Here is a 114310-nt window from a genome sequence, read left to right on the forward strand (position 1 = left end):
GTGGGGGGGGGTGTGGTGGGGGGGGGGGGGGGGGCCCCCCGCCGGGGGCGCCCCCGCCCCCCGGGGCGGCGGGGGGGGGGGGGGGGGGCCCCCCCCCCCCCACCCCTCCCGTCGCCGTTCCGCCTACCCGTCGGTAGCATCCTGGCCATGGCAGACACGGAGCAGGTTGACCCGAAGGCCGACGCCAAGGCCGAGCGCGCGGTGGCGAAGCTCGTCCGGCGGATCGGCGCGTTCTCCAAGGCCCACGGTGGCGCCGAGGGCCAAGTGGCCCACCTCGGCCAGCGCGGCGCCCGCATCGTCCTCGTCGGCGAGGACGGCGCCTGGGGGGACCTGGTGGCCCCCTCCCAGACCCTCGGGGAGCAGGCGGTGCGCGCGGCCGGCATCACGCTCCACGAGACCTTCGACGGCGAGTTCGCGGCGAAGGTGCGGACGGGCCCCTACGAGTGGAAGCGGATGGCCGGCATCCAGGTGGGCGGCCCCGCCAACGACTGAGCGGCCGCCCCGAGCGGCGCACCGGTCCGCCCGCGCGCCCCGGCGCGCGGCGCCGGACCCGGCCGCGACCTCGGACCCCGGTCACCCGTTAGGACGGGCAAGGCAGCACAGCGCGTCCGCACCGGGGAGCCGGAATGATCGAAACGCCGTCCCTCGTGGACCAGTACTGCCACGGCGTACTGCGGACCGAGCTGGGCCTCGGCACCTTCGAGGCCCAGCTGTCCCGCACCGAGGGACCCCCGGCGCCGGGCACCACCTTCTTCGACACCCAGACCGGCTTCGCCGTACGCCGCTGGTGCCCGCCCCTGCTCGGCCTCGAACCGCACTGCGCGCCCGCCCGCTACCTGGCCCGCCGCCGCGAACTGGGCGCCCTGGAGGCGGGCCGCCGCCTGCTGCGGGGCAGCGGCATCACCACCTACCTGGTCGACACCGGCCTGCCCGGGGACCTCACCGGCCCCGGCGAGATGGCCCGCGCGGGGAACGCCGAGGCCCGCGAGATCGTCCGGCTGGAGCCGCTCGCCGAGCAGGTCGCCGACACCTCCGGGACCGTCGAGTCCTTCCTCGCCAACCTCGCCGAGTCCGTGCACGGAGCCGCGGCGACCGCCGTCGCCTTCACCTCCGTCGCCGGGCTGCGCCACGGACCGGCCCTCGCGCCGGAACCGCCGGGACCGGGCGAGGTGCGCGGCGCGGCGGGCCGCTGGCTGGCCGGCCGGCGGGTCGGCGGCGCCCTCACGGACCCCGTGCTGCTGCGCCACCTGCTGTGGACCGCGGTCGCCTCGGGCCTGCCCCTCCAGCTGCACGCCGGCCTCGGCGCACCCGGCTCCCGCGCCGACCGCGCCGACCCCGCGCTGCTCACCGAGTTCGTCCGGGCCACGGCCGGCCTCGGCACCGACCTGGTCCTGCTGCACGGCTACCCGTACCACCGCCACACCGCCCACCTGGCCGGCGTCTTCCCGCACGTCTACGCCGACTCCGGCGCCGCGCTGGTGCGCACCGGCGCCCGCGCGGCCACCGTTCTCGCCGAGACGCTGGAGCTGGCCCCCTTCGGCAAGATCCTCTTCTCCACCGGCGCCCACGGGTTGCCCGAGCTGCACGTGGTCGGCGCCCACCTGTTCCGCGAGGCACTCTCCCGGGTGCTGGGCACCTGGGTCGCCGAGGGCGCGTGGGTGCGGTCGGACGCCCGGCGGGTGGCCCGGCTCATCGCGGCGGACAACGCGCGTCGGGTGTACGGGCTGGGATGACCCTTTACGGCCGCCCGCCCGGGCGCGGAGACTGGGCCGATGCGGACCGACGCCCTGCTCGACCGTTTCCTGCGCGACCTCGCGCCTCTGCGCCCCCTCGCCCTGTGGGCCCACGGCTCCCTGGCCGGCGGGGACTACCAGGAGGGGCGCAGCGACCTCGACCTCATCGCCGTACTCCCCGGGCCGCTCGGCATCGGACCGACCCGGCGGGTGGCACGGGTGCACCGCGGACTGCGCGGCACGCCGCTCGCCCGCAAGCTCCACTGCGGCTACCTGACCCCGGCCACCCTCGACGACCCCGGACGGCGGCACCTCGCCTGGGCGCACGACGGGCTGCTGCGCCGCCCGGTCACCCCCGTCACCCGACGCGAGCTGCACACCTTCGGCCGGGTGCTCCACGGGCGCGCGCCGGACGCGCTGCTGCCCGCGGTGCCGGACCCGCAGCTCACCGACTTCGTCGTGCGCGACCAGCGCGACTTCTGGCGGCCGGCGGTGGACCGGCCCCGGCGGTGGCGGCAGGACGTGTGGGTCGACCTGGGGCTGCTGACGCACGCCCGGGCCGCCGTCACCCTGCGCGAGGGGCGGCTGATCTCGAAGAAGGAGGCGCTCGCCGAGCTGCCCGGGCTGGGCGCGCCCGCCGAGGTCGTCGAGGACATCGCCCGGCGGCGCTACGGCACACCGGGCCCGCATGACCACTCCTGGCAGGTTCGCCGCGCCCGGCTGGCCCGGGACTACCTGGGCCCGGCGATCGACGCTCTCGTGGCCGCGTACGGGTGAGGGACCCGGTCGCCGCGCGCGGGGGTCAGGGCCTTTCGTTCGGATCAGGCCGGCCATGAGGTGCGGCGCCTGTCAGCCCCCGCGAGCCCGGCATGATCCGAACGAGAGGCCCTAGGCGCGGGAGCCGACCGCCACCTCGGCGGCGGGACCGGGCAGGTCCGCGACGAGCGCCGGCCGCTCCCGCAGCGACAGCAGCACGCGCAGGACCCAGATCCACATCACGGCGGAGCCCGCCATGTGCGCGGCGACCAGGGCCTCGGGGAGATGGGTGAAGTACTGGACGTACCCGATGGCGCCCTGGCCCAGCAGGATGAGGAACAGCTCCCGCGTCCGCGCGGCCGGCTCCTTCGGGGCGTCCACCGCCTTCAGCACGAACCACAGCGCGAAGGTGAGCGTGACCACGATCCAGGCGAGCACCGCGTGCAGCTTGGCGACCGTCTCCCAGTCGATCGGGATGCGCTCGACCTCGCTGGAGTCACCCGCGTGCGGGCCGGCCCCGGTCACCACCGTGCCCACCGCGATGAGCAGCGCCGACGCGGCCACCAGGACCCACACCAGCTGCCGCACCGCCGCGCCGACCAGCGGACGCGGGGCGCCGTCGCCCTCGCGGGCGCGCTGCCACGTCAGCGTGGCGACGGCGATCAGCGCCGAGGAGAGCAGGAAGTGCGCGGCGACTGTGTACGGGTTGAGCCCGACCAGCACCACGACGCCCCCGAGCACCGCGTTGCCCATGACCACCCAGAACTGCGCCCAGCCCAGCCGGGTCAGCGCGCGCCGCCACGGCTTCTGCGCGCGGGCCGCGACGATGGCCCAGCCGACGGCGGCGCACAGCACGTACGTCAGCATCCGGTTGCCGAACTCGACGACGCCGTGGAAGCCCATGGCCCGGGTCGTGGTCAGCGAGTCGTCGGTGCAGGTGGGCCAGGTCGGGCAGCCCAGGCCGGAGCCGGTCAGGCGGACGGCGCCGCCGGTCACGACGATCACCACCGACATCACGAGCGCGGCGAGGGCGGCCCGCCGGACGGTCCGGGGATCCGGGGTCCAGCGGTCGGCGATGAGGGCGAGCGGGTTGCGCAGGGCGGCCCGGGCGTCGGCGCGGTTCAGCTTTGGCACGCCCACCATGGTAGGCCGCCGCTTGTGCACGCGTTCACGAGGGTCACTCCCAGCGGAAGAACTTCCCGGCCGCGGCGAGCCCCGCGACCGCCCACACGGCGAGGATCCCGAGGTCGCCCCAGGGCATGCCGGCGCCGTGCTGGAGCACGTCCCGCAGCCCGTCGGACAGGGCGGAGATCGGCAGCAGGCCGAGCGCCTGCTGTCCCGCCGAGCCGAACTTCGCCAGCGGCACGATCACCCCGCCGCCCACGAGCAGCAGCAGGAAGACCAGGTTGGCGGCGGCCAGCGTGGCCTCCGCCTTCAGCGTGCCGGCCATCAGCAGGCCGAGGCCCGAGAACGCGGCCGTGCCGAGGAGCAGCAGCAGGAACACCGCGAACGGGTTGCCGTGCGGGGACCAGCCGAGGGCGAGGGCGATCGCCGTCAGCAGGATCACCTGGAGGACCTCGGTGACCAGGACCGACAGCGTCTTCGCGGTCATCAGGCCCCAGCGCGGCAGCGGCGAGGAGGCGAGCCGTTTCAGGACGCCGTAGCGGCGCTCGAAGCCCGTCGCGATGGCCTGCCCGGTGAACGCCGTCGACATCACGGCGAGCGCCAGGATGCCGGGCGCGAGGAAGTCGACGGCCTTGCCGGCGCCGGTGTCCACGACGTCGACCGAGCTGAACAGCACCAGCAGCAGGGCCGGGATGACGACCGTCAGCAGCAGCTGCTCGCCGTTGCGCAGCAGCATCTTCGTCTCCAGCGCCGCCTGCGCCGCGATCATGCGGGGGAGCGGGGCGGCTCCGGGGGCGGGGGTGTAGGTGCCCGTGGTGGTCACGCGCGCAGCTCCTTGCCGGTCAGCTCCAGGAAGACGTCCTCCAGCGTGTGCCGCTCCACCGAGATCCGGTCCGGCATCACCCCGTGCTGGGCGCACCAGGAGGTCACCGTGGCCAGCAGCTGCGGGTCGATCTTGCCGCCGACGCGGTAGCTGCCCGGGGTCGGCTCGGCGGCCGTGCAGTCGGCCGGCAGGGCCTTCAGCAGGGAGCCGACGTCGAGGCCGGGGCGGCCGGTGAAGCGCAGCGTGTTCTCGGCGCCGCCCCGGCACAGCTGCTCGGGGGAGCCCTGGGCGATGACCCGGCCGCCGTCGATGATCGCCACGTCGTCGGCGAGCTGCTCGGCCTCGTCCATGTGGTGCGTGGTGAGGATCACCGACACGCCGTCGGCGCGCAGGTCCCGCACCAGGTCCCAGGTGGCGCGGCGGGCCTGCGGGTCGAGTCCGGCGGTCGGCTCGTCCAGGAAGACGAGTTCCGGGCGGCCCACGACGGCCATGGCGAGCGCGAGGCGCTGCTGCTGGCCGCCGGACAGCCGGCGGTAGCCGGTCCGGCCGCAGGAGCCGAGGCCGAGGCGTTCGATCAGGGCGTCGACGTCCAGGGGGTGCGCGTGCAGGCGCGCGATGTGCCGCAGCATCTCGTCGGCGCGGGCGCCGGAGTAGACCCCGCCGGACTGGAGCATCACACCGATGCGCGGCCGCAGCCGCGCGGAGTCCCGCACCGGGTCGAGCCCGAGGACGCGCACCGTGCCGCCGTCCGGCTTCCGGTACCCCTCGCAGGTCTCGACGGTCGTCGTCTTCCCCGCCCCGTTGGGGCCGAGCACGGCGGTCACGCCCGGCCGGGCCACCAGGTCGAGGCCGTTCACCGCGGTCTTCGTGCCGTACCGCTTCACCAGGGCCTGGACCTGGACCACGGGCTCGCTTCGCATGAGTCCAGAGTCTAGGGAGAGCGCCGGCCCGTCAGACGGCCGGGTGCGGGAAATCCTCCTCCCGGGGGCGGTGCAGCACCAGCCACCGCTCGGCGTAGGCCACCGCGTCGGCCAGGGGGAACAGCCGTACGTCCGCCGCGCCCACCGTGCCGCGCACCACCGGCCGGTCCCGTTCGAAGTCGTGTCCCAGCTCGTCGAACCGGGCGGAGTCGATCGACACCTCGGTCACGGTCTCCCAGCCGCCGCCGCCGGGGGCGGGCCGGCCGACCCGCACACGCGGTGCCGGTGTCCGGTACTCGGCGAGGTGGAAGGCGGTGCAGGAGTCGTAGCCCGCGCCGAGCAGCAGCACCCGGGCGCCCAGTTCCTCCAGCCGGGCCAGGGGGCTCTGCTCGCCCAGCCGGCAGTCGGGGGCATGACCGTCGGTGATCGCCCGCGCCTGCCGGCCGAGTGCCGCGAAGGAGGTCTGCGGGTGGGCGCTGCGCCAGGCGTCCGGCCAGTTCCGCACCGTCTCGGGGATCACGCCGACCCCGCGCGTGGGCGTGGTCCGGGGGTCGTACGGGGGCATGGTCGCCCGGATCCGGTCCCACCACTCCTCGGGCACCGGGGGCCTGCTCCACGACGCCGGGTCGGACAGCTGGGCGGACTGGGCGGGGACGACGAGCGTGCCGGACGGGCCGAGCGCGTCGAGGAGGCCCTGGACGACCGCGACGGCCCCTCCGTTGACCCAGCCGAGGGAGCTGAGGGAGGAATGCGCGAGGAGGATCTCGCCGGTCTCGACACCGAGCAGCCGCAGGCCCGCGGCGATGCCGTCCCGGGTGACGAGAGGGCCGGTGGGAGGGGGTGTGGGCATGCTCCGGAAGTCTTCCCCACGGGGCGGGGCGCCGCCACCGGTTTACTCGGCGGGCACACCCCCGGCGAGCGGTCGGAGATCGTTTCCGCAGGTGGGATTAGGTTCACCTAAGTGACGCAGTGCACCGGCCGGTGATCCGGACGCCGCTTGTCAGTCCCCGCGGAATTACGCAACAATGGCGTTGTGAAAAACGTCGGCGAGGCTCGGGAGACCCCGGTGGGGACCCCGCAGGAGGAGCTAGCGACCGGTGAGCGCTCGACGCGCAACCGGGTCGCGCGGTCCATCCTGGACCACGGGCCGTCGACCGTCGCCGAACTCGCCGGCCGGCTGGGACTGACCCAGGCGGCCGTACGGCGTCACCTGGACGCGCTGGTGGCCGACGACGTCGTGGAGGCACGCGAACAGCGGGTCTACGGCGCGCGCACGCGCGGCCGCCCCGCCAAGGTCTTCGCGCTCACGGACTGCGGCCGGGACGCCTTCGACCAGTCCTACGACAAGCTCGCCGCGGACGCCCTCCGCTGGATCGCCGAGCAGGGGGGCGGCGCCGAGGCGGTCGCCGCCTTCGCCCGCGCCCGGATCGTCGCGCAGGCCAGCGCCTACCGCGAGGCGATCGAGGCCGTGGCCCCCGACAAGCGGGCCGAGGCGCTGGCCAGGGCCCTGAGCGCGGACGGGTACGCTGCAACGGCGCGCAGCGCACCGGTCGGCGAGCAGCTCTGCCAGCACCACTGCCCGGTCGCCCACGTCGCGGAGCAGTTCCCGCAGCTGTGCGAGGCGGAGACCGAGGTCTTCGCCGAGCTGCTGGGTACCCACGTCCAGCGACTGGCGACCATCGCCCACGGCGACGGCGTCTGTACGACGTTCATCCCCGAGAATTCCACTGACGCACCTGCAAGCACGGCCGGGAGGAACCCCGCATGACTCTCCCCACGGAGACTGCTCACCCCGAACTCGAGGGCCTGGGCAAGTACGAATACGGCTGGGCCGACTCCGACGTGGCCGGTGCCTCCGCCAGGCGCGGCCTGAACGAGGACGTCGTCCGTGACATCTCGGGCAAGAAGTCCGAGCCGGAGTGGATGACGAAGCTGCGCCTGAAGGGCCTGAAGCTCTTCGAGAAGAAGCCCATGCCCAACTGGGGCTCGGACCTCTCGGGCATCGACTTCGACAACATCAAGTACTTCGTGCGCTCCACGGAGAAGCAGGCGGAGTCCTGGGAGGACCTGCCCGAGGACATCAAGAACACCTACGACAAGCTGGGCATCCCGGAGGCCGAGAAGCAGCGCCTCGTCGCCGGTGTCGCCGCCCAGTACGAGTCGGAGGTCGTCTACCACCAGATCCGCGAGGACCTGGAGGAGCAGGGCGTCATCTTCCTCGACACCGACACCGCCCTGAAGGAGCACCCCGAGCTCTTCAAGGAGTACTTCGGCACCGTCATCCCGGTCGGCGACAACAAGTTCGCGTCGCTGAACAGCGCGGTGTGGTCCGGCGGCTCCTTCATCTACGTGCCGAAGGGCGTGCACGTCGAGATCCCGCTCCAGGCCTACTTCCGCATCAACACGGAGAACATGGGCCAGTTCGAGCGGACCCTGATCATCGTCGACGAGGGTGCCTACGTGCACTACGTCGAGGGCTGCACCGCCCCGATCTACAAGTCGGACTCGCTGCACAGCGCCGTCGTCGAGATCATCGTCAAGAAGAACGCCCGCTGCCGTTACACGACCATCCAGAACTGGTCGAACAACGTCTACAACCTGGTCACCAAGCGTGCCGTGGCCTACGAGGGCGCGACCATGGAGTGGGTCGACGGCAACATCGGCTCCAAGGTGACGATGAAGTACCCGGCCGTCTACCTCATGGGCGAGCACGCCAAGGGCGAGACCCTCTCCATCGCCTTCGCGGGCGAGGGCCAGCACCAGGACGCCGGCGCCAAGATGGTCCACATGGCGCCGAACACGTCGTCCAACATCGTCTCCAAGTCGGTGGCGCGCGGCGGCGGCCGCACCTCCTACCGCGGTCTGATCGAGATCGGCGAGGGCGCCGCGGGCTCCAAGTCCAACGTGCTGTGCGACGCGCTGCTGGTGGACACCGTCTCCCGGTCCGACACGTACCCGTACGTCGACGTCCGCGAGGACGACGTGTCCATGGGCCACGAGGCCACCGTCTCCAAGGTCTCCGACGACCAGCTCTTCTACCTGATGAGCCGCGGCCTCTCCGAGGACGAGGCCATGGCGATGATCGTGCGCGGCTTCGTCGAGCCGATCGCCAAGGAGCTGCCCATGGAGTACGCCCTGGAGCTGAACCGGCTGATCGAGCTTCAGATGGAAGGCGCGGTCGGCTGACCCGCCCCATCCACCGGCAGACGTCTCACTCAGAAAGAGAGCACCACGACAGCCATGGCTGAGGCCCAGAACTCCCCCACTCTCGGCGCCGCTCGAGCGGGGGGACCCCCGCCGGCGGGTTCCACCACCGCCGGCTCGATCGCGGTCGCCGCGGAGTCGACCGTCGTCTCGCGCATGAGCGCGCCCCCGTCCTTCGACGTGGCGGACTTCCCGGTCCCGCACGGCCGCGAGGAGGAGTGGCGGTTCACCCCGCTGGAGCGGCTGCGCGGTCTGCACGACGGCACCGCCACCGCGGACGGCGACGGCGTGAAGGTCGACGTCCGGGCCCCCGAGGGCGTCACCGTCGAGACCGTCGGCCGTGACGACGCGCGGATCGGCCGGGCGGGCACCCCCGTCGACCGGGTCGCCGCGCAGGCGTACTCGGCGTTCGGGAAGGCCTCGGTCGTGACCGTGGCGAAGGAGACCGTCCTCACCGAGCCGGTCCGCATCGCGGTGCACGGCCAGGGCGGCACCGCCTTCGCCCACCAGGTGATCGAGCTGGGCGCCTTCGCCGAGGCCGTCGTGGTCATCGACCACACCGGTGACGCCGTGCTCGCCGCCAACGTCGACTACGTCCTGGGTGACGGCGCCAAGCTGACCGTGGTCTGCGTCCAGGACTGGGACGACAAGGCCGTCCACGTCGCCCAGCACAACGCGCTGATCGGCCGCGACGCCTCCTTCAAGTCCGTGGTCCTCACCTTCGGCGGCGACGTCGTCCGCCTCCACCCGCGCGTGGCGTACGCCGGCCCCGGCGGCGAGGCCGAGCTGTTCGGCCTGTACTTCACCGACGCCGGACAGCACCAGGAGCACCGCCTGCTGGTCACCCACAACGCCCCGCACTGCACCTCGAACGTGGTGTACAAGGGAGCGCTCCAGGGCGAGAGCGCGCACGCGGTGTGGATCGGTGACGTCCTCATCGAGGCCAGCGCCGAGGGCACGGACACCTACGAGATGAACCGCAACCTGGTCCTCACGGACGGCGCGCGCGTCGACTCCGTGCCGAACCTGGAGATCGAGACCGGCGAGATCGTCGGCGCCGGCCACGCCTCCGCCACCGGCCGCTTCGACGACGAGCAGCTCTTCTACCTGATGGCCCGCGGCATCCCGGAGCGCGAGGCGCGCCGCCTGGTGGTCCGCGGCTTCTTCGCCGAGCTGGTCCAGCAGATCGGCGTCACCGACATCGAGGAACGCCTGCTCGCCAGGATCGAGGACGAGCTGGAGGCTTCGGTCGCATGACCTTCGTACGCGTCTGCGGGCTGGGCGAACTGGCCGAGGACACCCCCAAGCGCGTGGAGATCGCCGGCACGCCGGTCTCGGTCGTCAGCACCGGGGGCGAGGTGTTCGCCATCAACGACATCTGCTCCCACGCCAACGTCTCCCTCTCCGAGGGTGAGGTGGAGGACTGCCAGATCGAGTGCTGGCTGCACGGCTCCGCCTTCGACCTGCGCACCGGCAAGCCGTCCGGCCTCCCCGCGACGCGCCCCGTCCCCGTATACCCCGTAAAGATCGAAGGGGACGACGTTCTCGTCTCCCTCTCCCAGGAGTCCTGAGGCACCCATGGCAACGCTTGAAATCCGAGACCTGCACGTCACCGTCGAGGCCGACAACGCCACGAAGGAGATCCTCAAGGGCGTCGACCTCACCGTGAAGCAGGGCGAGACGCACGCCATCATGGGCCCCAACGGCTCCGGCAAGTCGACGCTCGCCTACTCCCTCGCGGGTCACCCGAAGTACACGATCACCAGCGGCAGCGTCACCCTCGACGGCGAGGACGTCCTGGAGATGTCCGTCGACGAGCGGGCCCGCGCCGGCCTGTTCCTGGCGATGCAGTACCCCGTCGAGATCCCCGGCGTGTCGGTCTCCAACTTCCTGCGCACCTCCGCCACCGCCGTCCGCGGCGAGGCCCCCAAGCTGCGCACCTGGGTGAAGGAGGTCAAGGAGACCATGGAGCGTCTCCACATGGACCCGTCCTTCGCCGAGCGCAACGTCAACGAGGGCTTCTCCGGCGGTGAGAAGAAGCGCCACGAGATCCTCCAGCTGGAGCTGCTCCGGCCGAAGTTCGCGATCCTCGACGAGACCGACTCCGGCCTGGACGTCGACGCGCTCCGCATCGTCTCCGAGGGCGTCAACCGCGTCCACGGCACCGGCGAGGTCGGCACCCTGCTGATCACGCACTACACGCGCATCCTGCGCTACATCAAGCCCGACCACGTCCACGTGTTCTCGGCCGGCCGCATCGTCGAGTCGGGCGGCCCCGAGCTGGCGGACAAGCTGGAGAACGAGGGCTACGAGGCATACGTGAAGGGTGGCGCATCCGCGTGACACAGCTGCCGGGCCTCCTCGACACCGAGGCGATCCGCAAGGACTTCCCCGTCCTGGACCGTGTGGTCCACGACGACCGGAAGCTCGTCTACCTGGACAACGCGGCGACCAGCCAGAAGCCGCGCCAGGTACTGGACGCCCTGAGCGAGTACTACGAGCGCCACAACGCCAACGTCCACCGCGGTGTGCATGTGCTCGCCGAGGAGGCCACGGCGCTGTACGAGGGCGCGCGCGACAAGGTCGCGGACTTCATCAACGCGCCCAGCCGCGACGAGGTGATCTTCACCAAGAACGCCTCCGAGTCGCTGAACCTCGTGGCGAACATGCTGGGCTGGGCCGACGAGCCCTACCGCGTGGACCACGAGACCGAGATCGTCATCACGGAGATGGAGCACCACTCCAACATCGTGCCGTGGCAGCTGCTGTCGCAGCGCACGGGCGCGAAGCTGAAGTGGTTCGGCCTCACCGACGACGGCCGCCTGGACCTGTCGAACATCGACGAGATCATCACCGAGAAGACGAAGATCGTCTCCTTCGTGCTGGTGTCGAACATCCTGGGCACGGTCAACCCGGTCGAGGCGATAATCCGCCGCGCCCAGGAGGTCGGCGCCCTGGTCTGCATCGACGCCTCCCAGGCCGCCCCCCACATGCCGATGGACGTACAGGCCCTCCAGGCCGACTTCGTGGCCTTCACCGGCCACAAGATGTGCGGCCCGACCGGCATCGGCGTCCTGTGGGGCCGCCAGGAGCTGCTGGAGGACCTCCCCCCGTTCCTGGGCGGCGGCGAGATGATCGAGACCGTCTCGATGCACTCGTCCACCTACGCCCCGGCGCCCCACAAGTTCGAGGCGGGCACGCCCCCGATCGCGCAGGCGGTCGGGCTCGGCGCGGCGATCGACTACCTGAACGCGATCGGCATGGACCGGATCCTCGCCCATGAGCACGCGCTGACGGAGTACGCGGTGCGGCGCCTGGCGGAGGTCCCGGACCTGCGGATCATCGGCCCGACGACGGCCGAGGACCGCGGCGCGGCGATCTCCTTCGCGCTCGGTGACATCCACCCGCACGACGTGGGCCAGGTCCTCGACGAGCAGGGCATCGCGGTCCGGGTCGGCCACCACTGCGCCCGCCCCGTCTGCCTGCGCTACGGAATTCCTGCGACCACGCGAGCGTCGTTCTACCTGTACTCCACGCCGGCCGAGATCGACGCACTGGTCGACGGTCTGGAGCACGTACGGAACTTCTTCGGCTGAGGGGCGTGCTGAAAAGGTGAAGCTGGACTCGATGTACCAGGAAGTCATCCTGGACCACTACAAGAACCCGCACGGGCGTGGTCTGAGGGACGGCGACGCCGAGGTGCACCACGTGAACCCGACGTGCGGCGACGAGATCACCCTCCGTGTGCGGTACGAGGGCTCCAAGGTCGCGGACGTCTCGTACGAGGGCCAGGGCTGCTCCATCAGCCAGGCCAGCGCGTCGGTGCTGAACGAACTGCTGGTCGGCAGGGAACTCGGCGAGGCGCAGAAGATCCAGGAGACCTTCCTGGAGCTGATGCAGTCCAAGGGTCGGATCGAGCCCGACGACGCGATGGAGGAGGTGCTGGAGGACGCGGTCGCGTTCGCCGGTGTCTCCAAGTACCCCGCGCGGGTCAAGTGCGCCCTCCTCAGCTGGATGGCGTGGAAGGACGCGACGGCCCAGGCACTGAGCGGCGCCGACGCCGAAAGGAAGACCGCATGAGCGACACCGTCGAGATGAAGCCGGCCTCGGAGGAGGAACTCCGCGAGGCCCTGATGGACGTGGTCGACCCCGAGCTGGGCATCGACGTCGTCAACCTGGGCCTGATCTACGGCATCCACGTCGACGACGCGAACATCGCGACCATCGACATGACCCTGACCTCGGCGGCCTGCCCGCTGACGGACGTCATCGAGGACCAGGCCAAGTCCGCGACGGACGGCCTGGTCAACGAGTTGCGCATCAACTGGGTGTGGATGCCGCCGTGGGGTCCGGACAAGATCACGGACGACGGCCGCGACCAGCTGAGGGCGCTCGGCTTCAACGTCTGAGCCACCCGCCTGCGCGGCGGAACGTGCGGGAAGGGGCCACGGCGGCGCGCCGCGGCCCCTTCCCGCACGTCCGGGGCAACCGGCACGTGAGACGCGGTTCGCCCTCGGCGGCCCGCCCGCGTTAGGTTTTCCCCCATGACCGACTCTGCTTCCCGCACCACCGGCGCCGTCGCCGCCGGCCTCGCCACGATCGCCTCCGACGGCACCGTGCTCGACACCTGGTTCCCGGCCCCCGAACTGGTCGAGGAGCCCGGCCCCGCCGGCACCGAGCGGCTGTCCGCCGAGCGGGCGGCGCAGCTGCTGGGCGGCGGCGCCACCGCGGCGACCGGCCCCGACGCCCGCCGGGGCGTCGAGGTCATCGCGGTCCGCACGGTCATCGCCTCGCTGGACGACAAGCCGGTCGACGCGCACGACGTCTACCTGCGCCTGCACCTGCTCTCCCACCGCCTGGTCCGGCCGCACGGCCAGAACCTGGACGGCATCTTCGGCCACCTCGCCAACGTCGCCTGGACCTCGCTGGGCCCGGTCGCCGTGGACGACATCGAGAAGGTCCGCCTGAACGCCCGCGCCGAGGGCCTGCACCTCCAGGTGACCTCGATCGACAAGTTCCCCCGCATGACGGACTACGTCGTGCCCAAGGGCGTCCGCATCGCCGACGCCGACCGCGTCCGCCTCGGCGCGCACCTCTCCGCGGGCACCACCGTCATGCACGAGGGCTTCGTCAACTTCAACGCCGGCACCCTCGGCACGTCGATGGTCGAGGGCCGCATCTCCGCGGGCGTCGTGATCGGCGACGGCTCGGACATCGGCGGCGGCGCCTCCACCATGGGCACCCTGTCCGGTGGCGGCAACGTCGTCATCTCCGTCGGCGAGCGCTGCCTGATCGGCGCCGAGGCGGGCGTCGGCATCGCCCTCGGCGACGAGTGCGTGGTCGAGGCCGGCCTCTACATCACCGCGGGCACCCGCGTCACCATGCCCGACGGCCAGATCGTCAAGGCCCGCGAGCTCAACGGCGCCTCCCACATCCTCTTCCGCCGCAACTCGGTCACCGGCACGGTCGAGGCCCGCCCGAACAACGCGGTCTGGGGCGGCCTGAACGACATCCTCCACCACCACAACTGACCCACCCCGGCACGGCACGGGGGTGCGCCGAGCGGTGATCACCGCCCCAGAAGCGCCTCGTACCGTGCCACCAGCCCGTCGGCCGCCTCCCGGCCGGCGGGCAGCAGTGGCGCGCGTACCGGACCGGCGGGGAGGCCGAGGCGACCCAGCAGGGCCTTGGCGGTGACCGTGCCGGGCAGTCCCGCGCCGGTCATCGCCTCGGTCAGCGGCACGGCGGCCAGCTGGAGCCGGGTCGCGCGCGCGGCGTCGCCCGCGTCGAACGCGTCGAGGATCGCGGCCATGTGCGCCGGTACGGCGTTGGCGACCGTGCTGACACAGCCCGCCGCGCCGACCGCGTACAGCGCCAGCACGTGCTCGTCGCAGCCCGCGTAGTAGGCCAGCCCGGTACGCGCCAGCACCTTCTGGGTGCCGAGGAAGTCGTAGGAGCAGTCCTTGACGGCCACGATCCGCGGGTGCGCCGCGAGGCGGATCATGGTGTCGGGCTCGATACGGGTACCGGTGCGGCCCGGGATGTCGTAGAGCATCACGGGCAGTCCGCAGCCGTCCGCGACCTGGCGGAAGTGGGCGGCCACGGCTTCCTGCGGGGGCCGGCTGTAGTACGGCGTCACCACCAGCACGCCGTCGGCGCCCGCCGTCCCGGCCGCGCGCGCCAGTTCCACCGTGTGCCGGGTGTCGGCGGTACCCACGCCCGCGACCAGCGCGGCCCGCCCGCCGACCGCCTCCCGCACCGCGGCGACCAGTCGGGCCTTCTCGTCGTCCGTGGTCGTGGGCGACTCGCCGGTGGTGCCGTTCAGGACCAGCCCGTCGCAGCCCTCCGCGACCAGGCGCACCGCCAGCCGCTGGGCACCCTCAAGGTCGAGCGCGCCGTCCTCGGTGAACGGGGTGATCATCGCGCACAGGGAGCGGCCGAAGGGCGGAGCGGGGTCGGGTGCGGTCGTGGCGGGCGTGGTGGTCGGCAGGGTCATGGGAGCAGTGTCGGCGCCGCGGCGATGAAGCTCCACTTAATTTTTCTTCGGGATATCGATAAGTGTTGCTGAGAGGTCGAGTCCCGCGTCGTCCCGTGCGTCGGCACGTGGCTGAGGATCTTCGGGTCGGGTACCCGGTGCGCACGGACCATGGCTCGATCAGGGAAAGGGCATGCCGATGACGGACCGCGACCCGCACGGATCGGGCGCCAAGGGCCCCGACGAGCTGCGACAGCAGATCGAGGAGAGCAGGAGCCGGCCGGCGGACGGGGCCGATGTGAAGGGCCGGGCCCGGGCGCGGGCCGCCGACCTGAGGGACAGGGCCGGCGCCATGACCGTGCAGCTGCGCGAGAGCGCCGCGCACGCCGGGCACGACGTGCAGGACCGGGCGGCCCGGGCCGGCCACGGGGCCCAGGAGCGGATGACCCGGGCCGGGCACCTGGTGCAGGAGCGGGCCGCCGAGCGGGGGCACTCCCTCCAGGACCGGGCGGCGCGGGCGGGCCGCACCGTGGCGGACGACCAGCGGGTGCCGCGCCCGGTGCGGTCCGCCGTGGACGCCGCGCTGCGGCACCCGGGGCCCGCGCTGATCGCCGGCGCGGCGGGCGCGGCCGTCGTCGCCGGGGCCGTGGTCGGGTTCCGGGCGGTCCGGCACGGGTGAGCGGGGTACGGCGGGGCCGGCCGGACGGGACGTCCGGGCGGCCCCGCCGCCGTGTCACGGTCGGAAGCGCAGCACCTGCGGGTCGTGGTCGCTGATCTGGTCGTGGAACTCCGAGTTGATGTGCACGCTGTCGTACTCGAAGTCGCCGCCGTGCCGGATCTTCGGGCTGATCAGGATCTGGTCCAGGACCTGTTCGTTGCCCTGGTAGTCGTAGGTGTACCGCTCACTGCGCGGCAGCGACTTGATCGCCGACCACAGCTCGCCGCCGCCCTCGAGGATCTTCGTGGTGCCGGAGAACTCGAAGTCGTTCATGTCGCCGAGGGCGATGACGTCGGCGTTCTTCTGCGCGGACAGGATGTCCTTCACGAACGCGTTGACCGCCGTCGCCTGGGCGTGCCGCTGTACCTCCGAGCTGCGCACCGGCGGCTGGTACTGCGCGGCCAGCCCCTGGTCGCCGCCTTTGGAGTTGAGGTGGTTGGCGATCACGAAGACGGTCCGGCCGCGGAAGACGAACTCGCCGGCGAGCGGCTTGCGGCTGCTCTTCCAGGCCGCGTTCTGCGGGTCGATCCGTCCGGGCGAGATCGTCAGCCGCGCCTTGCCGCGCACCTTGGTGACGCCGGCCGCGGTGGTGGCGTCGCCGCCCGCGCGGTCCGTGAACGACACCCGCGCGGGGTTGAACAGGAACACCTGGCGGATGTTGCCGCCGGGCTCGCCGCCGTCCTGGTCGTTGACCGGGTCGATCGTGCGCCAGTCGTACTTCGGGCCGCCCGCCGCGACGATGGCGTCGATCAGCTTGCGCACCGTCTCGCCGGAGTCGACGGTGCCGTCGTCCGTGGCGCCGTTGTCGTCCTGGATCTCCTCCAGGGACACGATGTCGGGCGAGCGCAGGTTGTTCACGATCGCGGAGGCGTGCGAGGCGAAGGTGGTGTCCGACGGGTCGAGGTTCTCGACGTTGTACGTCGCCACCGCCAGCTCGCGGCCCGACTGGCGCCGCGTCGTCTCGCGCTGGAGGCCGCCGCTCTCCAGCGTGCCCAGCGTGCTCGCCACAAGGGTGTAGCCGCCGAACTGGTTGTAGTCCAGCGGGCCGGTGGTGGTGCCGGCCAGGGTGTCGCCGACGTTCGCCTTCGGGAAGTCGGCGGTGGCGCCCAGTGACTGTATCTGGAGCCGGCCGGTGTTCTGGGAGTCGTAGGAGCCGTACACCGTGCCGCCGCGGCGGTTGCGGTGCTCGTGCGGCTTCACCGTGACCCACAGCTCGCTGTACGGGTCGGTCGCCGTGACGACCCGGGCGTCGCGCACCTGGACGGCCATGCCCTCCAGGGACTCGTAGTAGTCCAGGGCGTACGCCGACGGGTCGAGCGGGAGAGCGTTGACGGAGCCGTTCGCCGCGGTGTCGCCGTCCGGGGCGTACGCGTCGGGCACCGCGTCCTCGTCGACGACGACCGGAGCCGGGACGGCGTTGCCGGCGGAGACGGTGGTGACGACCGGCTTGGTGATCTCCGTCACCGACTGATTGCCGGACGAGGTGCCGCCCGGGACGTACTCGGAGACCGTGCCGGTCACGGTGACCGAGTCGCCGACCGACACCTTCGGCGCGGAGCTGGTGAAGACGAACACGCCCTCGCTGGTGGCGGGGTTGTCGTCGGGGGTGGCGTCCTGCATCCAGAAGCCCCGCGACGAGCCGTAGCCGCGGGTGGCCGTGACGATGCCGGGCACGTCCGTCACCTTCTGGCCGGCGAACGGGGACACCCGGGTGGTGCCCTGGATGTCGTGGATGCGCACCGCGTCGGCGTGCGCGGGCGAGGTGAGGACGACGGCCGACGCGGCGGAACAGACGGCGGCGACGGTGAGCGCGGCGAGGCGCGCGGAAGACCTGCTCGGCAAGGGATCCCTCCGGGGACGTGCGTGAGCGCCGGGACGAGAGTGGAACGGGAGCGTGCCGGGCCGGTGGCCCTCCGTGACACGCGCAGAGCCGAGTGAACAGTTGTCCCCCCAACTTCTACGCGCGTCAATCTCCTGCCTGGCGGCGGAAGTTGTCAAGGTTTCGGCCATGTACGCAGGCGGGCGCGGAGATGAACCGGGTGGCATGGGTGGAAATCCGTCTAGGCTGAGGGGTTGAGTCCGTTCACGGTCCGAGGAGAACCAGCCGATGTCAGACAGCTCCCCCCTGCCGCCCGCGCGGCTGCACCCCGAAGCGGAGCTGGCGCGTGCCGCGCTGTCCACCCCGTTGCTGTCCCGGGCGGCCCGCCTGGCCCGTTGGGCGGGACCGGGCACCCGGGTGGACGCCGGTGGTTCCCTGGCCGAGGAGCAGCTGCCGGCCGCCGTGGAACTGCTCGGCCTCGACGGTGACGACGCCGCCGCGTACGCCGCGGAGGCCTGGCGGGCCGCCGTGGACACCGGGCTGGTCGAGATCGCGGACGAGGCGGCCGGCACCGTCCGGGCGGGCGAGGCGCTGAAGCTGCTTACCGCCGGGTCCCCGCACGATGTGCTCACCGTGTGGCGCGCCGCGCTGGAGACCGCGCTCGCCGACGCGAGCGTGCCCGATCTGGACGGCCTGGTCGACGCGTTGGACCAGGGCGGCGAGGTCGATTTCTCGTCACTCGGCTGGGACCCGGAGGCCGAGGCGGAGTTCCTCGACGGCGTCCTCGGCAACCTGTACCTCCTGACCGTCGGTGAGGGTGACACCGGTGGGGGCCCCGTGCCGCTGCCCGCCCTCGCCGCATCCGTGATCGTGCCCACCGGGATGAACGATCCCACCAACGACGTCCTTGAACAGGTGTCCGACGCGATGATGCGGCTGGACGACCAGTTCCGGGCGCTGGAACCGGCCGGGCTGGTGGAGTACCAGCCGGTGGACGAGGCGCTGATGGCGGACGCCGACGAGGAGCCCGCCGCGCCGGTGGACGACACCGACGTCTCCCGCTACGGCATGGTCCGCCTCACCCCGCTCGGCGTGTACGGGCTGCGGTGCCGGCTGCTGGAGGCCGGCTTCGCGGCGCCCGCCGTCGGCGACCTGGCCGACGCGGGCGCCGAGGACCTGCTGGACGGCACCGCCCGCTACGGGCGGCACGCCGCCCGGGCCGAGACGGAGCAGTGGCTCGCGCGCCGCGAACCTTTGGTCGCGGCGCGGGAGTTGCTGGAGGCCGCCCGGGGCGCGGACGCCGGGGCGCCGCTGCGCAGGCTGCGCTGCCAGCAGGCGCTGTCGCTGGTGGGCGCCGAGGCCGAGCCGGCGCTGCGGGAGGTGCTGGACGACCCCGAGCTCGGCGGGCTCGCCCGGGTGTGGCTGAGCGAGCGGGGCGCCGCGGAGGTGCCGGCGCCGCCGCAGGAGATGGTCTTCTGGCTCACCGTCGACACGGTGGCCGCGCAGCTGGCGGCGGAGGGCAACTCCGAGGAGCTCCAAGCCCTGGTGGAGGGCCTCGCCTCCCGGCACAGCGGGTTCTTCGCCGCGGCCTGGCGGGTGGAGCACCCCGCCACCGCGGACGTGCTGGAGGCGATGGGACGGCTGCACCCGGACAAGAAGGTGGCGAAGGAGGCCCGCAAGGCCGCGTTCAAGGCCCGTTCCCACCAAGGCGGTTGACCGGCGCCGGTGGCGGCGGCCGGGCCGGTGCTTTGACCGGCCATGGGGCGGTGCGTACGGGTTCTTGAACAAGGGGCGCCGAAGTGGCCCGGTGTTCAGCCCGTGTTCACCGCCGGGCGGGAGCGTGTGCGCCGAACGAGGCCGCCACCCTCCACGGCACCGCCACCGTCTGCACAGGAGACACCATGTCGCTCACCCGCAGGGACTTCGCCAGGAAATCAGCGATCACCGGTGCCGGGGTCGCCCTGGCGGGCAGTGTCGGCGCGCTCGCCACCGCGCCGAACGCCCTGGCCGCCACGGACACCGACACCGACGGCGCGCAGGAGCTGTCCGGACACGGCGGCCACCACCACGGCGTCGGCTACGGTCCGCTGATCCCCGACCCGGACGGCATCCTCGCCCTGCCCGCGGGCTTCACCTACGAGATCGTCACCTACAGCGGCCGGACCACGCTGGAGTCCGGCGAGTTCACCCCGTCCAACCACGACGGCACCGCCACCTTCGACGGGCCCCGCGGCGCCACCCTCCTGGTCAACAACCACGAGCTGAAGGGCCCGCGCGCCAACTGGACGTACCCGGTGCCGCTCACCGAGGGCCTGGTCTACGACCCCGCCGCCGCCGGTGGCTGCACCGTCGTCGAGGTCCGCCGCGGCCATGTCGCCGAGTGGGTCGGCATCGCCGGCACCTCCACCAACTGCGCGGGCGGCAGCACCCCGTGGGGCACCTGGCTGACCTGCGAGGAGACCGAGGACAAGGCCGGCCAGAACGGCATGACCAAGGACCACGGCTACGTCTTCGAGGTCGACCCGGAGGACCGCCGGGCCAACCGTGACCCGAAGCCCGTCAAGGCCCTCGGCCGCTACGCCCACGAGGCCGTCGTCGTCGACCCCCGCCGCGGCCACCTGTACCTCACCGAGGACGCCGCCGGCCCCAACGGCCTGTTCTACCGCTGGACCCCGCCGGAGGGCTTCCGCCACGGCCGCGGCCGGCTGCGCACCCTCGCCGACGACGCGGGCGTGCTCCAGGCCTTCAAGTGCTTCGACTCCGGCGGCAAGTTCGTCGACGACCTCTCGCGCGCCACGAAGATCGGCACCGTCTACGGCGTCGACTGGGTGGACGTCCCGGACCGCGACGCCCGGAGCGTCCCCACCCGCAAGCAGTTCCCCGACGGAGGGATCACCCGCGCGCGCAAGCTGGAGGGCATGTGGTGGGGTGACGGCGGCGTCTACGTCGTCTCCTCCTTCGCCCGCGCGGAGAGCCCGGTCCAGCACGACGGCCAGGTCTGGTTCTACGACCCCAAGCGCCGCACCCTGACCCTGAAGGTGCTGTTCGGGGTGAACCCGGACCCGTCCGCCGACGGCGCCTTCGACGGCCCCGACAACATCACCGTCTCGCCGTACGGCGGCCTGGTCGTCGCCGAGGACGGCGAGGGCGTGCAGCACCTGTTCGGCGCCACCGAGAGCGGCCGGACCTATCCGATCGCCCGCAACGAGATGAACATCGGCACCGCCGAGGCGCCGGAGTACAGCGAGTTCACCGGCGTCACCTTCTCGCCCGACGGCCGGACCCTGTTCGCCAACATCCAGACGCCCGGCATCATGCTCGCCGTCACCGGCCCCTGGAAGCGGCAGAAGCGCGGCTGACCGCGCGTCCGTCTCCCGCCACCGGGGCGGGCCGCCGGGCGACGGCGGCCCGCCCCGGCCCCGTGACGGGGCCCGGCGCCCTACAGCGCCTTCGCGCCCGGTTCCACCATCTTCCGTACCGTGCGGCCCTTGACGAACTCGCCCAGCGCCGTCATGTCCCACTCGCCGGAGAACTGCCGGACGAGCTTCGCCATCAGCACGCCGGTCTGCGCCTCGGCGCCGGTGAGGTCGAAGCGGACCAGTTCCTCGTCGGTGGCGGCGTCGACGAGGCGGCAGTAGGCCTTGGCGACGTCCGTGAACTTCTGGCCGGAGAAGGAGTTCACCGTGAAGACCAGGCCGGAGACCTCCTGGGGGAGGCGGCCGAGGTCGACGACGATGACCTCGTCGTCGCCGCCGCCCTCGCCGGTGAGGTTGTCGCCGGAGTGCCGCACCGAGCCGTCGAGGATCGTCAGCTTGCCGAAGTAGCAGCTGTCGATGTGGTCGCGCCGCGGCCCGTAGGCGATGACCGAGGCGTCCAGGTCGATGTCCCCGCCGCGGAACGCCGGCTCCCAGCCGAGGCCCATGCGGACCTGGGAGAGCAGCGGCCGGCCGCCCTTGACCAAGGACACGGTCTGCTGCTTCGCCAGGCTGACCCGGCCCTTGTCCAGGTTGACCTTGCCGGCGCCCGGTGCGGGAGCGGCCGGCGGCGCGGCGGCGGGCACGGACACGGGGGCGGCGGCCGGGACGGGGGGCGCGGCCGGCGGCGCCACGGCCGGGGCGGGTGCCGGTGCCGGGGCCGGCGCCGGGGCGGGCTCCTCCACCGTGACGCCGAAGTCGGTCGCGATGCCGGACAGTCCGTCGGCGTACCCCTGGCCGACGGCGCGCGCCTTCCACGCGCCGCCCCGGCGGTAGACCTCCACGACCACCAGGGCCGTCTCCCCGCCGAGCTGCGGCGGGGTGAACGTGGCCAGCACCGCGCCGCCGTCCGCGTCCCTGATGGTCGCCGTCGGCTCCACGCCCTGGAAGGTCTGTCCGGCCGCGTCCGGGCTGGCCGTGACGACGATCCTCTCGATGTCCGGCGGCACGGCGGCGGTGTCGACCGTGACCGCGTCCGGGGCCGAGCCGCCGCCGGAGCGGTAGGTCACGCCCGGGCCCGCCGGCTGGTTGTAGAAGATGAAGTCGTCGTCGGAACGCACCTTGCCGTCGGCGGTGAGCAGCAGGCCCGACACGTCGAGCCGCACCGGAGCGGCCACGTCCACCGTCACGCGGGCGGCCGAGAGGGGAATGTTCGAGCCTGGGGTCATAGCTGTCATGCCGGGTGAACGAACCGCACCGCTTTACCGTTCCCTTACCGGCCGAACGGGCTACGGCGCCGCCGCCGGACGGTGTCCCGGGGCCGTCGGCAGCGCCGCGGACCTCAGTACGGCCAGATCGGCGGGTCGTTCACGAAGTGCCCGCCGAGAAGGGTGTGGGCCGGGTTCGCGGGGTCCGGCTCGCCGTGCTCGGCGATCAGCTTCGCGGCGTACGGCTCGGAGTCGTCCCGCGGCTCGTAGCCGAGCGCCCGCGCGCTGCCCAGGTCCCACCACAGGCGCGTGTTGGCGGAGGAGCCGTAGACCACCGTGTGGCCGACGTCCTCGGCGGTCAGGGCCGCGTGGAACAGGCGGGCGCCGTCGGCCGGGCTCATCCACACCGAGAGCATGCGGACGCTGGTCGGCTCGGGGAAGCAGGAGCCGATGCGCACCGAGACCGTCTCCAGGCCGTGCTTGTCCCAGTAGAGCTGGGCCAGGTCCTCGCCGAAGCACTTGGACAGGCCGTAGAAGGTGTCCGGGCGGCGCGGGGTGGCGACGGGGATCGGCGGCTCGCCCGGGCGCGGGGCCGGCGTGAAGCCCACGGCGTGGTTGGAGGAGGCGAAGACGATCCGCGGCACGCCCTCCTGACGGGCGGCCTCGTACAGGTGGTAGGTGCCCTCGATGTTCGACCGCAGGATCTTCTCGAACGGCGCCTCCAGGGAGATGCCCGCCAGGTGGAGGACGGCGTCGACGCCCCGTACCGCCTCGCGCAGCGCCCCGGTGTCGGTGAGGTCCGCGGTGATCGCGTCCGGCGCGCCCTCGACGGGGCGCACGTCGAACAGGCGCAGGGTGTAGCCGTACTCCGGCAGCAGGGAGCGCATCAGGGTGCCGAGCCCGCCGGCGGCACCGGTGAGCAGGAGGGTACGGGGAGCGGGCATCCTTCGATCTCCTCGGGGTCATCGGTGCCGGTGGAACCAACGGCCGGATGGCTGGACGTGATTCACATGCTTGGACACGCTAGGGAGCGGCGGCGCGCCGCGTCAAGGAGCTGCGGCGGGACGGGATCGGCTGTCCTGTCGCCGGGCGCGTGCTTGACCCGGTCCGACGGCGGCCCGTAGCGTGCCGTTGTTCAGAGATATGGACGTCGATCAGAAGCATGCACCGACAGGGAGCGCCTGTGACGCCAGCCCCCCTCGCCGCCCGCCTCCGTGACCCGCGCGGGCCGCTCTTCTTCCCCGTCACGGCCTTCGGCCCCGGCGGCTGCCTCGACCTCGACGTCTACCGCGCCCATGTGCGCCGGGGCGTCGCGGCCGGCGCCGCCGCCGTGTTCGCCTGCTGCGGCACCGGGGAGTTCCACGCGCTGCTGCCGGAGGAGTTCGAGGCCTGCGTGCGGGTGGCCGTCGAGGCGGCCGAGGGGCGCGTCCCGGTCGTCGCGGGCACCGGCTACGGGACCGCGCTCGCCACGCGCTACGCGCGCCTCGCCGCCGGCGCGGGCGCCGACGGCCTCCTCGCCATGCCGCCGTACCTCGTCCACGCCGGGCAGGACGGCCTGCTGCGCCACTACCGGGAGATCGCCGCGGCCACCACCCTGCCCGTGATCGTCTACCAGCGCGACAACGCCGTCCTCACCCCATCGACCGTGGTGGAACTGGTCCGCACCGACGGCGTCATCGGCCTGAAGGACGGCCTCGGCGACCTCGACCTCGTGCAGCGCACCGTCAGTGCCGTCCGCACCGGGGCACCCGGCGACTTCCTGTACTTCAACGGCCTGCCCACCGCCGAGCAGACCCAGCTCGCCTACCGTGCCCTCGGCATCACCCTGTACTCGTCGGCCGTGTTCTGCTTCGCGCCGGAACTCGCCCTCGCCTTCCACCGCGCCCTGGAGACGGACGACCTCGCCACCGCGCACCGCCTCCTGGACGGCTTCTACCGTCCGTTCGTCGAACTGCGCGCCGAGGGCCCGGGGTACGCCGTCTCCCTCGTCAAGGCCGGCGTACGACTCGGCGGCCTGGACGTCGGTGAGGTCCGGCCCCCGCTGCACGAGCCGGCCGAGGAGCACGTCAAGCGGCTCGCCCGGCTGATCGAGACCGGGAACGCCCTGCTGGAGGACGTGTGAAGACATCGGCGTTCGTCTACCCCTGGGACGTCGCCGGCGACCCCGCGGCCCCCGCGCGCATCGCGGAACTCGGCGCCGGCCAGGTGACCCTCGCCGCCGCCTACCACTCCACCCGCGCCCTCACCCCCCGCCACCCCCGCCACCGCGTCGTCACCGCCGAGTACGCGGCCGTCCTCTACCCGCCGGGCGCCCGCTGGGCGGGCCGCGGCCTGCGGCCCTACCCCGCCGGCCGCTGGGCCCCCGGCGACGCCTACGGCGAGGCCGCCACCGCCCTCGCCGCAGCCGGCCTCGAGGTGCACACCTGGGTCGTCCTCGCCCACAACTCGCGCCTCGGCTCCGAGCACCCCGACACCTCGGTCGTCAACGCCTACGGCGACCGTTACCCCTGGGCGCCGTGCATCGCCCAGCCCGCCACGCGCGCGTACCTCGTCGACCTGGCCGCCGAGGCCGCCGTACGCCCCGGCGCGCACGGCACCGAACTGGAGTCCCTCGGCTGGTACGGGCTGGCGCACCTGCACGCCCACGACAAGACCGCCGGCGTCGGCCTCGGTGAGGCCGGGCAGTACCTGATGTCGCTGTGCTTCTGCCCGTCCTGCCGAGCCGGCTACGGCGGCCGGGGCCTGGACCCCGACCGGCTGGCGGCGGCCGTACGGGCCGCGCTGGAACCGCTGTGGCGGGGCGCCGCGGACGACGGGGGCTGGCCGGCGGTGGAGCGGCTCCTCGGGGCAGACACGGCCGCCGCCACGCGCGCGTGGCGCGACACCACCGCCCGCACCCTCCAGGAGGAGGCGGTCACCGCCGTCCGCGCCGCCGCGCCCCACGGCTTCCAGGTGCTCCTGCACGCCGACCCGGTGTCCTACCACTGCGGCGCCAACGCCGGCGTCGACCCGGCCGGCATCCTGTCCGTCGCCGACGGCGTGGTGGTGCCCTGCACGGGCGGCACGGCCGCGCTGGCCCCGTTCGCCGCGCACGCCGGGGAGCGGACGGTGCTGGCCGCCAACCTCACCGTCGTCGCCGGGATGGGCGGCAGCCCCGGCACCCTCGCGGCGGACGCGGCACGCGCGCGCGAGGCGGGCGCGACGGAACTGCGGCTGTATCACGTCGGGCTGGCGTCCGACGGGGACCTGGCGGCGGTACGGGACGCACTGGCCGCCCACCGGGCCGGCCCGACCGCCGTCAGCAGCAGCCCGACGCCGTAGACCGGCAGCAGCAGCCCGGGGCCGGCCGGTTCCACCAGGCCGGCCCCGAGGGCGAGCCCCAGCACGTTCGGGGCGAGTACCAGCGTGGCCGCGGTGGCCGTCACCCGGCCGACCAGCGGGCCGGGCGTGCGGCGCTGCACGGCGGTGAGCACCGCCACCAGCACGCAGGGCAGCCCCAGACCGGCCGCGGCGCCGGACACGAGGACGACCGGGTCCGACGGCACGGCCCGGGCGATCGCCGCCAACCCGGTCAGCGCGATCCCGGCCGCCGCGCACCGGTGCTCGCCGAACCGCCGCAGCGCGGGCCCGGTGAGCAGCCCGCCCGCCACCGAGCCGGCTCCCTGCGCGGCGGACAGCACACCCGTGTAGGCGGGGGAGTGGCCCAGGCGCTCCACGACGGCGTACACGGTCGCGCTGCCGAGCGAGGTCAGCAGCATCGTGGTACCGCCGGCCCGGACCAGCGTGCGCAGCTCCGGCCGCCCCCACACGTGCCGGACGCCCTCCGCGGTCCGCTGCCGCCAGCCGCCGCCGGACCGGACGGGCGGCTCCTCCCGCACCCGCAGCAGCGCGCACAGCCCGGCCGCGACGACGAACGTGGCCGCGTCCAGACAGGCCACGGCCGGGCCGCCGCAGGCCGCGTACAGGGCCGCGCCGGCCGGCGGGGCGACCAGCTTCACGCCCTCCGTGACGGTCATCCGCAGCCCGTTGAGGTCGGCCAGCAGATCCGGGCCGACGGCGGCCGTGACCAGCGCCGACTCGGCCGCGTCATGGACGGCGTCGGCGGCGCCGTACACGAACAGCACCGCGAACAGCAGCCACACCCGGCCGGGCGAGCCGACGGCGAACAGCGCGAGGACCAGACCCGCGAGGCCGAGGTTCAGCCCGATGAGCAGGGGTCTGCGGCGGGTGCGGTCGGCGAGCGTGCCGAGGGCGGGCCCCGCCAGGGTGGGCGCCCACAGGGCGAGCGGGCACAGGGCGGCCAGGCCGTCGGACCCGGTGAGGTCCTTCGCCCACACCCCCGAGGCCAACCACAGCGAGGAGGTACCGAACGCGGACACCAGCGCACCGGCGAGATACAGCCCCGCCGTGCGGTCCCGCACCACACGCACCACGGTCCAGGAAGTCTTCACACCGGCTCATCGTGCGGATGAGGCGGCCTTGGCCGGATCGGCAGGATGCCGTATTCCGGGGCGCCCGGCCGATGAGTTCCGGGGTGCCGGCCGGTCAGCATTCCGTACGGGGAACCCGAATCCGAGGGAGTGATGTGACATGACCGGGGTGGATCTCGGCCCGCAGACCAGGATCGTGGCCCGGCTCGCCGGAGCCGTGACCGACGAGCAGCTGGCGGGCGCCACACCGTGCCCCGGCCTCGCGGTGCGGAACCTGCTGGGCCACCTGCTGGGGCTGTCCACGGCCTTCCGCGACGCCGCCCGCAAACAGCTCGGCCCGACGACGGACACCGCCCCGGGCACCACCGTCCCGGACATCGGCCCCGGCTGGCGCGAGGAACTGTCCGTGGCCCTCGACGAGCTGGCCGGCGCCTGGCACGAGCCGGCCGCCTGGACCGGCGACACCCGCGCCGGCGGGGTGGACCTGCCGGGCGCGGTGGCCGGCGCCGTCGCCGCCGAGGAACTGGTCGTCCACGGTTGGGACCTGGCCCGCGCCACCGGCCAGGACTACGCCCCGGACCCGGCCGCCCTCGACGCCGCCCACGGTTTCCTGCGCGCCGCGGCCGACGGGCCGGACCGCGCGAACGCGCCGTTCGGCCCGCCCGTCCCCGTCCCGCCGGACGCGCCCCTGCTGGACCGGACGATCGGCCTCAGCGGGCGCGATCCCGACTGGCGCCCGTAACCCGCCCCACCCGACCGCGCCCCCACGCCCCCGGGCCCGGCAGACGGCCCGGCTGCCGGTCCCGGCGGGTCAGGTGCGGGCGTGGGACCTGTGGCCCGCTGTCCCTCTCGGTGAGTCGTCGGCCCGCCGTAGGCCGTGCACCTGGTGCGGGCACGGCGACCAGCGTCCTCCGGTGGCGGAAGGAGACCGGGTCTTGCGCGGGCAGCGCGGGCGAGCCCGGGGTGGGCGCGGTGACCGGGGCCGGTGCGTGGGCGCGGTGGGCGGGCCGCGCCGGGCAGCCCGCCACGCCCGCGCATCGCTTCGGTTCCGGCGTGGACAGGGGCGCGCGTCCTGCGCGGGCACGGTGGGTGGGCCAGGGGTGGGCGAGCCCAGGGGGGCACGGTGACCGGGTCCGGCGCCGGCGCGGTCGGTGGCCGTCGCGCCTGGCGGGCCCGCTCCGCCGGGCGCCGGTCCGCCGTGCGCCGTCCACCTGATGCGGTTCCGTGCGGGCAGGGTGGGCGGATCGGGTACTGCGTGACACGGACTAGCGGGTGACCCGGGTCGGCGCGGGCGCGGTTGGTGGCCGTCGCGCCCACCGCGAGCCGTCGGCCCGCCACAGGCCGTGCGCCCGCCGCGGAGCGCGGGCGCGGTGGCCGGGGCGAGGGGGCGTGCCGTGCCGCGGGTGCGGCGCCGTCGTACGCTCCCTCGCATGCCCCTCACCCTCACCGTCCTCGGCACCGCCTCACCGCACCCCGGCCCGGGCCGGCCCTGTTCCGGATACCTGCTGTCCGGCGGGGGAGCCGAGGTGTGGGTGGACGCGGGGCCCGGCACGTTCGCCGCGTTGCGGCAGCACACGGATCCCGCGCGGCTGACGGCGATCTGGGTCTCGCACCTGCACGCCGACCACAGCGCCGACCTGCTGGCCGCCGCCTACGCGTTCGCCTACGGCGGGATGCGCCCGCCCGCGCCCGTCCCGGTGTACGCCCCGCCGGACTGCGCCCGGCGCCTGGCCGCGTTCCTCGGGCACGCGGACGTCGGCTTCCTGAAGGACGTCCTGGACTTCCGGAGCCTGTACGACGGCCACGACGTCCGGCACTGGAACCTGCGGCTCACCGCGCGCGCCGTCGCCCACGGCACCGAGGCCTACGGGCTGCGCGCCGAGTGCCAGGGGAGTGTGCTCGCCTACTCCGGGGACAGCGGCCCCTGCCCGGCGCTCACCGAACTCGCCGCCCGCGCCGACCTGTTCCTGTGCGAGGCGGACATCGACGAACATCGCGAAGGCGAACACCCCGGCCAGGTGCACCTGACGCCGGAGGACGCCGGGCGGATCGCCCGTGACGCCCGTGTGCGCGAACTGCTCGTCACCCATGTCGGGCCCACCCTCACCCGGGAGTCGGCCACCGCCCGCGCCGCCGCCGTCTCCGGCCGGCCCACCGGTACGGCCCGGGAGGGCGAGCGGTACACCGCCTGACGCCGCGTCCACGGATCCCCGCGGCTTCCTCTGTCAGAAGCATTGACGAACCACGCGCCCCCTCCCTACCTTCGACGCGTCGTACTTCGTACGTCATATATGAGACGCGATATGTGAGATCCGAGAGGGCCGCATGACCTCTGTGCCCACCCCGATCCCGTCCCGCACGCAGGTCGTGCTCGACGCGATCAAACACCGCATCCTCACCGGTGTCCTGACGCCCGGTCAGGCGCTGGTCGAGACCGAACTGGCCGCGCAGTTCGGGGTGTCCAAGACCCCCGTCCGGGAGGCCCTGAAGACCCTGGCCGGGACCGGTCTGGTCGTGATGAGCCAGTACAAGGGTGTCACGGTGCGCATGGTGGACGCGGACATGGCGCGCGAGGTCTACGACGTGCGCCTGCTGCTGGAGCCGGAGGCCCTGCGGCGGGCGGTCGGACGCGGCGCCCGCCTGGACGCCGCCCGTGACGCGCTCACCCGTGCCGACCACGCCACCGACACCGCCGAACGCTCCCTGGCCAACCGCGAGTTCCACCGCGCCCTGTACCTGCCGTGCGGCAACCCGCTGCTCGGCCGGATGCTGGACGAGGTCCGCGACCAGGCCGCCCTCGTCTCCGCCGTGGCCTGGGCGGCCGACCCCTCCTGGGAGCGGGAGGCCGCCGAGCACCGGGAGATCCTGCGGCTCGCGCTGGCGGGTGACGCGGACGGCGCGGCGGGCGCCCTCCACGCCCACATCGGGTCCTTCGTGCGCCGCGCGTTCCCCGAGCTCTTCCCCGCGGAAGGCCCGCAATGACCAGCGAGACGTTCCAGTCGCGGCGGGCAGCCCTCGCCGACGTGGTGGCCATCCCGGTCACCCCGTTCGCCGAGGACGGTTCGGTGGACCGGGACGCCCACCGGGCCCTGCTGCGCCGCCTGCTCGACGGCGGGATCACGACCCTCACCCCGAACGGCAACACGGGCGAGTTCTACGCGCTCACCCCGGAGGAGCGCCGGCTGGTCACGGAGTGGACCGTCGAGGAGGCCGGCGACCGCGCCGCCGTCCTCGTCGGCGTCGGGCACGACCTGCCCACCGCGATCGAGTCCGCCCGGCACGCCCGTGACCTCGGCGCCGGCATGGTCATGGTCCACCAGCCGGTCCACCCGTACGTGTCGGCGGCCGGCTGGGTCGACTACCATCGCGCCATCGCCGAGTCCGTCCCGGAGCTGGGCGTGGTGCCCTACCTGCGCAACGCCCAGCTGCCCGGCGCCCGCCTCGCCGAACTCGCCGACCACTGCCCGAACGTCATCGGGGTCAAGTACGCCGTCCCGGACGCCGCCCGCTTCGCCGCCTTCGCCCGGGACGCGGGCCTGGACCGCTTCGTGTGGGTGGCGGGCCTCGCCGAGCCGTACGCCCCCTCCTACTTCTCCGCCGGCGCGACCGGCTTCACCTCCGGACTGGTCAACGTCGCCCCGGCCGTCTCCCGCAACATGCTCCACGCGCTGCGCGCCGGCGACCACCCGGCCGCCATGAAGGTCTGGGAGCGGATCCGCCGCTTCGAGGAGCTGCGGGCCGCGCACGGCAACGCCAACAACGTCACCGTCGTCAAGGAGGCCCTCGCCGCGCTCGGCCTGTGCCGCCGCGACGTCCGCCCGCCCAGCCGGCCGCTGCCCGAGGACGAGCGCGCCGAGGTGGCCGCCATCGCCGCCGGGTGGCCGATATGACCGAGACGCCCAGGGACCCCCGGGACCTGCGCAGCCACCAGTGGTACGGCACCGACGGCCTGCGCTCCTTCAGTCACCGCGCCCGCACCCGCCAGCTCGGCTACCTGCCCGAGGAACACCTCGGCAAGCCGGTCGTCGCGATCCTCAACACCTGGTCCGACATCAACCCCTGCCACGTCCACCTGCGCGACCGCGCCCAGGCCGTCAAGCGCGGGGTGTGGCAGGCGGGCGGCTTCCCGCTGGAGTTCCCGGTCTCCACCCTCAGCGAGACCTTCCAGAAGCCGACCCCGATGCTCTACCGCAACATGCTCGCCATGGAGACCGAGGAGCTGCTGCGCTCCTACCCGGTCGACGGGGCCGTGCTGCTGGGCGGCTGCGACAAGTCCACGCCCGCCCTGCTGATGGGCGCCGCCTCGGTGGATCTGCCCACCGTGTTCGTGCCGGCCGGGCCCATGCTCCCGGGCCACTGGCGCGGCGAGGTCCTGGGCTCGGGGACCGACATGTGGAAGTACTGGGACGACAAGCGGGCCGGCCTCATCGGCGACTGCGAGATGACCGAGCTGGAGAACGGCCTGGCCCGCTCGCCCGGCCACTGCATGACCATGGGGACGGCCTCCACGCTGACGGCCGCCGCCGAGGCGCTCGGCGTGACCGTGCCGGGCGCGTCCAGCATCCCGGCGGTGGACTCCGGGCACGACCGGATGGCCGCCCGGGCCGGCCTGGCCGTCGTCGGACTCGTCCACCGGGACCGGCGGCTGTCCCACATCCTCACCCGGGAGGCGTTCGAGGACGCGGTCACCACCGTGCTGGGCCTCGGCGGATCCACCAACGCCGTGATCCACCTGATCGCCATGGCGGGCCGGGCGGGCGTTCGGCTCACCCTGGACGACTTCGACCGCATCGCCCGCACGGTCCCGGTCCTCGCCAACGTCCGCCCCGGCGGGCAGCGGTACCTGATGGAGGACTTCCACTTCGCGGGGGGCCTGCCCGGCTTCCTCTCCCGGATCACCGACCTGCTCCACCTGGACCGGCCGACCGTGGCGCACGACACCCTGCGCGAGCAGCTCACCGGCGCCCGGGTCCACGACGACGACGTCATCCGGCCCCGGGACAACCCCGTCGCGACCGAGGGCGGTGTCGCCGTGCTGCGCGGCAACCTCTGCCCGGACGGCGCCGTCATCAAGCACATCGCCGCCGAGCCCCGCCTGCTGGCGCACACCGGGCCGGCCGTCGTCTTCGACGACTACCGGACCATGCAGCGCACCATCGACGACCCCGGGCTCGGCATCACCGCCGACAGCGTGCTGGTGCTGCGCAACGCCGGCCCCAAGGGCGGCCCGGGCATGCCCGAGTACGGCATGCTGCCCATCCCGGACCACCTGCTGCGCCAGGGCGTACGGGACATGGTCCGGATCTCCGACGCCCGGATGAGCGGCACGAGTTACGGCGCCTGCGTCCTGCACGTCGCCCCCGAGTCGTACGTCGGCGGACCGCTGGCCCTGGTGCGCGACGGCGACCTCGTCAGCCTGGACGTCGCGGCCCGCAGCCTGCACCTGCACGTGGACGACGAGGAGCTGGAGCGCCGGCGGGCCGCGTGGACCCCGCCGCCCGCCCGGTTCGGACGCGGCTACGGCGCCCTCTACGAGGAACAGGTCACGCAGGCCGACACCGGCTGCGACTTCGAGTTCCTCGCCCGGCCGGGGACGGTCCCGGACCCGTACGCCGGCTGACGTCCCGCCCCGGGCGGAGGCCCACACCCATGTGTATGTAGCAAGCGCTTCCTACGCGCCGTTCCCTCGGCCCCGGTCCACCCGCCGTACCCGCCCCCCTGTGAACGGAGAACAGTCATGGCCCAAGCCGCAGCCGTGGCGAAACCGCCCGCGCCACCCCGGCGGCGCCGTGCCTCCACGACCCCGCGCAGGCTGCCGTACCTGCTCGTCGCCCCGGCGGCCCTGCTCATGCTGGGCTTCATCGTCTACCCGGTGCTCAACGTCTTCTACTACAGCCTCCAGGACTACAACCCCACCAAACCGTGGCGGAACGGTTTCGCGGGCCTCGCCAACTTCACCCGGGCCTTCGCCCACGACCCGCAGTTCTGGGACACGCTGACCTTCAGCGCCAAGTGGGTCGTGGTGGAGGTGGGTGCGCAGCTGCTGTTCGGCCTCGCGCTGGCCCTCATCGTCAACCAGACCTTCGTGGGGCGGGCGGTGGCCCGCGCCCTCGTCTTCTCGCCCTGGGCCGTCTCCGGCGTCCTCACCTCGGCGATCTGGGTGCTGCTCTACAACAGCCAGACCGGCGTGACCCGTTACCTCGCCGACGCGGGCCTCGGCTCCTACGGCACCAGTTGGCTGTCGGACACCTCCACGGTCTTCCCCGCCGCGGTGGCCGCCGACCTCTGGCGCGGGGTCCCCTTCTTCGCGATCCTCATCCTCGCCGACCTCCAGTCCGTCCCCGGGGACCTGTACGAGGCCGCCGAGGTCGACGGGGCGAGCCGGCTCCAGCGGTTCCGGCACATCACGCTGCCCCACCTGAAGGACGCGATCGTCCTCGCCACGCTGCTGCGCGCGGTGTGGGAGTTCAACAACGTCGACCTGCTCTACACCCTGACCGGCGGCGGCCCGGCCGGCGAGACGACCACGCTGCCGCTGTACATCGCCCGGACCAGCGTCGACGCGCACGACTTCGGTTACGCCTCCGCCCTGACCACGGTGGCCTTCGTCATCCTGCTCTTCTGCTCGATCCTCTACCTGCGGCTGAGCAAGTTCGGAGGGAGCTCCAAGTGATCACCGAGATCGCTCCCGCACCCGAGCGCGTGACCCCCGGGCCCGCACCCGCCCGCCGCGCGCGGCGCACCCGGGACGAGGTGCCGCGCCGGCACATCTACGTCCCGCTGGGCATCTACCTGCTGTTCACGCTGATCCCCTTCTACTGGATCGTGCTGTTCGCGCTCCGCCCGGCCGGCTCCACCTCGCTCGTGCCCTGGCCCATGACCACCGAGCACTTCCAGAAGGTGTGGACCGAGCGCGGCTTCGGCACCTACTTCGCCAACAGCGTCTACGTCGGCGTCGCCACCCTGGTGCTGACCACCGTGGTCGCCCTGGCCGGCGGCTACGCCCTCGCCCGCTTCGACTTCCGCCTCAAGCGCGGGTTCGTGCTGGCCCTGCTGTGCTCCCAGTTCGTGCCCGGCGCGCTGCTGCTGGTGCCGCTGTTCCAGATCTTCGCCAGGCTGTCCATGATCAACTCGCTGGGCAGTGTCGTCGTCGCCGAGACGGTCTTCCAGCTGCCGCTGTCGATGATCCTCATCAGCGGCTTCATCCGGAACGTGCCCTACTCGTTGGAGGAGGCCGCCTGGGTGGACGGGTGCGACCGGTTCACCGCCTTCCGGATCGTCGTCCTGCCGCTGCTGCGGCCCGGCCTGATCGCCGTCGGCTCCTTCGCCTTCGTGCACGCCTGGAACCACTTCCTGTTCGCCCTGATGTTCCTCTCCGACCAGAGCAAGCAGACCGTCCCGGTCGGCCTCGACACCCTGATGAGCGCGGACAGCGTCGACCTCGGCGCGCTCGCGGCGGGCGGCATCATCGCCGCCGTACCCGTGGTGATCGTGTTCGCGTTCATCCAGAAGTGGCTGATCACCGGGTTCAGCGCGGGGGCGGTGAAGGGATGACCCGCCATCCGGTCACCTCCCGGCGGGCCGCCCGGCCCGCGGACGCGGGGAGGAGGGCATGACCGTACCCGTCGTCCTCGCGGGCGCCCGCGGCCACGGCCGCCGGCACCTGGACAACATCCGCCGCCTCCAGGCCCTCGGCACCGTCCGGCTGGCCGGGATCTGCGAACTGACCCCGCTCACCGCCGACGAGATCCCCGACGGCCTCGGCGCCCCCGCGCAGTCCGCCGACCTCGGGGCGCTCCTGGGCGCCACCGGCGCCCGGATCGCCGTCGTCTGCACGCCGATCCCCACCCACACCGCCCTGGCCCTCACCGCCGCCGGACGCGGGGCCCACCTCCTGCTGGAGAAACCACCCGCCCCCTCCTACGCCGAGTTCCGCCGCATGGCCGACGGTGTCGCCGGGGCCCGGGTGGCCTGCCAGATCGGCTTCCAGTCCCTCGGCTCGCACGCCGTGCCCGCGATCCGCCGCATGGTCGCCGACGGGATGATCGGCGAGGTCACCGGGGTCGGCGGCGCCGGTGCCTGGGCCCGCGACGAGGCCTACTACCGGCGCGCGCCCTGGGCGGGCCGGCGGCGCCTGCACGGCGCCGACGTCGTCGACGGCGTGCTCACCAACCCCCTCGCGCACGCCGTCGCCACCGGCCTCGCCCTCCTCGGCACCACCCGCGCCGAGGACGTCACCGGCATCGAGACCGAGCTGCTGCGCGCCAACCCCGTCGAGTCCGACGACACCTCCTGCGTCCGCGTCCGCACCCCGCGCGGCCCGGTGACGGTCGCGGCGACCCTGTGCGCCGAACGGCCCGGGGAGCCGTACGTGGTGGTGCACGGCAGCACCGGCCGGATCACCTTCTGGTACAAGCAGGACCGGGTGCTGCTCCAGCGGGCCGGCCACGGCCCCGAGGAGCTGGTGTTCGGCCGCACGGACCTGCTGGAGAACCTCGTCGGACACCTGGCCGGCGGTGACGCGCTGCTGGTCCCGCCGGACGCGACGGGCGCCTTCATGCGGGTCGTCGAGGCCGTCCGCACGGCCCCCGACCCGGCGCCGCTGCCCGGACACGCCTGGCGGTGGCTGCCCGCCGAGCGGCGCCGGGTCGTGCCCGGCGTCGAGGAGCTGGTCGCGGCGGCGGCCGACCGCCTCGCCCTCTACTCCGAACTGGGCGCCCCCTGGGCGCCGCCGAAGGAGGTGAGCACCCGATGACGTCCGCGGACACGCTGATCCTGCGGGTCGCGGGCCGCCCGGTCGGCCGGTACGTCACCCGGCCCGAGCTGCCCGCCCGGCTCTCCCCGCGCCCCTACCTGCACCCCGTCACCACCCTGGCCGGCACGGTGGTCACCGAGCTGTCCCCGGCCGACCACGCCCACCACCTCGGCGTCGGTGTCGCCGTTCCCGACGTCGAGGGGCACAACTTCTGGGGCGGGCGGACCTTCGTCCGGGGCCGGGGGCCGGCCGAACTCGACGACCACGGCGCCCAGCGGCACACCGGTTTCCAGCTCCGCGACCCCGACGGGTTCATGGCGGAGCTGCGTTGGACCGCCGCCGGGCGGGAGCTGCTGCGCGAGCGCCGTACCGTCGCCGTCACCGGGCTCACCGCCACCGCCTGGGCGCTGGACCTCACCTTCTCCCTCACCAACGTCACCCCCGGCCCCCTCTCGATCGGCAGCCCCGCCACCAACGGGCGGCCCGGCGCGGCCTACGGCGGGTTCTTCTGGCGGGCACCCCGGGAGCGGGAGGCACCACGGGTGTTCACCGCCGGCCGGGAGGGCGAGACCCGGGTGCACGGCACCCGCGCCGACTGGCTGGCGCTGGCCGGCACGGACTGGACCCTGGTCTTCGCCGGGGCCACCGGGGAGACCCGCCGGGACCCGTGGTTCGTACGGGCCGCCGAGTACCCCGGGGTCGGTTCCTCGCTGGCGCACGCCGAACGGCTGGCCGTCGCGCCCGGCGGGACCGTCGTACGCCGGATCGTCACCGTCGTCGCCGACGGTCGGCTGGGACCGGACGAGGCGGCGGCCCTGGTCCGCGCGGCGGTCGGCACGTGAACACCCCCGGCACCCGCGCCGCCCCGGTCCCGGACGCCGACCGGCCCGCCCCGGACGCCGTCCGCGCCCGCGACGACTTCCATCTGACCGTCTCCGGCTTCCCGGCCCGCCCCTGCCCCGCTCACGGGACCTCGTCCACCGGCCCCTCGTCGGTTCCCTTCGGGGTTCGCGACGGCCCCGGCACGGGCGGGTTCCGGCCGCCGTCCCCGCGCCACCACGCGGGCGGGTCCGACGGCGGACGCGACGCCTCACCTTTTCGCCGAACCGCCGGAGTACCGGAGGAACGGAACACCGCAAGAGCACCGCAAGCGCACCGGAAGACCACCGGAAGAGAAGAAGAGAGCCGACCGATGAAGAGCAGCATCCGTATCCGCGCCGGCAGACGGGCCGCCCCGGCCGCCGTCCTGGCCGGCGTCCTCGTGCTGACCGCCACCGCCTGCGGCGACGACGGCAGCGGCAGCGCGGGGGACAAGGGGAGCGAGGGCTCCGGCAAGGGCACGATCACCTTCTGGGACAACAACGGCGGTGTCCGCACCGACGTGTGGAAGCAGATCATCGCCGACTTCGAGAAGAAGTACCCCGACATCGAGGTCAAGTACGTCGGCGTGCCCGCCGCGAGCGTCCAGTCCAAGTACGACACCGCCATCCAGGGCGGCGGCCTGCCCGACGTCGGCGGGCTGAACACCGCCATGCTCGCCGAGGTCGCCGTGCAGGGCGTGCTGGAGCCGCTCGACGACCGGATCTCCGGCAGCTCCCTCGACGGCAGGCTCAACACGAAGTTCCTGGAGAGCGTGAAGGCCGCCGGCGGCACCGGCCGGACGTACACCGTGCCGACCTCCGCCAACAACGGCACGCTGTGGTACCGCACCGACCTGTTCGCGGCGGCCAGACTCGACCCGCCGACCACCTGGACGAAGTTCTACGCGGCGGCCGGCAAGCTGACCGACCGCGAGCGCAACCGGTTCGGGTACACCATCCGCGGCGGCGAGGGGTCCATCGCGCAGGCCCTGGACGCGATGTACGGGCAGAGCGGGATCACGTCGTTCTGGAAGGGCGACCGGACCACGGTCGACGACCCGCGGAACGTGGCCGCGCTGGAGAAGTACGCCGGCCTGTACAAGAAGGACACCCCGTCCGCCGACGTCAACAACGACTTCACCAAGATGGTCGCGCAGTGGGACTCCGGCACCATCGGGATGCTGAGCCACAACCTGGGGTCCTTCGCCGACCACGACAAGGCGCTGAAGGGCAGGTTCCGGGGCCTGCCCAACCCGACCCTGGACGACGGCACGCGGGTGCAGGTGTCCAACCCGGTCGACGGGCTCGCGCTGTTCAGGTCCGGTCGGCACAAGGCTGCCGCCTGGAAGTTCATCGAGTTCGCCGCCTCGCACGCCGCCAACAGCAGGTGGAACCGGGTCGCCGGGCAGGTCCCGGCGAACACCGAGGCGGCGCGGGACGCGTGGGTGCGGGCGTCGGAGCCGACGAAGCTCGCCGCCGAGGCGCTGAACGGCACCCGTACCAAGGTCGTGCAGCTGCCGTACTACCTGCCGGACTGGAACACCATCTCCAAGGCCGACAACGAACCAGCCTTCCAGAAGGTCCTGCTCGGCAAGCTCGGCGCGAAGGAGTTCCTGGACACGCTGGCCGACCAGCTCGACACCGCCCGGGCCGACTGGAAGAAGAACCACTGAGCGCCGGCCGGCCCCGGCTCGCGGCACCCCCGCGGGCCGGACCGGACCCGGACACCGCCCCGCACCCCTGGATGGCCCCCACGCCCGAAAGGTACTGTCCGTGTCCCTCACGCGCAGACGGCTCGGCCTCGCCGCCGCCGCCACCGCTCCCCTCGTCCTCGGCGCGACCGGTACGGCACGGGCCGCCGGACACCGTGCCCCTGCCCGCACCCTGTACCTCGCCGGTGACTCCACGGCCGCCCCGAAGGACGCCGGCGAGGCACCGGAGACCGGCTGGGGGATGGCGCTGCCCTTCTTCCTCCGGCCGGGCCTCACCGTGGCCGACCACGCGGTCAACGGCCGCAGTTCGAAGAGCTTCCTGGACGAGGGGCGGCTCGACGCGGTCCTCGCCCTGATCCGCCCCGGCGACCTGCTGCTCGTCCAGTTCGGGCACAACGACGAGAAGGCCGCCGACCCCGCCCGTCACACCGAGCCCTGGACGACGTACCAGGAGTGCCTGCGCCGCTACGTCACGGGCGCCCGGTCCCGCGGGGCCCGGCCCGTCCTCGCCACGCCCGTCGAGCGCCGCAGGTTCGACGCCGCGGGCGACGCCCTGCCGACCCACGGCGACTACCCGGCGGCCATGCGCGCGCTGGCCGCGCGGGAGGGGGTGGCGCTGCTGGACATCGAGGCGCTCTCGCTCGCGCTGTGGCAGCGGCTCGGCCCGGAGGGGACCAAGACGTACTTCAACTGGACCGCCACCGAGCAGGACAACACCCACTTCAACCCGCCGGGCGCCATCGCCGTGGCCCGGCTCGTGGCGCGGGAGTTGCTGCGTACCCGGGTACTGGCCCGGCACGACGTCGTCCGGCTGCACGAGGACGTTCCGGCGTCCTGGATCACCTGGCCGCCCGCCCCGCGGTCCTGACCCGTCACCGAGGAGAGCCGCACCATGCGCACACCGAACTGTCATGAACGTGTCATTGCGACGCTGGCGGGATGCACGGCCCTCGTGCTGGCCCTCACCGGCACCGCCGCCGCCTCCGGCCCGACCACCGGCCACCGCGCCGGCCACCGCGCCGGTCCGGAGCGGCAGGTCCTGCCCGCCCGGGACGGCTGGGCGTCCTACGGCACCGGCACCACCGGCGGAGCCGCCGCCGACCCCGCGCACGTCTACACCGTCACCACCTGGGAGCAGTTCAAGGCCGCCCTCACCGACGGCGGCACCGCGCCGAGGATCATCCGCGTACGGGGGACGATCGACGCCGACGGACCGGGCTGCGACGCGTTCGCCGTCCCCGGCTACGACCTCGCCACCTATCTGAAGACCTACGACCCGGCGGTCTGGGGGCGCACGCGCACCCTCGACGGCGAACCCGACGACAGCCCCGAGGGCCTGCGCCGCGCCTCCGCCGCCCGCCAGGACGCCTCCATCAAGGCCGCCGTCCCCGCCGACACCACCATCGTCGGCATCGGCCGCGGCGCCGGCTTGCGGGGTGCCAGTCTCCAGATCAAGGACGCCGACAACGTCATCGTCCGCAACCTGGCCTTCGAGAGCCCCCTCGACTGCTTCCCGCAGTGGGACCCGACCGACACCGCCGACGGCAACTGGAACTCCGAGTACGACAGCGCCGTCATCAGCGGCTCGACCCACGTGTGGATCGACCACGACACCTTCACCGACGGCGCCCACCCCGACAGCACCCTGCCGTCCTACTACGGCCGGATCTACGAACAGCACGACGGCGAGCTGGACATCGTCAAGGGCGCCGACCACGTCACCGCCTCCTGGAACGTCTTCGAGGACCACGACAAGACCGTCCTCGTCGGCAACAGCGACAGCGCCGCGACAGCCGCCGTCGACCGGGGGCACCTCAAGGTGACGTTCCACCACAACCTGTTCCGGAACCTGGTCGAGCGGGCGCCACGCGTCCGTTTCGGGCAGGTGGACTCCTACGACAACCACTTCGTCGCCGGCGCCGGCTACTCCTACACCTACGGCATCGGCCTGGAGTCCCAGCTCGTCGCCGAGCACAACGCGTTCACCCTGCCGGACGGCGTCCGGGCCGGGTCGGTGCTGAAGAAGTGGAAGGACGCGCCGGTCACCGCCGCCGACAACTGGGTCAACGGGGAGCCGGTGGACCTCGTCGCCGCCCACAACGCGCAGCTGCCCGGCGAGGCCCTGCGCTCCGGGGCCGGCTGGACGCCGGTCCTGCGCACCCGGGTGGACCGGCCGCGCGCCGTGCCCGCCCTCGTCGACCACCGCGCCGGCGCCGGACACCTGCGCTGACAGCCCCGGGGGGCCGGTCCGCCCCGGCCCCCCGGCCGAGCCGCACCCGAAGGAGCACACCCATGCCCCTGTCCCGACGGCATCTCCTCACCGCGGGCGCCCTGGCGGCCGCGACCGCCGCCGCGCCCGTCCTCGCGTCCGCACCCGCCCGGGCCGCCGCCGCACCGCGCCCGTTCGGCCGCCACGGCTCCCCGGCCCGCCGCCTCACCCCCGGCACCCTGTACGTCGACCCGCACGGCCGGGGCGACGCCACCACCGTCCAGGCCGCGGTGACCGCCGCCACCGGCAGCGGACGGACCCTGGTCATCGCGCCCGGCACCTACCGGGAGACGGTCACGGTGGACGCCGGCAGCACGGAGATGACGTGGATCGGCGCCTCGGAGGACCCCCGTGACGTCGTCATCGTCCACGACAACGCGGCCGGCACCCCCCGGCCCGGCGGCGGCACCTACGGCACCTCCGGCTCCGCGACGACGACCGTCCGGGCCGACGGCTTCACCGCCCACCGGATCACCTTCGCCAACGACTGGCTGCGCGCGGACCACCCGGACGTCACCGCCACCCAGGCCGTCGCCGCCAAGGTGCAGGGTGACCGCTGCGCCTTCCTGCACTGCCGCTTCCTCGGCCACCAGGACACCCTGTACGCCGACTCCGCCGCACTCGGCGTCCCGGCCCGCCAGTACTACGCGCACTGCCACATCGAGGGCGACGTCGACTTCGTCTTCGGCCGCGCCACCGCCGTGTACGAGGACTGCCGCTTCCACACCCTGGACCGCACCGACCTCGCGGCGGCCCCCTACGGCTTCGTCCTCGCGCCCTCCACGGCCGCCGCCGGCCCGCGCGGCTTCCTGGTCCTGCGCGGGCGGATCACCAGCGCGGCCCCGGACGGTTACTACAAGCTGGCCCGCCCCTGGGTGCCCAGCTCGGACCCGACCGCCCGCCCGATGCTCACCGTCCGCGAGACCTGGCTCGGCCCGGGCATCGACCCGGCCGCCCCCTACGCCGACATGTCGGCCGCCCACCCCTGGCAGCGGCAGCGGTTCGCCGAGTACCGCGACCGGGGGCCGGGCGCGGTGATCACGGTTCCGGAGAACCGCCCCCAGCTCACCCGGGAGGAGGCCCGGGCGGCGACCCGGACGGCCTGGCTGGGGGACTGGACGCCCTGGCGGCAGCACCGGGGGTGAGCCCCCGGGGACGGCCCGCCCGGGACGACCCGCCGGGCGGGTGGAAACACGCCAGGAATTCCACCTTTCCCACAGCCGCCGATGCGTGATTCCACGTGATTCCTGGGCGCTCCGGGGTGGAATTCGAAAGATATCAACTGGCGGGAAACGAGCTTCCGATTCCCTCCGTTTGTGAAGGCGCGGGAAAGGTCGGTGACGCCGGCCGGGTGCCATGAAATATTCGGGGCGATCACGGGGGATCCCCTGATCGGAAATTGTCACGCACCCGCACCGCAGAGGGGAAACGCGCAGTGCCTTCCACACCCGTGCGCCCAGCCGTCATCGCGGCCTCCACCCTGTCCCTGCTGCTCCTGGCGACGGCCGGTGTGCATGCCGAAGAGCCTGCTCAGGCAGGTGACGCGCCCGACATCTCGGTCTCCCGGGTGATGCGGCACCTCGACGCGCTCCAGCAGATCTCCGACACCCACCACGGCAACCGGGCCCACGGCACGGCCGGATACCAGGCGTCCGTCGAATATGTCCGCGGAAAACTGGACGCCGCCGGATACAGAACCTCCCTCCAGCAATTCGAGTTCGGCGGCAAGAAAAGCTGGAACCTGATCGCCGACTGGCCGCACGGCGGGCGTTCCGGAAAGGTGCTCGTGGTCGGTGCGCACCTCGACTCGGTGGACACGGGCCCCGGGATCAACGACAACGGCTCCAGCGTCGGCGCCATCCTGGAGACCGCGCTGACGGTCTCCGCGCGAAAGGCGGCCCCCGCCCAGCACCTCCGGTTCGCCTTCTGGGGGACCGAGGAGGAGACCTACATCGGTTCGACCCACTACGTGAACAGCCTGCCGCCGGCCGAACTGTCCCGGATCAGCGCCTACCTGAACTTCGACATGATCGGCTCACCCAACCCCGGGTACTTCGTCTACGACCAGAGCCCCGAGGTCGCCCGGCACTTCAAGGCCTTCTTCGACACCAAGGGCATCCCCACCGAACCCGCCACCGCGCTCAACGGCCGCAGCGACCACGAGCCGTTCCTCGCCAAGGGCGTCCCGGTGGGCGGCATCTTCACCGGCTCCGCCGAGATCAAGACCCCGGAGCAGGCCGCGAAGTGGGGCGGTACCGCCGGCCGGGCCATGGACGTCTGCTACCACCTGGCCTGCGACACCCCCGCCAACATCGACCGGCACGCCCTCGACGTCAACAGCGACGCCGTCGCGGCGATGGTCTGGCAGCTCGGCGTGCGCGGCTGACCACCGGGCAGGTCCCGTACGGGGGTGCCCGGTGATCCGGCCGGACCACCGGGCACCCCCGTACGGCAGCGGTCAGCGCGGGCGGCGCCCGCGGGGGCGCGCCGCCAGCCGGGCCAGCCGGTCCCGGTCCACCTTGCCGGTGGGGCCGACCGGCAGCGCCGGCAGGACGAGCACGTGCTCCGGGAGCATGTAGCTCGGCAGGGCGCCGGCGAGCCGGCGGCGCACGAGGCCGGCGGACAACTCCCGCTCCGCCGCCCCGGTGGCCACGGCCGCCACGATCTGCGGGCCGTCCTCGCCGAGCAGCGTGGTGACCGCGCAGTCCGCCACCCCCGGCACCCGCCGCAGCGCGGCCAGCACCTCACCCAGCTCGATCCGGTATCCGCGCACCTTGACCTGGTCGTCGCGGCGGCCCCGGAACTCCAGGTTGCCGTCGGCGCGCCACAGGGCCCGGTCGCCGGTGGCGTACATCCGCTCGCCCGGCACCCCACCGACGGTGTCGGCCGTGAACTTCGCGGCCGTCAGCTCCGGTTCGCCCACATAGCCGTCGGCCACGGCGACACCGGCGATGTACAGGTCGCCCTCCACGCCGACCGGCAGCGGTTTGCGGTCCTCGTCCAGCACGTAGTAGCGGGCGTTCTGGATCGGCCGGCCGTACGGCACGCTGGTCCACTCCGGGTCGATCGCGCCGACGTCGAAGTGGTTCGACCAGATCGTCGCCTCCGTCGCCCCGCCGAGCGCCACCACGCGGGCCCCGGGGAAACGGTCCCGGACCCGGTCGGGGAGGGTGAGCGGCACCCAGTCGCCGCTGAGGAGCACCAGCCGCAGCCGGGGTTCCGGCGCGTCCGGCCCGGGCTCCTCGGCGAAGGACATCACCATGCCGAGCGCGGCCGGCGCCGAGTCCCAGAAGGTGACCGGCTCGCGCAGCATGATCTCCATCAGCCGTTCGCCGTCGGAGAGTTCGTCCGCCGGCACGACGCGCAGGGACGCGCCCGCCGCCAGGACGCCCAGCAGGTCGTACACCGACAGGTCGAAGGTGAGGGCGGTCACCCACAGCAGGCAGTCGTCCGGCCCGACCGCGTACGTCTCGTTGACCCACTGGATGACGTTCACGGCACTGCGGTGGCGCACCGAGACACCCTTGGGCACACCGGTGGAGCCCGAGGTGAAGATGACGTACGCGGTGTCCCCGGCGCCGGGCCCGGCCGGCAGCGGCAGGTCGCGCGCGGCCTCCACGTCGCTCCACGTGCCGACCACCGGCTCGTACGGCGCCGCGGGCTCCGCCGGCACCGGGCGCAGGACCACGTCGTAGCGGTCCCGCAGGACGGCCGGCCAGTCCTCGCCCGCGCGGCGGTGGACCTCCGCCCGCACCGGCAGGCCGAGCCGGGCGCCCAGCTCCCCGAACCAGCCCGCGGGCACCCGCAGGTGGCCCGGGTCCCCCTCCTCGCCCGGTTCCTCCAGGTCGGCGAGGACCACCGCCCCGCCGGGCGCCAGCGCGCCCAGCGCGTCCCGCAGCACCGACCGCAGGTACTCGAACCCCGGGAAGAACTGGGCGACGCTGGCCAGCACCACCACGTCGGCGCCCCCCGGCGGCACCACGTCACCGAGTCCGTCGGCGGCGGCCCGGACGAACCGGGCGCCGTCGCCGTACTCCCGGGCCGCCCGTTCCAGCGCCACCGGCGACACGTCGACGCCCGTGTAGGAGGCCACCCGGTCCCGCAGGGCACAGGCGACCAGCCCGGCACCGCAGCCCACCTCGACGACCCGGGGCCGGTCCGCGACCGACAGCACCAGGTCGCGCACCCGGGCGACGTACGTCCCGACCTGCGCATCGCAGACGCCGTCGGCAGGGTTCCGGTTGAACCCCGAGGCGCGCGCCTGGTCCTCGTCCTCGGCGACGGCGTCCCACAGCAGGCCCACCGCCTCCGTGTCCAGCGGGTCGGGGGCCGGGGCCCGCAGGTCGGTGCAGACCAGCCGGACCTCGGTGCCCGCCAGGTGCCCGGCCTCCTCCGCGCGCCGCGCCAGCGCGTGACCGGTGACGATCCAGCCGATGCCCAGCCGGCGCACCGGGGTGGCGATCCGCGCGGCCGGCCAGCGCGCGTCCAGCGGCACGTAGGCCGCGCCGCTGCGCAGCACCCCGACGACCGCCCGCACACTGTCGTACGAGTTCTCGTGCAGGATGCCGACGAAGGCGCCCGGGCCCGCGCCCCGGGCACCCAGGAAGCGGGCGAGCAGACCGGAGTCCTCCCACAGCTGCCCGTACGTCCTGACCTGCCCACCGTCCAGGCGGACGGCCGGGGCGTCCGGGTCCTCCCGCACCCGCCGCTCGATCAGGTCGACCATGCTCACCTGGTCCTCGAACGGCCGTGCCGTGTCGTTCCACGCGGCCGGCGGCAGCTCCCAGTCCTCTGCCATCTGCTCTGCCCTCCTCCGTTCTGGCCCACCCGGGCGGCGGACCGTCAGATGACGCGGCCGTACTTGGGGTTGTCGCGGTGGATGACCCGCTCCCGGATGCGCAGCTCACCGTCGACGCGCACCATGCGGTCCTCGACGCTGGAGGAGGAGAAGAAGCGCACCAGGTCCTCGGTGCCGGTCTGCGTCACCAGCGAGTAGTAGGTGACGCGCAGGCCGTCGTCGCCGTCCGGCTCGATCAGGAAGTGGTCGAACCAGTGCCGGGTGACCAGCCCCTCGTACATCGGGAGCATGCTCTTCATCTTGGCGCGCATCGCCTCCCGGCCCTCCACCTTCTCCCCGCGGTGCGGGTGGGCGACCGAGCCGTCCTCGGTGAAGGTGGCCGTGAACCGCTCGATGTCCAGGTCGTCCAGGACGCGCATCTGGCGGGCGTAGAAGTTCTTGACCTCGATGTACAGGTCGGCGTTGACGGACATGGGTGCTCCTTGCTGTGACTCGGTGAGGGGAACGGGCGGACCGTCAGGGCGACGGCGCTTCCTCCAGGACGAGGAAGGCGTTGGTGCCGCCCACGCCGGCCGACATCAGGCCGGCCGTGCGGGGGCGGCCGTACTCGGGCCAGGGGCGGCCCTCGGGGAGGATGCCGAAGCGCGCGCCGCGCCCGGTGAACTCCTCGATGGGATCCTCGGTGTTGGGCGTCGCGGGCAGGAACCCGCGGTCCATCGCGAGGCAGGTCTTGATCAGCGCCGCCATGCCGGCGGCGGTGTCGCAGTGGCCGACGGAGGCCTTCACCGAGCCCACCGCCACCGGCTCGCCCTCGGTGCCGAGTGCCTCGATCAGGGCGGTCGCCTCGATCTGGTCGTTCAGCGGGATGCCGACCCCGTGCGTCTCGACGTAGTCGACGTCGGCGCCGGTCAGTCCCGCCGCATCCAGGGCCCGGCGCACCGCGCGGACCTTGCCGTCGACGCCGGGGATGACGAAACCGGGCTTGGCACGGCCGTCGTTGGTGACGGCGCTGCCCCGGATCACGGCGTAGACCGGGTCGCCGTCGCGCAGCGCGTCGTCGAGCCGGCGCAGCAGCACGGCACCGGAGCCGTCACCGGGGACCACGCCGTTGTGCCGGCGGTCGAAGGGGCGCACGATCCCCTCGGTGGAGTAGATGCTGCGCGGGGTGCGCAGATAGGTGCCGTCGGCGTCCTCCTGGACGGCGACCGCCCCGGCCAGGGCGTAGTCGCAGCTGTGCGAGCGCAGGCTCTGGCAGGCCAGGTGGACGGCGACGCCCGAGGTGGCGCACGCCGAGTCCAGCATCACCGACTCGCCCCACAGGTCCTGGAGGTAGGAGAAGTAGGGCCCGGCGAACGTCGGGTCGACGTGCACCACGTCGTCGAAGGCGGCCCGCGGCACGTGCTTGGTGCGGGCGCAGCCGGCGTACACGGCGGTCCGGCCGGCGATGTCCGACAGCCGCACCCCGGCGTCCTCCGCCGCCTGCCACAGCGACTCCTGGAGCATGCCGTGCTGCGGGTCCAGGCCCTCGACGCCGACCAGCGCGCCGTCGTAGCGGTCCCGGTGCGGCGCCAGCCCCCAGGAGTGCACGCGCAGCCGGTCCCCGCCCAGGTCCTCCACGACCGGCACCGGCTCCCGCCGGAAGCAGTCGCGGCCCGCGACGAGGTTGTCCCAGAACGCCTCGGTGTCGGGCGCCCCGGCGAAGCGGCCGCCGACACCGATGACGGCCACCGGGTCGGAGCGCTTGGAGAGTTCTGACATGCGACCCTGCCTCAGTCGAAGGTGAGCGCGACCTTGACGACCCCGTCCCCGCGGTGGTGCGCCAGGTCGAAGGCGTCGGCGACGTTCTTGATGTCGAAGGTGTGGGTGATGTGGTCGTCGACCCGGACCGCGCCGCTGCCGATCAGGTCCAGGGCGGTGCGGAAGGAGGCGAGCCCCGGCTCCAGCTGCGCGCCGCCCACCGCGTGGATCAACTGGGCGTTGCGCACGAAGAGATGGGCGTACGGGATGCGCATGTCGTAGTCCTCGGGCATCCCGAAGAAGCCCAGCCGCCCCTGCTGGCCGACCATCCGCATCGCGTGCTCGCGCGCCCCGTCGGTGCCGGCCGCCTCGATCACCAGGTCGGCGCCCGCGCCGCCGGTCAGCTCCATGACGACCTCCTCGGCGCTCTCCCCGGGCACGTGCGCGGTGGCGTCCGCGCCGAGGGCACGCGCCACCGCCAGCCGCCCCGGTTCCAGGTCGACCGCCACCACCCGTTCGAAGCCGCGGTGCCTGAGCATCTGGAGGAAGAGCAGACCCGCCGAGCCGACACCGACGACGGCGGCGGTCCGGCCCGGCGGCACCGGCTCGGGCCAGAACCGCTTCAGCGCGAACACGACCGTCCCCAGCTGCTGCGCCATCAGGTGGACCGTCGGCGCCCCGGTGTCCGCCAGCGGCAGCAGGAACCGGTCGGCGATGGTCTGGTAGCGCGCGAACGACGCCATGTAGGCGTGGTTGGGCACGGTCAGCACGAGGTCGCCCGGCGTGAACCGCGCCGACCGGCTCTCCATCACCCGGCCGACGGCCTCGTGCCCCGGGTATCCCGCCGGGCACGGGTAGGGGTGGTCCCGCATGTCGCGGAAGAACGGGGACTCGGCGCGCACCCGGTGCACATCACTGCCGCAGATGGCGGCCACGGTGTTGTGGACCAGGACCTCGTCCTCGCCCAGCTCCCGGAACGCGACGTCCTCCACCTCCAGGCGCCCGGGTTCGACGAGAACGGCGGCTTCGCCACGTACGTGCGGCATGCGGACCTTCCTTCGGAGGTGTTCACGAGTGGTCGGTGCGGGCGGCGGGCGCCCAGGACAGGGGGTGGCCGGGCAGCCGGAGCCGGCGGGCCGGGCCGTCCGGGGTCAGCCGCGCCCCGACGCCCTGGCACCACAGCGCGGCGAGGGCCGCGAGCAGGGCCCCGTCGTCCGGGTCCGCCGCGGACAGCTCCAGGACGGCCACCTCGCCGAGCTGGTCGCGGGCGACCTGGAGCAGCTTGGCGGGGTCGGCCTCGGTGGTCAGGTGGGCGGGGAGCGGTGCGGGCCCGTCGGGGGCGACCGGGCCGAGCGCGGTGCTCCACAGCACGCCGGGGCGGCCGGGCAGGGGCGCGGTGCCGGACCGGCCGGCCGCGTACCGGAGGCCGTCCTCGGCCCCGAGCGCCGCGCCCACCACGGCCGCCGCGATCCGGCCCGTCCCGGTACCGAGCACCGCCGCCGGGGCGACCCCCCACCGGGCCAGCCGGCCGGCGAGGTCCACCTGCCGGGCGACGGCGTCGGCGGTGCCCGCGCCCTCGCCCGCGTCCGCGAACGCGAACACCACGGCGGGGGCCGCTCCCGGGACCGGCGGCGCCGCCGGGTGGCCGGTGCCGTCCCGCAGGGCCCGCACCGCCTCCCCGTGGTCGGCCACCACCACGGCGAACCGGTGCGCGAACCGCTCCCGCCCCCGGTCCAGGGTGTGCGCGACGTCTCCCAGCGCCACCCGCGCATTCGCCTCCAGGTACGCGGCCAGCCGCTCCCGGGCCACGCCGAGGGCCTGCGCGGTGACGGCGGACACGGCGAGGACGTGGTGCCGGGCCCCGCCCGCGGCGGCCGGGGCCGGCGCGGGCCGCCGCCGTACGGCCCGGCCGGCGGCCGGAGTCGCGGAGGCGGCCGGGGCGGCCGGGGCGGTCGCGGGGATGGCCGCGGGCCGGTGGGCGGCGGCGATCAGACGGGCCTGGTCCCGGACGGTGACGTGCCGCAGCAGATCGATGACCGGGACGTCCGCGCCGGTCGCCAGTCTCAGCTGCTCGCGCAGCTTCACCAGCAGCAGCGAATGGCCGCCCGCGTCGAAGAAGTTGCGGTCCGAGCCGAAACCGTCGTGCCCCAGCACCGCCCGCCAGGCGGCCCGTACGCCGTCCAGCGCGGAGGCCGAGCCCGGAGCAGCGGCCACGGCCGCGGGCGGGGCCGGCGCGGCGGGGGCCGGTTCCGGGACGCGCGCCCCCCGGTCCACGTCCGGCAGCCGGCGCCGGTCGATCTTGCCGGTCGGGGTCAGCGGCAGCTCGTCCACCAGCATCAGGTGGCTCGGTACGGCGAAGGCGGGCAGCCGCAGCCTGGCGTGCCGGCCGACGTCGTCGGCGTCCGTACCGGGCGCGGCCACCGCGTAGGCGACGATCTCCTTCTCGCCGCGCCCGTTGACCCGGGTGGTGACGAAGACCGACGTGACGTCCGGATGGGCGCCCAGCACCGCCTCCACCTCGCCGAGTTCGACGCGCTGGCTGCGGATCTTGACCTGGTTGTCGTCGCGGCCGATGAACTCCAGCAGTCCGTCCGGTGTCCACCGCACCCGGTCGCCGGTGCGGTACAGCCGGGTGGTGCCGTCGGTGACGAAGCGGCCGGCGGCCGACTCCGGCGCGTTCAGGTAGCCGTCGGCCAGCCCCGCGCCGCCGAGCAGGAGTTCGCCGGGCACCCCGCGCGGGACCGGCCGGGTGCCGCCCTCCTGCACCACCCGCACCTCGGTACCGGGCACCGGACGGCCGATGGGGACGGTACGGGCGTCCGCCGCGACCTCGGTGACCGGGAACCAGGTGGAGGTGAAGGAGTTCTCGGTGGGACCGTAGCTGTGCAGCAGCACCCCGGGCCGGCTCCAGCGCAGGGCGCGGCGCATGTGCGGTACGGAGATCAGCTCGCCGCCGAAGTAGACCCGGCGCAGCGACTGGAGCGTGTCCGGGGCGTCCTCGATGATCCGGTTCAGCAGCGGTGTCGTCACCAGCAGCGTCGTGATCCCCCTCGCCCGGACGACCGCCCGCGTCTCCCGGGGGCTGAGGACCAGGTGCTTGTCGAGGACGACCAGTTCGGCGCCGTGCGCCAGCGCGCCCCAGATCTCGTAGCTGGCGCCGTCGAAGTTGAGCGGGCACAGCTGGGCGACCACGTCCGTCTCGTCCAGCGGGATGAAGTCGGGCCGGTGCAGCAGCCGGGCCAGGCCCCGGTGCGGCAGCACGACGCCCTTGGGCCGGCCGGTCGTGCCGGAGGTGTAGAGCACGCACAGGGTCGCCGCCTCGTCGTACGGGACCTCGGGCGCGGCCGGCCCGTCCGGCCCCGCCTCCATCTCGTCCAGCCGTACGGCCGTGCCGTCCGGCACGTCGAGGCGGTGCCCGCAGTCGGGGTCGACGACGAGGACGGCCGGGCGGGCGTCGTCCACGATCAACTGGAGCTGGGCCTCGGGATAGGCCGGGTCCAGCGGCAGGTAGGCGGCCCCGGCCAGGGCGCTGGCCAGCCAGAACACCGGGGTGTCGAGGCCCGGGGGGAGCAGCAGGGCCACCGTGGAGCCGGGCCCGGCGCCCCGTTCCCGCAGCCGGCCGGCCAGTCCCCGGGCGCGGGCGCCGAGTTCGCCGTAGGTGAGGACGCGGTCCCCGTGGCGCACGGCGACCGCGTCCGGGCGGCCGGCGGCGTGCCGCAGGACCAGCGCGGGGATGGCGGGCGCCGGCGCGGTGGCGGGCGCGCCGTGCGCCGCGACCCGGGACAGACCCGGGTCGCACACGGCGAGCAGGTCGCCGCAGGCGGTGTCCGGGGCGGCCACCGCGCGGGCCAACAGCTCGCGCAGTTCCTCGGCGAACAGCTCGGCGGTGTCCCGGCGGTAGCGGGCGGTGTCGTAGTAGACGCACAGCCGGGTGCCGGCCGAACCCTCCAGCACGTTGACCGAGAACTCGTACTTCGTCGTCTCGTCCGGGTGGTCGAAGCGGCGGACGGTGACCTCGCCGGCCCGCCACTCGTCCTCGTAGGCGGGCGTGTACATGAACGCCGTGCGCTCCACGCCCGGATCGTCCGGCCGCGCGCCGCGGATCTCGCGCAGCCGCCGCACCGGCAGGTGGGCGTGGTCCATCGCGTCGAGCATCTGCCCGCGCAACCGGGCCGTCACGTCGAGGAAGCTCTCCTCGCGGTCGAGCCGGTCGCGTACCGGCAGCACCCGGCTGAACAGGTCGACGCGCTCGGCGTCGGCGTCCCGGCGGCCGGCGAAGACCATGCCGAGGACACCCTCGGACTTCCCCGCCCACGCGTGCAGCAGCACCGACCAGGCCGCCAGGACGACCACGGCGGGGGAGCCCCGGTGGGCCGCGGCCAGCGCCCGGACCCCCTCGGTCACCTCGTCGGGCAGCCGTACCTCCACCCGGCCGGAGGGCCCGGGGAAGCCGTCCTCGGGCACCAGGTCGTGCGGCGGCGCGAGGGAGGCGGGGGCGTCGCGCAGCACCGTGGTCCAGTAGGCCTCGGCCTCGGCGTTCTCGGCTTCGGCGTTCTCGGCCTCGGTGTTCTCGGCCTCGCTGTTCTCGGCCTCGGCGTCCGTCGCGGCCGGCTCCCCGGTGCCGGAGGCGCGCGGCGCGGGGTCCGGTCCGCCCGCCGCCCGGGCCCGGTACGCCGCCACCAGGTCCTCGGCGAGGATCCGGCTGGACCAGCCGTCGGAGACGATGTGGTGCATCGTGACGGCGAGCAGGGCGCCCCCGTCACCGGTCAGCAGGGCCGCCCGCAGCAGGGGGGCCGTGGCGAGGTCGAAGGGGGCGCGGCCGGCGACGACCGCGCGGCCGAGCGCCTCGGCCCGGTCGTAGCGGCCGGGCAGCCGCTCGGTGACGAAGGCCAGGGGCGGTTCGGCCGAGGTGTCGCGCCACAGCTCGCCGCCCTCGGTGGCGAAGGCGCCGCGCAAACCCGGGTGCGCCCGCAGCACGTCGCCGAGGGCGGCCCGCAGCGCCGGTACGTCGACGCCCGGGAGGAACTCCAGGTCGACGGTGACGTTGTAGCGGTCGGAGTCGGGTTCGCGCTGGCAGGCGAGCCAGACGTCCAACTGCTCGGAGGAGGCCGGTGCCCTCACTTGGCGACCGCCACGTGCTCGCCGGCGGCGTCCGCCCGCAGGGCGCGCACCAGGCCGGCGACCGTCGCGACGGAACGGAAGTGCACCGGGGTGAAGTCGGCGTCCGTGATCGTCACCCCGAACCGCTGCTCGCACTGGGCACGCAGCTCCACGAAGCCGAGGGAGTCCAGCCCGAGGACGTCCTGGAGGCCGTCGTCGTCCCCGATGCGCTCCGCGGGCACGTCCAGGAAGAGGTCCTCCACGAGGATCTCCTTCAGCGCCGCTTCCAGGGTCTCGGCCTGCTTCTCGCCCGAACCGACGGTCATGACGTTTCTCCCTTGGTGTAGGTGGATCGGTGCGGCGCGGGGGTCCCGGCGCGCCCCTCCCGCTCCGCGGCCCGGCGGGTCAGCTCGGTGACGGCCGGCAGGACCAGGTCGTGGTCCCGGGCGCGGCGCAGTACCGGCTCGGTGAGCGCGGCGAGTTCGGTCGGCCGGACACCGGCGGCCATGTCCCGGCGCAGGGAGGTGTCGGTCCGGCCGGGCAGGGTGTCGAGGGTGCGCAGCAGCTCCGCCTCGTCCACGGCGACGCCCTCGGCCGCCGCGACGGCGCAGGCCTCGCGCGCCGCGTCGCGCAGCAGCGCCGCCGCTCCGGGCCGCCGGCGGACGACGCCGAGCGGGCCGTCCGCCGCGGTGGTGGCCAGGGCCAGCGGCAGCAGCAGGACCAGCTTGCGCCACAGCACGGCGGCGGGGTGCGGTTCGGTGACGCAGGCGATGCCCGCGTCCGCGAGGGACGCGGTGACACCGGCGAGTGCGGTGGCGCGCGACGCGTCGGCACCGGGCTCGTCGTCGCCGGGCGTGTCGGTACCGGCATTGTCGGTACCGGGCGTGTCGGTACCGGGCGTGTCGTCGCCGGGTGCCGCGGGTGTGTCCCGCTCCGCCAGGCTGACCTCGGCGAACAGGGAGTTCCACGTCACCCGGCCCGGCCCGGTGCGCTCGGCCTCGACGCGGACCGCGCCGACGATCTGGCGCGGGCCGAACATGTCCCGCAGCACGGCGGGGTGGTCGAGCCCGTTGAGCAACGGCACCACCGCGCCCGGCGGCGCGCCCGGGGCGGTCCGGGACAGGGCGGCCCCGAGTGCCGGTGCCTTCACCGTCACCCACAGGACGTCGACCGGCTCGTCGAGCCGGCCCACCGCGCGGACCGGCACGCGGTGGTCGCCGCGCAGTGCGCTGTGGACGTCGATCACACCGGCGTAGCGGGCCCGGGTGGGTTCCCGCATCACCAGCGTGACGTCGTGGCCGCCGCGGGCCAGGGCCGCCCCGAGGGCGAGCCCCACTCCGCCGGCGCCGAGAATCGCATGCCTCAACACGTTTCCTGGAGCGTCTCGTGAGAAGACCGGGGCCCCGCGCGGCCCCCGCGGGTACGGCGGGCAGCCGGCGGGCACGCCGGTCGAAGGAAGGTGGGACGTGGAACGAAGTGGCCGGCTACGGCCCTGAAGGGTCCGACGGCCGCGGGTCGGGCGGCCGAACACCCTTGATTTCTACCGGAGTTCGGAAACGACTCCGCCGATGTGTGCATGCGGCCGATCGGCCGGTGCGTACTCCCCCGTAACGGCGTACACGATTCCCCCTGTCACGCCGGATCCAGATCACCGCCGAACGCGGTGCTGAAATACTGCGTTCACATACGGCTCAGACTGTAGGGGCGTCAACTTTCGGCCGTCAACCTGCTTTTCGGCCAACGCTGGCCGGTGCGCGCACCCTCCGGCGGCCGGCCGACAAGAAATGTCGATCATTTGGCCGGACCCCGTACGGCGATGTGTGGCCGACAAACGACCCTTGACTGGCCCGATGACTGCTGCCTACGCTCCGACAACGGCAATCTGGCCACCACGGCGAGCATTCGGCTCGGGGACCGAACCGGTTTGATCCACCGGTTGTGCGTCTGTTTCCACGGGGGATCGAAAAAGAGAAAGCGCATACAGTCGCACCCCTGCGCGCTGCCGCTCCACGGCACCGTCGTATCCGGGGTGTTGAACCGTGAGCCGCGATGACACGGGGGAATTCCATTGACCGATGACGGTGTGAGAACACGTCCGGAAACGCATTCCGCGACCCTTTCCCAGACGTCCGCAGCCAGGCCTGAACCGACGATGAACGACCAGGTCAGAGCTGCGTGGATCGACGTACTCGGGCATGACGACTTCGACGACGACACCCCTTTCCTGGAAGCGGGTGGCCATTCCTTGAAAGCCGCGCAGGTGCTGATCCGGCTCCGCCGGAAACTCGGTCTGCGCCTGCCCAACCGGTTGTTCTTCGACCACCCCACCGTGCGTGAACTGGCGGCTGCCGTGGAGCGAATCGCCACCACGTCCCCCCGCGCGTGATCGGCCGGCACCGAGACCTAAATGCCGTCGGCCCCGACTGATTCAGGAAGGCTCTTCTTGTGACCGCTCCCGTTTCCCGCGACGGCATCCAAGAGGCAAGCGACAGCGTCCTCATCCCCGCGGACTGGCGGGGAGACGCGAAGACCCCGCTCGACGCCGACACCGCGTTCAACGGATTCATCTCGACCAATGTCGTCTTCGCACTGGAACAACTGGGCATGTTCGCCTGGTTCGACGACAACGGCCGCCTGGACATCGCGGATTACTGCCGGGAACGGCGGCTGGACGAGACCGTGGTCCGCCGGCTGCTGTCCGCCGCGGAGACGTTCGGCTATCTCGTCACGACCGGCGACACGGTCGTCCCCACCCACGCCTGGGACGAACTCCGCCGCAAAATAGGTTTCTTCACCTGGGGGGTCGGGGGATACCACGACGTGTTCGCGAACGCCGCGTCGATCGCGCGCCGCGAGCGCGTCTTCGGCGAGGACGTCCGGCGCGACGAGGGCATGGTGGCGCTCGGCTCGGCCCAGGCCGACCTGGCACTGATGCGGCACATCCTCGACGAGCAGATCGCCGAACTCGACTTCTCCGTCCTCGCCGACCTCGGCAGCGGCATCAGCGAGCGCGTCTCGCGCCTGGTCAAGACCCGTCCCGGCGCCCGCGGACTGGGCCTGGACATCAGCGAGTCGGCCACCCGCCTGGCCGCCGGCACCGTCGCGCGCCACGGCCTGACCGACCGCGTCCGGCCGATCTGCGCCGACGTCCTCGACGTCCTCTTCCGGGGCCGCCGCGTCGACGGCGCCGAAGAGGTCGACGTCGCGATGAGCTTCATGTTCCTGCATGACCTGCTGGTCGACCCGCGCACCCGCGGGGACGTCGTCCCGGCGCTGCGCAAGGCGTTCCCCCGCGCGCACACCTTCCTGCTCGGCGACACCACCGTCCGCCCGCGCGGCGAGGCCGGGACGTTGCCGGTGTTCTCCAGCGGCTTCGAGCTGGCGCACGCCCTGATGGGCGTCCCGATCTACACCCGCGAGGAGTACGAGGACCTCTTCCGCGAGGGCGGCCTGCACCTGCGCCGGACCATCCCCTTCGGCGCCCCCCACACCTACCTCTTCGTCCTGGAGGCGCAGTGATGACCGACCGACGCCCGGGCGGGGCCGAGATCGTCGAGGACCTGCCCATCCCGCTCACCGTGGCCGGCCACCACCAGCCCGCGCCCTTCTACCTCACCGCCGACATGTTCGGCGGCCTGCCGGTGCAGCTCGCCGGCGGCGAACTGACCGGGCTGATCGGCAAGCCCGTCGCCGCCCCGCACACCCACCCGGTGGACGAGCTGTACCTGCTGGTGTCCCCGAACAAGGGCGGCGCCCGCATCGAGGTCCAGCTCGACGGCGTACGCCACGAGCTGCTCTCACCCGCCGTGATGCGCATCCCGGCCGGCAGCGAGCACTGCTTCCTCACCCTGGAGGCCGAGGTCGGCAGCTACTGCTTCGGCGTCCTGCTGGGTGACCACCAGTGACCCGGCCCCCCGCCGCACGCGGGGACGCGGCACCCGCCGGCTCCGCGCAGGCGTTCAACACGCGTGTCGCCGGGGCCGACGACCTGATCCGCCTGCACCTCAGCGAGAGCCCGTACGGGGCCGGCAAGGCGGCCCTGCGGGCGGCCGAGCGCGAACTGGCCCGGGTCAACGTCTACCCCGACCCCGAGCGCCACGACCTGGTCCACGCCCTCGCCGAGCACTGGGGCGTCACCCCGGACCACATCGCCGTCGCCAACGGCAGCGACGAACTCGTCCTGGCCACCGCGCTCGCCCTCGGCGACCGCACCCGGCCCGGACTCGTCACCGACGGCACGTTCCCCGGCTACCGCACCTGCCTTGAACTGACCGGACGCGGCTGCACCGCCGTACCGCCGGCCGGCACGGACGTCGACGTGGAGGCGTTCGCCGCGCGCCTGCCCGGGCACGGGATCGGCTACCTCTGCAACCCGCACAACCCCAGCGGCGCGGCCCACACCCGCGAGGAGCTGGCCGCGCTGGCCGACGCCGCCGCGTGCTGCGGGGTCCCGCTGGTGTTCGACGAGGCGTACATGGAGTTCGCCGGCCCGGACGCCCCGCAGACCCGCGACCTGCTGGCCGGGGACGCGCCGCTGCTCGCGCTGCGCACCTTCTCCAAGGCGTACGGGCTGGCCGCGCTGCGCGTCGGCTACGCCGTCGGCCGGCCCGAGCTCGTCGCCGTCCTGCGGCAGACGCTGCGCGCCCTGCCGTTCAGCGTCAACCGGCTCGCCCAGGCGGCGGCCCTCGGCGCCCTCGGTGAGCGGGACTTCCTGGACGGTGTGCGCCGGTCCACCGCCGAGCGGCGCCGCTGGTTCACCGCCGAGCTGGACCGCCGGGGACGCGGCCACCTGCCCTCCGTCACCAACTTCGTCGCGGTCGCCGCCCGGGACTGCGCGCTCGCACAGGACCGGCTCGCCGCCGACCACGGCATTCTCGTTCGCAATGCGGGACTGTTCGGATTCCCCGGCTATCTGCGCACGTCGCTCGGCACGCAGGAAGACCTCGTCCGATTCCTCGACGCCCTCGACGAGATCGAGAAGACCCCCTGACAAAGCTTCCGGATTCCTCGCGGACGCCCGGCGACAAAGCTGAAACAGAACGACAAGGAGCGATTGCGTGTTCCGTCACGACCCGTTGAACACGATCCTGGCGCTGGGCTCCGGTTTCACGCCCACCGCCGTGCGCGTGACCGCGACCCTGCGCCTGCCCGACCTGGTCGAGCAGGGGCACCGGACGGTGTCCGCCCTGGCCGCCGAGACCGGCACGGACGAGCAGTCCCTGGGCCGGGTCCTGCACTACGTCAGCCTGCTGGGGCTGTTCACCCGGACCGGGGAGCCCGAGGACGCGGACCCGGCCTACGAGCTGACCGACGTGGGCCGGGTGCTGCTCGGCGACCATCCGAGCAACCTGCGCCGCTGGCTGGACTACGAGGACCCCAGCCGGCCGATGGAGGCCCGCTTCGAACCGGCCGTCGGGCTGCTCATGGAGGCCGTACGCACCGGCGCGCCGGTGTACGAGAAGGCCCACGGCCGGCCCTTCTGGGCGGACCTGGAGGCCCACCCGGACATCGAGAAGTCGTTCAACACGGGCATCGCCCGCATCGCCAACCGGCTCGTCCCCGAACTGGCCCGCATCTACGACTGGTCCGCCGTCCGGCACGTGGTCGACGTCGGCGGCGGCAACGGCTCCCTGCTGCTCAGACTGCTCACCGAACACCCCGCGCTGCGGGGCACGCTGCTCGAACTGGAGAGCGTGGTCGAGGAGGCCAGGGGGACGGTGTCCCCGGTCGCCGGCCGCTGCGAACTGGTGGCGGGCAGCTTCTTCGACCCGATGCCGGCCGGCGGCGACGTCTACCTGATCGCCAACACGCTGCACAACTGGAGCGACCGCGACGCCGGCCGCATCCTCGGCCGCTGCGCCGAGGCCCTGGAACCCGGCGGCCGGGTCGTCGTCGTCGAACGGCTGCTGGACAGCGGCAAGGACCCGGTGATGGCGAGCTACGCCGACCTGCTGATGCTGGTGCTGCTCGGCGGCCGCGAGCGCAGCCGGGAGGACCTGCGCGCCCTCGGCGACGCGGTGGGCCTCACCCTCACCGACACCAGGAAGTTCGAGCTGCCCGGCCACTGGCTGATCGAGTTCACCAAGGGGGAGACACGGTGAAGCGCTCGCTGAACCCCGACGAGCCCAACGCGCTGCTGTCGTACGACTTCGACCGGGGCAGCAACTACGAGAGCGTCCTGAACCTCACCGAGGCCCTCGGCGCGCTCGTCCCGGAGAGCGAGACCGACCACCCCGACCAGCGGTTCTTCCAGGTGGCGCACCTCATCACCGAGTACGCCTGGGTGCAGATCCACTACGAGCTGCGCCGCGCCCTGACCCACCTGGAGCACGACCGCCACCCGCAGGCGGTCCGGCTGTTCGACCGGGCCACCTCGCTGAGCGAGATCACCGTGCAGGCGGTGCGCCTGATCACCGACCACCTGCCGCAGCACGGCCTGCTGATGATGCGCAACGCCCTGCCCGAGGACGCCACCGGGCTGGACTCGCCCGGCTACCGCAACCTGCGGCGCGTGGCCCGGCCGGTGTGGAAGGCGTACGAGCAGGCGGTGGAGCGCGCCGGGCTCTCCCTCCAGGACGTGATCGCCCAGCAGGACGACGGGTACACCGGCCCCGGATCGCCGCGCGCGCAGTCCCTGGCCCTGGTCCGTGAGGCGATGCTGCGGCTGGACGGCAGCGTCCTCGGCTGGAAGCAGCAGCACCTGATCATGGTGTGGTCGCAGCTGGGCGGCCAGCCGGGCCTGCGCAAGGAGAGCGCCGAGACGGACGCGGCCGGGCTGCCGCAGAGCCTGGGCGGCCGGTCGCTGGCCACACTGGAGGCCCGCTCCCAGTCGACCCTGTTCCCGGAGCTGTGGCGGGCGGCGGAGGAGGCCTACTGGCTGCTCGGCACCCGGCACGACACGGACGCCCCGGTGCGCGGCGGCGGGAACGGCTGCCCGGTGCAGCACTGACCCGACGGCGCTCACGAGCGGGCCGCCACCCCTTCCCCGGGGTGGCGGCCCGCTCGTCGTCGGGGCGGCCGGACCGCCGTCGCGCAGCCGCCGGTCAGCGGTCCGCCGGCCCGTGGGCGAGGCCCAGGAGGCGGGCCGTGACCTCCTCGAACCGCTCGTGCGGGAAGAAGTGGCCGCCCTCGAAGCCCTCGACGCGGTGCGCGCCGCGCGTGTAGTGCCGCCAGCCGGCCATCACCTCGGGCGGGGTGTCCGGGTCACCGGCGCCGTACCAGCTGACCAGGTCGCTCGCCAGCGGCTCGGGCACCGGGTCCGGGCGGTACCCGGCGACCAGCGCGAGGTCCCCCCGGACGACCGGCACGAACTGCTGCCGCATCGGGGACCGGCGCAGCTCCGGCGGGATGCGGCCGTGGCCGGCGAGCGCGTCGAGGAGGACGTCGTCGTCCCGGCCGAGCAGCGCGCCGTACGGGGAGCCGCCCGGCAGGTGCGGCGGGCGGGTCGCGGCGACGACGACGAACGCCGGGGCCGGTCGGCCGAGCGCGTCCAGCGCCCGGGCGGTCTCGTAGGCCAGCAACCCGCCCATGCTGTGGCCGAACAGCGCGTACCGGCCCGGCGGTTCGACCCGGCGCGCCAGGTCGCCGGCGGCCTCCCGCAGCGTCGCCGGCCGGGGCTCCCGGGAGCGCACCCCCTTGCCGGCGATCTCCAGCGGCACCGCCCGCACCCGCGGCGGCAGTTCACGCCGCCAGCGGACGAAGGCGCGGGCGGAGCCGCCGGCGTGCGCCAGGCAGTACAGGGTGAGCGGTTCCGGCGCCGTCACTTGTGGTGCTCCCCGGCGCGCAGGGGCTGGATGCGGACGGTCAGCGGCAGTTCGTTGCGGGTCAGCAGGGACCGCAGGTGGCGCCGCAGCTCCGCCTCCGAGGGGGGCAGGGCGGCGTCCACGTACACGTCGAGTTCCACCACCGCCGAGTCGTCGTCGGCGCCGGCCACCCTGGTCGCGGCGCGCACCACGCCGGGCAGCGACTCGGCGGCCCGTCGCACGGTCGCCGTGGACACCTTCTCGCCGCGCACCACCGCGAAGTCCGAGGAGCGGCCGTGGACGTACACGTACCCGTCGTCGTCCACGTGCCCCATGTCGCCGGTGGCCAGCAGGCCCGGTTCGAGCAGGTCGCCGCGCTTGGACGGCGCCGGCTCGCCGACCCGGCGCCGGTAGACGGTGTCGGAACGCACCAGCAGCTCCCGCTCCCCGGTGTCGGTGGGGCGGGTGAGGACCTCCACGCCGTCCAGGGGCAGTCCCACCGAGCCGTGCCGGTGCGGTGGTTCGCGGTGCGCGGCGAGCGTGGAGACCCGCGGTCCGGCCTCGGTGAGCCCGTAGGTCACGTAGAGGCCCAGCTCCAGGTTGAGCTTGAGCAGCCGGGAGACGTACGACGGGTCGAGGGCCTGGCCGCCGACGGTGAGGGTGCGCAGCGGCGGGGGCAGCTCACCGCCCGCGGTGACGACCGACTTCACCAGGCTCGGGGTGAGCGAGGACAGGGTGACGCCGCGGGCGGTGACCGTCTCCAGGTAGTCGGCCACCGAGAAGGGTGGACCCGCCATGACCAGGCGGGAGCCGCTGACCAGCCCGCCGAGGACCTGCGCCACCAGGGCGAAGGAGTAGTACACCGGCAGGCTGACCAGCGCGGTGTCGGCCGGGCGCTGGCCGATGGAACGGCTGTGGCGGCGGGCGTTGCGCAGCAGCGCGTCCATCCGGTGCAGGCAGCCGGTGGCCATGCCGGAGGTGCCGGAACTCATCAGGACGACCCGGCCCGGCCCGTGGTGCAGGTGCGGCCAGTCGGCGAAGACGCCGATGTCGGCGCCCCCGGCCCGGGTGACGCCGGTGACGCCCTCGGTCCTGACCGCCGCCCGCACCAGCGCGCAGGCGCCCAGCTCACGGGCCACCTCACGGACCCGGCCGGCCGGCGTCGAGGGGGACAGCAGCACGGGCGTGTGCCCGGCCAGGGAGACGGCGAAGAAGAACCGCAGGGCGCGGACGCCGTTGGGCAGGGCGATGACGACGACCGCGCCGGGCGGGGCGGGCAGTGCGGCGAACCGGTCCACCAGGGCGGCCAGTTCCGTCGGGTCCTGGGCCGGCGCCACCTCCTCGCAACGGGTGAGGAAGTCGCCGACCGCGGTGGGGTCGAGGTGCTGCTCCGTCGTGTTCTGCGCGGTCATGTTCTCCGGGGCCTCCGCGTGGGCGCCGGCCCACTGACGACCAGGCAGTGCGCCTGGTGCTTGCCTTCGTCGGTCGTGGTGTGGGTGACGACCAGGACGTGCGCCGCGCCCGGCGGGTCGCCGAACAGCCAGTCGCCGCACAGTGCCCGGGCCGTCGTCACGGCCGCCGCCGGTGGCATGGGCAGCATCGACACCGGGCCGTGGAGACCGAACGCCGAGCAGACCGTGCCGGCCAGCGAGCCCGGCCCGGCGCCCGCGAACCGCATGGGGGAGAGGCGGCCGCGCGGGACCGCCTCGGCGAGCGCGCGCAGGGTGTGCCGTGCGGCGTGCTCGCTCACCGCGATCAGGCCCACCTCGGCGGGCCGGTCCGGCGCGGCGTCCCCGCACTCCGCCAGGGCGGCCGCCACCGCCTCGGCCAGCAGCCAGGCCACCGGGTCGGCGTAGACCCCGGCGATCCGGCGCCGGACCGTGCCCGGGTCGTCGACCTCGACGCGGGCCGCGCCGGTCACCACGGCGCCGTCGGGGCACCACCGGGCGGGGTTCACGCGGTCCTCCCTCGCGGTGCCGTCAGGACGAGGCAGGTGTTGAAGCCGCCGAAGCCGAGGGTGAGGCTGATCCCCAGGGAGCCGGTGACCTCGCGCGCCGCGCCGACCGCCAGGGGCACGGTCAGCCCGGGCATGACGGTACGGGTGTTCAGGACCGGGGGCACCCCGCCGTGGCGCAGCGCGAGGAGCAGGGCGATGGCCTCCAGGGCCCCGGTGGCGCCGAGGGTGTGACCGAGGGCGGGTTTGGTGGCGAAGACGACCGGGTGTCCGGCCTCCCCGAAGACGGTGGCGTAACAGGCGGCCTCCGCCGTGTCGTTGGCGCGGGTCCCGGTGCCGTGGGCGTTGATCACCGCGACGTCGCCGGGGTCGGCCCCGGCGCGGGCCAGGGCGTGCCGGACGGCGAGGATCGCGCCGGCCCCGGTCTCGTCGGGGGCGGTCGGCCCGGTGCCGTCGTTGGAGGCGCCCCAGCCGGCCAGTTCGCCCAGGACGCGGGCGCCGCGGGCCGCGGCGGCGGCCGGGGTCTCCAGCAGCAGGAAGCCGGCGCCCTCGCCGAAGAGGGTACCGTCGCGGCCGGTGTCGAAGGGGCGGACGGCGCCGGAGGCGGAGAGGGTGCCGAGCGCCTGGTGGCCGAGGAGCTTGCCGGCGGTCAGCAGGTCGATGCCGCCGCACAGGCAGCGTTCGGCCTCGCCCCGGGTGAGCAGGGCGGCCCCGGTCAGGACCGCGTCGGCGCCGGAGGAACAGGCGGTGCTCACCGAGACGGACCGGGCCACGCCGAGCTGCCGGGCGACGGCCGCGGTCAGGGCGTGCGGCGGGATCTCGGCGGCGTCGTCCAGGTGGGGGCCGAGGCTGCTGCCGAGGACGAGCGCGTCGACGTCCCCGGCGGGGCAGCCGGCGTCGCGCAGGGCGGCGGTCGCGGTGGTCACGGCGAGCCGGACCTGGCGGCGGGACGGGGTGTCGTCCGGGCCGCTCCCCGGTCCGCCGTCCGGGGAGCGGTCCGGCAGGAGGGCGGCGGCGGGCGCGGGCAGCGGACCGTCGGCCGGGAGGGGCCGTATCCCGCCGCGGCCGTCCGCCAGTTGCCGCCAGACCTCGTCGACGCCGTCACCGAGCGCCGTGCTCCAGCCCATTCCGGTGATGCGTAAGGCCTGGTCCTGATCGGTGACGCGGAAACCCCCCAATTAATCCCCCAAGTGCTGTGACAAATGCGCCGTTCCGAGTCCGGTACGGCCGCGATACACCGATCACGAATCTATTTGCAATACGAAATCTTATGTTAAACGACAGGGTTATGGGGTGGCAAGGGAGACGGCCCGCGAGAGACTGACGGTCCGTCAGGGGGCCCTGGATCGCGTATCGATCCGGTAAAAGGGCTCGCCGTCGGTGTGTGATGCGCGTAGACAATGCGTGACCTGGTACATCACTCTCATCCACCGATCCGGAGCATTCATGAGGAAGTCCCTCAAGGCGGCCGCCGCCGGCGCCGCCTGTGTCGTCGCCGGCGCGGCGCTCTACGGCGCGGGCGCGGCAACCGCCGGTCAGTCGACGGCGAACTCCACCCACGAGCCCTACAACATAGGCCTCCTGGTGAAGGACATCGACACGTACTACGGCACCACCGCGGACAGTCACGGCGTCTACCAGGCGTCCCCCGACAGCCCGTACGCCAAGGACCTGGCGCGCGTCGACGCCGACGCGCGGTCCGCCATCGACAAGGCCGCCCGCAAGGCGCACCACCGGGGCGAGAAGCCGGCCGTCGTCTTCGACATCGACGACACCCTGCTGCTCAGCCTCGACTACGAGAAGCGGTACAACTACACGTACGACGGCACCACCTGGGCCGACTACGTGAACCGCGCCGACCGCCCGGCCGTCTTCGGCAGCCCGGAGCTGGTGCGCTACGCCGCGTCCCGGGGCGTCGAGGTGTTCTACAACTCCGGTCTCAGCGAGGCCCAGCGCGCCGCCGCCGTGGCGAACCTGAAGAAGGTGGGCGCCGACGTGAACCTCGACGCCGCCCACATGTTCCTCAAGGACAAGGCCGCCCCGCCGGCCTACCTGAAGGACTGCGCCACCCCGGGCACCTGGACCTGCACGACCGTGCAGTACAAGGCCGGCACCCGCAGGCACATCGAGAAGGACCTCGGGTACGACATCATCGCCAACTTCGGCGACCAGTACTCGGACCTGGACGGCGGTTACGCGGACCGCACCTACAAGCTGCCGAACCCGACCTATTTCGTCTCCTGACCATCCGGCCGCGGACGGCCGTTGCGTGATCCGGCCTCCGTCACCGGCGCCGCCGTGCCGTGACGGGGGCCGGCCCTCGTGCCGGGTCCCGCGCGGGACCGCGGCTCTAGGACCCGGCGTCGGTGTGCCGGGCGAAGTCCCCGGCCACGGCGCGGTCGTGGCCGTCCGCCGTGCCCGTCATGGTGTACGAGTCGTCCTTCGCGTCCCGGCCGCCGCGGGCGTGGTCGTACTGCCCCGCGAAGACCCACTCGCCCGCCGGCACCGTACGGCCCGCCCGCAGGGTCCAGGTGTAGACGAGGAAGCCGCCCCGCTCCTCGACGTCCTGGGTGAAGTCCGCCTCGGGCAGGGAGCGCCAGGCCCCCGCCGACCTCACCCCGCCGGTCTGCGCGATCCGCAGCCGGACGGTGAGGGCGGTGAGCGGCTTCGCCGACTTCAACGTCAGATTGCTCTGGGCCCAGTAGTCGTTGCTGTGGGGGTCCACGGAGCCGTCCGACCACAGCGGTCCGTCCCGTTCGGCGCGGGCCGCCGGCGGCGGGGCCGGCGCGGTGGCGTCCGGGGCGCGGGAGGGAGGCGCCGGCGTGCGGGACGGGCCGGCGCCGTGGCCGCCGGGTGTCGGCCGGGCCGGGGGAGACGTCAGGGCCGGGGCGTCGGGGGACGCGGCCGGTGCGGCGGACGGCGACGCGGCCACGGTCCGCCGCGCGGGCGGCCCGTCCTTCACCGCGGACGCCACCGCGTACCCGCCGACCGCGAGCACTCCGGCGACCGCGGCGGTGGCGGTGGCCACCCGGAACCAGCCGGCCGCCCGCGGCCGCGCGGCCCGGCGGCCGGACCGGGCCGGCCCGGCCATGCCCCGCTCCACGCGCGCCAGGATGCGCGCGCGGTCGGTTTCGTGGGCCTCGGCCGCCTCGTGCAGCCGGGCGCGCAGCTCGTCATGCACGTCCTGCTGCCTCATCGGTCCCTTCCTCCGCTCTCGCCGCCGCGGGCCGCCATCGCCGCGTGCACCCGCCGCGGACCGTGCCCCGGGCCGAGCAGCCGCTGGAGTTCGGCCATGCCCTTGGACGTCTGGCTCTTCACCGTACCCACCGAGATCCCGAGAGCCAGCGCGGTGTCCTTCTCCGACAGGTCGAAGGCGTGCCGCAGCACCACGCACGCCCGCTTCCGGAACGGCAGTCCGCGCAGCGCCTCCTGGACGTCGACCACACCGGCGACGTCCGGGCCGTCGGTGCGCTCCTCGCCGCGCGGCCAGAAGAGCGCGATCCGCCGTCGCTCGCGCACCGCGCCGCGGATCCGGGTGCGGGCCAGGTTGGCGACCACGCCGCGGGCGTACGCGGCCGGATGATCGGCGGCGCGCACCCGGTCCCAGCGGTGCCACAGCGCCAGCAGCGCGTCCGCCGCGAGGTCGTCGGCGGCGTCCGCCTCGCCGGTCAGCAGGTGCGCGAGACGGGCGAGTTCGGCGTGGTGCCGTTCGAAGAAGGCACGGAACTCCGCGGAGGCGGCGTCGTCCACGACTGTGCCCACGGGTGACCTCTTCTCGGTGCGGCTGCCTGAGTGTCATGTAAATGACATGCGAGGGTCCGGAGGAGCGCCCGGACGGAGATCCGGAAGCGTAGCAGTGACCGTTCCGTGTCCTTGTGCGGGGGGCCGGACGCCGTGTGGTCCACCGAACGCGGCGGTGGCACACCGCAGTCCCCCGCACGAGAGGGTGAACGCGCCGCGTGGGCCGCCTACTTCAGCGCGGCCCGCATCATCGCCCGGGCGACCGGCGCCGCCAGGCCGTTGCCGCTGACCTCCGACCGCGCCGCGTCCGACTGCTCGACCATCACCGCGACCGCGACCTCCTTGCCGTCGCTGTCGGATTTTCCGTACGAGGTGAACCAGGCGTACGGGGTCTTGCTGTTGTTCTCGCCGTGCTGGGCGGTGCCGGTCTTGCCGCCGACGGTCACGCCGTCGATCAGCGCGTTGGTGCCGGTGCCCTCCTTCACCACCGTCTCCATCGCCGACCGCAGCTGTTCGGCGGTGGCGGCGCTGACGACCTGCTCGGTGCCGGCATCGTCACCGTCGTCATAGTTCTTCACCACGTCGCCGCCGGCATCCGTGGTCCGCGACACCATGTGCGGCGCGACCAGCTTGCCGCCGTCGGCGATGGCCGCGGACACCATGGCCATCTGGAGGGGGGTGGCCGTCACGTCGAACTGGCCGATGCCGGACAGCGCCGTCTGGGCCTTGTCCATGCCGGAGGGGTAGAGGCTGGCGTAGGCCCGTACGGGCACGTCACGCTCGTCGTCGTTGAAGCCGAACCTCTCGGCCATGGCCCGCACCTTGTCCTGTCCGAGCTGGACGGCCATGTGTCCGAAGACGTTGTTGCAGGAGTACTGGAGGGCGACCCGGATCGGGGCGTTCCGGCACGGGGCCGACCTGTTCTCGTTCGACAGCTCCTGCACCGTGCCCGGCAGCGTGTAGGGGTCGGGGCTGTCGGTGTGCTGGTCCACGTTCCGGTAGAGCCCGTCCTCCAGCGCGGCTGCCGCCACCACCAGCTTGAACGTCGAGCCCGGCGGCAGCGGCTGGCGCAGCGCGCGGTTGGTGAGCGGCTTCTGCGGGTCCGCCGTGAGCCGCTTCCAGGCGGCGCCGGCGGTGTTGGCGTCGGTGAGGGCGGAGGGGTCGTACGACGGCGTCGAGACCACGGCGAGGATCCTGCCGGTCCTCGGGTCGAGCGCGACGGCCGCGCCCTTGTTGTCGCCGAGCGCGCGGTAGGCCGCCTTCTGCACGGCCGGGTCGATCGTCGTGACGACGTCCCCCGGGTCGGCGCGCTCCCCGGTGACCGTGTCCAGCACGGTCCGCAGCCCGGGGTCGGTGCCGTTGAGCAGGTCGTGGTAGACGCCCTCCAGCTGGGTGGGGGCGTAGGCCTGCGAGGCGTACCCCGTCACCGCCGCGTAGAGCCTGCCGTCCGTGTACGTCCGCTTGTAGGCGAGGTCGCTCCCCTTCGTCCGGGCCGAGCCGGTGATCGCGTTCCCGGCCACGATGATGTTCCCCAGGGGCCGCGAGTACGTCGCGATCGCGTTCCGCCGGTTGTCGTTGTCGTCCGCGAGGGCCTTGCCGTCGTAGAACTGCACCCAGGTCGCCCTGACCAGCAGAGCGAGCACGAGGAGCAGCGCGAAGACGGACGCCCGCCTGATCGTCTTGTTCATCCCGTCCGGAAGACGAGCGGGGCGGGGCGATCGTTCCCGTACGCCCTGCTTTCTCATGCCCCGTTCATGCCCGGGGCCGGTGCCGTGCCCGCCAGGACGAGGACGACCTCCTCGATCTCGTGGCCCCGCGCGTTGGCGAACCCCTGGGCCCGGGCCGTCTCCCGGAAGCCGCACTTGGCCAGCACCCGCAGCGAGCCGGCGTTGTCCGCCGCGGCCCGCGCGTACAGCGGCCGTTCGGGGACCTCGGCGAGCAGCGCCCCCAGGGCCGCCGTCGCCAGCCCCCGGCCCCAGTCGGCGCGGTCGATCCAGTACGTCACCTCGCGCCCGCCCGGCTCCCCGTAGACGACCGTGTTGCCGACCACCCGTCCGTCGGCGAGCACGGTGCGGCACACGGCGTCGGACGCCCGGAGCCGCTGCCACCAGGTGTCGAAGGCGGCCCGGTCGCCGTGGTCGTCGGGGCCGAAGGCGGCCATCCGCAGGGACTCCGGGTCGGTCATGTGCCGGAAGAACACCGGCAGGTCGTCGTCCTCGACAGCGCGCAGCACGATCTTCATGGGGTCCGAGCCTACGGCCCCGCGGGCGCGCGGGGTCGACGGACTCGGCGGGGGCCCGGGGCTTCGGGCGCCGGTGGGCTCAGAGCCTGCGGGTCGCCAGCGCCAGCCGGTCCCGCGCGTCGAACAGCGCGTCCTTGATCAGCTGTTCGTGGGCGGGGGTCAGCCGGGCCACCGGCACCGAGCAGCTGATGGCGTCCCGCGCCGGGGTGCGGTACGGGATCGCCACGCCGAAGCAGCGCAGACCCAGCGTGTTCTCCTCGCGGTCGACCGCGAACCCCTGCTCCCGGACCTGGTGCAGTTCCTCGATCAGCCGTTCCCGGTCGGTGACGGTGTGCTCGGTGAGCGCGGGCAGCGTCCGCGGCAGCAGCGCGCGGACCTGCTCGTCGGTGCAGGTGGCGAGGATGGCCTTGCCCAGGGAGGTGGAGTGGGCGGGCAGCCGGCGGCCGACCCGGGTGAAGGGGCGCAGGTAGTGCTGGGACTGGCGGGTGGCGAGGTAGACGACGTTGGTGCCGTCGAGCCGGGCCAGGTGGATGGTCTCCGTGGTGTCGTCCGAGAGGCGGTCCAGGGTCGGGCGGGCGGCGGCCACCACCTCGTCGCCGTCGATGTACGACGTGCCGACCAGCAGCGCCCGCACCCCGATGCCGTACCGCGTGCCCGTCGCGTCGGTCTCCACCCAGCCCAGCTCCACGAGGGTGCGCAGCAGCATGTACAGGCTGGACTTGGGGTACCCCACCGCCTCCTGGACGGCCGCGAGGGAGTGCATGCCGGGCTTGCCGGCGAAGTACTCCAGCAGTTCGACCGTCCGTACCGCGGACTTGACCTGCGCCCCGCCTGTCTCGCCAGCCGACATCGCGCTTGACCCCTTCAATCGCCGGGAAATAGTCTCCGAGCAGCGTATTCATCATCAGAGACAGCGTTCAGTATATCGAACGCACTCGATGGTTGACCCCGTAATGCGGCCTTAACTGGAGGGACCCGCGGTGGCAGCAGCACCAGTCTGGAGTGTCGACCCGCGCACCGGGAAGCAGCGCGAACAGGTCGCGGTGGAGGCCACGGCCCAGGAGGTGGACGCGGCGGTCCGGGCGGCGAGCGCCGCGCGCGACGCCCTCGCCGACCGTGCGGTCCGCGCCGCCTTCCTGCGTTCGGCCGCCGATGGCCTGGAGGCGGCCCGGGACGCCCTGGTGGAGACCGCCGACGCCGAGACCGCGCTCGGCCCGGCCCGCCTCACCGGCGAACTCGCCCGCACCGCCTACCAGCTGAGGGCCTTCGCCGGCATCGTCGACGAGGGCGCCTTCCTGGACGTCATCATCGACCACCCCGACGACACCGCGACCCCGCCCGTCCCGGACCTGCGGCGCTACAAGGTCCCGCTCGGGGTCGTCGCCGTCTACTCCGCGTCCAACTTCCCGTTCGCCTTCTCCGTCGCCGGCGGGGACACCGCGAGCGCGCTGGCCGCGGGCTGCCCGGTCGTCGTCAAGGCGCACCCCGACCACCCGGCCCTGTCCGAGCTGGTCGCCGGGGTGCTGCGCCGGGCCGCCGCCGGGCACGGCGTCCCCGAGGGCGTCGTCGGTCTCGTGCACGGCTTCGAGGCGGGCATCGAGCTGATCCGGCACCCGCTGGTCGCCGCGGCCGGCTTCACCGGTTCGGTACGCGGCGGCCGGGCGCTGTTCGACGCCGCCGCCGCGCGTCCCGTGCCGATCCCGTTCCACGGCGAACTCGGCTCGCTCAACCCCGTCCTGGTCACCGAGGCCGCCGCGGCCGAGCGGGCCGAGGAGATCGGCGGCGGTCTCGCCGGGTCGATGACCCTCGGCACCGGCCAGTTCTGCGTCAAGCCCGGCCTGGTGCTGGTGCCGTCCGGCACGGGCGGCGACCGGCTGGTGAAGTCCCTGGCCGCCGCCGTCGGCGACGCCGGGGCCGGCGTGCTGCTCGACCACCGCATGCGGGACAACTTCGTCGCCGGGGTGCGGGAGCGGGCCGGCCTGGAGGGCGTGGAGTCCCCGGTGGAGCCCGGCCCGGGCGACGCGCACACGGTCAGCCCCGGGTTCCTCACCGTGCCGGCGAGCCGGCTCACCGAGGAGGGGGCGCACGACCTGCTGCTGGAGGAGTGCTTCGGACCGGTCACCGTGGTGGTGCGGTACGAGGACGACGGCGAGGCGACGGCGGTGCTGTCCAGGCTGCCGGGCAACCTGACGGCGACCGTCCAGGTGTCCGCCGAGGAGGCCGCCGGCCACGGCCGGGGGCCGGAGCTGCTCGCCGCGCTGACCCCGCTGGCCGGGCGGGTGCTGGTCAACGGCTGGCCGACGGGGGTGGCCGTGGCACCGGCCCAGCACCACGGCGGTCCGTACCCGGCGACCACCTCCACGTCCACCTCGGTCGGCGGCACGGCCGTCGAACGCTGGCTGCGGCCGGTCGCCTACCAGAACGCGCCGGAGGCGCTGCTGCCGGCGGAACTCCGTGACGACAACCCCCTGGGCCTTCCCCGCCGGTTCGACGGGGCCCTGGAGCGCTGACCGCGGGCGCGGGCCCCGACGAGCGGGGCCCGCGTCCCTCAGGAGTCGGCCGGGCCGCGTCCCAGGCGGCAGCCGAGGACGAAGGTGAGGGCGAACAGGGCCGCGGAACCGGCCAGGCTCGCCCGCATCCCCGCGACGAAACCTCCCGACACCAGCGTTCCGAAGACCGCGATCCCCAGCCCGCCGCCCACCTGCCGGGCAGCGTTGAGCACTCCCGCCGCCAGGCCGGCCCGCTCGGCCGGCACCGCCTCCATCATCACCACCGTCAGCGGCGGGACGGTCAGCGCGCAACCGAGGGCCAGCGGGACGAGGAGCACGGCCACCACGGCGGCGGACGTGCCGGCGTCGACGTACAGCAGACCCAGCAGGCCCGCCGTGGCGAGCGCCTGGCCCACCAGCAGGGGCAGGCGCGGGCCGTAGCGTCCCGCCAGCTTTCCGGCCACCACGTTCGTCACCGCGATCAGCGCCGACATCGGCAGGAACACCAGCCCGGCGTAGAGCGCCGAACGGCCCTGCACCCGCTGGAAGAAGAGGGAGAGCAGGAACACCGTCCCGTAGAACGCCACGCTGCACGCCGCCCCCGCCGCGACCGCCACCCGCACCGCCCGGTCGCGGAACAGTCCGAGCGGGACGACCGGGTGCGGCTGCCGTGCCTCGGTCCGGACGAACAGCACGGCCGCGGCGACGGCCACGGCGAAGGCCGCGATCCCCGTCGTCCCGCCCTCGATCACCGCGAACGTCAGCGCGGTCAGGGCGACCACGGCCGTCAGCTGCCCGGGCAGGTCCAGCGGTGCCGGCCGGCGCTCGGAGCGCGGCGCGCGCACGACCCTGCGCATGGACCAGGTGGCCGCCGCCTGCGGTCTCGGCACCGCCGACTCGCTGCGCGGCCACCTGGTCCGCCGCACCGGCCTCACCCCGAGCGCCTACCGGGCCCGGTTCGGCCGGCCCGGCGGAACCGGGGCGCTGCCGTCCGCGTCCTCCGCTGCATGATCGATGACCGTGCGACCGGGGGCCGGGTGATCCGGACCGCGCTGACCGCCGAGGCCGGGACCATCGCCGCGCTGCACCACCGGGCCCGCTCGACGTACTACCCCGACGGCCTCCCGGACGACGGCACCGACTGGACCGCCGCCTGGCGCGGCGCGGTCGAGCGCCCCGACGGGCAGGTGCTGTGCGTCGTGGACCGCGGCGTGATCACCGCCGTGGCCTCCTTCCGCCCCCCGCCGGACGGCCCGGCGGACACCGTGAAGCTGTTCCAGTTCCACGTCGACCCCGGCCACTGGCGCTCCGGCATCGGTACGGCGCTGCACGCGGCCTGCGTCGAGCGCTGGCGTGCCGACGGCCGGCGGCTGGCCGTCCTCGACGTCCACGTGGACAACCACCGCGCCCAGGCCTTCTACGCCCGCCGGGGCTGGCTCCCCGACCCCGCCCGGCCGCCGGCGCCCGACGACCACCACCGCTACCTGTGCCTCTCCGTGCCGGACCGGGAATGAGAGCGGCTGCTTGAAGGTTCACGTACTGGTCGGGGAGCGTCCCCGCACCCGTACGAACCGGAGAGAGCCGAAGACATGCGCGTCGAGATCTGGAGCGACATCGCCTGCCCGTGGTGCTACGTGGGCAAGGCCCGCTTCGACAAGGCGCTGGCCGCCTTCCCGCACCGCGACCGGGTCGAGGTGGTGCACCGCTCCTTCGAACTGGACCCGGACCGGGCCAAGGGCGACACGCAGCCGGTGCTCACGATGCTCACCCGGAAGTACGGGATGAGCCAGGCGCAGGCCGAGGCAGGGGAGGACAACCTCGGCGCCCTCGCCGCCGCCGAGGGCCTGGCCTACCGCACCCGGGGCCGCGACCACGGCAACACCTTCGACCTGCACCGTCTGCTGCACTTCGCCGCAGAGAAGGGCCGCCGGGACGAACTCCTCGCCCTCCTGTACCGGGCCAACTTCGCCGAGGAGCGGTCCCTGTTCACCGAGGGCGACGAACGCCTGGTGGAGCTGGCCGCCGAGGCGGGACTCGACGCCGACCGGGCCCGGGAGGTCCTCGCCGACCCCGGCGCGTACGCCGAGGAGGTGCGCGCCGACGAGCGTGAGGCCGCCCGGCTCGGCGCCACCGGCGTGCCGTTCTTCGTCCTCGACCGCGCCTACGGCGTCTCCGGCGCCCAGAGCGCCGAGGTCTTCGCCCAGGCCCTCGCCCAGGCGTGGGGCGAGCGTTCCGTGCCGGAGCCGGCCGGCGGGCAGGACGCCGCGGTCTGCGGCCCGGACGCGTGCGCCCCGCCCACCCACGGCTGAGGAAGCACCCGCCGGGTACCGGGGCGGTCGGGCGGACCGGCGCGGACATTCTCCGTGGACGGGGGCCGCGAGGAGCCGCAGAGTGGTGGCATGGAGACCACGGAGACGTTCCTGAGCCTCGTCCGCGCCGAGTTCGGCCCCAAGAGCATCTACCTCAACACCGCGAGCAACGGCCTGCTGCCCGCGCGCACCGTCGCCGCCCTCCAGGCCGCGGCGCTGCTGCGCGCCGAGGGTCGGCCGCTGCTCCCGCTGTACGACGACGTGGAGGCGTCCCGGGCCGCCTACGCCCGGCTCGTCGGTGTCCCCGGCAACCGCGTCGCGGCCGGCGCCTCCGTCGCCGCGCACACCGGGGTGATCGCCGCGTCGCTGCCCGCCGGCGCGGAGGTCCTCACGGCCGAGGACGACTTCACGTCGGTGCTGAACCCCTTCCACGTCCGCGGCGACCTCAAGGTCCGTGCCGTCCCGCTGGAGCGGATCGCCGCGTCGGTCCGGCCGAGCACCGCGCTCGTCGCGGTCAGCGCCGTCCAGTCCGCCGACGGCCGGCTCGCCGACCTGCCCGCCCTGCGCGAGGCCGCCCGCGCCCACGGCGCCCGCACCTACGTCGACTTCTCCCAGGCCGCCGGCTGGCTGCCGGTGGACGCCGGCGCGTACGACTTCACCGTCTCCGTCGCCTACAAGTGGCTCCTCGGTCCGAACGGCGCGGCCTTCCTCACGGTCCCCGAGGACTTCGGCGGGCTCGTCCCCATCCTGGCGGGCTGGGTCGCGGCGGAGGTGCCGTGGGACAGCTGTTACGGACCCGTGGGCGAACTCGCCCGGTCCGCGCGCCGGTTCGACCTGACCCACGCCCTGTTCAGCTACACCGGGCTGCGTCACTCGCTCGAACTCATCGAGGAACTGGGGCTGTCCGCCGTGCACGCGCACGCCGTCGGGCTCGCCGACCGGTTCCGGGCCGGCCTCGCGGACCTCGGGCACGAGCCCCTGCCGGCGCCCGGCTCGGCGATCGTCTCCGTCCCCGGGCTGGGCGGCCGGCAGCAGGAGCTGAGCGAGGCGGGCATCGAGGTCTCCGACCGCGCCGGCAACCTGCGCGCGGCCTTCCACCTCTACAACACCGCCGGCGACGTGGACCGCCTGCTGACGGCACTGGCCGGCTGACACGACGGGGCCGGGGCCCGCCCGTCCCACGGGAGGGGGCCCCGGCCCGGTCGGTGGTCCCGGAGGTCAGCGCACGGGGGTGAAGTCCCGCGCCCCGACGAACTCCGGACGGCGTGTTGGCGCCGCGAACGGCTCCACCGCCGTGTTCTCCACGCTGTTGAACACGATGAAGACGTTGCTGCGCGGGAACGGCGTGATGTTGTCGCCGGAGCCGTGCATGCAGTTGCAGTCGAACCAGGTCGCCGACCCGGCCGCGCCGGTGAACAGGCGGATGCCGTGCTCGCCCGCCAGCGCGGTCAGCGCCTCGTCCGACGGGGTGCCCGCGTCCTGCATCCGCAGCGACCTCTTGTAGTTGTCCTCGGGCGTGGCACCGGCGCAGCCCAGGAACGTCCGGTGCGAACCGGGCATGATCATCAGGCCGCCGTTGGTGTCGTGGTTCTCGGTCAGCGCGATCGAGACGGACACCGTGCGCATGTTCGGCAGGCCGTCCTCGGCGTGCCAGGTCTCGAAGTCGGAGTGCCAGTAGAAGCCGCCGGCGCCGAAGCCGGGCTTGACGTTGATCCGGGACTGGTGGACGTACACGTCCGAGCCGAGGATCTGCCGGGCCCGGCCGACCACCCGAGGATCGCGCACGAGCCCGGCGAAGACCTCGCTGATCCGGTGCACCTCGAAGACCGAGCGGATCTCCTCGCCCCGCGGCTCGACGACGGCGCGCTCGTCGGCGCGGACCGCCGGGTCGGCGACCAGCCGTTCCAGCTCACGCCGGTAGACCTCGACCTCGTCCGGGGTGATGAGCCGGTCGACGGTGAGGAAGCCGTCCCGCTCGTACGCCTGGAGGTCGGCGGCCGTGACGGGGCCCGGGGTGTCCGGGGCGCCCCACACGACGGGGTCCTGGCGGGGCGAGAGGACCTCGCCGGTCCCGCGCGTGGGGTACAGGTCGATGAGGGGCGCGTCGGTCATCGCGGGTCACACCTCCTCGGGCTCGGTGAGAAGCGGGTAGACGCCGTTCTCGTCGTGGTCCTCCCGTCCGGTCACCGGCGGGTTGAACACGCAGATGCAGTGGAAGTCGTCCTTGACGCGCAGTGTGTGCCGCTCGTGCCCGTCGAGGAGGTACATGGTGCCGGGGGTGATCGTGTACGTCGTCCCGGTCTCCTGGTCGGTCAGTTCGGCCTCGCCCCGGGTGCAGACGACGGCCTCGACGTGATTGGCGTACCACATCGACGTCTCGGTGCCGGCGTACAGGACGGTCTCGTGCAGGGAGAAGCCGACGCGCTCCTCGGCGAGCACGATGCGCTTGCTCTCCCAGGTGCCGGACTTCGCCCTGACGTGCCGGTCGGTGCCCTCGATGTCCTGGAACGATCGGACGATCATGCGGTGTCTCCTCCTCGGTGGTCAGGCGGTCTCCCGGACGGCGCGGGCGAGGACGCTCAGGCCCTCGTCCAACTCCTCCGGGGTGATGGTCAGCGCGGGCAGCAGCTTGACGACCTCGCTCTCCGGGCCGGACGTCTCGATGAGCAGCCCCAGTTCGAAGGCGCGGGCGGCCACCCGGCCGGCCCGCCCCCTGTCGCGGAACTCCAGGCCCCACACCAGGCCGCGCCCGCGGTACTCGCGCACGTCGGCGAGGTTCTCCTCGGTGATGGCGATCAGCGCCTGCTCGACCTGCTCGCCCCGGGTCCGCGTCTGCTTCTCCATGGCCGCGCCGTCGGCCCAGTAGGCCTCCAGCGCGGCGGTGGCGGTGACGAAGGCGGGGTTGTTGCCGCGGAAGGTGCCGTTGTGCTCGCCCGGCTCCCAGACGTCCAGCTCGGGCCGGAACAGGCACAGCGACATCGGCAGCCCGTAGCCGCTGATCGACTTGGACACGGTGACGATGTCCGGCGTGATGCCGGCCTCCTCGAAGGAGAAGAACGCGCCGGTGCGGCCGCAGCCCATCTGGATGTCGTCCACGATCAGCAGCATGTCCTGGCGCTCGCACAGCTCCTTGAGCGCGCGCAGCCACTCGGGCCGGGCGACGTTGATGCCGCCCTCGCCCTGCACGGTCTCCACGATCACCGCCGCGGGCTTGTTCAGGCCGGAGCCCTGGTCCTCCAGCAGCCGCTCGAACCACAAAAAGTCCGGGACCCGGCCGTCGAAGTAGTTGTCGAACGGCATCGGGGTGCCGTGCACCAGGGGCACGCCGGCGCCGGCCCGCTTGAAGGCGTTGCCGGTGACGGCGAGCGAGCCCAGCGACATGCCGTGGAAGGCGTTGGTGAAGGACACGATCGCCTCGCGCCCCTTCACCTTGCGGGCCAGCTTCAGCGCGGACTCGACGGCGTTGGTGCCGGTCGGGCCCGGGAACATGACCTTGTACGGCAGGTCGCGCGGGCGCAGCACCAGGTCCTGGAAGGTCTGGAGGAACGACCGCTTGGCCGTGGTGGACATGTCCAGGCCGTGGGTGACGCCGTCCCGCGCCAGGTAGTCGATCAACGCCCGTTTGAGGACGGGGTTGTTGTGGCCGTAGTTCAGCGAACCGGCACCGGCGAAGAAGTCGAGGTACGCGTGGCCGTCCTCGTCGAACATCCGGCTGCCCTGCGCCCGGTCGAAGACGGTGGGCCAGCCGCGGCAGTAGCTGCGCACCTCGGACTCGAGGGTCTCGAAGACGCTGAGGTCGGGCTGGGTGATGGTCACGGTGGATCGCTCCTCAGTGGGCGGTGGACGCGGTCAGCGGGCCTATGCGGTACAGGACTTCGGGCTCGTGCGGGCCGTCGGGGAACGACTCGGCCGGGAACAGCACTTCGCGGGTGATCCGCGCGCCGTGCCGTTCGGCGAACGAGGTGAACAGGCGGTCCGAGGCGGTGTTGTCCGGGCTGATGGTGGTCTCCAGCCCGGTGATGCCGCGCTCGGCGGCCAGCCGGGCGGCCAGGCCGTCCAGCAGGGCGGCGGCGATGCCCCGGCCCTGGTGGGCGGCGTCGACGGCCACCTGCCAGACGACCAGGGTCCGCGGGTGGTCCGGCCGCACGTACCCGGTGACGAAACCGACCGGCTCCCCGTCCGCACCGCGCGCCACCGCCGAGGTGCCGGCGAAGTCCCGGCACCACAGCAGATAGCTGTACGAGGAGTTGAGGTCGAGGGTTTCCGATTCCTTGGCGAGACGCCAGAGCGCGGCTCCGTCTGTCGTCGCCGGCCGTTCGATGAGCAGGTCTGCGGGTGCGGCAGTCATGCGGCACGAATTTAGCGAGGCGAATGAGGAAATGCACGGGAGTGACGGAGGTGACGGAGGGTCACCTCTATGTTATGCACCGAATGTCCTATGTCAAATACTGACAAAAAGGTCCGCTTGTGGGTTGTGTCACAGCCCGGAAACGCCCGAAGAATCCGATCGCAAAGTCTCTTGTTTGGCTTCGCGAAAATCGGGCAGGAGAAGACCGGAAGCTATCGCCCGTCGAATTGGCGGGAATGGTGAAGGGGAATTGAATTCCGGATTCTGTGTCCCCGGGGGCGGAGCCCCCGGGAGCGTGCGGGCTAGCGCCAGGCGTCCGCCACGGCCCGGCGGGCACCCTCGGGGTCCACGGCCAGGCCCCGGGCGGCCATGGCCGTGCCCAGCGCCGACAGCGCGCCGCGGACGGCGTCCTCGGTGGCGTCCGGCCCGTAGTGGTTGACGCGGACCATCTCCCCGGCGAGCGCCCCGCCGCCGGCGGCCAGGGGCAGCGCCGGGTCCGACCGCAGCGCCTCCGCCACCAGCTCCGAGGCCGGCGCGCCCGGCGGCACCCGCAGCGTCGTCGCGACCGGCGCCGCGTCCCGCTCCGCGTACACGTACGGTTCCAGGCCCCCGCCCAGCGCCACCGCCCCGGCCCGCGTGGCCAGCGCGGCGGCCCGGTGCCGGGCCATCACCGCCTCCGGGCCCGCCGACTCGATCCGCTCCAGGCACGCCTCCAGCGCCAGCATCTCCAGCTGGGCCGGCGCGTGCGGCAGCGCCCTGCGGCCGGCGTCGGTCCAGCGCTCCTTCCAGTCCAGCAGGGACAGGTAGGAGCGGCGCGGGGCGCTCGGGTTGGTGGCCATGCGGGCCCACGCCCGCTCGCTCACCGAGATCGCCGACACGCCCGCCGGGCCGCCCATCGCCTTCTGCGCCCCGATCACGCACAGGTCCACGCCCCACGCGTCCGGCAGCACCGGCTCCGCGCCCACCGACGCCACCGCGTCCAGGTAGAACAGCGCGCCCTGCTCCCGTACCGCCCCGGCGATCTCCGCCACCGGATTGGTGTTGCCCGTCGCCGCCTCCGCGTGCACCAGGGACACGAAGTCGATCTCCGGGTGCTCCGCGAACGCCTCGCGGACCTGGGCGGCGGTCACCGCGGTGTGGAAGGGGACACGGAGGTCGTGCACGGTCGCGCCGGCGTCCCGCAGCCAGTCGCCGAAGGTCTGCCCGTAGGGGCCGGTGATCACGTTCAGGGCCACCGTGCCCGCACCGGCCGCCGCGCGGATCGCGCCCTCCAGCGGCAGCAGCGCCTCGCCCTGGGTGACCAGGACGGTCTGCCGGGTGTCCAGCAGCCGGGCCACCCGGTCCTCGATGGCGGCGAAGCGCTCGGCACTCAGCGGGGGAAGGTCGAGGAAGGGGTGGGTCACAGCGGTGCTCTCTTCGCTCACGAGGTCCACGGGGGCCGCCGGAGGGCGGCCGTGACGAGCGTAACTCTCCGCTCCCGCCCCCCTCCCGACCGGTGAGTTCCTAGGCCGGGCGGCCCCGAAGCCATCGGTTTGATTTGAGAGACCCCAACCTTTCCTTATAATCGGAACCCTTCGTCCCCGCATAGGAGAATTCCCCCATGACAACGCTCCTCGGGCGCCGGACCCGCCTCCTGGCTGCCACCACCGCGACCGCCGGGCTCGTGCTCGTGGCCGCCGGCTGCTCCTCGGACGACGGCGGGGGGAGCGGCAAGACCACCGTCAAGGGCGTCCACCTGGCCAAGGCCGGCCGGCTGACCACCTGTACCCACCTGCCCTACCCGCCGTTCCAGTCGGAGGTCGACGGCAAGGTGCAGGGCTTCGACGTCTCCCTGATCGACCTCGTCGCCAAGGACCTCGGCGTCCCGCAGAAGATCCTCGACACGCCGTTCGAGAACTTCAAGACGGGCGCCTTCCTCAACTCCGGGACGTGCGACCTGGCCGCCGCCGGCATGACCATCACGCCCGAGCGCAAGAAGAACGTCGCCTTCTCCGACCCCTACTTCGAGGCCACCCAGGCCGTCCTCGTCGACAAGGGCAGCGGCGTCCACTCGCTCGCCGACGTCAAGGCCAAGGGGAAGAAGCTGGGTGCCCAGGCCCAGACCACCGGCGAGGACTACGTCAAGGGCAAGGGGTACGACCCGATCTCCTTCGAGTCCTCCGACGCGGTCCTCAACGGCCTGCGCACCGGCCAGGTCCAGGCCGTCGTCATCGACTACCCGGTCGTCCAGGGCTGGCTGAAGGACAAGGCCAACGCGGACAAGTTCCGGATCGTCGACAACCTCAAGACCGGTGAGCAGTACGGCTTCACGGTCAAGAAGGGCAACAAGGCGCTGCTCGACGCCATCAACAAGGCGCTCAAGGACGCCAAGGCCGACGGCACCTACAAGAAGATCTACGAGAAGTGGATCGGCCCGTACAACGCCTCCGTCGCCTCTCCCGCGGCCTCATGAGCGACACGGACGCACCGCTCGGCCCGAGGAAGAAGGGACTGACCCGGCGGCAGCGGCGCACGCTGTCCCGGGGCGCGCAGTACGCCGTCTTCGCCGCCGCCGTGATCGCCTTCGCGGTCACGGCGGACTGGGGCCGGCTGCGCAACCAGTTCGCCCAGGTGGGCATCGCCAAGCAGATGTTCCCCGACGTCATCACCCTGGCGCTGAAGAACACCGTGCTCTACACGATGTCCGGCTTCGTCGTCGGGCTCGTCCTCGGCATGCTCATCGCGCTGATGCGGCTGTCCTCCGTGGGCCCCTACCGCTGGCTCGCCGGCATCTACATCGAGATCTTCCGCGGGCTGCCCGCCCTGCTGATCTTCATCTTCGTCGGCGTGGCCGTGCCGCTGGCGTTCCCCGGCACCGAGATCCCGGGCGGCACCTACGGCAAGGTCGCCCTCGCGCTCGGCCTGGTCTCGGCGGCCTACATGGCCGAGACCATCCGGGCCGGCATCCAGGCCGTGCCCAAGGGGCAGACCGAGGCGGCCCGCTCGCTGGGCTTCTCGCCCGCGAAGGCCATGGTCTCCATCGTCGTCCCGCAGGCCTTCCGCATCATCCTGCCGCCGCTCACCAACGAACTCGTCCTGCTCTTCAAGGACTCCTCGCTGGTGCTGTTCCTCGGCGTCACCCTGGAGGAGCGGGAACTGTCCAAGTTCGGCCGCGACCTGGCGAGCACGACCGCCAACTCCACGCCGATCCTGGTCGCCGGCCTGTGCTACCTGCTGGTCACCATCCCGCTGAGCTTCGTCGTGCGCCGCATGGAATCCAAGGCACAGGAGGCGATCCGGTGACCCGCCCCGAGATCGAGGTACGCGCACTGCGCAAGTCCTTCGGCGACAACGAGGTGCTGCGCGGCATCGACCTGGAGATCGGCCAGGGCGAGGTGGTCTGCGTCATCGGCCCCTCCGGCTCCGGCAAGTCGACCCTGCTGCGCTGTGTGAACCTGCTGGAGGAGCCCACCGAGGGGCGGGTCTTCGTCGCCGGCACCGAGATCACCGACCCGGACGTCGACATCGACGCCGTACGCCGCCGCATCGGCATGGTCTTCCAGCAGTTCAACCTCTTCCCGCACCTGGACGTCACCGGGAACCTGACGCTGCCGCAGCGCCGGGTCCTCGGGCGGGACAAGGCCACCGCCGCGAGGATCGCCGCCGAGAACCTGGCCCGGGTCGGCCTCGCGGAGAAGGCGGACGCCTACCCGTCCTCCCTCTCCGGCGGCCAGCAGCAGCGCGTGGCCATCGCCCGCGCCCTCGCCATGGGCCCCGAGGTCATGCTCTTCGACGAGCCGACCTCCGCGCTCGACCCCGAACTCGTCGGGGACGTCCTCGCCGTCATGCGCCGGCTCGCCCGGGAGGGCATGACCATGATGGTCGTCACCCACGAGATGACCTTCGCCCGGGAGGTCGCCGACCGGGTCGTCTTCATGGACGGCGGCGTCGTCGTCGAGGACGGCAGCCCCGAACAGGTCATCGGTGACCCGCGCCACGAGCGCACCCGGCACTTCCTGTCCCGGCTGCTCGACCCGGCGATGGCCGAGGTCGAGGAGGAGAGCTCCGACCAGGTCGGGAAGGACGCGCCGTAGGCCGTTAGGGTGCCGTGCATGAGCGATGGCGCGGTGCTGCACGTGAAGGGGCGGGTCCTGACCGGTCCCGAGGACGTCCGGGACGAACTGTGGGTGGTCGGGGGGCGGATCTCCTACGACCGCCCCGTCGGCGCCCGCGACGTCACCACCGTCACGGGCTGGGCGCTGCCCGGCCTGGTCGACGCCCACTGCCACGTCGGCCTGGGCGCCGAGGGCCCCGTCGACACGGAGACCGCCGAGAAGCAGGCGCTGACCGACCGGGAGACCGGCACCCTGCTGATCCGGGACGCCGGCTCCCCGTCCGACACCCGCTGGATCGACGACCGCGCCGACCTCCCGAAGATCATCCGCGCGGGCCGGCACATCGCCCGCACCCGCCGCTACCTCCGCGGCTACGCCTGGGAGATCGAACCCGAGGACCTCGTCGCGTACGTGGCCCGGGAGGCCCGGCGCGGCGACGGCTGGGTCAAGCTGGTCGGCGACTGGATCGACCGCGGCGTCGGCGACCTCACCCCCTGCTGGCCCCGCGAGGCCGTCGAGGCGGGCATCGCCGAGGCCCACCGGCTCGGCGCCCGCGTCACCGCGCACTGCTTCGCCGAGAACTCCCTGCGCGACCTGGTCGAGGCGGGCATCGACTGCGTCGAACACGCCACCGGCCTCACCGAGGACCTGATCCCGCTCTTCGCCGAGCGGGGCGTCGCGATCGTCCCCACCCTCGTCAACATCGCCACCTTCCCCAAGCTCGCCGCGGGCGGTGACGACAAGTACCCGCGCTGGTCCGCGCACATGCGCCGGCTGCACGAGCGGCGCTACGACACCGTGCGCGCCGCCTACGACGCCGGGATCCCGGTCTACGTCGGCACGGACGCCGGCGGTTCGCTGCCCCACGGCCTGGTCGCCGAGGAGGTCGCCGAACTGGTCACCGCGGGCATCCCCCCGGTGCGGGCCCTCGCCGCCACCACCTGGTCCGCCCGGACGTGGCTCGGCCGGCCCGGCCTGGAGGAGGGTGCCCCGGCCGACCTGGTGGTGTACGAGGCCGATCCCCGCGCGGACGTACGGGTGCTGGCGGCGCCGCGCCGGGTGGTGCTCGACGGGCGCGTCGTCGAGTAGGCGTGCCCCCGCGCTCGAATCCGCGTGCGGGTAGGCCACGTTGGGGTGAAGTGCCCCCGGAACGCTGACCGTTCACCCACAGGGCGGACAAGGTTGACGGGTCCCGAACATGTTTCCTCTGGGGGTCCCACCGCCTTGAACAGCAACGACTTCCGCATGCCCGCACGCCGTCTCGCCGCCCTCGCGGCGGTCACCGCCCTGACCGCCGCGCCCGCGGTGCTGGGCGCGGGCGCCGCGCACGCCACCGGCGGCCACGGCCGCGCCTCCGCCGTCGTCCTGCGCACCGGGCTCGACGTGTCCCTGCTCGACAGGAGCGTGCGCGTCCCGCTCGCCGTCACCCTCGACGAGGTCCGGGCACCGCGCGACGCCGACCGCACCGCGCTGACCGCCCGGCTCGACGGCGTCGACGGCGGCCGGCCGTTCACCGTCCTCGGCGCCGACGTGGCCCGGGCCCGGGCGACGGCCACCGACCGGCGCGCCGAGGGCTCCGTCCGGGTCGCCCACGCCCGGCTGCACGTCCCCGGCCTGCCCCTGCTCCCCGTGCTCGAGGCCGACGCGATCACCGCCCGGGCCACCTGCGAGGCCGGCAAGGCACCCACCGCCGCCGCGAACGTCCTCGGCGCCGTCACCGTCCTCGGCAGACGCGTCACCCTGACCGCCGGCGGCCCGGTGCGGGTCGAGGTGCCCGGCGTCGGCGAGGTCCGCCTCGACCTCGCCGAGCGGCGCACCACGAGCCGTACGGCCGCCGCGACCGCCCTCCGCCTGAAGGTGTCCGTCGATCCGCTGAAGCTGGGCGTCGCCGACGTCGAGGGCACCGTCACCCTGGCCGAGGCCACCTGCGAGTCCCCGGCACCGGGCCATGCCCCGGCCGCCGACGTCCACCCCCAGGAGACCGGCCTCGCCGAGACCGGAGGCGGCTCGGCGACCCCGTACCTCGCCGGCGGCGCACTGACCCTGCTGCTGGCCGGCGCCGGCGCGATCACCCTGACCCGCCGCCGCAAAAACTGACCCGGCCAACGCATGTCCTGCGGCTCGGCCGGCGGGGGCGTGCCGTCTCCGGTCTTCCGGTGGGCGGTCCCGGATCGCGGCGGTGCCTGCTGTGCCCGGTGACCGGTGCGGGTTCTGCCGACGGGTGGCGCCGACGGGTGCTCCGGGGCGCCCCCGGGGGGGCGGGGCACGCCCGGGAAGGTGTCGCCAGGCCGGCGGCTGACCGGACGCCCCTGACGAGCAAGCGGCTGCGGGCCCGGCCCCAGGGGCGGGCCCGTCCTGCGGCTCGGCCGGGGCGTGCCGTCCGGCCTTCCGGTGGGCCGTCCCGGATCGTGGTGGGACCGACGGACGGCGCCGAAGGCGGCTTCGGGACGCCCACCGGGCGGGGCAAGCCGTGAAACGGGTTTCCCGACGCCCGGCTGGCCGGGGCGCGGTCACCGAGCGGGCACCCGGCGCCGGACCGTTCCGTTCCCGGGAGGGGCCCGCCCCGGTCGCCCCGGATGGCGGTCGGAGGCGTCGCGCTCAGTGGCCAGTACGGTCGGTCACTGGGCGGACGTCCGGCGTCGCGGGGTGGCCCGGTGCCGGAGCGGATCCGGTCAGGTGCCGTTACCGGCGGTGCCGGTGGGATGCGCGGTGGTGGATCGGTCCAGGGCGGTGGTCAGGGCCGTCAGGAAGCCGTTCGTCGTGGCGCGGTCGCGTACCGCCACCCGTATCCAGTCCGGGCCGAGCCCGGGGAACGTGTCCCCCCGGCGCACGGCGTGGCCGAGGTCGCGCAGCCGGCGTCGTACCCCCGCGGCGTCCGGTATGCGGACCAGCACGAAGGGACCCTCCGCCGGCCCCACCACCCGTACGCCGCGGTCCGCGAGCGCGGACAGTCCCGCGACCAGGTGCGCCCGGTCCCCGGCGCCGCGGTGCGCCGCGTGCCCAGCCTCGGCCAGCGCGCGGGGCGCCACGCACGCCCGCGCCGCGGCCAGCGCCGGGGTGGACACCGGCCACAGCGGTTGGGCGCGTTCCAGCGCGGTGATCACCTCGGGCGCCGCCAGCGCGTACCCGATGCGCAGCCCCGCCAGCCCCCAGGTCTTGGTGAGGCTGCGCAGGACGACGAGTCCGGGCACGTCCGTGCGGCCGGCCAGCGCCTCGCGCTCACCGGGCACCGCGTCCATGAACGCCTCGTCGACCACGAGGGTCCGCCCCGGGCGGGCCAGCCCGGCGACCGTCGCCGCCGGGTGCAGCACGGACGTCGGGTTGGTGGGGTTGCCGATCACCACCAGGTCGGCGTCGTCCGGGACGGCCGCCGGGTCCAGCCGGAAGCCGTCCTCCTCCCGCAGCAGCACCCGGTCCACCGCGTGCCCGGCGTCCCGCAGCGCCGCCTCCGGCTCGGTGAACTGCGGGTGCACGACGACCGGCCGGCGGACCTCCAGGGCGCGGGCGAGGAGGACGAACGCCTCGGCGGCGCCCGCCGTCAGCAGCACCCGTTCCACCGACAGCCCGTGCCGCGCGGCCACCGCCGCCCGGGCGGCCCGCCCGTCGGGGTAGGCCGCGAGGGACGACAGCGAACCGGCGATCTCCTCCCGCAGCCACCGCGGGGGGGTGTCCGCACGGACGTTGACGGCGAGGTCGACCAGCGCGGCCCCGTCGTCCCGTACCTCGGCGTCCCCGTGGTGGCGCAGGTCGTGTCCGGCCCCGCCGGTGCCCTCAGTGCGCATGGCTGTGCGAGTGCCCCCCGTGATGGTGGTGCCCGTGGCCGTGCCCGTGGTCGTGGCCCTCGTCGTCCGGGTGGAAGTGCGGCTGCTGCGGCAGTCCGACCTTGTCCTCGAAGCCCGGCAGCGCGATCCGGTACACGCAGGAGTCGCAGTTCATGCGCAGGTCGCCCCCGACGGCCTCCCGGTACCGCTCCATCACCAGGTCCAGCAGCTCCGGCTCGGGCCCGATGACGTCGGCGGAGAGCACCTCGGTCCCGGGGTGGGCCGCGGCCCAGGTGTCGGTCTGCTGCCGCACCCGGTCGGGCAGGATGCCGGTGAACAGGAAGTACGGCAGGACGACGATCTTCTTCGCGCCCAGTGCGACGCACCGGTCCAGGCCGCTGGGCACGTCCGGCGCCGCGAGCGACACGAACGCCGTCTCGACACCGGCGTACCCGCGGCCCTCCCACAGCAGCCGCGCCGCCTTGAACACCTCGGCGTTGGCGTCGGGGTCGGTGGAGCCGCGCCCGACGAGCAGCACGGTGACGTCCGCCCGTGCCGCGGGAGTGCGGGCGGCGCCGCCGAGCACCTCGTCCAGCCGCCGCTCCAGCACGTTCAGCAGCGCGGGGTGCGGGCCGAGCGGACGGCCGTAGGTGTACGAGATGCCCGGGTGCCGCTCCTTCTCGCGAGCCAACGCGGCCGGGATGTCTCCCTTGGCGTGCCCGGCGGACACCAGCATCAGCGGTACGGCGGCGAACCGGCGCACGCCCCGCTCGACCAGCTCGGTGACGGCCTCGCCCAGCGGCGGCGGCGACAGTTCGATGAAGCCGCCGGCGACGGGCAGTTCGGGGTGGCGGCGCCCCAGTTCCCGGACGAAGTCGCGGAACGCCTCGGCTCCGGCGTCGTCACGGGTGCCGTGTCCGGCGATGAGCAGGGCGGGCGGGGTGGTCACGAGGTCTCCTCCGGGGGAACGGTGCGGTACGGCAGGGTGGCGGGCGCGGGACGGGCGTCCCGGGCCGGCGGGGGGAGGCGCGGAGCGGCCGGGCGGTCGCGCGGCCGCCGGGACGGCTCCCGCCCGGCGGGGTCGCGGGGGACGGTCACCGGGCGCCCGCCGGTGTGCCGTCCTGCCAGCGGTAGCCGCGCGGGGTCACCATGCGGCCCGCCACGTTCCGGGTCGCGGTGTTGCCCACGGTGACGACCGTCATCATGTCGACGGTCGCCGGGTCCAGCGCGCCCAGCGTCGTCACCCGGCTGGACTCGTCGGGGCGGGAGGCGTTGCGGACGACACCGACCGGTGTCGTCGGCTCCCGGTGCCCGGCGAGGATCGCGAGAGCCTCGGGCAGCTGCCAGGCCCGGCCCCGCGAACGCGGGTTGTAGAAGGTCACCACGAGGTCCGCCTCGGCCGCCGCGCGCACCCGGCGCTCGATGACCTCCCAGGGGGTGTGCAGGTCCGAGAGGCTGATGGACACGTGGTCGTGGCCCAGCGGCGCGCCCAGGACGGCCCCGGCGGCCAGCGCGGCCGTCACCCCGGGCACCCCGACCACGTCGATGTCGTCGGACGCCTCGGCGAGCGCGGGGGAGGCCATCGCGTACACGCCGGCGTCACCGCTGCCGATCAGCGCGACCGCGTGCCCCGCGCGGGCCTCGGCGACCGCGGTCCGGGCCCGCTCCTCCTCCGCGCCGAGCCCGGACTCCAGCACCCGGGTGCCGGGCCGCAGCAGGTCGCGGATCTGGTCGACGTACTGGTCGAGGCCGACCAGCACCGACGCCCGCCGCAGCTCGGCCGCCGCGCGCGGGGTGAGCAGGTCCCGGGCGCCCGGCCCGAGCCCGACCACGGCGAGCCGCCCGCGCCCCGGCCGCCGTACGACGGCGCAGGTCGCCATCGCGGGCCGGCCGTCGGCGCGCACGGACTTCCGCTTCGGCACGAGGAGTTCACCGCCGCGCGCCAGGGCGGCGGCCTCGGCGACCGACGGCGTGCCGACGGCCGACAGCGGCGCGGCGGACGGGTTGGGCACCGCCACCCCGGCCAGTTCCTCCGCCGTGTACGTCACCAGGGGCACCCCCAGCCGTCCGGCGGCGGCCACGAGGCCCGGCTCGTCCGCCTTGGCGTCCACGGTGGCCAGTTCGGCGACCGACCGCGGGGACAGTCCCGCCTCCCGCAGCGCCTCCTCGACCAGCCCGAGGACCTCCTCGGCCGGCGCGCCCCTGGACGCGCCGACGCCGACCACCAGCGACGGAGGCCGCAACAGCACCTCCCGCTCGCCGGGTGCGACGGCCCGGTCGGTGAGCCGCACCGTGTGGGCGCCGCTCGCGGCGAGCGGCAGCGGCGGCAGCGGCCAGGGGACGTCCGCAGCCAGGGCGACCGGTTCGCCGTCCAGCAGCGCCCGGGAGACCGCGGCGACCGCGCCCTCGTACGGCAGCCCGAGCGTGTCGAGGCCCGGCAGTCCGACGGCGTCCGTCGCGGTCGTCACCACGGGTTCGGCGCCCAGCACCTCACCGGCCGCCCGGGCGAGCGCGTTGGCGCCGCCGCCGTGCCCGCCGACCAGCGACACCGCGAACCGGCCGCCCTCGTCCACGCAGACCACGCCGGGGTCGGTGCTCTTGTCGGCGAGCAGCGGCGCGACCAGCCGTACCGTCGCCCCCGTCGCGAGGAAGCAGACCAGCTGCTCGCACTCCGCGAACGCGGCCCGGACGGCCTCCCCGACGGGACCGTCGTACACCCGGGTACGGTCCGGCCAGGCCGCGGCCAGCCGGTCCCGCGCCGCCGCTCCCGCCGCGGTGGCGGAAATGAGGCCGATCACTGGGCAACTCCTTCACTAGACGCCGCGGCGCGCTCGCCCCACAGCAGGAACACAGGATTGGTGGCCGCCAGCCGGGTCACGTCCCCGGGCAGCGGCGCCAGGCGCGACGACTGGAGCAGCACGCCGTCGCAGCGGAACCCGGCGGCCGTCAGCGCCTCGCGCGCGGCCGGCACCCGGTCCAGCGCGGCCATGGCGACGACGACGGTGCGCCGGGCCCGGCGCGCGCACGCGGTGACGACGGCGGGCAGCTCACGGCCCCCGCCGCCGACGAACACGGCGTCGGGGTCGTCGGGCAGCGCGGACAGCGCCTGCGGTGCCGTGCCGTGCACCACGTCGACGCGGACGCCGTGCGCGGCGGCGTTGGCGCGGACCCGCTCCACCCCGTCCGCGGACTTCTCGACGGCGACGACGGCCGCGCCGAGCCGCGCGCACTCCACCGCCACCGCACCCGACCCGGCGCCCACGTCCCACACCAGGTCGCCGAGGCGCGGCCCGAGCCGGGCCAGGGCCAGCGCCCGGACCTCGAACTTGGTGATCATCGAGTCGCGGTGGGCGAACTCCTCCTCCGCCAGCGCCCACCGGGCCGGAGATCCGGGCGTCCCGGCGACCGTGCGCACGGCACCGGGCACTTCCGTCCCGTCCAGGCACAGCACCACGCTCACCGCCGTGCCCCAGTCCCGGGCCGCCGCCTCGGCGGGCGTCACCCGCTCCACGCGCTCCCGCTCCGGGTCGCCGAGCGCGCTCGCCACGACGAGGACCCGGTCGGCCGGCACCGCGGCCCCCAGCTCGGCCGGTCCGGCCCCCGGCCCGGTCAGCACGGCCACCTTGGGCCGGGCCCGGCACACGTTGACGGCCGTCCGCGGGTCCCGGCCGTGCGCGCTGACCACCACCGCGTCGTCCCAGGGCAGGCCGATCCGCGCGAAGGCGGCGGCCACCGAGGACACCCCGGGCCGCACGTCCAGCGCCGCGGCGCCGAACCGTTCGGCCAGCGCCCGTACGATCCCGAAGAACCCCGGGTCGCCGGAGGCCAGCACGACGACCGGCAGCCCCGCGCCGGTGTACCGGGCGACGGTGTCCAGGGCGGGCGCCAGCGGCCCGAGCACCACCCGCTGCGCCCCCTGGGGCAGCCGTACGGCGTCCAGGTGCCGCTGCCCGCCGACCACGAGCGCGGCCCCGGCGAGGACGTCCGCGGGGACCGGTGCCCCCGTCCCCGCCCCGACGACCGTGATCAACTCTTCGCCCGCTGCTCGCGCAGGGCCCGCCGGGCCTGCGGGTCGGCCTTCCGGTAGCCGTGGAAGTGACCCGGGTGGTACAGGTGCGACCGGGTGCCGCTGGCGTCCAGGGCCGGGCCGACCAGGAACAGGGTGTGCTTCCAGAGCTTGTGCTCCTTGACCGTCTCCTCCAGCGTGCCGATGGTGCACCGCACGACCAGCTCCTCCGGCCAGGTCGCCTGGTAGGCGACGACCACCGGTGTGTCCGTGGGGTAGCCGCCCTCCAGCAGCTCCCGCACCAGCTGACCGCTGCGCGCCGCCGACAGGAAGAGCGCCATCGTGGTGCCGTGCCGGGCGAACTCGCGGACCTCCTCACCGGGCGGCATCGGCGTCTTGCCGCCGCCGAGCCGGGTCAGCACCACCGACTGGGCGACCTCCGGGATCGTCAGCTCGCGCTGCGCGATCGCGGCCACCGCCGAGAACGACGACACGCCGGGGACGACCTCGGTGGCGATGCCGATCTCCCGGCAGCGGTCCAGCTGCTCCTGCGTGCCGCCCCACAGGGCCGGGTCGCCGGAGTGGATCCGGGCGACCCGCAGCCCCTCGTCGAGGGCCCGCCGGTAGACGGCGACGACGTCCTCCAGCGACATGGTCGCCGAGTCCAGCACCTCGGCGTCCGCGCGGGCGTGTTCGAGGACCTCCGCCTGGACCAGGCTCGCGGCCCAGATCACGACGTCGGCCTCGGCGATGGCCCGCGCGGCACGGAACGTCAGCAGGTCGGCGGCGCCGGGGCCGGCACCGACGAAGGTCACCTTGCCGGTGGGGGCAGCGGCCATGGGAATCGGTCCTCTCCTAGAGAACTACGGGACTACGGGCGGTTCGGTACGCGCGGCCGGTACGGGCGGTCAGCGCCCGCGCCGCCGCCGGACGTGCGTGAGGGCCGGTGCATCGGATACGAAGGGCCTATGGCGGTCCTCGTCGCGCTCGGCGCGTTCCTGATGACGCTGGCCGGCGGCTGGACGGCACAGCGCGTGACCGACCGCCGCCACCTGGTCCTGGGCCTGGCCGGCGGGCTGATGCTCGGCGTGGTCGGCCTGGACCTGCTGCCGGAGGCGCTGCGCGCGGCCGGCCACGAGGTCGGCGGCGTGCCCGCCGCGCTGCTGCTGTTCGTGACCGGCTTCCTGCTGGCCCATCTGGTGGAACGCACCCTGGCCGCCCGCCAGGCGGCGCACGGGGGCGGCGAACACGGCCACCGGACGCCCGAGGTGGGGCTGGCGGCGGCCGGCGCGATGGTGGGTCACAGCTTCATGGACGGCGTGGCCATCGGCGCGGCCTTCCAGGTCGGCGGCGGCATGGTCGCCTCCGTCGCGCTCGCCGTGATCGCCCACGACTTCGCCGACGGCTTCAACACCTTCACCCTGACCAGCCTGTACGGCAACGCGCGCCGCCGGGCCGTCGGCATGCTCGTGGCGGATGCCTGCGCACCCGTGCTGGGCGCGCTGTCGACCGCCTTCGTGCACATCCCCGCCCCGGCGCTCGGCGGCTATCTCGGCCTCTTCGGCGGCGTGCTGCTCTACCTCGCCGCCGCCGAGATCCTCCCCGAGGCCCACCACGAGCACCCGGCCCGCTCCACCCTGCTGTGCACGGTGTCCGGTGTCCTGTTCGTCTGGCTGGTGGTCGGCCTGTCCGGCTGACCGCGCGGGCGAGGTCACAGCTTCCCGCCCCGGCCGCCGTCCCGCCGCGGCGGCGCGATCAGCGTCGACAGGTACGGCAGCGGCGCCCCGTCCAGCTCGGCGGCCGGCCGCACCGACTCCTCCGGCAGCCCCAGCGCCGACCCCCACACCGCGTCCCCGAGCCGGCCGGTCTCCGCGAGCGCCTCGGCGACCTCGGCGGCCTGCCGCCCGAACTTGTACGCCACCACCGTGCCCGGCCCGGCCAGCGCCTCCTTCAGCACGGCGGACCCGGCGGTGACCGGGACGAGGGTGAGCGGCTCGGTGCCCTCCGTCAGCACGGCACCGGACCGTGCCGCGAGGTCCTGCATGGCGGTGATCCCGGGCACCGTCTCCACGGCGAGCCCCGGGACCAGCTCCGCGACGGTCTGCGCGAGGTATGTGAACGTCGAGTACACGTTCGGGTCGCCGATCGTGGCGAACGCCACCGACCCGTGCCGCCGCAGCAGCTCGGCGACCCGGCCGCCGGCCGCGTCCCAGGCCGCCTCCCGCCGCGCCCGGTCGGTCCGCTCGTTCAGCGCGAACACCACCCGGACGACCCTCTCCGCGGGCACGTAGTGCAGCACGGTGGCCTCCGCCCGGCCCCGCTCGCCGCTGTCCATGACCGGTACGACGACGATCCGGGCCGCCCGCAGGGCGTTGACCCCCTTGACGGTCACCAGCTCCGGATCACCGGGACCCACCCCGACTCCGACCAGCCTGCTGCTCATGACGTCCGGCACCTCTCCACGAACCGACGGGCGACACCGGGCTCGGACGCCCAGTGCGTGTGCAGGTAACTCGCGTGCACGCCCCGCTGTACAAATCCCTCGACCCGCCGGGCGGGGGCCCGCAGCCCCCAGGCGGGGGCGGCGCCGGCGCCCGGCTCGACGACGGTGCGGTGGAACTCGTGGCCCCGCATCCGCGTCCCCGCCGCCGCCAGCACGCTGTCGCCGACGGCAACGGCGTCCCGGTAGCCGAGGGTGAGCCGCTCGCTCATCCGCGCGGTGGCGTCCAGCACCCCGCACATCGGCCGCCCGTCCAGTTCCCGGCACAGGTAGAGCAGTCCGGCGCACTCGGCGGCCACGGGGGCGCCGGAGCGCGCGAGGTCCGCGACGGCCGCCCGCAGCGGCTCGTTGGCGGACAGCTCGGCGGCGTACACCTCGGGGAAGCCGCCGCCGACGACCAGTCCGGCGGTGCCCTCGGGCAGTCGCTCGTCCCGCAGCGGGTCGAGGGTGACGACCTCGGCGCCGGCGGCGGTGAGCAGCTCGGTGTGCTCGGCGTAGGAGAAGGTGAACGCGGGGCCGCCGGCGACGGCGACCACGGGCCTCGGCCCGCGGGCCGGCTCGGGAGCGGGGTCCCAGGCGGCACAGCCCGCCGGGAGCGGGCCCGCCGAACGTGCCAGCTCCGCCAGGGCGGCCAGGTCGCAGCCCAGGGCCACCTGCGCCGCCATGGCGGCCACGGCGTCGACCGCCGCGGGACCCCGCTCGGCGACCGGCACCAGCCCCAGGTGCCGCGACGGCGTCTCCACCGGGGCCGCCCGCCGCAGCACGCCGAGGACCGGTACCCCCGACGCCTCCAGCGCCTCGCGCAGCAGCGACTCGTGCCGGTCGGAGCCCACCTTGTTCAGGATGACGCCGCCGATCCGCACGCCCGGGTCCCAGGACGCGAACCCGTGCACCAGCGCCGCCACCGACCGCGACTGCGACGACGCGTCCACGACGAGCACGACCGGCGCGCGCAGCAGCTTGGCGATCTGGGCGGTGGAGGCGAGTTCACCCTCACCGGCGGCCCCGTCGAACAGCCCCATGACGCCCTCGACGACCGCGAGGTCGCACCCGCGTGCGCCGTGCAGGAACAGCGGGGCGACCAGCTCGGGCCCGCACAGGTACGCGTCCAGGTTGCGACCGGGCCGCCCGGTGGCGAGCGCGTGGTAGCCGGGGTCGATGTAGTCCGGCCCGACCTTGTGCGGGGACACGGCGAGCCCCCGCGCGGCGAACGCGGCCATCAGTCCCGTGGCGACGGTGGTCTTGCCGCTGCCCGAGCAGGGCGCGGCGACGACCAGCCGGGGCATCGGCTCACTCACCACTCGATGCCCTTCTGGCCCTTCTGGCCGGCGTCCATGGGGTGCTTGACCTTGGACATGTCGGTGACGAGGTCGGCGACGTCGAGCAGCCTCCCCGGCGCGTTCCGCCCGGTGATCACCACGTGCTGGGTGCCCGGGCGGGTGCGCAGCACCTCCACCACCTCGTCGGTGTCGACCCAGCCCCAGTGCATCGGGTACGCGAACTCGTCGAGCACGTACAGCCGGTACGTCTCGGCGGCCAGGTCCCGCTTGACCTGCTCCCAGCCCTCGCGGGCCTTCTCCTCGTTGTCCATCTGCGCGTCGCGCTGCACCCAGGACCAGCCCTCGCCCATCTTGTGCCAGTCGACGGTGCCGCCCTCGCCGGAGGCACCGAGCACCCGCAGCGCGTTTTCCTCGCCGACCTTCCACTTGGCGGACTTGACGAACTGGAACACTCCGATGGGCCACCCCTGGTTCCAGGCGCGTAGCGCCAGTCCGAACGCGGCGGTGGACTTGCCCTTGCCGACGCCCGTGTGCACGACGACCAGCGGCCGGTTCCTGCGCTGACGGGTCGTCAGACCGTCGTCCGGTACGACACTCGGCTGTCCCTGCGGCACTACGCGGCCCTCCTCGTCGTTCCCTGCACGTCCCTGACCAGACCGGCGATCGAGTCGGCCCGCAGCTCCTCCAGCGTGACGGCCGTACCGTCCAGCTCCCCGGCCAGCCGGCCGGCGAGCCCGAGCCGCACCGGCCCCGACTCGCAGTCCACGACCACCGAGGCGGTCCCGTCGGCCGCGAACAGCCGTGCCGCCCGCTCCGCGAGCGCCACCGGCTCCGCCCCGCCCGTCGCCCGCCCGTCGGTCACCACCACGACCAGCGCCCGCCGCGCGGCGTCCCGCAGCCGTTCCACCCGCAGCACCTCGCGCGCCTTCAGCAGTCCGGCGGCGAGCGGGGTGCGGCCGCCGGTCGGCAGCGACTCCAGCCGCGCCGCGGCGGCGTCCACCGACGACGTCGGCGGCAGCGCCACCTCCGCCCCGGAACCCCGGAAGGTCACCAGCCCCACCTTGTCCCGCCGCTGGTAGGCGTCGAGCAGCAGCGACAGGACAGCGCCCTTGACGGCGCCCATCCGCTGCCGTGCCGCCATCGACCCCGAGGCGTCCACCACGAACAGCACGAGGTTGCCCTCGCGGCCCTCGCGGGTCGCCTGCCGCAGATCGTCCCGGCGCACGACCAGGCCGGGACCCGACCGGCCGCGGGCCCGCTGGTGCGGGGCGGCGGCCTGCACGGTCGCGGCCAGGTGCAGCCTGGTCAGCGTGGTGCGCGGCCGGCGGGACCCGGTGGTCCGGCCGTGCTCGGTCCGCGCCCGCGAGCGCCGCCCGGCGGCACCCTCACCGATCCCGGGCACGCTCAGCACCTTGGCCCGGAAGGGGGCCGCGGCGGGCGCCGGGGCCCGCTCGCCCGGCCCGGCACCGGACGGCCGCGGCTCCCCGCCGTCGGCGTCCTCCGGCCGCGCGGCGCTCTCCTCGCCGGGCGGACCGGCGTCCGGCTCCGGCTGCCCGCCGCCCCCGCCGGGGCCACCGGGGCCGGGGTCGTCGTCCCCGTCACCCTCGCCGCCGTCGCCGCCGTCCGGCGCGTTCCCGTCGTTCCCGGCGAACTGCTCCAGCGTCTCGTCCAGCTTGTCCTCGTCGAGGCCCGGCGCGTCGAACGGGTTGCGCCGGCGCCGGTGCGGCAGCGCCAGCAGCGCCGCCTGCCGCACGTCCTCGGCGAGCACGTCGGTCCGCCCGGCCCACGCGGCCAGCGCGGTCGCCGTACGGGCCATCACGATGTCGGCGCGCATGCCGTCCACCTCGAAGGCCGCGCAGGTCGCCGCGATCTGCCGCAGCGCCCCGTCACCCAGCCGCACCCGCGGCAGCAGCTCCCGCGCCGCGACGACCCGCTCCCGCACGGAGGCCTCCTCGCCGGCCCAGCGCGCGGCGAACCCCGCGGGGTCGTCGTCGTAGGCCAGCCGGCGCCGCACGACCTCCACCCGCTGGTCGGGCTCCCGGGAGGCGGCGACCTCCACGGTCAGCCCGAACCGGTCCAGCAGCTGCGGCCGCAGCTCGCCCTCCTCGGGGTTCATCGTCCCGACGAGCAGGAAGCGGGCCGCGTGCCGCACCGACACGCCCTCGCGCTCCACGTAGGAGGCGCCCATCGCCGCCGCGTCCAGCAGCAGGTCGACCAGATGGTCGTGGAGGAGGTTGACCTCGTCGACGTACAGGATCCCGCGGTGGGCGTCGGCCAGCAGACCCGGCTCGAAGGTCTTGACGCCCTCCGCGAGGGCCCGCTCGATGTCCAGGGCGCCGACGAGCCGGTCCTCCGAGGCACCGACGGGCAGTTCGACCATCCGCGCGGGGCGCGCGGTGCCGGGACCGGCCTCGTGCGGGCCGTCCGGGCAGGACGGGTCCGGCGCCGCCGGGTCGCACGAGAACCGGCAGCCGGGCACCACGGCCACCTCGGGCAGCAGCGCCGACAGCGCCCGCACCGCCGTGGACTTCGCGGTGCCCTTCTCGCCGCGCACCAGCACACCGCCGACCGCCGGCGAGACGGCGTTCAGCAGCAGCGCAAGCCGCAGGTCGTCCTGGCCGACTACGGCCGTGAAAGGGAACGGGGTGGTCACTGGTCGTCCTCCAAGTCGCCTTCCAGCTCCAGGTAGGTGGCGCGCAGCCGCTCCAGCGTCTCCGCGTCCGGCTCCGCCCACAGACCGCGGTCCGCCGCCTCCAGCAGCCGCTCGGTGATGCCGCGCAGCGCCCACGGGTTGGACTTCTTCATGAAGTCCCGGTTCTCCGGGTCGAAGACGTACTCGGCGCTCAGCTTCTCGTACATCCAGTCGTCGACCACGCCGGCCGTCGCGTCGTACCCGAAGAGGTAGTCGACGGTCGCCGCCATCTCGAACGCGCCCTTGTAGCCGTGCCGCCGCATCGCCGCCATCCAGCGCGGGTTGACGACCCGCGCGCGGAAGACGCGGTGCGTCTCCTCGCCCAGCGTGCGGGTGCGCACCTGGTCCGGTACGGCGCTGTCACCCACGTAGGCCTCGGGGTTGGCGCCCGTCAGGTGCCGGACCATGGCGACCATGCCGCCGTGGTACTGGAAGTAGTCATCGGCGTCGACGAGGTCGTGCTCGCGGGTGTCGACGTTCTTCGCCGCGACGGCGATCCGCCGGAACGCCGTCTCCATGTCCCCGCGCGCCGCCCGCCCGTCGAGCCCGCGCCCGTAGGCGTAACCGCCCCACACCGCGTACACCTCGGCGAGGTCGGCGTCCGAGCGCCAGTTGCGCGCGTCGATCAGCGGCAGCAGACCGGCGCCGTAGGCCCCCGGCTTGGAGCCGAAGATCCGGGCCGTCGCCCGCCGCCGGTCACCGTGCCCGGCGGTGTCCTCGTCGACGTGCGCCCGCACGTAGTTGGCCTCGGCCGGCTCGTCCAGCTCGGCCACCGTCCGCACCGCGTCGTCGATCAACCCGACGACGTGCGGGAACGCGTCCCGGAAGAAGCCGGAGATGCGCACGGTGACGTCGATGCGCGGGCGGCCCAGCTCGGCCGCCGGGATCACCTCGAAGCCGGTCACGCGGCGCGAGGCGTCGTCCCACACCGGGCGGCAGCCCAGCAGCGCCAGGATCTCGGCGATGTCGTCGCCCTGGGTGCGCATCGCCGAGGTGCCCCACACCGTGAGGCCCACGGACTTCGGGTACGCGCCGGTGTCCTGGAGGTAGCGCTGCACCAGCGAGTCCGCCAGCGACTGGCCGACCTCCCAGCTGAGTCGGGAGGGGATCGCCTTGGGGTCCACCGAGTAGAAGTTCCGGCCGGTCGGCAGCACGTTGACCAGGCCGCGGGTCGGGGAGCCCGAGGGGCCCGCCGGGACGTAACCGCCGTCCAGGGCGTGCAGGATGTGCCCGATCTCGTCGGTCGTGCGGGCCAGGCGCGGCACCACCTCGGTGCACGCGAACTCCAGCACCGTCACCGCCTCCGGCAGCGCGGTGCCCAGCACCTCGCCGACCAGGGGGGCGCACCCGGCGGCGGCCCAGCCGCGCTCCTCCATGCCCTCGGCCAGCCGCCGGCACAGCAGCTCCAGCAGGTCGATCGTGTCCGCGGCGGTCCGGGCCGGGCCGTCGACCAGTTCGGTCAGCTCTGCCGGCACCTTCACCGGGGCGCCCGGCTCGGCCAGCAACTCCTTCTCGTCCAGCCCGAAGTGGGCCGCGAGCGAGGCCCGCAGGCCGGGGATCGCGTTCGCCTGTCCGCCCCACACCTGCGAGGCGCGCAGCACGGCGAGGACCAGGTTCACCCGGGCTCCGTCGACCGGCCCGCCGCCGAGGATGTGCAGCCCGTCGCGGATCTGCACGTCCTTGATCTCGCACAGGTAGCCGTCGATGTGCATGACGAACTCGTCGAACGCGGTGTCGTCCGGCTGCTCGTCCACGTGCAGGTCGTGGTGGAGCTCCGCCGCCTTGACCAGGGTCCAGATCTGGGCGCGGACGGCCGGCGCCTTGGTCGGGTCGAGGTCGGAGACGAGGGCGTACTCGTCGAGCAGTTGCTCCAGCTTGGCCAGGTCGCCGTAGGTGTCGGCGCGGGCCATCGGCGGGACCAGGTGGTCGACGACCGTGGCGTGCCCGCGCCGCTTGGCCTGGGTGCCCTCACCGGGGTCGTTGACGATGAACGGGTAGATCAGCGGCAGTTCGCCGAGGACCGCGTCCGGCGCGCAGCCGGCGCTGAGCCCGAGACCCTTGCCCGGCAGCCACTCCATCGTGCCGTGCTTGCCCATGTGCACGACCGCGTCGGCGCCGAAGCCGTGCTCCAGCCACCGGTAGGCCGCCATGTAGTGGTGGGACGGCGGCATGTCGGGGTCGTGGTAGATCGCGATCGGGTTCTCGCCGAAGCCGCGCGGCGGCTGGATCATCACGACGACGTTGCCGAACCGCAGCGACGCCAGCACGATGTCGTCGCCGTCCACGTACAGGTTGCCCGGCGGCTCGCCCCACGCCTCGGTCATCGCCGCCCGCAGCTCCGGGTCCAGTGTCTCGAACCACGCCCGGTAGTCGGCCAGCGGCACCCGGGCGGGCGCGGCGGCCAGCTGCTCCTCCGTCAGCCACTCCACGTCGTGGCCGCCGGCCTCGATCAGCCGGTGGATCAGCTCGTCACCGCCGGCCGGGTACTCGGTCAGGGAGTAGCCGGCGTCCCGCAGCGCGTCCAGCACCCGCACCGCCGACGCGGGCGTGTCCAGGCCCACCGCGTTGCCGACCCGGGAGTGCTTGGTCGGGTACGCGGTGAAGACCAGGGCGACCTTCTTCTCGGCGTTCGGCTTGTGCTTCAGCCGGGCGTGGCGCAGGGCGATCCCGGCGACCCGCGCGGCCCGCTCGGGGTCGGCCACGTACACCGGTACGTCGTCGGGCCCCTGCTCCTTGAAGGAGAACGGGACGGTGACGAGGCGGCCGTCGAACTCGGGGATGGCGACCTGCATCGCCGCGTCCATGGGGGACAGGGCCGCGTCGGACTCCTCCCACGCGGCCCGCGAGGAGGTCAGGCACAGACCCTGGAGGACGGGCACGTCGAGGTCGGCGAGGGCGCCGATGTCCCAGGACTCCTCGTCGCCGCCCGCCGAGGCCTGCGAGGCGTGCGTGCCGCCGGCCGCCAGGACGGTCGCCACCAGCACGTCGGCCCGCTCCAGCAGCCGGTACAGCCCGGGGTCCGCGCCGCGCAGCGAACCGCAGTACACGGGGAGGGCGTTGGCGCCCCGCGCCTCGACCGCGTCGCACAGCGTGTCCACGAAGGCCGTGTTGCCGCTCAGTTCGTGCGCCCGGTAGAACAGCACGCCGACGGTCGGGCGGCCGGCCACCACCGGGCGGTCGCCGTGCACGCCGTACTCCGGCATGCTCCGCGGCCCCTCGAAGCCCTCACCGGTCAGCAGCACGGTGTCCGACAGGAACCGGGACAGCTCCAGCAGGTTTTCCGGCCCGCCCTCGACCAGGTACTTCAGGGCCTCGGCGACCACCCCGGCCGGCACGGAAGACTCGGCCATCAGCTCGGCGTCCGGGACGGACTCCCCGCCCAGCAGCACGGTCGGGACGCCGGACGCCCGCAGCACGGCCAGCCCGTCCTCCCAGGCGCGCTTGCCGCCCAGCAGCCGTACGACGGCGATGTCCGCGCCCTCGACCAGGGCCGGCAGTTCCCCGGCGACGTCGACCCGGGTGGGGTTGCCGATGCGGTAGCCGGCGCCACAGGCCCGGGCCGCCAGCAGATCCGTGTCGGCGGTCGACAACAACAACACTGTGCTCATGCGGGCGCTCCCGGTGGGATGAAAGGCAGTCCTTGCGGCGCGCCCGACTCGATGAGCCGCCAAAGCGCGTCGGTGTCCGCGTGCTGTTCGATCAGGTCGCCGAGCCGGTCGAGCTGCTCCTCGCGCAGCGCGGCGAAGGAGGTGTCCGGCGCGGGCACGAAACGGCGGCCCGCGGCGGCGGCCACCTCCCGCAGGAAAGCCCGCCGGAAGCCGTCCGACTCCAGCGAGCCGTGCCAGTGGGTGCCCCACACCCGGCCGGCCCGGCAGCCGTCCAGGAAGGGCTCCCCGCCGGTGACGTCGGCGACCCCGTGATGGATCTCGTACCCCTCGACCCGCTCGCCGAGGGCCCGGCCGACGGGCCGGGTCAGGGTCTTCTCGCGGGCGAAGCGGACCCGGACGGGGAGCAGACCCAGCCCGGGGACGTGTCCGGCGCGGGACTCGACCTCGTCCTCGATGTGCTCGCCGAGGATCTGGAAGCCGCCGCAGATGCCGAGCACGGGCCGCTCCTCGGCGGCCCGCCGCACCAGCGCGTCCGCCAGCCCGCGCTCCCGCAGCCACTGGAGCGCCCGGACGGTGCCGCGCGTGCCCGGGACCACCACGAGGTCGGCGTCGGCCAGTTCCTCCGGGCGGTCCACGAAGCGCACGACGACGCCCGGTTCGGCGGCGAGGGCGTCCACGTCGGTGAAGTTCGACATCAGCGGGACCGCGCAGACGGCGACCCGCAGCACGTCCGCGCCGACCGGGGGCGTCACCGAGGACTCGCGGACGGTGCCGCGCAGCGACACCCGCAGCCCGTCCTCCTCGTCGATGCCGAGGCCGTGTTGGAAGGGCAGGACACCGTACGTCGGCCGTCCGGTGAGCCCGCGCAGCATGTCCAGGCCCGGCTCCAGCAGCGACACGTCGCCGCGGAACTTGTTCACGAGGAACCCGGCGACCAGCCGCTGGTCCTCGGGGGAGAGCAGGGCGACGGTGCCGAAGAAGGACGCGAAGACGCCGCCGCGGTCGATGTCCCCGACCACCAGCACGGGCAGCCCCGCGTTGCGGGCGAGGCCCATGTTGACGATGTCGGTCCGCCGCAGGTTGATCTCGGCCGGGCTGCCCGCCCCTTCACAGATCACCGCGTCATACGTGCCCCGCAGCTCGGCCAGGCAGTCCAGCACCGTGCCCAGCAGCCGCTGCTGCCGGCCCCCGTGGTAGCCGCGGGCGCTCAGCTCCCCGACGGGCTTGCCGAGCAGCACCACCTGGCTGCTCTGCTCGCCGCCCGGCTTGAGCAGCACCGGGTTCATCAGCGCGGTGGGCTCCACGCGGCAGGCCTGCGCCTGCATGGCCTGCGCCCGCCCGATCTCCGCGCCCTCGCGGGTGACGAACGAGTTCAGCGACATGTTCTGCGCCTTGAACGGCGCCACCTTCACGCCCTGGCGGACCAGCCAGCGGCAGATCCCGGCCGTCACGACGCTCTTGCCGGCGTCGGAGGTGGTGCCGGCGACGAGGAGACCCCCGTTCACTTCCCACGTCCCTTCATCAGGCCGCGCGCGGCGAGGGTGGTGCCGAGCGCGAGCAGGCCGACGCGGCGGGAGAGCCGTACGGCCCGGTCGATGTCGCCGACCCGGACCGGCCGTCCGGTGCCGCCGTTGAGCACGGGCCGGTGTTCGACCCGGCCGCCGTAGGAGAGCGTCCCGCCCAGCCGCACGCCGAGGGCGCCCGCGAACGCGGCCTCCACCGGGCCGGCGTTGGGGCTCGGGTGCCGGGAGGCGTCGGCCCGCCAGGCCCGCGCGGCACCCCGCGGATCGGGGCCGGCGAGGGCGGCGAGGACGGCGGTGAGCCGGGCCCCGGGCCAGCCGGCGACGTCGTCGAGGCGGGCGGAGGCCCAGCCGTAGCGCCGGTGGCGGGGCGACCGGTGGCCCACCATGGCGTCCAGGGTGTTGACCGCCCGGAAACCGAGCAGCCCGGGGACGCCGGCCGCGGCGCCCCAGACGAGGGCGCCGACCACGGCGTCGGAGGTGTTCTCGGCGACCGACTCGACCACGGCCCGGGCGATGCCGTCGGCGTCCAGCGCCTGCGGGTCCCGGCCGCACAGGTGGGGCAGCCGGGCCCGGGCCGCCTCCACGTCCCCGGCCTCCAGGGCCCGCCCGACGGCGCGGGCCTCGCGGGCGAGCGAGGTGCCGCCGACGACGGCCCAGGTGGCGGCGGCGGTCAGCGCGGCGGAGACGGCGGGACGGGGGCGCGCGGCGCGTGCGGCCAGTGCTCCCAGCGCGACGGCGCCGCCGGCGCACACGGCGGTGTGCAGGGCACCCCAGCCGCGATGGTCGTGCCACAGGACGCGTTCCACGGCTCCGGCCGCCCGCCCGAACACGGCGACCGGATGCCCGCGGCGCGGGTCGCCGAGGAGCAGGTCACCGAGGAGGCCGGCGGCGGCGCCGTACGCGTATGTGCGATCGGCACCCATCGGCTCAGCCGGCCGTGGGGACGGGTGCGGTCCCGGTACGGGTCCTCGGTCGGGTCCTCGCTGGGCAGCCGAGCATGTCGCTGTAGGTCCTCACTCAGGGTGTCCGCGCCCTGGTTCGACGTGAATCGGCGGTGAGAGTTCCTGGCTCCCGGGGATCACTCCCCGGTGACAGTGGCGGGACCGCGCCGGATTCGCACCGGCTTCCTCTTCTGCCGCCGTAGATGGCCTGGGCAGTCCACCACGTGCCCGGAAGGGCCGTCAACCTGCCGTTGACCTGCGGGGGGAGAGTGTGCCGATCCCCACACCACACGACGCGCGGGCCCGACCGGGGACATGACGGAGGCTCCCCTCCGCGACCGGCGCGGGAGGAGCCTCTCGGGGACGTGCGGGTCAGCCCTTGGCCACGACCAGGTGGATGCCGTACGCCACCGCCGCCGCGCAGGCCGCGAAGCACAGGTAGGCGCCGGTGACGGCGAGGCCGGCGGTGCCGCCCTGCGCCGCGGCCTTCTCGCGCCGGTTCAGGCCCGCGACGCCGAGGGTGAACAGGGTCACCAGGCCCACGGTGGCCACGAGACTCACTCCGAAGACGGAGCCGAGGGCCGCCCAGTCGATCTTCATGGGGATGCTTCCTTCGGTAACCGGGGTGACCGGACTCAGACGGTGGCGGCCGGGGTGACCGGGGTCGCCGGGGGAGCGGGCTCGGCGACGGCGGCCGGTGCGCCGACCTGCTGCGGGAAGGTGAGGTCGAGGTTCAGGTCGATGGCGACCGGGGCCGCCGGGGGCGGGGTGACGGCGGCGATGGCGGTGGTGACCACACCGGCCGGCTCGGCGCTCCCGTGGACCACGTTGGTGTGGTCCACCACCTCGCGGCGGGAGATCTTCCAGATGGCGGCGCTGGAGGCGACCAGGAAGACGGCGACGGCGGCGGTGCCCCAGTCACCGAGGTCGGTGACGGACTCGGCGCCCGCGCCGACCAGCGCGGCGGCCGGGAGGGTGAGCGCCCAGGCGACGAACATGCGGGTCGCGGTGGACCAGCGGACCACGCCGCCCTTGCGGCCGAGGCCCGCGCCCATCACCGAACCGGAGACGACGTGGGTGGTGGAGAGGGAGAAACCGAGGTGGGCGGAGGCCAGGATGGCGGTCGCGGCACTGGTCTGGGCGGCGAAGCCCTGACGCGGCTCCAGCTCGGTCAGGCCCGTGCCCATGGTGCGGATGATGCGCCAGCCGCCGATGTAGGTCCCGAGCGCGATCGCCAGGCCGGCGGAGAGGATCACCCAGGTGGGAGGGTTGGAGCCGGGGGCGATGGAGCCGCCCGCGATCAGGGCGAGGGTGATGATGCCCATCGTCTTCTGGGCGTCGTTGGTGCCGTGGGCCAGGGAGACCAGGCCCGCGGAGGCGATCTGGCCGACGCGGTAGCCCTTGCGGGTGGCCTCGCCGTCGGCGGTGCCGCCGATGCCGTAGGAGAAGCGGGTGGCCAGCAGCGAGGCGAGGCCGGCGACGATCGGCGCGGCGACCGCCGGCAGCAGCACCTTGGTGACCAGCACGTCACCGTGGACGGCGCCGAAGCCGGCCGAGGCGACGGTGGCGCCGACCAGGCCGCCCATCAGGGCGTGCGAGGAGCTGGAGGGCAGGCCCACCAGCCAGGTCAGCAGGTTCCAGAGGATCGCGCCGACCAGCGCGGCGAAGATGACCTCGGGACGGATGCCGCTCTCGTCGACGAGACCCTTGGAGATCGTGTTGGCGACCTCCACGGAGAGGAAGGCGCCCACCAGATTGAGGGCGGCCGACATGGCCACCGCGATCTTGGGCTTCAGGGCGCCGGTGGAGATGGTGGTCGCCATCGCGTTCGCGGTGTCGTGGAAACCGTTCGTGAAATCGAACGCGAGAGCGGTTGCCACCACTATCGCGAGGATCAGCGAGAAGCTTTCCATTTACCCAGGCAATCGTTCGAGGTCGTTGGCGGGTCGAACGTAGGCAACCTGAGTGAACGGAAGATGAACTAGGACCGGCATGAGGGTGACTGTCGTACGGGTTCGAGGTGGTCCCCCGCCCGCCCGTCCCGGGCGCCCCTTGGTTACCGGCCCCGCGCGAACGTCCGCAGCCGGCTCATGGAGCCGTCGAAGAGATTCTGGTCACCCGGCAGCGTCCCGCCGATGGCGTACTGCCAGAACGTCCAGTAGTGCCAGCCGCCCGGCAGCGTGCCCGGCCGCGCGGTGCCGTGCCGGGCGATCCACAGCGGGTTGCCGGCGGCGAAGGCGTGACTGTCGCCGGTGCACAGCCGCCACCACTGGGCCGTGGTGTAGATCACCGGGCGGCGGCCGGTGCGCCGCCGGACCTCGTCGCTGAACGACCGGATCCAGCCGACCATCCGCGCCCTGCCCAGCCCGTAGCACTTGTGCCGGGTGCTGTACGGGTTGTACTCGACGTCCAGCGCCGGCGGCAGCGTCCAGCCGTCCGCCCGCCAGTCGCCGCCGTGGCGCACGAAGTAGGCGGCCTGCCGGGCACCGGAGGAGCGGTCCGGCAGGGCGAAGTGGTACGCGCCCCGCAGCAGGCCCGCCGAGCGGGCACCGCTGTACTGCCCGGAGAAGTAGGGGTTGCGGTACGTGACGGACTCGGTCGCCTTGACGTACACGAACCGCGCGCCCCTCGCCCGGGCGGCGGACCAGTCGACCCGCCTCTGGTGGGACGACACGTCGTGCCCCCGGGGGAGCGTGGTGGCCGATTCCAGCGGGCCGGCCGAGCCCACCAGGCCGACCGGGCCGACCGGCCCGACCGGGCCGACCGGGTCCACCGGGCCGACCGGGTTCGCGGGCCCGGCCGGGTCCGCCGGCCCGGTGGACGCGGTCGCGGTGCCCGCGAGGACGAGGACCGCCGTGGCCGCCGCCGCGAGGGCGCCGGCGCGGCGGCGGACAAGGGCGCGTACAGGGGCCATGCGTCTCTCCGGTGTGACGGACGGCCGGGGCCGCGGGCGGTGGCGAACGTCCGGATCGTCCAGTGGGCAGGAGCGGGCAGGAGCGGGCAGAGGCGGGCAGGAGGGGGCAGAGACGGGCGGAAGGGGGCGGGAGAGACCATTGAAGGGGCGGTGATGGCCGAATCCGCGCCGGCCTCAGGCGTTTCGCGACCGGTTCCGCCCGTTCGGAGGCATGGCTTCCGGACCGAAGTGACCGACCGGCCCGCGGGGCACCGGACCGGCTGGCAGGATCGCCGCATGGCTGAACTGCGGCGGAACCCGGCGGACGCGGACGACACCCGGCGCGACGACGCCGGGCGGGACGACCCCCGGCCGGACGCGACCGGACCGGACGCGACCAGGCAGGGCGCGACCGGGCCGGACACCACCGGGTCGGACGACACCGCGCGGGAACGGGCGCGGCTCTGGGCCGACCTCGTCGCGACGGCACGCCGGACCGTCGCCGACGGGCTCGTGGTCGGCACCTCCGGCAACGTCTCCGCACGCCTCGGGGACCTCGTACTGGTCACCCCGACGGGCGTCCCCTACGACCGGCTCGCCCCCGGTGACCTCACCGGCGTCGACCTCACCGGCCGCCAGGTCCTGGGCACCCTGACACCGACCAGCGAACTGCCCATGCACCTCGCCGTCTACCGCGCCACCGACGCCCGGGCCGTCGTCCACACCCACGCCGTGCACGCCACCGCCGTCTCCACGCTCGTGCCCGCGCTCCCGCCGGTCCACTACATGACGGCCGCCCTCGGCGGCCCCGTCCGGGTCGCCCCCTACGCCCCCTACGGCACCGACGAGCTGGCCGCCCACATGCTCCGCGCCCTCGACGGCCGCTCCGGCTGCCTCCTCCGCAACCACGGCACCGTCACCCACGGCGCCACCCTCGACCAGGCCTACGACCGCACCGCCCAACTGGAGTGGATGTGCCGCCTGTGGCTCACGGCGTCCTCCGTGCCCGGACTGACCCCGACCCTGCTGTCGGAGGCACAACTGGCCGAAGCCGGGGAACGCTTGAAGGGGTACGGCCAACGGAGGTGACCCCTTGCCAGCCAGCCCCGCCCCGCGCACCCCGACCACCGGCACGCCCCGACTCCGCCTGCTCCGGCTCCGCCACGGCCCCCGGGTCCGGGCCGCGCCGGCCCGCAGCTCACCCCGGCCCGCCGCTCCGCTGGCCGGTGGCGCACCCCGCCCCGACACTGGTTCCGTGCGCACCGTCAGAGCCACCGCCACCGCGATCACCGCGGCCGTAGCCGCCGCCGGCCTGTCCGTGGCCGCCGGCCGGCTCGCCAGCGACGCCGCGCTGAAGGCGCCCGCGGGCCGCCCCCTGCCCACCGAGCCCCGCCTCACCGTGCACGGCACCGGCCCCGGCCGGATCACGCTGACCCGTGACCTGGCCGCCCTGCGCCCCGGCATCTACGGCCTCGCCGGCGACGGCAGCCACGCGGTCCTCGGCCCCGTCCTGGGGGCCCCCGGGCACACCGCCGACACCGTCGTACGCCGCCTGGAGCGCGTCACCCACGGCACCTTCGCCCCCGGCGACGCGGTGTGGCTCACCCCCAACCTCTACGTCGGCAACCCGCGCACCGCCCTCGGCATCGACCACACCGACGTCGAGGTGCCCGGCGAACTCGGCGCGCTGCCCGCCTGGTTCGTGCCCGGCCACCGGGACACCTGGGTGATCGCCGTGCACGGCCTGGGCACCACCCGCGAGCAGGTCCTGAACGTCCTGGGCTTCCTGCACGGCCGCAGCCTGCCGGTCCTCGCCCTCGCCTACCGGGGCGACCTGGGCGCCCCACGCCCGCGCGACGGACTGAACCGCCTCGGCGAGAGCGAGTGGCGCGACGTCGACGCGGCCATCCGCTACGCCGTCGACCACGGAGCCCGCCGCGTCGTGCTGCTCGGCTGGTCCACCGGCGCCACCATGGCGCTGCACGCCGCCGGGCACTCCACCGTCCGCGAGCGCGTCGCCGGACTCGTCCTCGACTCACCGGTGCTCAGCTGGCAGGCCACGCTGCGCGCCCTTGCCGCCGCCCGCCACACCCCGCGGCCACTGCTGCCGCTCGCCGTGCGCGCCGCGCAGGGCCGTGCCGGGCTGCACGCCGGGCGGATCACCGAGGACGCCGGAGCGGCCCTGCTCCGCGTCCCCACCCTGCTCGTCCACGGCCCGGACGACCGGGTCGCCCCCTGGCAGTCCTCCCGCCGGCTCGCCCGGCGCCGCGCCGACCTCGTCTCCCTGCACACCGTGCCCGGGGCACCGCACGCGGCGATGTGGAACGCCGACCCCGCGGAGTACGAGGAACGGCTGCGCCGGTTCCTGACCCCGCTGATGTGACGGCCGGCGCCGGGGGATGCCCGGCGCCGGCCCGAACCGTTCCGCTTCAGGCCGCACCACTGGCCGGAACCTCGCTTCCCGAGCGCTCTGTCACGCCGTGCGTTGGCCACCCCCGTAGCCGCCCGTGACATTCCGTTTGGGTTTTCGGACCATCAACCGGAAGACTGCACCCGTGACGTCCCGTATCCCGCGCGACTCCAGGCTCCGCCTCGTCCGACCACGACCCCTGGCCGCCGCCCCCAGAGCTGTGAACCAGCGGCGCCCGCGCCGCGCCGCACCCCGGCCGCCGGAGGGCACACCCGCACCCGCCGAACTGGCCGGAATGGCCCGCGCCGGACTGGCCGGCGCGGTCCGGGTGGCCCGCTGGGCGGACACGGCCCTCGGCCCCGGCCGGGACGGCGCCACCGCCGACGGCAAGTCCACCCTCTCCGAGGCCACCGCGGAACGCGCCGCCGCCGACCTGGGACTGAGCCCCGCTCAGATCCGCGCCGACTGGGACACCGCCCGCCTCGCCGGACTGGTCGAGGTGCACGGCGACGACGCGCGCCCCGGCTGGCGCCTGCGCGCCTGGAACCGTGACGACAGCGCCGTCCTGCGCGGCTGGGTGGCCCTCTTCGACGCCTGGTCGCTGGCCTGCCCGGAGCCCGACGCGCACGAGCCCGCCGCCGTCGCCGAGGTCGTCTCGGCCATGCCCCAGGTGCTCTCCTTCCTCCAGCTGTCCGCCGGGCCCGTCCCGGTCGAGCAGCTGCTCGACCTGCTCCAGCAGCGGGTCACCGAACTGCGCACCGAACGCTGCGAGGTCTCCTACGAGCCCGGCACCGGCCGGCCCGCCGGGCCCGCCGCCCCGGCGGAGCCCGTGCCCGCCCCGGACGCCCCCCTCGCCCCGCTCCTCGACTGGGCGCTGCGGGCCCTCGCCTCCGTCGGCGCCCTCACCTACGGCGCCGGCCAGGCCACCCTCACCCCGCTGGGCAGCTGGGCGGTGTGGGTCAAGCTGGAGCAGATCTGCGTGGCCGCGCAGAGCCCCGCCGGCAACATCGAGCAGTCGGCCGAGGACATGCTCCGCGGCTGCGCCCAGCTCCGCCCCAACGCGGCCCGCGCCGAGTACCGGGCCTGGCTCGCCGCCCGCCCCGTCGGCAGCGCCGTCACCGAGCTGATCCACGCCGCCCGCGGCGACGACGCCCTGCTGCGCGGCCTCGCCTTCGAGGCGCTGCGCGTCGTCGGCGCTCCCGCCGAACCCGACGTACGGTCCGTCGTGGACGAGCCCGCCCTGCGGCCCTACGCCCTGCTCTGGCTCGCCGAGCACGACGGCGTCGACCCGGAGGACGCGCACGAGGTCCTCACCCGCGAGGAGGCCACCTGGCTGTGGGTGGACACCGCCGCGGCCGTCGCCGACCACGGCGAGGCGCCGATGCTGGTCCGGCACCTGGAGTCCGCGGTGCAGCCCACCGTCCCCCAGCTGCTCGACGAGGTCCGCGCCGTCGGCCACCCGCGCACCGTGCAGGTACTGGTCGCGCTCGCCGCCGCCCACCCCGACCCGGCCCTGGCCAAGGCCGTGCGCCGGGCCGCCTTCCAGGTGCACACCGGCAGGTGAGCGGCGCGGTGCCGGGTCAGGCGCCGATCTCGGGGGCGTAAGTGCCGAAGCTCCAGACGTTGCCCTCGGCGTCCCGGGCCAGGTAGTCCCGCGAGCCGTACTCCTGGTCCGTCGGCGGCACGAGGATCTCCACGCCGTGCCGCACGGCCCGCTCGTGGTGGGCGTCCACGTCGTCCACCACGACGTAGACCCCGGCGGGCCCGCCGTCCCCGAGCGCCGTGTCGAACGCGCCGCCGCGACCCCGGGAACCGATCATCACCACACCGTTGCCCTGGACCAGCTCGGCGTGGAGCACGGTGCCGTCCGCCCCCTCGTACACCGACAGCTCGGTGAAGCCCAGGGCCTCCGTCAGCTGCGCGATCGCCGCCCTCGCGTCCGCGTACAGCAGCGTGGGGCAGACACCCGGCCGTGCGCCACCCGTACCCACCATCCCGACCACACCCCTCCACCCACCACACCCTTCCCCCCGAGTGTGACACCCACCACAGACAAACCCCCACCGAGCACCCGACGTACACCCATCACCCAGCCCGACCGACCACACGGCACCGGCACACGCTGGCCAGGCAGCACCGCTCACCCTCGTCCGACGCCCACCCCGGCCCCGCGCCGCACCCCACCCGAGCGGCTCCCGTCCAACCGGCCCCGCAGCTCACCGGCGTCGCCCGTGCTGGGCGGCCCCGGAGCCCGGCATGGGGCCGACGGCAGGCCGCCACCCCGGACACCGGGGAACCGAGCGCACCCGGACGGCCACGGCGCCGACACCGACGCCGTTCGCTGCGGGCACGCGCCCGGGGAGGGCAGCGCACGCCCACCCCGCACCCCACCCGAGCGGCTCCCGTCCAACCGGCCCCGCAGCTCACCGGCGTCGCCCGTGCTGGGCGGCCCCGGAGTCCGCAATTCCGTCGGGCCGTCCGCGGGCCGCACCCCGGACACGGGGGACCGAGCGCACCGCGACGGCCCACGGCGTCGACACCGACGCCGTTCGCGCCAGGCACGCGCGCGGGGCCCTGCCCATCGCGGGGATCCACGCGACGGGAGGCGAGCGCGTGGCTCACCGGCACCAGCGCCCCGTTTCGGTCACCGGCGCCGGGCCCCCGGACGGGGCCGCGCGGCTCCCCGAGACGGCGACGCCCCCTATGCCCCCCGCAGGGGGCCGCAGGCGGGCCCCGGACTCCGGGCGAGTGCACCGCGACGGCCTACCGCGCCGGCACCGGCGCCGTTCGCCGCAGGTACGTGCCGGGAGGTGATCGCGTGGCTCACCGGCACCGGCGCCCGCCTCGGTCACCGGCACCGAGCGGCCCGTGTCGCCCGCACCGGTGCCGAGGGCCGCTTCCCGTCCACGCCGTCGCTCGGCCGGTCCGCCGTGGCAGAAAACCGCTTGCCCGGCCCCGTTAGACTTGGCCCATGGCCATTCTCCTCGCGCATTAGACGGCGGGAACGTCCGCAGCCGCCCACCCGCCAATCCCGTACGCCCTGGAGTCTGTCCGTGATCTCCGCCTCCGGTATCGAGCTGCGCGCCGGTGCGCGCGTCCTCCTCGAGAACGCCAGCTTCCGCGTCGCCAAGGGCGACCGCATCGGTCTCGTCGGCCGCAACGGCGCCGGCAAGACGACCCTCACCAAGTGCCTGGCCGGCGAGGGCATCCCCGCCGGTGGCACGATCACCCGCTCCGGCGAGGTCGGCTACCTGCCGCAGGACCCCCGCACCGGCGACCTCGACGTCCTCGCCCGCGACCGCATCCTGTCCGCGCGCGGCCTCGACGTACTGATCCGCAAGATGCGCGAGAACGAGCAGCGCATCGCCAACGGCCAAGGCGGCACCCGCGAGAAGGCCCTGCGGCAGTACGAGCGCCAGGAGACCGAGTTCCTCACCAAGGGCGGGTACTCCGCCGAGGCCGAGGCCGCCACCATCGCCGCCGCGCTGAACCTGCCCGACCGGGTGCTCGGCCAGCCGCTGCACACCCTCTCGGGCGGTCAGCGCCGCCGCATCGAGCTGGCCCGGATCCTGTTCTCGGACGCGGACACCCTGCTGCTCGACGAGCCGACCAACCACCTCGACGCCGACTCGATCGTCTGGCTGCGCGACTACCTGAAGACCTACCGCGGCGGCTTCATCGTGATCTCCCACGACGTCGAGCTGGTCGAGACGGTCGTCAACAAGGTGTTCTACCTGGACGCCAACCGCTCCCAGATCGACGTCTACAACATGGGCTGGAAGCTCTACCAGCAGCAGCGCGAGGCCGACGAGAAGCGTCGCAAGCGCGAGCGCGCCAACGCCGAGAAGAAGGCCGCCGCCCTGCACTCGCAGGCCGACAAGATGCGTGCCAAGGCCACCAAGACGGTCGCCGCGCAGAACATGGCCCGCCGCGCGGACAAGCTGCTGTCCGGCCTGGAGGCGGTGCGCCAGTCCGACAAGGTCGCCAAGCTGCGCTTCCCCGACCCCTCGCCCTGCGGCAAGACCCCGCTGATGGCGGAGGGCCTGTCGAAGTCCTACGGTTCGCTTGAGATCTTCACCGACGTCGACCTGGCCATCGACAAGGGCTCGCGGGTCGTCATCCTCGGCCTGAACGGCGCGGGCAAGACGACGCTGCTGCGCCTGCTCGGCGGGGTCGAGAAGCCCGACACCGGCCAGGTCGTCCCCGGTCACGGCCTCAAGCTCGGCTACTACGCGCAGGAGCACGAGACCCTCGACCCCGAGCGCACGGTCCTGGAGAACATGCGCTCCGCCGCCCCCGACCTGGACCTGGTCGAGGTCCGCAAGGTGCTCGGCTCGTTCCTGTTCTCCGGCGACGACGTCGACAAGCCCGCCGGTGTCCTCTCCGGCGGCGAGAAGACCCGGCTGGCCCTCGCCACGCTCGTCGTGTCCTCGGCGAACGTGCTGCTGCTGGACGAGCCGACCAACAACCTCGACCCGGCCAGCCGCGAGGAGATCCTCGGCGCCCTGCGCACCTACAAGGGCGCGGTCGTCCTCGTCACCCACGACGAGGGAGCCGTCGAGGCGCTCCAGCCGGAGCGGATCATCCTGCTCCCCGACGGCGTCGAGGACCTGTGGGGTTCCGACTACGCGGATCTCGTCGCCCTGGCGTGACCGGAGGGCTGATCCACTGGGTATGGATCATTCGGCCTATCCGTGATCCACCATCTGTGTGAGATCTCCTCGTATCGAGGTGTGTCGTACACGGATTTTCCGGCCGATCCCCCAGTAGGCGGGGGATCGGCCGTTTCGCGTCTCTGACCTGGTACTTCGCGAATCCACTCGTTCGGGCCCACGGACGCCACCGCATGGAATGTCCGATTCCGATTGTGGGGACCGACTCCTGTCGTCACAACGATGTCGCACGGACCTTGCCGAATGGGTGGCCATCCCGCCCGGAAGGGGTGATCATGAGGAGACCAGAGCGCACTTCCCATGAGGAGGCACGGGTGGCCGAGACTCTGAAGAAGGGCAGCCGGGTGACCGGCGCCGCGCGCGACAAGCTCGCGGCAGACCTGAAGAAGAAGTACGACTCCGGTGCGAGCATCCGGGCGCTGGCCGAGGAGACCGGCCGCTCGTATGGCTTCGTGCACCGGATGCTCAGTGAGTCGGGCGTCACGCTGCGTGGACGCGGCGGAGCGACCCGGGGCAAGAAGGCCGCATCGTCCTGACGCCGGGCGGCCCATCGGCTTCGATGGTGGCCACCCGGTCGGCGGACTGACCGGCCGGGTGGTTACTGTGCAGTCACTTAGCTCTGCTCTGCTGACCGCACCCATCGGAGGCGCCACATGGCTTCGCCCGACCAGGACCTCGCTGCCGTACTCGACAAGGACGGCGTACGGCTCACCGTCGACGACGCGCTCGCCACGGTGACGCTGACCAACCCCGCCAAGCGCAACGCGCAGAGCCCCGCTCTGTGGCGGGCGCTCGCCGAGGCCGGCCGGCTGCTGCCGGGCTCCGTCCGTGTCGTCGTGCTGCGCGGCGAGGGCAGGTCCTTCTCCGCCGGGCTGGACCGGCAGATGTTCACCCCGGAGGGGATTCCTGGCGAGCCGTCCTTCATGGACCTCGCGCGCCGTGACGACGCCGGGCTCGACGCGACCATCGCCGAGTACCAGGAGGCGTTCACCTGGTGGCGGCGGAACGACATCGTCTCCATCGCCGCCGTCCAGGGACATGCCATCGGCGCCGGCTTCCAGCTCGCCCTCGGCTGCGACCTGCGGGTCGTCGCCGACGACGTGCAGTTCGCCATGCGCGAGACCAGCCTCGGACTCGTGCCCGACCTGACCGGCACCCACCCGCTGGTGAGCCTCGTCGGATACGGCCGCGCGCTCGAGATCTGCGTGACCGGACGGTTCGTCGGGGCCGAGGAGGCCGTGACGAGCGGCCTGGCCAACCTCGCCGTACCGGCGGCGGAACTGGACGCGGCTGCCCGGGACTTGGCCGCGGCGGTGCTGGCCGCCCCGCGGGACGCCGTGGTGGAGACCAAGGCGCTGGTGCGGGGCGCGCAGGGCCGTGACTACGAGAGCCAGCGTGCCGCCGAACGCGCCGCGCAGACCCGCCGGCTGCGGGACCTCGCCGGGCTCGGCGAATAGCCCCACGCGCGTGCGGCGGTCGTACGGCCACCGTGCCCACCGCACCCGCCGACGGGCACCGCACGACGGCCTCCGCACGACGGACGCTGCACAACCGCCCGCCCACCGCGCCGCACCCCGGCCCGGCGGGCGGCCCGCCGCTCCCGGGCCGGCGTCCCCGGTCCGCTAGAACCCGTGCATCATGCCGCCGTCGACGGGCACCATGAGCCCGGTCAGGTAGGACGCGGCCGGGGACAGCAGGAACGCGGCCACCCTGCCGAACTCGGCCGGGGACCCGTACCGGCGCAGCGGGATGCGCGACTCGTTCGCCGCCCGGGTGGCCTCGGGGTCCGCGGACAGCGCGTCCAGCTCCCGCACCCGGTCCGTGTCGATCCGGGACGGCAGCACGCCCACCACCCGGATGCCGCGCGGCCCCAGCTCGTCCGCGAGCGACTTGGCGAACCCGGCGAGCCCGGGCCGCAGCCCGTTGGAGATGGTCAGCCCCGGGATGGGCTCGTACACCGACCCCGACAGCACGAACCCGATGGCACCGCCCTCCGTCAGCTCGGCCGCCGCCGCCCGGGCGACCCGTACCGCGCCGAGGAACACCGACTCGAACGCGTCGCGCCACTGCTCGTCGGAGTTGTCGGCGACGAACCCCGGCGCCGGGCCGCCCACGCTCACCAGCACCCCGTGGAAGCCGCCGAAGTGCTCACGGGCGGCGGCGATCAGCCGCTCGGCGGCGTCCGGGTCGGCGTTGTCCACGGCGACGCCCACCGCGTTCGGGCCCAGCGCGGCGGCGGCGTCGGCGACCCGCTGTCCGTCCCGGCCGGTGATGACCACCTTCGCCCCGTCGGCGACGAGCTCCCGCGCGGTGGCGTTCCCCAGCCCGCGCGTCGCTCCGGTGACGACGTACACCCGGTCCTTCAGTCCAAGATCCATGGCCCCTATCCTGCCCCGTCGCCCCCGAAAAGGGTGAGGGCGGTGTTGACCAGACCGACGTGACTGAACGCCTGCGGGTAGTTGCCCAGCTGGCGGCCGCCCACCGGGTCGTACTCCTCGGCCAGCAGCCCCACGTCGTTGCACAGGCCCACCAGCCGCTCGAACAGCTCCCGCGCCTCCTCGGTCCGCCCGGTCAGGTGCAGCGCGTCGGCCAGCCAGAACGAGCAGGCCAGGAACGCGCCCTCCGCACCGGGCAGCCCGTCGATCCCCGCACCCCCGCCCCCGGTGTCGTAGCGGCGCAGGAAGCCGCCGTGCCCGAGTCCGTCGCGGATCGCGTCGACCGTGCCGACCACCCGCGGATCGTCCGGCGGCAGGAACCCGACGCGGGGGAGGAGCAGCAGCGCCGCGTCCAGGCCCCGGGAGCCGTAGTACTGGGTGAACGTGTTCCGCTCCCGGTCGAAGCCCTTCTCGCACACCTCCCGGTGCACCTCGTCGCGCAGCCGCCGCCAGCCCTCCAGGTCGCCGCGCAGCTCCGGGTGGCGCTCCAGGGTGCGCACGGCCCGGTCGAACGCCACCCACACCATCACCTTGGAGTGCACGAACCGGCGCCGGCCGCCGCGCACCTCCCACAGGCCCTCGTCCGGCTGCCGCCACACCCCCTCCAGGTAGGTCATCAGGGCGCGCTGCATCGCCCACATGTGTGGCTTCGTGGGCAGGCCGGAGCCGCGGGCCAGCGACAGCGAGTCCATCACCTCGCCGTACACGTCGAGCTGGAGCTGGTCGGCGGCCCCGTTGCCGGTGCGCACCGGCGAGGAGCCGGCGAAACCGGGCAGCCACGGCAGTTCCGTCTCCGGCACCCGTCGCTCGCCCG

General features: G+C 74.1%; 102 protein-coding genes, 2 pseudogenes and 1 riboswitch (1 of these 105 cut by a window edge). Of the genes and pseudogenes, 55 read left to right on the forward strand and 49 right to left on the reverse strand.

Translation table 11 applies throughout. The features are described 5' to 3' along the window. Positions 1–147: 147 nt before the first annotated feature. From ACIQVT_RS32890 to ACIQVT_RS32900, 3 genes are all read left to right on the forward strand, one after another. Entirely contained in the window at positions 148–492 is a 345-nt protein-coding gene (locus ACIQVT_RS32890; protein ID WP_403762729.1) for a hypothetical protein, read from the forward strand. Between the two features lie 134 nt (positions 493–626). Then, the gene (locus tag ACIQVT_RS32895) at positions 627–1733 is read left to right on the forward strand and encodes an amidohydrolase family protein (RefSeq protein WP_403762732.1); all 1107 of its coding nucleotides are present in this window, start codon (positions 627–629) and stop codon (positions 1731–1733) included. A gap of 39 nt (positions 1734–1772) precedes the next feature. Next, positions 1773–2510, forward strand: coding sequence for a nucleotidyltransferase (locus ACIQVT_RS32900; protein WP_403762736.1), 738 nt, complete (start codon positions 1773–1775; stop codon positions 2508–2510). A gap of 111 nt (positions 2511–2621) precedes the next feature. Here the strand turns inward: ACIQVT_RS32900 and ACIQVT_RS32905 are convergent, their stop codons facing one another. The 4 genes from ACIQVT_RS32905 to ACIQVT_RS32920 are packed head-to-tail and all read right to left on the reverse strand — an operon-like array spanning position 2622 to position 6207. Continuing rightward, the gene (locus ACIQVT_RS32905; protein ID WP_403762739.1) at positions 2622–3632 is read right to left on the reverse strand and encodes a heme A synthase; all 1011 of its coding nucleotides are present in this window, start codon (positions 3630–3632) and stop codon (positions 2622–2624) included. Between the two features lie 34 nt (positions 3633–3666). After that, positions 3667–4383, reverse strand: a complete 717-nt coding sequence (locus ACIQVT_RS32910) for an ABC transporter permease (RefSeq protein WP_403763135.1) — start codon at positions 4381–4383, stop codon at positions 3667–3669. A gap of 50 nt (positions 4384–4433) precedes the next feature. Further along, positions 4434–5357: an ABC transporter ATP-binding protein gene (locus ACIQVT_RS32915; RefSeq protein WP_403762742.1), complete on the reverse strand. Its 924-nt coding sequence runs from the start codon at positions 5355–5357 to the stop codon at positions 4434–4436. 31 nt (positions 5358–5388) lie between these two features. After that, a complete protein-coding gene (locus ACIQVT_RS32920) occupies positions 5389–6207 on the reverse strand; it encodes an aminoglycoside N(3)-acetyltransferase (RefSeq protein ID WP_403762745.1) in 819 nt (272 codons plus the stop codon). A 183-nt stretch (positions 6208–6390) separates the two neighbouring features. On the opposite strand from ACIQVT_RS32920, the gene ACIQVT_RS32925 reads away from it, so the two are divergent. The 9 genes from ACIQVT_RS32925 (at position 6391) to dapD (ending at position 14092) form a co-directional block, all read left to right on the forward strand. Beyond that, positions 6391–7125, forward strand: a complete 735-nt coding sequence (locus ACIQVT_RS32925; RefSeq protein WP_403762748.1) for a helix-turn-helix transcriptional regulator — start codon at positions 6391–6393, stop codon at positions 7123–7125. Then, entirely contained in the window at positions 7122–8543 is a 1422-nt protein-coding gene (gene sufB, locus ACIQVT_RS32930) for a Fe-S cluster assembly protein SufB (RefSeq protein ID WP_403762751.1), read from the forward strand. Before ACIQVT_RS32925 ends, sufB begins: the two co-directional genes overlap by 4 nt. Positions 8544–8597: 54 nt before the next feature. Continuing rightward, entirely contained in the window at positions 8598–9818 is a 1221-nt protein-coding gene (gene sufD / locus ACIQVT_RS32935; RefSeq protein WP_403762755.1) for a Fe-S cluster assembly protein SufD, read from the forward strand. Next, positions 9815–10132 carry a non-heme iron oxygenase ferredoxin subunit gene (locus ACIQVT_RS32940; protein WP_403762758.1) on the forward strand — a complete coding sequence of 106 codons (318 nt, stop codon included), beginning with the start codon at positions 9815–9817 and terminating at the stop codon, positions 10130–10132. Before sufD ends, ACIQVT_RS32940 begins: the two co-directional genes overlap by 4 nt. Positions 10133–10139: 7 nt before the next feature. Continuing rightward, positions 10140–10904, forward strand: a complete 765-nt coding sequence (gene sufC, locus ACIQVT_RS32945) for a Fe-S cluster assembly ATPase SufC (RefSeq protein WP_403762761.1) — start codon at positions 10140–10142, stop codon at positions 10902–10904. Beyond that, a complete protein-coding gene (locus ACIQVT_RS32950; protein ID WP_403762764.1) occupies positions 10901–12157 on the forward strand; it encodes a cysteine desulfurase in 1257 nt (418 codons plus the stop codon). Before sufC ends, ACIQVT_RS32950 begins: the two co-directional genes overlap by 4 nt. A gap of 16 nt (positions 12158–12173) precedes the next feature. Continuing rightward, the gene (sufU, locus tag ACIQVT_RS32955; protein ID WP_403762767.1) at positions 12174–12641 is read left to right on the forward strand and encodes a Fe-S cluster assembly sulfur transfer protein SufU; all 468 of its coding nucleotides are present in this window, start codon (positions 12174–12176) and stop codon (positions 12639–12641) included. Next, complete coding sequence (locus ACIQVT_RS32960) at positions 12638–12970, forward strand: metal-sulfur cluster assembly factor (protein ID WP_121789386.1); 333 nt, start codon at positions 12638–12640, stop codon at positions 12968–12970. Before sufU ends, ACIQVT_RS32960 begins: the two co-directional genes overlap by 4 nt. Positions 12971–13105: 135 nt before the next feature. After that, positions 13106–14092 carry a 2,3,4,5-tetrahydropyridine-2,6-dicarboxylate N-succinyltransferase gene (gene dapD / locus ACIQVT_RS32965; RefSeq protein WP_403762771.1) on the forward strand — a complete coding sequence of 329 codons (987 nt, stop codon included), beginning with the start codon at positions 13106–13108 and terminating at the stop codon, positions 14090–14092. A 38-nt stretch (positions 14093–14130) separates the two neighbouring features. On the opposite strand, the gene dapA is transcribed toward dapD, so the two are convergent. Further along, positions 14131–15057, reverse strand: coding sequence for a 4-hydroxy-tetrahydrodipicolinate synthase (gene dapA / locus ACIQVT_RS32970; RefSeq protein ID WP_403762774.1), 927 nt, complete (start codon positions 15055–15057; stop codon positions 14131–14133). Between the two features lie 178 nt (positions 15058–15235). Between dapA and ACIQVT_RS32975 the strand changes: the two genes are divergently transcribed. After that, positions 15236–15715: a circumsporozoite protein gene (locus tag ACIQVT_RS32975; protein WP_403763138.1), complete on the forward strand. Its 480-nt coding sequence runs from the start codon at positions 15236–15238 to the stop codon at positions 15713–15715. Positions 15716–15769: 54 nt separating this feature from the next. Here ACIQVT_RS32975 and ACIQVT_RS32980 read toward each other — a convergent pair whose 3' ends face one another. Continuing rightward, on the reverse strand, positions 15770–17596 hold the full coding sequence (locus ACIQVT_RS32980) for an endonuclease/exonuclease/phosphatase family protein (protein WP_403762777.1): 1827 nt from the start codon (positions 17594–17596) through the stop codon (positions 15770–15772). 265 nt (positions 17597–17861) lie between these two features. Here ACIQVT_RS32980 and ACIQVT_RS32985 point away from each other — a divergent pair, with 265 nt between their 5' ends. Beyond that, positions 17862–19289: a hypothetical protein gene (locus tag ACIQVT_RS32985; RefSeq protein WP_403762781.1), complete on the forward strand. Its 1428-nt coding sequence runs from the start codon at positions 17862–17864 to the stop codon at positions 19287–19289. A 185-nt stretch (positions 19290–19474) separates the two neighbouring features. Further along, entirely contained in the window at positions 19475–20932 is a 1458-nt protein-coding gene (locus tag ACIQVT_RS32990) for an alkaline phosphatase PhoX (RefSeq protein WP_403762784.1), read from the forward strand. An 80-nt stretch (positions 20933–21012) separates the two neighbouring features. On the opposite strand, the gene ACIQVT_RS32995 is transcribed toward ACIQVT_RS32990, so the two are convergent. Continuing rightward, positions 21013–22215 (reverse strand): TerD family protein, encoded by a 1203-nt coding sequence (locus tag ACIQVT_RS32995; RefSeq protein ID WP_403762787.1) that lies wholly within the window; start codon positions 22213–22215, stop codon positions 21013–21015. A gap of 113 nt (positions 22216–22328) precedes the next feature. Beyond that, on the reverse strand, positions 22329–23138 hold the full coding sequence (locus ACIQVT_RS33000; RefSeq protein WP_403762790.1) for an NAD-dependent epimerase/dehydratase family protein: 810 nt from the start codon (positions 23136–23138) through the stop codon (positions 22329–22331). A 239-nt stretch (positions 23139–23377) separates the two neighbouring features. Between ACIQVT_RS33000 and ACIQVT_RS33005 the strand changes: the two genes are divergently transcribed. Together ACIQVT_RS33005 and ACIQVT_RS33010 are read left to right on the forward strand one after the other, a co-directional pair. Then, on the forward strand, positions 23378–24316 hold the full coding sequence (locus ACIQVT_RS33005) for a 5-dehydro-4-deoxyglucarate dehydratase (RefSeq protein WP_403762793.1): 939 nt from the start codon (positions 23378–23380) through the stop codon (positions 24314–24316). Further along, a complete protein-coding gene (locus ACIQVT_RS33010; RefSeq protein WP_403762796.1) occupies positions 24313–25515 on the forward strand; it encodes a hypothetical protein in 1203 nt (400 codons plus the stop codon). Before ACIQVT_RS33005 ends, ACIQVT_RS33010 begins: the two co-directional genes overlap by 4 nt. On the opposite strand, the gene ACIQVT_RS33015 is transcribed toward ACIQVT_RS33010, so the two are convergent. Beyond that, positions 25413–26645, reverse strand: a complete 1233-nt coding sequence (locus tag ACIQVT_RS33015) for an MFS transporter (RefSeq protein WP_403762800.1) — start codon at positions 26643–26645, stop codon at positions 25413–25415. The genes ACIQVT_RS33010 and ACIQVT_RS33015 overlap by 103 nt on opposite strands. Before the next feature lie 139 nt (positions 26646–26784). On the opposite strand from ACIQVT_RS33015, the gene ACIQVT_RS33020 reads away from it, so the two are divergent. From ACIQVT_RS33020 to ACIQVT_RS33085, 14 genes are all read left to right on the forward strand, one after another. Next, positions 26785–27366, forward strand: a complete 582-nt coding sequence (locus ACIQVT_RS33020; RefSeq protein ID WP_403762803.1) for a TIGR03086 family metal-binding protein — start codon at positions 26785–26787, stop codon at positions 27364–27366. A gap of 688 nt (positions 27367–28054) precedes the next feature. After that, entirely contained in the window at positions 28055–28816 is a 762-nt protein-coding gene (locus tag ACIQVT_RS33025; protein WP_403762806.1) for an MBL fold metallo-hydrolase, read from the forward strand. 133 nt (positions 28817–28949) lie between these two features. Then, the gene (locus ACIQVT_RS33030) at positions 28950–29606 is read left to right on the forward strand and encodes a GntR family transcriptional regulator (protein WP_403762809.1); all 657 of its coding nucleotides are present in this window, start codon (positions 28950–28952) and stop codon (positions 29604–29606) included. Then, a complete protein-coding gene (locus ACIQVT_RS33035; protein ID WP_403762812.1) occupies positions 29603–30514 on the forward strand; it encodes a dihydrodipicolinate synthase family protein in 912 nt (303 codons plus the stop codon). Before ACIQVT_RS33030 ends, ACIQVT_RS33035 begins: the two co-directional genes overlap by 4 nt. Next, positions 30511–32244 carry an L-arabinonate dehydratase gene (araD, locus tag ACIQVT_RS33040; protein ID WP_403762815.1) on the forward strand — a complete coding sequence of 578 codons (1734 nt, stop codon included), beginning with the start codon at positions 30511–30513 and terminating at the stop codon, positions 32242–32244. The genes ACIQVT_RS33035 and araD overlap by 4 nt, the downstream gene beginning before the upstream one ends. A 117-nt stretch (positions 32245–32361) precedes the next feature. Then, positions 32362–33297: a carbohydrate ABC transporter permease gene (locus ACIQVT_RS33045; protein WP_403762818.1), complete on the forward strand. Its 936-nt coding sequence runs from the start codon at positions 32362–32364 to the stop codon at positions 33295–33297. Beyond that, entirely contained in the window at positions 33294–34178 is an 885-nt protein-coding gene (locus tag ACIQVT_RS33050; RefSeq protein ID WP_403762821.1) for a carbohydrate ABC transporter permease, read from the forward strand. Before ACIQVT_RS33045 ends, ACIQVT_RS33050 begins: the two co-directional genes overlap by 4 nt. A gap of 58 nt (positions 34179–34236) precedes the next feature. Next, on the forward strand, positions 34237–35379 hold the full coding sequence (locus tag ACIQVT_RS33055) for a Gfo/Idh/MocA family protein (protein ID WP_403762824.1): 1143 nt from the start codon (positions 34237–34239) through the stop codon (positions 35377–35379). After that, complete coding sequence (locus tag ACIQVT_RS33060) at positions 35376–36221, forward strand: PmoA family protein (RefSeq protein ID WP_403762827.1); 846 nt, start codon at positions 35376–35378, stop codon at positions 36219–36221. The genes ACIQVT_RS33055 and ACIQVT_RS33060 overlap by 4 nt, the downstream gene beginning before the upstream one ends. Before the next feature lie 350 nt (positions 36222–36571). Beyond that, entirely contained in the window at positions 36572–37912 is a 1341-nt protein-coding gene (locus ACIQVT_RS33065; RefSeq protein WP_403762832.1) for an ABC transporter substrate-binding protein, read from the forward strand. Between the two features lie 100 nt (positions 37913–38012). Then, a complete protein-coding gene (locus tag ACIQVT_RS33070; protein WP_403762835.1) occupies positions 38013–38819 on the forward strand; it encodes a rhamnogalacturonan acetylesterase in 807 nt (268 codons plus the stop codon). Positions 38820–38843: 24 nt separating this feature from the next. Next, positions 38844–40181, forward strand: coding sequence for a polysaccharide lyase family 1 protein (locus ACIQVT_RS33075; protein WP_403762838.1), 1338 nt, complete (start codon positions 38844–38846; stop codon positions 40179–40181). Between the two features lie 62 nt (positions 40182–40243). Next, positions 40244–41365, forward strand: coding sequence for a pectinesterase family protein (locus tag ACIQVT_RS33080; protein WP_403762841.1), 1122 nt, complete (start codon positions 40244–40246; stop codon positions 41363–41365). A 290-nt stretch (positions 41366–41655) separates the two neighbouring features. Further along, complete coding sequence (locus ACIQVT_RS33085) at positions 41656–42606, forward strand: M28 family metallopeptidase (protein ID WP_403762844.1); 951 nt, start codon at positions 41656–41658, stop codon at positions 42604–42606. A 72-nt stretch (positions 42607–42678) separates the two neighbouring features. Here the strand turns inward: ACIQVT_RS33085 and ACIQVT_RS33090 are convergent, their stop codons facing one another. From ACIQVT_RS33090 to ACIQVT_RS33120, 7 genes are read right to left on the reverse strand one after another with little or no spacing between them, the layout of a single operon-like run. Beyond that, on the reverse strand, positions 42679–45018 hold the full coding sequence (locus ACIQVT_RS33090) for an amino acid adenylation domain-containing protein (protein WP_403762847.1): 2340 nt from the start codon (positions 45016–45018) through the stop codon (positions 42679–42681). A 44-nt stretch (positions 45019–45062) separates the two neighbouring features. Next, positions 45063–45491, reverse strand: a complete 429-nt coding sequence (locus ACIQVT_RS33095; RefSeq protein WP_403762850.1) for a nuclear transport factor 2 family protein — start codon at positions 45489–45491, stop codon at positions 45063–45065. Between the two features lie 43 nt (positions 45492–45534). Then, positions 45535–46776: a polyketide synthase gene (locus ACIQVT_RS33100; RefSeq protein WP_403762853.1), complete on the reverse strand. Its 1242-nt coding sequence runs from the start codon at positions 46774–46776 to the stop codon at positions 45535–45537. Between the two features lie 11 nt (positions 46777–46787). Continuing rightward, complete coding sequence (locus ACIQVT_RS33105) at positions 46788–47801, reverse strand: zinc-binding dehydrogenase (RefSeq protein ID WP_403762855.1); 1014 nt, start codon at positions 47799–47801, stop codon at positions 46788–46790. A gap of 22 nt (positions 47802–47823) precedes the next feature. After that, positions 47824–51876: an amino acid adenylation domain-containing protein gene (locus tag ACIQVT_RS33110; protein ID WP_403762857.1), complete on the reverse strand. Its 4053-nt coding sequence runs from the start codon at positions 51874–51876 to the stop codon at positions 47824–47826. Next, positions 51873–52181, reverse strand: a complete 309-nt coding sequence (locus ACIQVT_RS33115; protein ID WP_403762860.1) for an acyl carrier protein — start codon at positions 52179–52181, stop codon at positions 51873–51875. The genes ACIQVT_RS33110 and ACIQVT_RS33115 overlap by 4 nt, the downstream gene beginning before the upstream one ends. Next, positions 52178–53221, reverse strand: a complete 1044-nt coding sequence (locus tag ACIQVT_RS33120; protein ID WP_403762863.1) for a ketopantoate reductase family protein — start codon at positions 53219–53221, stop codon at positions 52178–52180. Before ACIQVT_RS33120 ends, ACIQVT_RS33115 begins: the two co-directional genes overlap by 4 nt. A 786-nt stretch (positions 53222–54007) precedes the next feature. Here ACIQVT_RS33120 and ACIQVT_RS33125 point away from each other — a divergent pair. The 6 genes from ACIQVT_RS33125 to ACIQVT_RS33150 all read left to right on the forward strand — a co-directional run bounded on the left by ACIQVT_RS33125 (position 54008) and on the right by ACIQVT_RS33150 (position 58804). Beyond that, positions 54008–54241, forward strand: a complete 234-nt coding sequence (locus tag ACIQVT_RS33125) for an acyl carrier protein (protein WP_403762866.1) — start codon at positions 54008–54010, stop codon at positions 54239–54241. A gap of 59 nt (positions 54242–54300) precedes the next feature. Next, positions 54301–55374, forward strand: coding sequence for an SAM-dependent methyltransferase (locus ACIQVT_RS33130; RefSeq protein WP_403762870.1), 1074 nt, complete (start codon positions 54301–54303; stop codon positions 55372–55374). Then, on the forward strand, positions 55374–55760 hold the full coding sequence (locus ACIQVT_RS33135; RefSeq protein WP_403762873.1) for a cupin domain-containing protein: 387 nt from the start codon (positions 55374–55376) through the stop codon (positions 55758–55760). The genes ACIQVT_RS33130 and ACIQVT_RS33135 overlap by 1 nt, the downstream gene beginning before the upstream one ends. Then, positions 55757–56845: a pyridoxal phosphate-dependent aminotransferase gene (locus tag ACIQVT_RS33140; RefSeq protein ID WP_403762876.1), complete on the forward strand. Its 1089-nt coding sequence runs from the start codon at positions 55757–55759 to the stop codon at positions 56843–56845. Before ACIQVT_RS33135 ends, ACIQVT_RS33140 begins: the two co-directional genes overlap by 4 nt. A gap of 67 nt (positions 56846–56912) precedes the next feature. Further along, positions 56913–57956 (forward strand): methyltransferase, encoded by a 1044-nt coding sequence (locus ACIQVT_RS33145; protein WP_403762879.1) that lies wholly within the window; start codon positions 56913–56915, stop codon positions 57954–57956. Beyond that, positions 57953–58804: a hypothetical protein gene (locus ACIQVT_RS33150; protein ID WP_403762882.1), complete on the forward strand. Its 852-nt coding sequence runs from the start codon at positions 57953–57955 to the stop codon at positions 58802–58804. Before ACIQVT_RS33145 ends, ACIQVT_RS33150 begins: the two co-directional genes overlap by 4 nt. A 94-nt stretch (positions 58805–58898) precedes the next feature. Here the strand turns inward: ACIQVT_RS33150 and ACIQVT_RS33155 are convergent, their stop codons facing one another. From ACIQVT_RS33155 to ACIQVT_RS33170, 4 genes are read right to left on the reverse strand one after another with little or no spacing between them, the layout of a single operon-like run. After that, entirely contained in the window at positions 58899–59618 is a 720-nt protein-coding gene (locus ACIQVT_RS33155) for a thioesterase II family protein (protein ID WP_403762886.1), read from the reverse strand. Beyond that, complete coding sequence (locus ACIQVT_RS33160) at positions 59615–61009, reverse strand: class I adenylate-forming enzyme family protein (protein WP_403762889.1); 1395 nt, start codon at positions 61007–61009, stop codon at positions 59615–59617. Before ACIQVT_RS33160 ends, ACIQVT_RS33155 begins: the two co-directional genes overlap by 4 nt. Continuing rightward, positions 61006–61554, reverse strand: a complete 549-nt coding sequence (locus tag ACIQVT_RS33165; protein ID WP_403762892.1) for a polyketide synthase — start codon at positions 61552–61554, stop codon at positions 61006–61008. The genes ACIQVT_RS33160 and ACIQVT_RS33165 overlap by 4 nt, the downstream gene beginning before the upstream one ends. Beyond that, positions 61551–62678 (reverse strand): beta-ketoacyl synthase N-terminal-like domain-containing protein, encoded by a 1128-nt coding sequence (locus tag ACIQVT_RS33170; RefSeq protein ID WP_403762895.1) that lies wholly within the window; start codon positions 62676–62678, stop codon positions 61551–61553. Before ACIQVT_RS33170 ends, ACIQVT_RS33165 begins: the two co-directional genes overlap by 4 nt. Positions 62679–62997: 319 nt before the next feature. Here ACIQVT_RS33170 and ACIQVT_RS33175 point away from each other — a divergent pair, with 319 nt between their 5' ends. Next, entirely contained in the window at positions 62998–63795 is a 798-nt protein-coding gene (locus tag ACIQVT_RS33175) for an HAD family acid phosphatase (RefSeq protein WP_403762898.1), read from the forward strand. A 106-nt stretch (positions 63796–63901) separates the two neighbouring features. Here ACIQVT_RS33175 and ACIQVT_RS33180 read toward each other — a convergent pair whose 3' ends face one another. The 5 genes from ACIQVT_RS33180 to ACIQVT_RS33200 all read right to left on the reverse strand — a co-directional run bounded on the left by ACIQVT_RS33180 (position 63902) and on the right by ACIQVT_RS33200 (position 68384). Continuing rightward, entirely contained in the window at positions 63902–64747 is an 846-nt protein-coding gene (locus ACIQVT_RS33180; RefSeq protein ID WP_403762900.1) for a hypothetical protein, read from the reverse strand. Beyond that, positions 64744–65313, reverse strand: coding sequence for a SigE family RNA polymerase sigma factor (locus ACIQVT_RS33185; protein ID WP_403762903.1), 570 nt, complete (start codon positions 65311–65313; stop codon positions 64744–64746). Before ACIQVT_RS33185 ends, ACIQVT_RS33180 begins: the two co-directional genes overlap by 4 nt. Before the next feature lie 206 nt (positions 65314–65519). Then, positions 65520–66980 carry a peptidoglycan D,D-transpeptidase FtsI family protein gene (locus tag ACIQVT_RS33190; RefSeq protein WP_403762906.1) on the reverse strand — a complete coding sequence of 487 codons (1461 nt, stop codon included), beginning with the start codon at positions 66978–66980 and terminating at the stop codon, positions 65520–65522. A gap of 53 nt (positions 66981–67033) precedes the next feature. After that, a complete protein-coding gene (locus tag ACIQVT_RS33195) occupies positions 67034–67534 on the reverse strand; it encodes a GNAT family N-acetyltransferase (RefSeq protein WP_403762909.1) in 501 nt (166 codons plus the stop codon). A gap of 79 nt (positions 67535–67613) precedes the next feature. Next, a complete protein-coding gene (locus ACIQVT_RS33200) occupies positions 67614–68384 on the reverse strand; it encodes an IclR family transcriptional regulator (RefSeq protein WP_403762912.1) in 771 nt (256 codons plus the stop codon). 130 nt (positions 68385–68514) lie between these two features. On the opposite strand from ACIQVT_RS33200, the gene ACIQVT_RS33205 reads away from it, so the two are divergent. After that, entirely contained in the window at positions 68515–70044 is a 1530-nt protein-coding gene (locus ACIQVT_RS33205) for an aldehyde dehydrogenase (NADP(+)) (RefSeq protein ID WP_403762915.1), read from the forward strand. A gap of 38 nt (positions 70045–70082) precedes the next feature. On the opposite strand, the pseudogene ACIQVT_RS33210 reads toward ACIQVT_RS33205, so the two are convergent. Next, positions 70083–70871, reverse strand: a pseudogene (locus ACIQVT_RS33210) (MFS transporter); the annotation flags it as partial. Here ACIQVT_RS33210 and ACIQVT_RS33215 point away from each other — a divergent pair. The 4 genes and pseudogenes from ACIQVT_RS33215 to ACIQVT_RS33230 all read left to right on the forward strand — a co-directional run. Then, positions 70843–71034 (forward strand): annotated as a pseudogene (locus tag ACIQVT_RS33215) (AraC family transcriptional regulator); the annotation flags it as partial. The pseudogenes ACIQVT_RS33210 and ACIQVT_RS33215 overlap by 29 nt on opposite strands. Further along, the gene (locus ACIQVT_RS33220; protein ID WP_403762918.1) at positions 71031–71537 is read left to right on the forward strand and encodes a GNAT family N-acetyltransferase; all 507 of its coding nucleotides are present in this window, start codon (positions 71031–71033) and stop codon (positions 71535–71537) included. The pseudogene ACIQVT_RS33215 and the gene ACIQVT_RS33220, both read left to right, overlap by 4 nt. 75 nt (positions 71538–71612) lie before the next feature. Further along, the gene (locus tag ACIQVT_RS33225) at positions 71613–72332 is read left to right on the forward strand and encodes a DsbA family oxidoreductase (protein WP_403762923.1); all 720 of its coding nucleotides are present in this window, start codon (positions 71613–71615) and stop codon (positions 72330–72332) included. A 90-nt stretch (positions 72333–72422) separates the two neighbouring features. Then, positions 72423–73484, forward strand: a complete 1062-nt coding sequence (locus ACIQVT_RS33230) for an aminotransferase class V-fold PLP-dependent enzyme (RefSeq protein ID WP_403762925.1) — start codon at positions 72423–72425, stop codon at positions 73482–73484. 66 nt (positions 73485–73550) lie between these two features. Here ACIQVT_RS33230 and thpD read toward each other — a convergent pair whose 3' ends face one another. From thpD to ACIQVT_RS33255, 5 genes are all read right to left on the reverse strand, one after another. Further along, entirely contained in the window at positions 73551–74444 is an 894-nt protein-coding gene (gene thpD, locus ACIQVT_RS33235; RefSeq protein WP_403762929.1) for an ectoine hydroxylase, read from the reverse strand. Positions 74445–74450: 6 nt separating this feature from the next. Beyond that, complete coding sequence (locus ACIQVT_RS33240) at positions 74451–74855, reverse strand: ectoine synthase (RefSeq protein ID WP_403762932.1); 405 nt, start codon at positions 74853–74855, stop codon at positions 74451–74453. A gap of 21 nt (positions 74856–74876) precedes the next feature. Then, positions 74877–76148: a diaminobutyrate--2-oxoglutarate transaminase gene (gene ectB / locus ACIQVT_RS33245; RefSeq protein ID WP_403762935.1), complete on the reverse strand. Its 1272-nt coding sequence runs from the start codon at positions 76146–76148 to the stop codon at positions 74877–74879. 13 nt (positions 76149–76161) lie between these two features. After that, positions 76162–76680 carry a diaminobutyrate acetyltransferase gene (gene ectA, locus ACIQVT_RS33250; RefSeq protein ID WP_403762938.1) on the reverse strand — a complete coding sequence of 173 codons (519 nt, stop codon included), beginning with the start codon at positions 76678–76680 and terminating at the stop codon, positions 76162–76164. A gap of 302 nt (positions 76681–76982) precedes the next feature. Beyond that, entirely contained in the window at positions 76983–78083 is a 1101-nt protein-coding gene (locus tag ACIQVT_RS33255; protein ID WP_403763141.1) for an aminotransferase class V-fold PLP-dependent enzyme, read from the reverse strand. Between the two features lie 197 nt (positions 78084–78280). Here ACIQVT_RS33255 and ACIQVT_RS33260 point away from each other — a divergent pair, with 197 nt between their 5' ends. The 5 genes from ACIQVT_RS33260 to ACIQVT_RS33280 all read left to right on the forward strand — a co-directional run bounded on the left by ACIQVT_RS33260 (position 78281) and on the right by ACIQVT_RS33280 (position 82871). Continuing rightward, positions 78281–79132 (forward strand): transporter substrate-binding domain-containing protein, encoded by an 852-nt coding sequence (locus tag ACIQVT_RS33260; protein WP_403762941.1) that lies wholly within the window; start codon positions 78281–78283, stop codon positions 79130–79132. After that, positions 79129–79962: an amino acid ABC transporter permease gene (locus ACIQVT_RS33265; RefSeq protein ID WP_403762944.1), complete on the forward strand. Its 834-nt coding sequence runs from the start codon at positions 79129–79131 to the stop codon at positions 79960–79962. Before ACIQVT_RS33260 ends, ACIQVT_RS33265 begins: the two co-directional genes overlap by 4 nt. Next, positions 79959–80753 (forward strand): amino acid ABC transporter ATP-binding protein, encoded by a 795-nt coding sequence (locus ACIQVT_RS33270; protein ID WP_403762947.1) that lies wholly within the window; start codon positions 79959–79961, stop codon positions 80751–80753. The genes ACIQVT_RS33265 and ACIQVT_RS33270 overlap by 4 nt, the downstream gene beginning before the upstream one ends. An 18-nt stretch (positions 80754–80771) precedes the next feature. After that, positions 80772–81863 (forward strand): amidohydrolase family protein, encoded by a 1092-nt coding sequence (locus tag ACIQVT_RS33275; protein WP_403762950.1) that lies wholly within the window; start codon positions 80772–80774, stop codon positions 81861–81863. A gap of 135 nt (positions 81864–81998) precedes the next feature. Further along, positions 81999–82871 carry an SCO1860 family LAETG-anchored protein gene (locus ACIQVT_RS33280; RefSeq protein ID WP_403762953.1) on the forward strand — a complete coding sequence of 291 codons (873 nt, stop codon included), beginning with the start codon at positions 81999–82001 and terminating at the stop codon, positions 82869–82871. Between the two features lie 575 nt (positions 82872–83446). Here ACIQVT_RS33280 and cobC read toward each other — a convergent pair. From cobC to cobM, 5 genes are all read right to left on the reverse strand, one after another. Beyond that, positions 83447–84556 carry an Rv2231c family pyridoxal phosphate-dependent protein CobC gene (cobC, locus tag ACIQVT_RS33285; protein WP_403762956.1) on the reverse strand — a complete coding sequence of 370 codons (1110 nt, stop codon included), beginning with the start codon at positions 84554–84556 and terminating at the stop codon, positions 83447–83449. Further along, a complete protein-coding gene (locus ACIQVT_RS33290) occupies positions 84546–85484 on the reverse strand; it encodes a sirohydrochlorin chelatase (RefSeq protein ID WP_403762959.1) in 939 nt (312 codons plus the stop codon). The genes cobC and ACIQVT_RS33290 overlap by 11 nt, the downstream gene beginning before the upstream one ends. A 145-nt stretch (positions 85485–85629) precedes the next feature. Beyond that, positions 85630–87333 (reverse strand): precorrin-3B C(17)-methyltransferase, encoded by a 1704-nt coding sequence (gene cobJ / locus ACIQVT_RS33295; protein ID WP_403762962.1) that lies wholly within the window; start codon positions 87331–87333, stop codon positions 85630–85632. Beyond that, a complete protein-coding gene (gene cbiE / locus ACIQVT_RS33300; RefSeq protein ID WP_403762965.1) occupies positions 87330–88565 on the reverse strand; it encodes a precorrin-6y C5,15-methyltransferase (decarboxylating) subunit CbiE in 1236 nt (411 codons plus the stop codon). Before cbiE ends, cobJ begins: the two co-directional genes overlap by 4 nt. Continuing rightward, on the reverse strand, positions 88562–89380 hold the full coding sequence (gene cobM / locus ACIQVT_RS33305; RefSeq protein ID WP_403762968.1) for a precorrin-4 C(11)-methyltransferase: 819 nt from the start codon (positions 89378–89380) through the stop codon (positions 88562–88564). The genes cbiE and cobM overlap by 4 nt, the downstream gene beginning before the upstream one ends. A 129-nt stretch (positions 89381–89509) precedes the next feature. Between cobM and ACIQVT_RS33310 the strand changes: the two genes are divergently transcribed. After that, a complete protein-coding gene (locus tag ACIQVT_RS33310; RefSeq protein WP_403762971.1) occupies positions 89510–90238 on the forward strand; it encodes a ZIP family metal transporter in 729 nt (242 codons plus the stop codon). A 14-nt stretch (positions 90239–90252) separates the two neighbouring features. Here ACIQVT_RS33310 and cobI read toward each other — a convergent pair whose 3' ends face one another. The 10 genes from cobI to ACIQVT_RS33360 form a co-directional block, all read right to left on the reverse strand. Further along, positions 90253–90984 carry a precorrin-2 C(20)-methyltransferase gene (gene cobI, locus ACIQVT_RS33315; RefSeq protein WP_403762975.1) on the reverse strand — a complete coding sequence of 244 codons (732 nt, stop codon included), beginning with the start codon at positions 90982–90984 and terminating at the stop codon, positions 90253–90255. Next, a complete protein-coding gene (locus tag ACIQVT_RS33320; RefSeq protein ID WP_403763144.1) occupies positions 90981–92327 on the reverse strand; it encodes a cobyrinate a,c-diamide synthase in 1347 nt (448 codons plus the stop codon). Before ACIQVT_RS33320 ends, cobI begins: the two co-directional genes overlap by 4 nt. 8 nt (positions 92328–92335) lie before the next feature. After that, positions 92336–92935 carry a cob(I)yrinic acid a,c-diamide adenosyltransferase gene (gene cobO / locus ACIQVT_RS33325; protein WP_403762978.1) on the reverse strand — a complete coding sequence of 200 codons (600 nt, stop codon included), beginning with the start codon at positions 92933–92935 and terminating at the stop codon, positions 92336–92338. Beyond that, positions 92935–94974 carry a putative cobaltochelatase gene (locus tag ACIQVT_RS33330; protein ID WP_403762981.1) on the reverse strand — a complete coding sequence of 680 codons (2040 nt, stop codon included), beginning with the start codon at positions 94972–94974 and terminating at the stop codon, positions 92935–92937. The genes cobO and ACIQVT_RS33330 overlap by 1 nt, the downstream gene beginning before the upstream one ends. Next, a complete protein-coding gene (gene cobN / locus ACIQVT_RS33335) occupies positions 94971–98621 on the reverse strand; it encodes a cobaltochelatase subunit CobN (protein WP_403762984.1) in 3651 nt (1216 codons plus the stop codon). Before cobN ends, ACIQVT_RS33330 begins: the two co-directional genes overlap by 4 nt. Next, positions 98618–100126 carry a cobyric acid synthase gene (locus tag ACIQVT_RS33340; RefSeq protein ID WP_403762987.1) on the reverse strand — a complete coding sequence of 503 codons (1509 nt, stop codon included), beginning with the start codon at positions 100124–100126 and terminating at the stop codon, positions 98618–98620. Before ACIQVT_RS33340 ends, cobN begins: the two co-directional genes overlap by 4 nt. Then, positions 100123–101067 carry a cobalamin biosynthesis protein gene (locus ACIQVT_RS33345; protein ID WP_403762990.1) on the reverse strand — a complete coding sequence of 315 codons (945 nt, stop codon included), beginning with the start codon at positions 101065–101067 and terminating at the stop codon, positions 100123–100125. Before ACIQVT_RS33345 ends, ACIQVT_RS33340 begins: the two co-directional genes overlap by 4 nt. Positions 101068–101179: 112 nt before the next feature. After that, a riboswitch (cobalamin riboswitch) is annotated at positions 101180–101322 on the reverse strand. Between the two features lie 135 nt (positions 101323–101457). After that, entirely contained in the window at positions 101458–101685 is a 228-nt protein-coding gene (locus tag ACIQVT_RS33350; protein ID WP_403762992.1) for a hypothetical protein, read from the reverse strand. Positions 101686–101720: 35 nt separating this feature from the next. Beyond that, a complete protein-coding gene (locus ACIQVT_RS33355; protein ID WP_403762996.1) occupies positions 101721–102998 on the reverse strand; it encodes an anion permease in 1278 nt (425 codons plus the stop codon). A 143-nt stretch (positions 102999–103141) separates the two neighbouring features. Beyond that, positions 103142–103999: a lysozyme gene (locus tag ACIQVT_RS33360; protein ID WP_403762999.1), complete on the reverse strand. Its 858-nt coding sequence runs from the start codon at positions 103997–103999 to the stop codon at positions 103142–103144. Between the two features lie 276 nt (positions 104000–104275). Here ACIQVT_RS33360 and ACIQVT_RS33365 point away from each other — a divergent pair, with 276 nt between their 5' ends. The 3 genes from ACIQVT_RS33365 to ACIQVT_RS33375 all read left to right on the forward strand — a co-directional run bounded on the left by ACIQVT_RS33365 (position 104276) and on the right by ACIQVT_RS33375 (position 107952). Continuing rightward, the gene (locus ACIQVT_RS33365; protein WP_403763002.1) at positions 104276–105067 is read left to right on the forward strand and encodes a class II aldolase/adducin family protein; all 792 of its coding nucleotides are present in this window, start codon (positions 104276–104278) and stop codon (positions 105065–105067) included. Positions 105068–105233: 166 nt separating this feature from the next. Continuing rightward, positions 105234–106361: an alpha/beta hydrolase gene (locus tag ACIQVT_RS33370; protein ID WP_403763005.1), complete on the forward strand. Its 1128-nt coding sequence runs from the start codon at positions 105234–105236 to the stop codon at positions 106359–106361. Between the two features lie 172 nt (positions 106362–106533). Next, positions 106534–107952 (forward strand): hypothetical protein, encoded by a 1419-nt coding sequence (locus ACIQVT_RS33375; RefSeq protein WP_403763008.1) that lies wholly within the window; start codon positions 106534–106536, stop codon positions 107950–107952. Positions 107953–107968: 16 nt separating this feature from the next. On the opposite strand, the gene ACIQVT_RS33380 is transcribed toward ACIQVT_RS33375, so the two are convergent. Beyond that, positions 107969–108382, reverse strand: a complete 414-nt coding sequence (locus ACIQVT_RS33380) for a VOC family protein (protein WP_403763011.1) — start codon at positions 108380–108382, stop codon at positions 107969–107971. A 1059-nt stretch (positions 108383–109441) separates the two neighbouring features. Between ACIQVT_RS33380 and abc-f the strand changes: the two genes are divergently transcribed. The 3 genes from abc-f (at position 109442) to ACIQVT_RS33395 (ending at position 112518) form a co-directional block, all read left to right on the forward strand. Next, positions 109442–111040 (forward strand): ribosomal protection-like ABC-F family protein, encoded by a 1599-nt coding sequence (gene abc-f, locus ACIQVT_RS33385; RefSeq protein WP_403763014.1) that lies wholly within the window; start codon positions 109442–109444, stop codon positions 111038–111040. Positions 111041–111375: 335 nt separating this feature from the next. Beyond that, positions 111376–111597: a helix-turn-helix domain-containing protein gene (locus tag ACIQVT_RS33390; RefSeq protein ID WP_004002281.1), complete on the forward strand. Its 222-nt coding sequence runs from the start codon at positions 111376–111378 to the stop codon at positions 111595–111597. Positions 111598–111714: 117 nt separating this feature from the next. Continuing rightward, positions 111715–112518 carry an enoyl-CoA hydratase/isomerase family protein gene (locus ACIQVT_RS33395; RefSeq protein WP_403763017.1) on the forward strand — a complete coding sequence of 268 codons (804 nt, stop codon included), beginning with the start codon at positions 111715–111717 and terminating at the stop codon, positions 112516–112518. Positions 112519–112683: 165 nt separating this feature from the next. On the opposite strand, the gene ACIQVT_RS33400 is transcribed toward ACIQVT_RS33395, so the two are convergent. Both ACIQVT_RS33400 and ACIQVT_RS33405 read right to left on the reverse strand, forming a co-directional pair. Then, positions 112684–113439, reverse strand: coding sequence for an SDR family oxidoreductase (locus ACIQVT_RS33400; protein WP_403763020.1), 756 nt, complete (start codon positions 113437–113439; stop codon positions 112684–112686). Positions 113440–113444: 5 nt separating this feature from the next. Next, a protein-coding gene (locus ACIQVT_RS33405; RefSeq protein ID WP_403763023.1) for a glycoside hydrolase family 15 protein crosses the window boundary here: on the reverse strand, positions 113445–114310 show its final stretch. It continues 925 nt past the right edge of the window; only the last 866 of its 1791 coding nucleotides appear in the window; its start codon lies beyond the right edge, outside the window; it ends in the stop codon at positions 113445–113447.

The organism is Streptomyces sp. NPDC100445 (assembly GCF_044759735.1).
GTDB lineage: Bacteria > Actinomycetota > Actinomycetes > Streptomycetales > Streptomycetaceae > Streptomyces.

Excerpts from the sequence above, each read along its gene's own strand:
- ACIQVT_RS32890 (WP_403762729.1), top strand. The coding sequence starts at position 148 with ATGGCAGACACGGAGCAGGTTGACCCGAAGGCCGACGCCAAGGCCGAG.
- ACIQVT_RS32895 (WP_403762732.1), top strand. The coding sequence starts at position 627 with ATGATCGAAACGCCGTCCCTCGTGGACCAGTACTGCCACGGCGTACTG.
- ACIQVT_RS32900 (WP_403762736.1), top strand. The coding sequence starts at position 1,773 with ATGCGGACCGACGCCCTGCTCGACCGTTTCCTGCGCGACCTCGCGCCT.
- ACIQVT_RS32905 (WP_403762739.1), bottom strand. The coding sequence starts at position 3,632 with ATGGTGGGCGTGCCAAAGCTGAACCGCGCCGACGCCCGGGCCGCCCTG.
- ACIQVT_RS32910 (WP_403763135.1), bottom strand. The coding sequence starts at position 4,383 with ATGATCGCGGCGCAGGCGGCGCTGGAGACGAAGATGCTGCTGCGCAAC.
- ACIQVT_RS32915 (WP_403762742.1), bottom strand. The coding sequence starts at position 5,357 with ATGCGAAGCGAGCCCGTGGTCCAGGTCCAGGCCCTGGTGAAGCGGTAC.
- ACIQVT_RS32920 (WP_403762745.1), bottom strand. The coding sequence starts at position 6,207 with ATGCCCACACCCCCTCCCACCGGCCCTCTCGTCACCCGGGACGGCATC.
- sufB (WP_403762751.1), top strand. The coding sequence starts at position 7,122 with ATGACTCTCCCCACGGAGACTGCTCACCCCGAACTCGAGGGCCTGGGC.
- sufD (WP_403762755.1), top strand. The coding sequence starts at position 8,598 with ATGGCTGAGGCCCAGAACTCCCCCACTCTCGGCGCCGCTCGAGCGGGG.
- ACIQVT_RS32940 (WP_403762758.1), top strand. The coding sequence starts at position 9,815 with ATGACCTTCGTACGCGTCTGCGGGCTGGGCGAACTGGCCGAGGACACC.
- sufC (WP_403762761.1), top strand. The coding sequence starts at position 10,140 with ATGGCAACGCTTGAAATCCGAGACCTGCACGTCACCGTCGAGGCCGAC.
- ACIQVT_RS32960 (WP_121789386.1), top strand. The coding sequence starts at position 12,638 with ATGAGCGACACCGTCGAGATGAAGCCGGCCTCGGAGGAGGAACTCCGC.
- dapD (WP_403762771.1), top strand. The coding sequence starts at position 13,106 with ATGACCGACTCTGCTTCCCGCACCACCGGCGCCGTCGCCGCCGGCCTC.
- dapA (WP_403762774.1), bottom strand. The coding sequence starts at position 15,057 with ATGACCCTGCCGACCACCACGCCCGCCACGACCGCACCCGACCCCGCT.
- ACIQVT_RS32975 (WP_403763138.1), top strand. The coding sequence starts at position 15,236 with ATGACGGACCGCGACCCGCACGGATCGGGCGCCAAGGGCCCCGACGAG.
- ACIQVT_RS32985 (WP_403762781.1), top strand. The coding sequence starts at position 17,862 with ATGTCAGACAGCTCCCCCCTGCCGCCCGCGCGGCTGCACCCCGAAGCG.
- ACIQVT_RS32990 (WP_403762784.1), top strand. The coding sequence starts at position 19,475 with ATGTCGCTCACCCGCAGGGACTTCGCCAGGAAATCAGCGATCACCGGT.
- ACIQVT_RS32995 (WP_403762787.1), bottom strand. The coding sequence starts at position 22,215 with ATGACCCCAGGCTCGAACATTCCCCTCTCGGCCGCCCGCGTGACGGTG.
- ACIQVT_RS33000 (WP_403762790.1), bottom strand. The coding sequence starts at position 23,138 with ATGCCCGCTCCCCGTACCCTCCTGCTCACCGGTGCCGCCGGCGGGCTC.
- ACIQVT_RS33020 (WP_403762803.1), top strand. The coding sequence starts at position 26,785 with ATGACCGGGGTGGATCTCGGCCCGCAGACCAGGATCGTGGCCCGGCTC.
- ACIQVT_RS33025 (WP_403762806.1), top strand. The coding sequence starts at position 28,055 with ATGCCCCTCACCCTCACCGTCCTCGGCACCGCCTCACCGCACCCCGGC.
- ACIQVT_RS33030 (WP_403762809.1), top strand. The coding sequence starts at position 28,950 with ATGACCTCTGTGCCCACCCCGATCCCGTCCCGCACGCAGGTCGTGCTC.
- ACIQVT_RS33035 (WP_403762812.1), top strand. The coding sequence starts at position 29,603 with ATGACCAGCGAGACGTTCCAGTCGCGGCGGGCAGCCCTCGCCGACGTG.
- araD (WP_403762815.1), top strand. The coding sequence starts at position 30,511 with ATGACCGAGACGCCCAGGGACCCCCGGGACCTGCGCAGCCACCAGTGG.
- ACIQVT_RS33045 (WP_403762818.1), top strand. The coding sequence starts at position 32,362 with ATGGCCCAAGCCGCAGCCGTGGCGAAACCGCCCGCGCCACCCCGGCGG.
- ACIQVT_RS33055 (WP_403762824.1), top strand. The coding sequence starts at position 34,237 with ATGACCGTACCCGTCGTCCTCGCGGGCGCCCGCGGCCACGGCCGCCGG.
- ACIQVT_RS33060 (WP_403762827.1), top strand. The coding sequence starts at position 35,376 with ATGACGTCCGCGGACACGCTGATCCTGCGGGTCGCGGGCCGCCCGGTC.
- ACIQVT_RS33065 (WP_403762832.1), top strand. The coding sequence starts at position 36,572 with ATGAAGAGCAGCATCCGTATCCGCGCCGGCAGACGGGCCGCCCCGGCC.
- ACIQVT_RS33075 (WP_403762838.1), top strand. The coding sequence starts at position 38,844 with ATGCGCACACCGAACTGTCATGAACGTGTCATTGCGACGCTGGCGGGA.
- ACIQVT_RS33080 (WP_403762841.1), top strand. The coding sequence starts at position 40,244 with ATGCCCCTGTCCCGACGGCATCTCCTCACCGCGGGCGCCCTGGCGGCC.
- ACIQVT_RS33090 (WP_403762847.1), bottom strand. The coding sequence starts at position 45,018 with ATGGCAGAGGACTGGGAGCTGCCGCCGGCCGCGTGGAACGACACGGCA.
- ACIQVT_RS33095 (WP_403762850.1), bottom strand. The coding sequence starts at position 45,491 with ATGTCCGTCAACGCCGACCTGTACATCGAGGTCAAGAACTTCTACGCC.
- ACIQVT_RS33100 (WP_403762853.1), bottom strand. The coding sequence starts at position 46,776 with ATGTCAGAACTCTCCAAGCGCTCCGACCCGGTGGCCGTCATCGGTGTC.
- ACIQVT_RS33105 (WP_403762855.1), bottom strand. The coding sequence starts at position 47,801 with ATGCCGCACGTACGTGGCGAAGCCGCCGTTCTCGTCGAACCCGGGCGC.
- ACIQVT_RS33115 (WP_403762860.1), bottom strand. The coding sequence starts at position 52,181 with ATGACCGTCGGTTCGGGCGAGAAGCAGGCCGAGACCCTGGAAGCGGCG.
- ACIQVT_RS33125 (WP_403762866.1), top strand. The coding sequence starts at position 54,008 with ATGAACGACCAGGTCAGAGCTGCGTGGATCGACGTACTCGGGCATGAC.
- ACIQVT_RS33135 (WP_403762873.1), top strand. The coding sequence starts at position 55,374 with ATGACCGACCGACGCCCGGGCGGGGCCGAGATCGTCGAGGACCTGCCC.
- ACIQVT_RS33160 (WP_403762889.1), bottom strand. The coding sequence starts at position 61,009 with ATGACCGCGCAGAACACGACGGAGCAGCACCTCGACCCCACCGCGGTC.
- ACIQVT_RS33170 (WP_403762895.1), bottom strand. The coding sequence starts at position 62,678 with ATGGGCTGGAGCACGGCGCTCGGTGACGGCGTCGACGAGGTCTGGCGG.
- ACIQVT_RS33175 (WP_403762898.1), top strand. The coding sequence starts at position 62,998 with ATGAGGAAGTCCCTCAAGGCGGCCGCCGCCGGCGCCGCCTGTGTCGTC.
- ACIQVT_RS33180 (WP_403762900.1), bottom strand. The coding sequence starts at position 64,747 with ATGAGGCAGCAGGACGTGCATGACGAGCTGCGCGCCCGGCTGCACGAG.
- ACIQVT_RS33190 (WP_403762906.1), bottom strand. The coding sequence starts at position 66,980 with ATGAACAAGACGATCAGGCGGGCGTCCGTCTTCGCGCTGCTCCTCGTG.
- ACIQVT_RS33195 (WP_403762909.1), bottom strand. The coding sequence starts at position 67,534 with ATGAAGATCGTGCTGCGCGCTGTCGAGGACGACGACCTGCCGGTGTTC.
- ACIQVT_RS33200 (WP_403762912.1), bottom strand. The coding sequence starts at position 68,384 with ATGTCGGCTGGCGAGACAGGCGGGGCGCAGGTCAAGTCCGCGGTACGG.
- ACIQVT_RS33220 (WP_403762918.1), top strand. The coding sequence starts at position 71,031 with ATGATCGATGACCGTGCGACCGGGGGCCGGGTGATCCGGACCGCGCTG.
- ACIQVT_RS33225 (WP_403762923.1), top strand. The coding sequence starts at position 71,613 with ATGCGCGTCGAGATCTGGAGCGACATCGCCTGCCCGTGGTGCTACGTG.
- ACIQVT_RS33230 (WP_403762925.1), top strand. The coding sequence starts at position 72,423 with ATGGAGACCACGGAGACGTTCCTGAGCCTCGTCCGCGCCGAGTTCGGC.
- thpD (WP_403762929.1), bottom strand. The coding sequence starts at position 74,444 with ATGACCGACGCGCCCCTCATCGACCTGTACCCCACGCGCGGGACCGGC.
- ACIQVT_RS33240 (WP_403762932.1), bottom strand. The coding sequence starts at position 74,855 with ATGATCGTCCGATCGTTCCAGGACATCGAGGGCACCGACCGGCACGTC.
- ectA (WP_403762938.1), bottom strand. The coding sequence starts at position 76,680 with ATGACTGCCGCACCCGCAGACCTGCTCATCGAACGGCCGGCGACGACA.
- ACIQVT_RS33260 (WP_403762941.1), top strand. The coding sequence starts at position 78,281 with ATGACAACGCTCCTCGGGCGCCGGACCCGCCTCCTGGCTGCCACCACC.
- ACIQVT_RS33265 (WP_403762944.1), top strand. The coding sequence starts at position 79,129 with ATGAGCGACACGGACGCACCGCTCGGCCCGAGGAAGAAGGGACTGACC.
- ACIQVT_RS33275 (WP_403762950.1), top strand. The coding sequence starts at position 80,772 with ATGAGCGATGGCGCGGTGCTGCACGTGAAGGGGCGGGTCCTGACCGGT.
- cobC (WP_403762956.1), bottom strand. The coding sequence starts at position 84,556 with ATGCGCACTGAGGGCACCGGCGGGGCCGGACACGACCTGCGCCACCAC.
- cobM (WP_403762968.1), bottom strand. The coding sequence starts at position 89,380 with ATGGCCGCTGCCCCCACCGGCAAGGTGACCTTCGTCGGTGCCGGCCCC.
- ACIQVT_RS33310 (WP_403762971.1), top strand. The coding sequence starts at position 89,510 with ATGGCGGTCCTCGTCGCGCTCGGCGCGTTCCTGATGACGCTGGCCGGC.
- cobI (WP_403762975.1), bottom strand. The coding sequence starts at position 90,984 with ATGAGCAGCAGGCTGGTCGGAGTCGGGGTGGGTCCCGGTGATCCGGAG.
- ACIQVT_RS33320 (WP_403763144.1), bottom strand. The coding sequence starts at position 92,327 with ATGCCCCGGCTGGTCGTCGCCGCGCCCTGCTCGGGCAGCGGCAAGACC.
- cobN (WP_403762984.1), bottom strand. The coding sequence starts at position 98,621 with ATGAGCACAGTGTTGTTGTTGTCGACCGCCGACACGGATCTGCTGGCG.
- ACIQVT_RS33345 (WP_403762990.1), bottom strand. The coding sequence starts at position 101,067 with ATGGGTGCCGATCGCACATACGCGTACGGCGCCGCCGCCGGCCTCCTC.
- ACIQVT_RS33350 (WP_403762992.1), bottom strand. The coding sequence starts at position 101,685 with ATGAAGATCGACTGGGCGGCCCTCGGCTCCGTCTTCGGAGTGAGTCTC.
- ACIQVT_RS33355 (WP_403762996.1), bottom strand. The coding sequence starts at position 102,998 with ATGGAAAGCTTCTCGCTGATCCTCGCGATAGTGGTGGCAACCGCTCTC.
- ACIQVT_RS33360 (WP_403762999.1), bottom strand. The coding sequence starts at position 103,999 with ATGGCCCCTGTACGCGCCCTTGTCCGCCGCCGCGCCGGCGCCCTCGCG.
- ACIQVT_RS33365 (WP_403763002.1), top strand. The coding sequence starts at position 104,276 with ATGGCTGAACTGCGGCGGAACCCGGCGGACGCGGACGACACCCGGCGC.
- ACIQVT_RS33380 (WP_403763011.1), bottom strand. The coding sequence starts at position 108,382 with ATGGTGGGTACGGGTGGCGCACGGCCGGGTGTCTGCCCCACGCTGCTG.
- ACIQVT_RS33395 (WP_403763017.1), top strand. The coding sequence starts at position 111,715 with ATGGCTTCGCCCGACCAGGACCTCGCTGCCGTACTCGACAAGGACGGC.
- ACIQVT_RS33400 (WP_403763020.1), bottom strand. The coding sequence starts at position 113,439 with ATGGATCTTGGACTGAAGGACCGGGTGTACGTCGTCACCGGAGCGACG.